The following is a 114,811-nucleotide window of genomic DNA, read 5'->3' on the forward strand; positions in this document are numbered from 1 at the left end:
AGGTTTGCAGGCGCGCGGCGAGCTCGCGCAGGTCGAAGGGCTTGAGCAGGTAATCGTCGGCACCGGCTTGCAGGCCGTCGACGCGGTTGGTCACCGAATCCCGCGCGGTGAGGATCAGCACCGGAATTTCCAGGCCCTGGCTGCGCTGCTGTTGCAGCAACTTGAGGCCGTCTTCGTCGGGCAGCCCGAGGTCGAGCACCATGATGTCGAATTCGGCAGCCTTGAGCATTGCCCGCGCGGCAGCAGCGGTGGCGACGCGCTCGACGGTAAAGCCCTGGGCGCCGAGGCCGGCCACGATGCCGCTGGCGATCAGTTCGTCGTCTTCACAGACCAGTACGTGCATGCTGAACCCTTCATGAAAGATGGGGGAATTAGAAGACAGATCGATTAAGCGCGCATTATGCCGCCAAAGTTCGCAACATCAGATATTCCCTACACTCTAGAATAGCGTCCGGTTAATCATCGGTTAATCAACGCCACACATTGTGTGCCTCACTTGCATCGAACTAAGGCTTGACCATGCGGCATCTATTTACCTTACTGCTGATGTTGTTCGCGGGATTCGCCCAGGCCGCGCCGGGTAACCCGTTCGAGACCAAACCCGATTTTCTCCCGGTAGCCAAGGCCTTCACCTTTACCTCCGAACGCCTGGAGTCCGGCGAAACCCAGCTGTATTGGCAGATTGCCGATGGTTATTACCTGTACCAGCAGCGCATGAAGTTCGACGGCCTCGCCGAAAAGCCGGCGCTGCCCGAGGGTGAAGCCCATAGCGATGAGTTCTTCGGCGAGCAGCAAGTGTACCGCCAAGGCCTGGAAGTGAAGATTCCTGCGGGGGTGACCGGCCAGGTCAAACTGGGCTGGCAGGGCTGTGCCGATGCCGGCCTGTGCTACCCGCCGCAGTCGATCAGCGTGGACCTGGGCGGCAATCCGGCCGTCGCCGCCACCGCACAAGCCCAGGACCAGAGCCTGGCCAGCGGCCTGCAACAGCGCAGCCTGGGGTGGAGCCTGCTGGTGTTCTTCGGCTTGGGCCTGTTGCTGGCGTTTGCCCCGTGTTCGTTGCCGATGTTGCCCATCCTCGCCGGCCTGGTGGTCGGCAGCGGCGCCAGCCCGCGTCGCGGTTTTGCGTTGGCCGGCAGCTACGTGATGTGCATGGCGCTGGTGTATGCCGCGCTGGGCGTAGTGGCCGCGTCGCTCGGCAGCAACCTTGCCGCACTGCTGCAAACCCCGTGGATACTCGGCAGCTTCGCCGCCTTGTTTGTAATCCTGGCCCTGCCGATGTTCGGCTTCTTTGAACTGCAACTGCCGGTGGCCGTGCGTGATCGTCTGGACAACGTCAGCCGCAACCAGCGTGGCGGCAGCCTGATCGGCGCCGGGGTGCTCGGCGCGCTGTCCGGCCTGTTGGTCGGCCCCTGCATGACCGCGCCCCTGGCCGGTGCCCTGCTCTATATCGCCCAGAGCGGTAACGCCCTGCACGGCGGGCTGATCCTGTTCGCCATGGGCATCGGCATCGGCATTCCACTGTTGCTGCTGGTGACCGTGGGCAACCGCTTCCTGCCCAAGCCAGGCACCTGGATGAATGTGCTCAAGGGCGTGTTCGGCTTCCTGTTCCTGGCCACCGCCGTGCTGATGATTCGCCCGGTGGTCGGGGAAAACCTGTGGCTCGGCCTGTGGGGCGCGCTGGCCATCGCCATGGCCTATTGCGGCTGGCGCCTGGCCCAGGATTTCGGGCGTGTCGCCATGCTGTCCGGCGCGGTTTCCGTGGTGCTCGGGTTGTGGGGCGGCCTGCTGATGGTCGGCGCGGCGGGTGGCAGCGATGATGTGTGGCAACCGTTGAAGGTCTACAGCGGCTCGCGGATCACCAGCGCGCCGACCGCCCACGACGCGTTTATGACCATCAACGACCCGGCCGTGCTGCAAAGCCAGCTCGACAGCGCCAAGGCCCAGGGCCAATGGGTACTGGTCGATTACTACGCCGACTGGTGCGTGTCGTGCAAGATCATGGAAAAACAGGTGTTCGGTAAACCCCACGTGATGGACGCCCTGAAAGACGTGCGCCTGCTGCGCCTCGACGTCACCGCCGACAACGCCGCCAGCCGCGCCCTGCTGGGCCGCTACAAAGTGCCGGGGCCACCGAGCTTCGTATGGATCGGCCCGGACGGTGAAGAACGCCGCGCCCGGCGCATCACCGGCGAAGTCGATGCCGATACGTTCCTGCAACGCTGGACCCAGACGCGGGACGCCCGCTGATGCTGACCCTGACCATCGGCACCTTCGCCATCGCCCTGAATCACATCCTGCTGATCAGCGCGCTGATTCTCGCCACCCTGGTGGGGTGGCGCGTGGCCAAGCGTGGCGGGGAAAACCCGGAGTCGGTGCTGTTCTACCTGTTCCTGCTGGGCATGTTGGCAGCCCGCATCAGCTTTGTGCTGATGTACTGGAGTTATTATCGCAACGACCCGTTGCAGATCGTCGACCTGCGCGACGGCGGCTTTCTCGCCTGGCCCGGCGTCATTGCACTGATCCTCGGCGCGCTGCTGTACGGCTGGCGCCGCCCGGCCCTGCGCAAACCGTTGAGTGCCGGGGTGATCACCGGCCTGCTGTTCTGGGGCATGACCAGCCTGTCGCTGAGCCTGTATGACAAAGGCTCGCGCGTGCCGGACATCACCCTGCGCAACGCGAATGGCGAAGTGGTGCAACTGGCGGACTACCAGGGCGGCCCGCTGGTGATCAACCTGTGGGCCACCTGGTGCCCGCCGTGCCGCCGGGAAATGCCGGTCCTGGAACGCGCCCAACGCCAACGCCCCGACGTGACCTTCCTGTTCGTCAACCAGGCCGAAAGCATGCAAAGCGTCAGCACCTACCTGGCCACCCAGGGCCTGACCCTGGACAACGTATTGTTCGACGCCAGCGGCCGCCTCGGCCAGGCCGTGGGCTCCATGGCCTTGCCGACCACGCTGTTCTACCAAGCCGATGGACGCCTGATCAACAGCCACCTCGGTGAACTGTCCCAGGCCAGCCTGGCCCGTGCCATGGAACCCTTCGACATCGCCACTGAAAGGAAACCGACATGCCTCGCCTCCGCCACTTGCTGACCCTGCTGCCACTCACGCTGGCCGCCACCCTGGCCCAGGCCGAAGACTGGCCGGCACCGATCAAACAGATCGAAGCCAAGGGCGCCAAGATCCTCGGCAAGTTCGACGCCCCCAGCGGCCTCACCGGCTACGCCGCGCAGTACCAGAACCGGGGCATGGCGCTTTACCTGACCGCCGACGGCAAAAGCGTGCTCGCCGGCAACCTGTACGACGCCCAGGGCAATGACCTGAGCAGCGCGCCCCTGGAAAAACTGGTGTACGCACCGATGGCCAAGGAAGTCTGGGCCAAGATGGAAAAAAGCAGCTGGATCCAGGACGGCGACACCAACGCGCCGCGCACGGTCTACCTGTTCAGCGACCCCAACTGCCCGTACTGCAACATGTTCTGGGAACAGGCCCGGCCATGGGTGAAGGCCGGCAAGGTGCAGTTGCGCCACATCATGGTCGGTATCATCCGCGAAGACAGCCCAGGCAAATCCGCCGCCCTGCTGGCCAGCCAAGACCCGCAAAAAGCCCTGCAAGAACACGAAGCGGCCGGCAAGGGCAGCAAGTTGCAGGCGCTGGACAAAATCCCTGCCAATATTGAAGCCAAGCTCGATGCCAATATGAAGTTGATGGAAGAGTTGGAGTTGTCGGCGACGCCGGCGATTTTCTATCTGGATGACAAGGGCGGGTTGCAGCAACAGCAAGGGGCGCCGTCGCCGGATAAGTTGGTGAAGATCCTTGGGCCGAAATAGCCGGCGCCTGGGCTGATGCTATCGGGGGCAAGCCCCCTCCCACACTCGACCGGGTTCATGCGTTCAAATGTGGGAGGGGGCTTGCCCCCGATAGCGTCAGTCCAGGCAACGAAAACTACAAGCCTTCCAACTCCGCCATCAAATCACTCAACCGATCCACCTTCTCGGCACTGATCGCAGTCACCGCCAGCCCATCGATGTACTCGGCCAACTGCGCCACCGTGCTGCATTCGAACATCGCCCGCAACGGCACATCCCTTTGCAAGGTTTTCTGCACGCGCGAGGCGATCTGCGTGGCCAGCAACGAGTGCCCGCCCAGTTCGAAGAAGTTGTCCTGCACCCCCACCCGGTCGACGTTGAGCACCTCGGCCCAGATCGCGGCCAACGTACCTTCCAGTGCATTGCGCGGCGCCAGGTAGGCCTGGTCGTGCAACTGGCCGATCTCCAGGGCCGGCAAGGCGTTACGGTCGAGTTTGCCATTGGCATTGAGCGGCAGGCGCTCGAGCCAGAGCCAGTGCAGCGGCACCATGTATTCCGGCAGTTCGGCGCACAGGCGTTGTTTGATGCGATCGAGGCGCTCGCTGGGGTTGAGACTGGCGTCGTCAGCTACCAGGTAACCGACCAGGTGTTTGCCGTTGACGCCGTCTTGCACGCCAACCGCCGCGTCGCGCACTGCCGCTTGTTCATGCAGGCGCGCTTCGATTTCACCCAGTTCGATGCGGTAGCCGCGGATTTTCACCTGATGGTCGATACGCCCGACGTACTCCAGCACGCCATCGCTGCGCCGCCGTGCGAGGTCGCCGCTGCGGTACAGACGCTCGCCCGCAGCGCCAAACGGGTTGGGCACGAACACCTGGGCGGTGCGCAGCGGGTCGCTGACGTAACCGCGACCAACGCCGGTGCCGGCCACGCACAACTCGCCCACCACGCCCTGCGGCACCAACGCCAGCGCAGCGTCCAGCACGTACAAGCGGTTGTTGTCGGTCGGCGTACCAATCGGTAGGTAAGTGCCACGGGTCGAGGCCAGGTCGACACGGAAGAACGCCACGTCATCCGAACATTCCGCCGGACCATAAGCGTTAACCAAGCCGATCTCGGGGTAGCGCAGCAACCACTGCTGCGCGAGTTCCGGCGGCAGCGCTTCACCCGTCGGCAACATCCAGCGCAGGCCGTCCAGGCCGATGCGTTCCTCGGCCAGCATGCCCTGGATCAGCGACGGCACGCTTTCCAATACGGTGATGCCCTGGGCCTGCACATGCGCCAGCAAGCCTTGCGGATCGTGAGCGACCGCATTCGGCACAATATCCACCCGCGCACCAAACAACGGCGCGGCAAGGAACTGCCACACAGAGATATCGAAACTTTGCGAGGCGGTTTGCGCAATCACGTCCACCGGGCTCAGGTCCAGGTACGGCACCTTGCTCAACTGGTTGTTGAGCATGCCGCGCTGTTCGACCATCACGCCTTTGGGCAGGCCGGTGGAGCCCGAGGTATAGATCACATACGCAAGGTTGTCCGGGCCACTGTAGATCCCTGGGTTTGCCCCACGGCCAGGCACGTCCTCCCACACCAGCAACTGGCATTCGACACCTTGCAGCAACTCGATGGCCTGCTCGCGACACGCCTCGGTACACACCAACAACGGGGTGCGGCTCAGCTCGATGATCCGCCTCAGACGCTGACTCGGCAGCCCCGGGTCGAGCGGCAGGTAACCGGCCCCGGCTTTGAAGCTACCGATGATCATGCCGAGCACATCGAGATTACGCTCCGCCAGCAATGCCACCGGCTGATCCAGGCCGACACCCGCCGCGATCAACGCATGGCCGAGGCCGTTACTGCGCCGGTTCAACTCGGCGTAAGTCCAGTGTTGGTCGAGGTAGGTGGCGGCGATGCGCTCCGGATGCTGCGCCACCTGTGTTTCGAACAGCTCGATATAGCTGCGCTCCAGTGGATAGGCGTGCGCACTCTGGTTGCAGCCGTGTACCAGCAATTCACGCTCCTGCGCGCTTATCAGCGGCAGGTCGGCCATGTCGCCATGAAAACCCTGCACCAGCGCCAGCAGCAGGCGTTTGAACTCGCCCAGCATGCCTTGCACGGTGCTTTCATCGAAATAGCGCTGGTCATAGGACAGGTGCAAACCGAGCTCATCGCCCGGATAGCACACCGCCGTCAGCGGGAAGTTCGTGTGGGTGCGACCGGAGTCCGACGTGGCATTCAGGCTTTGCGCACGGTCGAGCACCGAGACTTCCACCGGAGCGTTTTCGAACACGAACAGGCTGTCGAACAGCGGCTGGCCCTTGGGCAGTTCGCTGAGTTCCTGGATCGTCACCAGCGGCAAGTATTCGTACTCGCGCAGTTGCATATTGCTGTCGAGCAGGCCACTCAACCATTGGCGCACGCTGCAACGCTGGCCATCCTCGGGCAGCTTCACGCGCAGCGCGATGCTGTTGATGAACAAGCCGACGGTACGTTGCATGTCCGGCATGTCCACCGGACGCCCGGCCACGGTGACGCCGAACAGCACGTCACGCTCGCCGCTCAAGCGCCGCAGCACCAGGGCCCAGGCGGCCTGGGCGAAGGTGTTGACGGTCAGTTGATGGGCCTGGGCCAGTTCGCGCAGTTGCACACCCTCGCGGGCATCGAGGCGGGTGTAGCAATCGCCCACCACCATGCCGCCGCTGCCACCGGCGTGTTCACGCAGGAACGGCCGGTCGCTGGGGATCGGCGTGGTGCGCTCGAAGCCCAGCAGGTTGTGCTGCCACCACTGGCGCGCCTGACTCAGGTTTTGGCGTTGCAGCCAGGCAATGTAGTCGCGATAACGCGGCGGCGTGGCCAGTTGCGCATCGCGGCCTGCGCCGAGGGCCGTGTAGAGGTCGAAGAAGTCATTCATCAACAACGAACGGCACCAGGCATCGATCAGGATGTGGTGGTTGCTCATCATGAACCAGTAGCGCGCTTCACCGACGCAAATCAGGCGCAGGTGGAACGGCGCCTGGTTGAGCAGATCGAAACCGGCTTCGCGTTCGGCCTTGAGCAGGGCTTGCAGACGCGGTTCCTGTTCGGCCTCTGCAACGGCGCTCCAGTCCAGGTACTCGATCGGCGTACTGCCGGGTTTGTGGATCACTTGCAGCATGTCCTCGCCGACGTTCCAGCAGAACGAGGCGCGCAAGGCTTCGTGACGGGCGATCACCGCTTGCCAGGCCTGGGCGAAACGCTCGGGGTCCAGAGCACTGTTGATGCGGTAGCGGTCCTGCATGTAGTAGAGGCCGGTGCCCGGTTCAAGCAGGGTATGCAGCAGCAGGCCTTCCTGCATCGGGGTCAGCGGGTACACGTCTTCGATGGCACTGGCAGGCACCGGCAACGCGTCCAACTGCGCCTGGGTCAGGCGCGCCAGGGGGAAGTCGGAGGGCGTCAGGCCGCCGGCATCGGCCTCGAGACAATGGTCGATCAGGCTGTGCAGTTCGGCCAGGTAGGCGGCGGCCAAGTCGCCAATCGTCTGGTGATCGTGACGTGCGCGGCTGAAGGTCCAGCGCAGCACCAGTTCGCCGCCGTACACCTGGCTGTCGACACTCAGTTCGCTGGGCAGCGGCGCATCCGGGTCATGGGCGAGGCCGGCGGATTCGTCCAGCGGGTGGAACAGTGCATCGGCGCCAAAGCTCTGGTCGAACTGGCCGAGGTAGTTGAAGCTGACGTCGGCACTCGGCAGTGCGGCCAGGGTCTGCTGGCACAGGTCGTCCGCCAGGTAGCGCAGCACGCCATAGCCCAGGCCCTTGTGCGGCACGCCGCGCAATTGCTCCTTGATGGCTTTTATCGATGCGCCCTGCTCCGCCAGCGGCGTCAGGCGCACCGGATAGGCGCTGGTGAACCAGCCGACGCTACGGGTCAGGTCGATCTCATCGAACAGGGTTTCGCGGCCGTGGCCTTCCAACTGGATCAGCGCCGAAGCGTGACCGCTGCAGCGGCACAGCACGCGGGCCAGGGCGGTCAGCAGCAGGTCGTTGACCTGGGTGCGGTAAGCGCTGGGGGCCTGTTGCAGCAACTGCCGGGTGTGTTCGGCATCCAGGCGCACGCTGAGCGTCTCGGCATCGCGATGGCGCAACCCACCGTGCGGGCGCGCTACCGGCAAGGCCGGCACCGCGCCGGCCAACTGGTCCTGCCACAGCGTCAACTCTTCGCGCAGGGATTCGCTGCCGGCATAAGCCTGCAAACGGGCCGCCCAATCGCGCAAGGCACTGGTCTTGGCCGGCAGGCTGACAGAGTGGCCATCGCTCAATTGGCGATAGACGTTTTGCAGGTCCTCGAGCAACACACGCCACGACACACCATCCACCACCAAGTGATGGATCACGATCAGCAGGCGCTGCTGGCCGTGCGGGCCGTCCACCAGCAATGCGCGCAACAGTGGGCCGTGCGCCAGGTCGAGGCTGCGTTGGGTGTCGCTGAACAACGCCGAGCACTGCTGCAAATCGCGCACGTGCGCCTGCATCAGCACGCCGCCCTGCGGCACGGCCAGGTGCTCGGCGTGCCATTGCGCGTCGCGTCGGGTGAAACTCAGGCGCAGCGCGTCATGGTGTTCCAGCACCGCCAGCAGGGCTTGCTCCAGGCGATGGGGATCGAGCAGTAGCAGCGGTTTGAGCACCAAGGCCTGGTTCCAGTGCTGACGCGCCGGGATCTCGCTGTCGAAGAACCACTGCTGGATCGGCGTGAGCCCTGAACGGCCGGTCAGCACACCTTGCTCAGCAGTGACCTGCTCGGCGCGCGTGGCGACGGCAGCCAGGCTCTGGACGGTCTGGTGCTGGAACACATCGCGGGGGCTGAAGTGAATCCCGGCCTGGCGCGCACGGCTGACCACCTGGATCGACAGGATCGAATCACCGCCCAGTTCAAAGAAGTTATCGTCGAGGCCGACCTGCTGCACGTTCAACACCGCACACCAGATCGCCGCCAACGTCTGCCCCAGCGCGTTGCGCGGCGCCACGTAGTGTTGGCGATTCGCCTCGGGATCGGGCGCGGGTAAGGCGCGGCGGTCGAGCTTGCCGTTGGCGGTCAGCGGCATGCTGTCCAACACGAGCACATGGGCGGGCACCATGTAGTCCGGCAGTTGCGCCTTGAGGTGGGTCTTCAAGGCATCGCGCAACGGGCCGTGCTCGGCGTCGCTGACCAGATACGCCACCAACTGTTTGCCGCTCGGCGAATCCAGCGCCAGCACCACCGCTTCACGCACGGCGGGATGTTCGAGCAGGCGCGTTTCGATCTCGCCGAGTTCGATGCGGAAACCGCGAATCTTCACCTGATGGTCGATCCGCCCCAGGTACTCCACCTGCCCGTCTGCACGTTGGCGCACCAGGTCGCCGGTACGGTACAGGCGGCCGCCATGGGCCGCGAACGGGTCCGCGACAAAACGCTCCGCCGTCATCCCCGGCTGCTGGTGATAACCCTGTGCCAGACCTGCCCCGCCGACGTACAACTCGCCGCTCGCGCCTTGCGGCACCAAGGCCAGGTCGGCGTCGAGAATGTAGGCCACGCGGGCGCCGATGAGGCTGCCGATCGGCACGCTGCCGGCGCCCTCTTCCGGGTGCTGCGGCGCGAGGCCGGCCAGCGGCATCACCACGGTTTCAGTCGGGCCGTAGGCGTTGAAAAACACCTGCGGCTGGAACGCGGCGCGGATGCGCTGCAAGTGTTCGCCGGTCAGCGCCTCGCCGCCGGTGATGCACATGCGCACCGGCAAGGTCTGCTGCTGGGTCGCCAGCCATTGCGCCAACTGGCTGCCGTAGCTCGGGGTGAAGCCGAGGATGTTGATGCGATGGGTGCGAATCAGCCCACAGATTTCCTCGGCATCCCACTGGCCCTGGGCGCGCAATACCACCTGCGCACCGCTGAGCAACGGCACCAGCAAACGTTCGGTGGCGGCGTCGAAGTTGATTGAGTAAAAGTGCAGTTCGCAGTCGTCCGGGCGCATGCCGAAGCGCTCGATCACCGCCTGGCAGTGCATGGCGATTTCGCCGTGGCACACCACCACGCCTTTCGGCTTACCGGTGGACCCGGAGGTGTAGATCAGGTACGCCGGGTGTTGCGCCAGGCTGAGCAACGGCAGCTCGCTGGCCGGGTAGTTCGCCAGCACCGGCAGGTCGTCTTCCAGGCACCAGCACGCCAGCGTCGCCGGCAGTTCACCGAGGGCGGCGAACATCGCCGCATCACTGAGCAGCAGGCCGATGCCGCTGTCTTCGATCATGTAATGCAGGCGGTCCAGCGGGTACTCCGGGTCCAACGGCACATAGGCGCCGCCGGCCTTGAGAATCGCCAGCAGGCCGATGACCATTTCCAGGGAGCGCGGCAACGCCAGGCCGACAAGCACCTGCGGGCCGACGCCACGCTCGCGCAGCATCCAGGCCAGGCGGTTGGCGCGGGCGTTCAGTTCACGGTAGCTGAGGGTCTCGCCGGCAAACGTCAGCGCCGGCGCGTCGGCACGGGCCAGCGCCTGCTGGCTGAACAGTGAGTGAAGGCACTGGTCGAGGCGCTGCTCAGCCGCGTCGGTCCCCAGGCTGCGCTGCAACGCGTGCTGCTCGTCGGCACTGAGCATCGGCAATTCGCTGAGGCGCTGCTGCGGATCGGCGATCAGCGCTTCGAGCAGGTTGCGCCAATGCTCGGCCATGCGCGCAATGCGCGGCTCGTCGAACAAATCGGTGCTGTAGGTCAGGCAGCATCCCAGGCGATGGTCGAGGTCGGTGACTTCCAGGTTGAGGTCAAACTTGGTCGCACGCGCATCGTTGGCCAGGTACTCGACGGTCATGCCGGCCAGTTGGCGGCGTTGCTGGAATTCCCAGCGCTGCACGTTGCACATCACTTGGAACAGCGGGTTGTACGCCGCGCTGCGCGGCGGTTGCAGCGCGTCCACCAGATGGTCGAACGGCAGGTCCTGATGGGACTGACCCTCGATCACGGTGTGGCGCACATGCTCGAACAACTCAGCGACGTTCATCTGCCCATTGAGCTGGCACCGCAGCACCTGGGTGTTGAGGAAGGCACCGATCAGCCCTTCACTCTCCGGGCGAATCCGGTTGGCCACCGGGGCGCCGATGCGCAAGTCGGTCTGGCCGCTGTAGCGGTAGAGCAACACCGCCAGGGTAGCGGTCATGGTCATGAACAGGGTGAGACCGCGCTCGGCATTGAAAGCCCGAACACGTGCCGCCAGTTCGTCGTTCAAGTCAAAACGGTACAGCTCGCCCCGGTGGCTTTGCACCGGCGGACGCGGGCGGTCGCCGGGCAGTTCCAGCAGCGGGTGCTCATGGCCCAACTGCGCGATCCAATAATCGAGCTGGCGCTGGCGCTCGCCGGACTCCAGCCACTGGCGCTGCCACACGCTGTAGTCGAGGTACTGCACCGGCAGCGGCGCCAGCGGCGAGTCGCACTCGTCGATAAACGCCTCGTACAGCACGCTGAGTTCACGGGCAAAGATGTCCATCGCCCAGCCTTCGGTGACGATATGGTGCAAGGTCAGCACCAGGTAATGTTCCTGCGCGCCGGCCTTGACCAGGCACACGCGCAACAGCGGCCCGGTTTCCAGGTTGAACGGCGTGTGCGCCTCGACATCGGCCAACTGCTGCAAGCGTTGCTCGCGCTCGATGGGGTTCAGCGCCGAGAAATCCTGCCAGCCCATGCGCAGGCCGGTCTGCGCCGACACCTGTTGATGGGCCACGCCATCGACGCTCGGGAAGGTGGTGCGCAGGGTTTCGTGACGCAGGATCAAGGCCTGCAACGCCGCCTCGAAACGCCCCACGTCGAGCACCCCGCGCAAACGCGCCATGCCACCGACGTTGTACGCCGGGCTGTGCGGTTCCAACTGCCAGAGGAACCACATGCGCTGCTGGGAATAGGACAGCGGCACCGGCCGGCTGCGGTCGACCTTGGTGATTGCCGTCTGTTGATTACGTTGGCCTGCGGCCTGGATCAGCCCGACTCGCTCGGCAAACGCGCCCAGCTCGCTGGCTTCGAACAGGGTGCGCAACGGCAGCTCGACGTCACACGCCTGGCGGGTGCGCGAGATGATTTGCGTGGCCAGCAATGAATGGCCGCCGAGGGCGAAGAAGTCATCGCACAGGCCGATCCGTGGCAGGCCCAGCACTTCGCGCCAGATCGCCGCAATCTGCTGCTGCAACGGGGTTTGCGGTTCAACGTGTTCGCGGGTTTGCCACACCGGTTCCGGCAGCGCACGACGGTCCAGCTTGCCGCTCGGGCTCAGGGGCATAGCGGCCAGGCACATCAGGTGCGCGGGCACCATGTACTCCGGCAACTCGGCGGCCAGGGCGGCTTTGACGGCCTGTGCGTCCAACGCCGCAGTCGCGGTGTAGTAGCCGATCAGTTGATCATCACGTACCAGCACCACGGCCTGGGCGATACCGTCGAGGGCCAGCAGGCGCGCTTCGATTTCTTGCGGTTCCACGCGAAAGCCGCGCAACTTGACCTGCTGATCGAGACGCCCGAGGTAGTCGAGCACGCCGTCTACGCTCCAGCGTGCGCGGTCACCGCTGCGATACAGGCGCGTGCCCGGCGCGCCCAGCGGGTCGGCGACAAAGCGTTCGGCGGTGAGCCCGGCCCGGCCGAGATAACCGCGTGCCAGGCCGATGCCGCCGATGCACAGTTCGCCCGGCACACCGGCCGGCAACGGGTTGAGCTGCTCGTCGAGCACGCGGCAGATCACATTGCCCAGCGGCCGGCCAATCGGCGAGCGCTCGCCATCCTCGGCCTGGCAATGCCAGTGGGTGACGTTGATCGCGGTTTCGGTCGGACCATAACGGTTGTGCAATTGCACCGCCGGCAACCGCGCAAGCACGCGATTGCGCAACTCTGCAGACAAGGCTTCGCCGCCGCAGAACAGACGGCGCAGGCTGGTGCATTCGGCCGCCAACGGCTCGTCGATAAACAACTGCAACAGCGGCGGCACAAAGTGCAGCGTGGTCACGCCATGTGCCTGCACCAATTGGGCAATGCGCTGCGGATCGCGCTGCTCGCCCGGCCCCGCCAGCACCAGGCGGCAGCCGGTGATCAGCGGCCAGAAGCATTCCCACACCGACACGTCAAAACTGATCGGCGCTTTTTGCAGCAGCACGTCGGTTTCATTCAGCGCGTAGGTAGCCTGCATCCACTGCAAGCGCTCGGCCAGGGCCGCATGGGTGTTAGCCACGCCCTTGGGTTGGCCGGTGGAGCCGGAGGTGTAGATCACATAGGCAAGGTGGTCGCCTTCCAGATACAGCCCCGGCGGCTGGGTCGGCCAACTGTCGAGGTGCAGGCTGTCCATGGCGATGACGCAGACACCTTCGGCCGTGGGTAATTGCTCCAGCAACGCGGTCTGGGTCAGCAGCAGGTGTACGCCGCTGTCCTTGAGCATGTAGGCCAGGCGCTCGGCAGGGTAATCCGGGTCCAGCGGCACGTAGGCGCCACCGGCCTTGATGATCGCCAGCAGGCCGATCAGCAACTGCGGCGAACGCTCGGCGGCGATGGCCACGCACACGTCAGGGCCGACGCCTTTGTCGCGCAGGTAATGGGCCAGGCGGTTGGCCTGCGTGTGCAGTTGGGCGAAGCTCAGGCTGCCGCCCTGCCAGACCAGCGCAGTGCTGTCCGAAGTTTGCCTGTTGAGCCGTTCGGGTAACCATTGCTGGGCCGCCGCGCAAGGCGCTTCGCTCCAGGGCCGCTGCTCGTCGTGGTGCATCAGCTTGAGGTCGCCGAGGGCGAGCTGCGGTTGCTCGCACACGGCGTGCAGCAGGTGGATGAAGTGCTCGGCCAGACGTTGGATAGTGGTGGTTTCGAACAATTCATCGGCGTAGTCGAACGACAGACTCAGGCGCCCGTTGCGGTCTTCTTCGCTGTGCAGTTGCAGGTCGAACTTGGCTTCGCGGCTGTGCCAAGGCAGCTCCTCGGCGAGCAGGCCCGGCAGGCGATGCAAGGCGCTGAGGTCGCGTTGCTGATGGTTGAACATCACTTGGAACAGGCCCTGTTCGCGGGCGCGGGGGAATGCTTCGAGCAGTTGTTCGAAGGGCAAATCTTGATGGGCCTGGGCGCCCAATGCTGCCTGGCGAGTAGCCGCCAACAACTGATTGAACGGCAAACGCCCATCCAGTTCGGCGCGCAGCACCACGGTGTTGATAAAGAAACCGATCAGGCCCTGGGTTTCCTGGCGCGGGCGGTTGGCGTTGGGCACGCCGATGCGGATGTCGCGCTGGCCGCTGTAGCGATAGAGCAAGGTCTGGAACGCCGCGAGCAACAGCATGAACGGCGTCGATTCATTGGCCTGGGCGGTCTGGCGAATCGCCGCGCCGAGGCTGGCGCCCAGGCGCACGCTGTGGCGCGAAGCAGTGTGGCGTTGCTGCGCCGCACGCGGGTGATCGGTGGCCAGGCTCAACGCCGGGTGTTCATCCCCCAACTGAGCCTTCCAGTACGCCAGTTGCCGCTGGCCTTCGCCCTCGGCCAACCACTGGCGCTGCCAGTTGCCGTAGTCGGCGTATTGCACCGCCAGTGGCGGCAGTTGCAGCAGGGGCTGGCCCTGAGATGCCGCAGCGTACAGGCGCGAGAACTCATCGATGAGGATGTTCAGCGACCAACCGTCGGCGATGATGTGATGCAGCGTCACCAACAACTGATGATCTTCGTCGTCCAGACGCACCAGGCTCACCCACAGCAGCGGGCCGTTTTCCAGGTCGAACGCGCTGCGCGCCTGGTCCTCGCGGATCTGTTGCGCACGGGCTTCGCGTTCGGCGGCGGGCAGGTCGCTGAGGTCGATGACACGCAGGTTGAATTCGCTGCTGGCCAGCACCCGCTGGAAGGCTTGCCCATCCCGTTCGTAGAAGCGCGTGCGCAGGGCTTCGTGGCGCTGGATCAGCTGCTCGAAGCTGGCGCGCACCGCGTCTTCATCCAGCTCACCGCGCAAGCGCAGAGCACCGGGGATGGTGTACGCGCTGCTCCGTGGGTCGAGTTGCCAGGTGATCCACAGACGGTTTTGCGCGAGGGATTGCGGCAACTCGGCCTGGCGCGACAAGCGCTGGATCGCACCTTGGGCGACGCCACCCGCCTGTTGCAACTGTGCCACGTTGGCGGCGAAGTTCGCCAAGGTCGGCGCTTCGAACAACAGGCGCAGGTTCAGTTCCAGGCCCAGGCTTTCGCGCAGGCGCGCAACCACCTGGGTCGCGGTAATGGAGTTGCCGCCGAGCAGGAAGAAGTGGTCGTCCGCCGCCACCACCGGCACCTGCAACTGCTCGCACCAGATCGCCGCGATCTGGGTTTGCAAGGCAGACTCCAGCGCGACATCACTCGCCGGCGCTTGCAGACCGGGGAACTGCGCATAGCTGTCGAGGCTGCCCTCGGCGTGACGCAACGCGCACGCCGAGCGCTGCAGCTTGCCGCTGGAGGTCTTCGGCAGTGCGCCGGGGTTGAGCAACACCACCACGCACGGCGCCTGTTGATAGGCGTCGGCCACGGCTTGGCGGAGCGCTTTGATCAGCACGTCTGGCGCGAGGATTTTCTGCACGCTGCGGCTGATCTCAGCGGCGATACCGATGCCTTCCAGGCCCTGGTCATTCACCGCAAACGCCGCGACCCGGCCTTTGCGCACCCCCTCCACGTCGCGCTCGAGGGTCTGCTCGATGTCCTGCGGGTAGAGGTTGTGGCCGCGCACGATCAGCAGGTCTTTCAAGCGCCCGGTGATGTACACCTCGCCCTCGCGGATAAAACCCAGGTCGCCGCTGCGCAGCCAGGTGCGGCCGGCGTGCTGGACGAAGGTCTTGGCGCTGGCTTCGGGGTTGCGCCAGTAGCCGTGGGCGATGCTCGGGCCGCTGGCCCAGAGTTCGCCGACGTGGTTGTCAGGCAGTTCGGACAACGTGTGTGGGTCGGCAATCAGCACCGCATGGTCCGGCTGAGACGTGCCGCAACTCATGATCGCCGCGCCCTGCCCCGGCTCGGCGCGGTTGGCGGCCAGTGCCTGCGCATCCAGGCGCAGGGCCGGGATGCCGTGGCCACGTCTGCCGCCGGCGACAAACAGGGTCGCTTCGGCCAGGCCGTAGGAGGCGAAGAAACTGTTCGGGGTGAAACCGCACGGGGCGAACTGCTCGGCGAAGCGTTCCAGGGTGTCGAGGCGGATTGGCTCGGAGCCGGAATAGGCCACGCGCCAGCGCCTCAAATCCAGGCGTGCCAGGGCCGCCTCGCTGACCCGTTCGCTGCACAAACGGTAGGCGAAATCCGGGCCGCCGCTGATGGTGCCGCCGTATTCGCTGATCGCTTCCAGCCAGCGCAGCGGCCGGCCGAGGAAGTACGCCGGCGCCATCAACACGCAGGGCACGCCGCTGAAGATCGGTTGCAGCAGGCCGCCGATCAGGCCCATGTCGTGGTACAGCGGCAGCCAACTGACGATCACGTCATCCGGGTTCAGGTCGATGCCGAAACCGCGCCGGATCAGCACTTCGTTGGCGACCAGATTGCCGTGGCTGACCTGCACGCCCTTGGGCAAGGCGGTGGAGCCCGAGGTGTATTGCAGGAAAGCGATGTCGTCGGGCTGCACATCTGCGGCAACCCAGCGCTCGGCAAGCGCGCTGTCGAGGGTATCGACCGTCAACACCGGCGGCGCATTTTCGATCTGCGCCAAGCCATCGCCGAGGCTGGCGATGGTCAGCAACAGGCGCGGTTCGGCGTCGGCAATGATCGACAGCAAGCGCGCCTGGTGATGACGCCGACTGGACTCCGGCGGGTAGGCCGGCACCGCGATCACCCCGGCGTACAGGCAACCGAAGAACGCCGCCACATAGTCCGCCCCGCTGGGGAACAACAGCACCGCACGGTCGCCCAGGTCGGCGTTGGCCTGCAGGGCGGCGGCGACGGTACGGGCGCGCAGGTCGAGGTCGCGGTAGCTGAGTACCTCGCTGTGTTCGGCGGACTCGGCCAGGAAACGCAGAGCGATCTGGTCCGGGGTCTGCGCGGCGCGACGTTGAAGGGACTGGGCCAGGGTGCGGGGAAGTTCGAAGGCATCGATCATGGGGGTTCCTGCCTGAAATCGGCTTGCGGGAAATTCGGCTTACGGGAAATCGGGGAGCGTTCAGCCAGCGGCCAGTTGCCGCGCCGCGCCATTGCGCCAGCGCGCCAGGTGTTCCTCGGCGTAGCGCCGCATGCAGCGCAGCACCGCGCTTTCGTGCTGCACGAGGAAGAAGTGGTGGCCGTCGAACAGGTCCAGGGAAAAGCCGCTGGCGGCGTCTGCCTGCCAGTCGAGTAACTGGTCGGCGCGCACGCTGTCCTGTTTGCCGCCGAACACATGGATCGGCATGCCCAGCGGCTCGCGTCGGCCGTAGGTGAAGCTGCCGCACAGGAGGAAATCGGCGCGCAGGATCGGCAGCATCAGTTGCATCAATTCGCGGTTGGCCAGGGCCTCTTCGGCGGTGCCTTGCAGTTCGCGCAGGCGGGCGATCAGTTGCTCATCGGTCTTTTCGAGGGCGTATTCGCTGACATCGCGCCGCGCCGGGCCGGCAGTGCCGGAGGCAAACAGTGCCAGCGGCGCGGGCACGTTGCGCGCTTTCAGCGCATGCGCCAGCTCGAACGCCAGGAGGCCGCCAAGGCTGTGGCCGAACAGCGCGTAAGGGCCGTCCAGGTCACGGCTGATTTCATCCGCCAACTGCGCAGCCAAGGCGCCGATGTCACGCTGCAAGGGCTCATCCATGCGCATGCCGCGCCCCGGCAACTCCAGTGGGCACACCTGCAACCAGTCCGGCAGAACGCGGCGCCAACGCACGTACACCATGGCGCTGGCCCCCGAATAAGGCAGGCAGAACAGGCGCAGTCGAGTGGGCGCGCTCATCGCTCGGCAACCCCAACCTGAAACGCGCTGTACGCACGATAGAAACCCATCTCGCCCTCCTGCAGGTGCTGATCCTTGGCCGTTTTACTAACGGACCTGTCACCCAGAAGAACGCACGGCACTGGCAAATAATTAGTCGCAGAGGACGAGCGAGACGTCGGTCACACCTTTCGCGTCAATATATGATTAGTTCGTCTTCTCATTTGACAATAATTATCATTCATCATAATTTGTTGCCCGATGTGTAGGAGGCCTCAGCAAGGACGCCCTCCCCCAACCTCTTTGCGACAAGGTGATTTCCATGACGGAACAAGTATCCACAGGCAGGTGCGACTCACCGCTTCTCCAGGCATTCGTCGATAATCGGCTGATTCTGGTGAAGATCGCGGCACGCATTACCGGATGCCGCTCCCGGGCCGAAGACGTCGTGCAGGACGCCTACTTCCGGCTGCAAGCGGCGCCGACGATCACCTCATCGTTCAAGGCCCAATTGAGTTATCTGTTTCAGATCGTGCGCAACCTGGCGATCGATCACTATCGCAAGCAGGCTCTGGAGCTCAGATATTCGGGGACCGAAGAGGAAGGCTTGAATGTGGTTATTCACGGCGCTTCACCGGAAGCCTCGCACATCAATTTCAACACCCTGGATAACATCGCCGACGCCCTGACGGAGCTGCCCCAGCGCACCCGCTATGCGTTCGAGATGTACCGCCTGCACGGCGTACCGCAAAAGGACATCGCCAAGGAACTCGGCGTTTCACCGACCCTGGTCAACTTCATGATTCGCGATGCGCTGGTGCATTGCCGCAAGGTGTCGGGCAGTCACAGCGATACGTTTGCGCGGCGGGTCTGAAGCGCGCCCTCGCCCATGTTGATCGCCTGCAACCTCAGGGCACGGCCGTCACATCGATGCGGTAGGGCTCGAATATTTTCAGCAGCTCGCCGTCGTCGCGCAAACGTTTGATCAGTTCGGCAAACGCAGGCCCGCTGATCGGTGCATTGGGCCGTAGCAAGGCGTAATGGTGGTACACCTGGTCGACGCGCTGCGAGATCAGGAACTGTGCAGCCATATCGGCGTTGCGCGCCAGAAAATCACTCAGGTACGAGCGGGTCACCAGGGCGATATCGGCGCGGCCGCGAGCGACCATCAACAGGTTGCTGTCATGGGAGTAGGTCAACGTCGCGTTGAAGTGCTCGGCCATGAACTTGGGGTCGGGATTGAAGTTGGCGAAGGCGTAGTGATAACCGCTGAATACCGCCAGGCGCTTGCCGCCAAGGCTGGCGAAATAGTTCTGGTCGCGACCGGGCTCACGCTGGGCGACGAAGATTTCGGCATCTTCCAGGCCCATGTCGACCGTGGTGTGGGGAATTTTCTGCCAGCCCCAGTCAGGGTTTTCGAAAATCGCCACGTCGACCCGGCCCTGCTCAAAATCGCGAAAGCGCCGCGGGATCGAGGTCGGCACCAGCACGAACTGATAGTCGGTTTGCGAGGCGTTCAGGGCTACGACCAACTGCGGCAGCAATCCGGTGTCGGCGCCTTGCTCGGGGCGCACGGTGTAGGGCGGAAAATGCGCAGCGCCGATCCTCACCAATTGCGCAGCCGAAGCCGGCATCCACGCCGCCGTGCCCAGTGCCCATAAAGTAAGTCCTACAGCCAATCGCAATGGCGAAAACATTAAGGCACACACCGTTTAACATGCTGATGGCAGTAAGCTAGGCGTTTTTGTCTGGCGAGACAACTTTCCACCGCCGAATTAACAGCTTGCACCTCAATCAGCCTTCAAAACCATCAACAACGCCTCTTCGGCTAACTGTTCAAGAGTCAGACTGCCCTCGGCGCGGAACCAGGTGGTGGTCCAGGACAAGGCGCCGGTGAGGAAGCGCCGGGTGATAAACACGTCCCCCTTGATGTAGCCGGCGACCTTGGCCTCGCCCAGCACCTGCAGCCAGATCGTCTCATACACATCACGCAAGGCGAGCACCTGGGCCTGGCCTTCGGCCGACAGCGAACGCCACTCGTACACCAGCACCGCCATGGCTTCGCCGCTGCCGCCCATGATCGACTGCAATTCGCAGCGAATCAGCGCCAGCACCCGTTCGCGCACGGTGTTCGCTTCTTCCAGCGAAGCGCGCATCAGCGCGGTGTTGTAGTGGATGGTTTCTTCCATGACCGCACGCAGGATCTCGTCCTTGCTCTTGAAGTGATGAAAGATGCTGCCGGACTGGATACCTACGGCGCCGGCCAAGTCGCGCACGGTGGTGCGTTCGAAGCCCTTGTTGCGAAACAGGTGAGCCGCGGTTTGCAGCAACTTGCCCCGGGCACTCTCGGGGTCGGTCAATTGGCCGCCGTCGACCATGGTGCGCATCACCCGCAGGGCTTTTTGCTCATCCATGCTGCTCTCCTCTACTTCTACTGACGTCTTGGGCGGCAATTTAGGCCGTGCCTGCCAGCCAAGCAAGCGCTTGGCCGAAAACTGTGTCCGGAGTTTACAAACCAAGCGCTTGCTTGGTAGTCTCGTCAGCAGCCATTCGAGGAAGGATTTCTCATGAGCAAGACGGTTCGTATCGGCTGCGCCAGCGCCTTCTGGGGCGACACCTGCACCGCCGCCGCCCAGTTGGTACACGGCGGCAAGCTGGATTACCTGGTATTCGACTATCTGGCGGAAGTCACGATGTCGATCCTCGCTGGCGCGCGGATGAAAGATCCTCAGGCCGGCTACGCCACAGACTTTGTCGATGTGCTGACACCGCTGCTGGCCGAGATCCAACGCCAAGGCATCCGCGTGATCAGCAACGCGGGGGGCATCCACCCCCAGGCCTGCGCCGCTGCCCTGCAAGCGGCCTGCGATGCTGCGCAACTGCCGCTGAAAATCGCCGTGCTGCTGGGCGATGACCTGCAACCCCAACTCAAACACCTGCGCGGCAGCGTCGACATGTTCAACGGCGCGCCGCTGCCGCCGCTGTGCGTATCCGCCAATGCCTACCTCGGCGCGCCGGGCATTGTCCGCGCCCTTGAGCTGGGCGCAGATATCGTCATCACCGGGCGGGTGGTCGACAGCGCGGTGGTCAGCGCCGCGTTGGTGCATGAATTCAACTGGTCGTGGCAGGACTACGACCGCCTCGCCCAGGCGGCCCTGGCCGGGCATATCATCGAATGCGGCGCGCAGTGTACCGGCGGCAACTTCACCGATTGGCGCGACGTGCCGGACTACGAGCACATCGGGTTTCCCATCGTCGACGTCAGCGCCGACGGCCAGTTCAGCGTGAATAAAGTCGCGGGCAGCGGCGGGTTGATCAGCGAGCTGAGCGTGGCCGAACAACTGCTCTACGAAATCGGCGACCCGCGTGCCTACTTGCTGCCCGATGTGATCTGCGATTTCAGCCAGGTCAAATTGCAGCAGCAAGGCAAACACAGTGTGCGTCTGCACGGTGCCAAGGGTTTGCCGCCGACCGACCACTACAAGGTCAGTGCCACCTACCCGGATGGCTTTCGCTGCACTGCCAGTTGCCTGATTGCCGGGATCGATGCGGTGGCCAAGGCCGAGCGGGTCAGCCAGGCGATTATCAACAAGACCTCGGAACTGTTCAGCCTACACGGCTGGGCGCCCTATACCGAAGTGAATATCGAACAGCTCGGCAGCGAAGCCACCTACGGTGCCCATGCCCAACGCCAGGACTGCCGCGAGGTGGTGGTGAAGCTGGCGGTGCGCCACCCGAGCAAGCAGGCGCTGCTGCTGTTCGCCCGCGAAATCGCCCAGGCCGCGACCGGCATGGCGCCGGGGCTGACCGGTATCGTCGGCGGGCGGCCGACGGTGTACCCGCTAATTCGGCTGTTTTCGTTTCTGATCGATAAATCGTCTTGTGAGCTGGCGATTGATTTCCAGGGTGAGCGTCACCCTTGCGCCCTCCCGGCCACCCAGCCACTGGGCACGCCGGCGGCGGCCATCGATCCGCCCAAACCCCAAGGCCGCGCCGACGCCAGCGTGCCGCTGGTGAAACTCGCGGTGGCCCGCTCCGGCGACAAGGGCAACCACAGCAATATTGGGGTGATTGCCCGCGACCCGGCATACCTGCCGTGGATCGCCGAAGCCCTGACCCCTGAAGTGGTCGTCGACTGGATGCGCCACGTGCTCGATCCGATCCACGGTCGCGTCGAGCGCTGGTACCTGCCCGGTAGCCACAGCCTCAACTTGCTGCTGGAAAACGCCCTGGGCGGTGGCGGCATCGCCAGCCTGCGCATCGACCCGCAAGGCAAGGCCTTCGCCCAGCAGTTGCTGGAGATCCCTATCGCCGTGCCGCAACACATCGCCGATCAACTCACCTAAAGGAGCGTTGCCGTGGCCTTCGACTCGATCTTCAAAGCCGACCTGTTCCAGGGGCAAACCGTGATCGTCACCGGCGGCGGTAGCGGGATTGGCCGCTGCACCGCGCATGAACTGGCGGCCCTCGGCGCCCACGTGATCCTGGTGGGGCGCACGCCACAAAAGCTGCAGAAGGTCGCGCAAGAAATCACCGAAGATGGCGGCAGCGCCCATTGGCAGGCCTGCGATATCCGCGATGAGGAAGCGGTGAAGGCGCTGGTCGCGCAGATTATCCACGACCATGGCCCGGTCCACGGCCTGGTCAACAACGCTGGCGGCCAATACCCGTCGCCGCTGGCCTCGATCAATCAGAAAGGCTTCGAAACCGTGTTGCGCACCAACCTGGTCGGCGGCTTCCTGATGGCGCGGGAAGTGTTCAACCAGTCGATGAGCAAGCACGGCGGCGCCATCGTCAACATGCTCGCCGACATGTGGGGCGGCATGCCCGGCATGGGCCACTCGGGCGCGGCGCGGTCGGGCATGGACAACTTCACCAAGACCGCGGCCTTCGAATGGGGGTACGCCGGGGTGCGGGTCAACGCGGTGGCGCCGGGCTGGATTGCGTCCAGCGGCATGGACACCTACGAGGGCGCGTTCAAGGCGGTGATCCCGACCCTGCGCGAGCACGTGCCGCTCAAGCGCATCGGCACCGAATCGGAAGTCAGTGCGGCCATCGTGTTTCTGCTCAGCCCCGCCGCCGCCTTCGTCAGCGGCAGCACCCTGCGTATCGACGGTGCCGCCAGCCTGGGCAATCGCGCCTGGCCGCTGCCCAAGGCGCACACGCCGAGCGCAGCGTTCAACGGCTTCCACCGCGCGTACCTGCCGGATGTCCTCAAGGGAGAGCCATAAACCATGCCGATGATCGAAACACTGATCGACGCCCATAGCCCGGACTTCGCCCGCAACCGCGAAGCGATGCTGGCGAGCCTGCAGCACCTGCGCCTTTTGGAACAGAACCTGTTGAGCAAGGCGCAGCAAGCCAAGCCCAAGTTCGACAAACGCGGGCAATTGCTGCCGCGCGAGCGCCTCAACCTGCTGCTGGACCCTGGCGCGCCGTTCCTGGAACTGGCCAGCCTGGCCGGCTACAAAATGCATGACGACAAGGACGGCAGCGCAGCCGGCGGCGGATTGATCGCCGGCATCGGTTACGTCAGCGGCGTGCGCGTACTGGTGGTGGCGAATAACAGCGCGATCAAGGGCGGCACGATCTCCCCCACGGGCCTGAAGAAATCCTTGCGCCTGCAACAGATCGCCATGGAAAACCACCTGCCGGTGGTGACCCTCGCCGAAAGCGGCGGCGCCAACCTCAACTACGCGGCGGAGATTTTCGTCGAAGGCGCGCGCAGCTTTGCCAACCAGGCGCGCATGTCGGCCATGGGCTTGCCGCAGATCACCGTGGTCCACGGTTCGGCCACGGCGGGCGGCGCGTATCAGCCGGGGCTGTCGGATTACGTGGTGGTGGTGCGCGGCAAAGCCAAGCTGTTCCTGGCCGGCCCGCCGCTGCTCAAGGCCGCGACCGGCGAAGTCGCCACCGATGAAGCACTGGGCGGCGCCGAGATGCACGCGCAAACCGCCGGCACCGCCGAATACCTGGCGGAAAACGATGCCGACGGAGTGCGCATCGTGCGCGAGATCGTCAGCCTGCTGCCGTGGAACGAGCGCCTGCCGCTCATCCCGAAACGCACGTATGCCGAGCCGCTGTACCCCATCGACGAACTGCTCGGGCTGATCCCCGACGACCCGAAAAAGCCCTACGACGTCCGCGAAATCCTCGCGCGCCTGGCCGACGGTTCGAACTTCCTCGAGTTCAAGGGCGAGTTCGACGCGCATACCGTCTGCGGCCACCTGCACATCCAGGGCCGGGCGCTCGGCGTGATCGGCAATAACGGCCCAATCACGCCCAAGGGCGCCAGCAAGGCCGCGCAATTCATCCAACTGTGCGACCAGAGCCGCACGCCGTTGCTGTTCCTGCACAACACCACCGGCTTTATGGTCGGCACCGAGGCGGAACAGCAAGGCGTGATCAAGCACGGCGCGAAGATGATCCAGGCGGTGGCCAATGCCCGCGTGCCTAAACTCACCGTGGTGGTCGGCGGCTCCTACGGCGCCGGCAACTACGCCATGTGCGGCCGCGGCCTCGACCCGCGCTTCATCTTCGCCTGGCCCAACAGCCGCACCGCCGTGATGGGCGGCGCCCAGGCCGGCAAGGTGCTGCGCATCGTCACCGAAGCCAAACAACTGAAAGACGGCCTGGTGCCCGACCCCAAGATGCTGGACATGCTGGAACAAGTCACCGCACAGAAACTCGACAGCCAATCCACCGCGCTGTACGGCAGCGCGAACCTATGGGATGACGGCCTCATCGACCCACGGGATACCCGCACGTTGTTGGGGTTCCTGCTGGATATTTGCCATGAAGCCGACATGCGAGCGTTGCAGCCGAACAGCTTTGGCGTAGCACGGTTCTAAAGCAATCAAGACAACGAAACGCTGCTGTTGCTCTGCTTTTGATTTTGATCTTAGGCGCCCCGTAAAACCACGCTGGCCGAACGCAGGCTTGAATCCGTGGGCAACCCGGCAGGACGCCGGGTTAGCCGTCCTGGGCCAGGGATGGCCCATGACGGCGGCCCACGGATTCAAGCCTGCGTTCGGGCACACCGAGCCTAGACGAGGTGCCGAGTGGTGGGGCAAGAGCCCTTTTGGTTACTTTTGGGGCTCTTTTCCAAAAGTGACCCGCTGTAAGAGCGGAACCCATAGCAGCCGTTACCGCAGCAATGGATATGTACTCAACTCAACCCAAAAAAATGGTCGGCCCAGAGGCCGCCATCGGGGGCAAGCCCCCTCCCACATTTGGAGCGAGGTGGACCCATTGGATATCTACCCGCTGTAAGACCGCAGGCAAACCCGCTCCCACAGATGGAGCCATGCACACCCGAAGAACGCCCACAGGGAGAACAATAAAAATGATCTTCACCCAAGAACACCAGGCACTGCGCCGCACCGTCCGCGCCTTCGTCGACCGCGAGATCAACCCCCACGTCGACGCATGGGAAAAAGCCGGCCGCTTCCCCATCCACGACCTCTTCCGCAAGGCCGGCGACCTCGGCCTACTGGGCATCTCCAAACCCGAACAATTCGGCGGCATGGGCCTGGACTACAGCTACTCGATCGTCGCCGCCGAAGAATTCGGCAGCATCCACTGCGGCGGCATCCCCATGTCCATCGGCGTACAGACCGACATGTGCACCCCCGCCCTCGCCCGCTTCGGCAGCGATGCACTGCGCGAAGAATTCCTGCGCCCGGCCATCAGCGGCGAGCAAGTCGGTTGCATCGGCGTCTCGGAAGCCGGCGCCGGGTCCGATGTGGCCGGGCTGAAAACCCAGGCACGCAAGGACGGCGACGACTACGTGATCAACGGCAGCAAAATGTGGATCACCAACTCGCCGAGCGCCGACTTCATGTGCCTGCTGGCCAACACCTCCGACGACAAGCCACACATCAACAAGTCGCTGATCATGGTGCCGATGAACACGCCGGGGATCAGCGTCAGCCCGCCCTTGGAAAAACTCGGCATGCACAGCTCCGAGACCGCCCAGGTGTTCTTCGACGACGTGCGCGTGCCGCAACGCAACCGCATCGGCCACGAAGGCGCCGGTTTCATGATGCAGATGCTGCAATTCCAGGAAGAACGCCTGTTTGGCGCGGCCAATATGATCAAGGGCCTGGAGTACTGCATCGACAGCACGATCGAATACTGCAAGGCGCGCCAGACCTTCGGCAAAGCACTGATCGATAATCAGGTCATCCACTTTCGCCTGGCCGAACTGGCCACCGAAATCGAATGCCTGCGCGCCTTGGTCTACCAGGCCACCGAGCAATACATCAAGGGCCAGGACGTGACGCGCCTGGCCTCCATGGCCAAACTCAAGGCCGGGCGGCTGGGCCGCGAAGTCAGCGACAGTTGCCTGCAATACTGGGGCGGCATGGGCTTTATGTGGGACAACCCGGTGGCCCGCGCCTATCGCGATGTGCGCCTGGTGTCGATTGGCGGCGGCGCCGACGAAATCATGCTGGGCATTATCTGCAAACTGATGGGCACCCTGCCGGGGAAAAAACCATGAACACGCTGCTGCTCGAACCCCATAACGGTGTGCTGCACATCACCCTCAACCGTCCGCAAAGCCGCAACGCGATGAGCCTGGAGATGGTCAATGAACTGCGTGCCGTGCTGGCGCAACTGGACAGCCAGGTCCGCGCACTGGTGATCAGCGGCGCGGCCGGGCATTTCTGTGCCGGGGCGGACGTCAAAGACATGCTCAGCGCTGGCGACAAGGCGCAATTGCAGGCGTTGAACCGCGCATTCGGCACCTTGCTGCAGGAAGTTGAAGCCGTGCCCCAAGTGGTGATCGTGGTGCTGCAAGGCGCGGTGCTGGGCGGCGGCTTTGGCTTGGCGTGCGTCAGTGATATCGCGCTGGCCGATCACCAGGCGCAGTTCGGCTTGCCGGAGACCGGCCTGGGCTTGCTGCCCGCGCAGATCGCGCCGTTTGTGGTCAAGCGGATCGGTTTGACGCACGCACGCCGGCTGGCGCTGACGGCGGCGCGGTTTGATGGGGTCGAGGCTGAACGGTTGGGGGTCGTGCATTTTGTCGAGCGCGATCCGCAGGCGTTGGCCGAACGCCTGGATGAAGTACTGGGCCAGGTATTGCGCTGCGCGCCGGGGGCCAATGGGCGGACCAAGGCGTTGCTGCTGGCCAGCGTGGAGCAACCGATGGACGCGCTGCTGGATCAGGCCGCCGCGTGGTTCGCCGAGGCGGTGACCGGCGAAGAAGGTGTCGAAGGCACCCAGGCCTTTGTGCAAAAGCGCAAGCCACGGTGGGCCCAATGAACAAGATCCTGATCGCCAACCGCGGCGAAATCGCCTGCCGCATCCAGCGCACCGCCCAGGCATTGGGCTACCGAACCGTGGCGGTCTACAGCGACGCCGACGCCCAGGCCGCGCACGTGCAGATGGCCGACGAAGCCGTGAATATCGGCCCGCCGCCGGCGCAGCAGTCCTACCTGAATATTCCAGCGATCCTCAGCGCGGCCCAACGCACGGGCGCCGACGCGGTCCACCCCGGCTACGGCTTTCTCTCTGAAAACCCCGATTTCGCCCGCGCCTGCACAAACGCCGGGCTGACCTTTATCGGCCCCAGCGTCGAGGCCATTGAGCTGATGGGCAGCAAACGCCTGTCCAAACTCGCCATGCTCGAGGCCGGCGTCCCGTGCATCGCCGGCTATCAAGGCAGCGCCCAGGACGACGCCACGTTGCACATAGAAGCCGAACGCATTGGCTACCCGCTGATGATCAAGGCCAGCGCCGGTGGCGGCGGCCGCGGAATGCGCCTGGTGCATCAGCGCGAACATTTGCATGAGCAACTGCGCACCGCCCGCTCCGAAGCCCTGAACGCGTTCGGCAGTGACGAACTGATCCTGGAACAGGCGCTGATCGAGCCGCGCCACGTCGAAATCCAGCTGTTCGGCGACAGCCACGGCAACCTGATCTACCTCGGCGAACGCGACTGCTCGGTCCAGCGCCGCCATCAAAAAATCATTGAAGAAGCGCCCTGCCCGGTGATGACCCCGGCCCTGCGCCAGGCCATGGGCGACGCGGCCCTCAAGGCCGGGCGTGCGGTGAATTACGTCGGCGCCGGCACGGTAGAGTTCCTGCTCGACCGCGACGGCCAGTTCTACTTCCTGGAAATGAACACGCGCCTGCAAGTCGAACACCCGGTGACCGAGCTGATCAGCGGCCTCGACCTGGTCGACTGGCAACTGCAAATTGCCGCCGGCCAACCGCTGCCGTTAACGCAATCTGAGGTCAGCCTCAGCGGCCACGCCATGGAAGTGCGCCTGTACGCCGAAGACCCGGCCCAGGGCTTTTTACCGCAGACCGGCGCGGTGTTGCGCTGGGAACCGGCCGCCGGTGTGCGGATTGACCATGGTGTGCTGGAAGGTCAGCGCATCAGCCCGTTCTATGACCCGATGCTCGGCAAGATCATCGCCCATGGCGCCACCCGCGAGGAGGCGCGGCGCAAGCTGCTGCGCGCCGTGGAGGACAGCGTGCTGCTGGGCGTGGCGACCAACCAGCAGCTATTGGCCGACCTGCTCAAGCACCCGCAGTTTATCCAGGGCGATTTCAGCACCGCGTTGATCGCCGAACACTTCAGCGACATCCGCCACACGAACGCAACCGCCGAACAGTTGGCCCTGGCGGCCGCACTGTTTTATCAACACAGCGCCCAGGCCCATCCCCCTGCTTTATCGGGGTGGCGCAACAGCGCTGACGTGCCGTGGACCTATCAGTTGGCTGTCGATGATGAGGTCCAGGACATCACGGTCAGCGTCCTGGCCGACCATCGTCTGCAAGCCAACGGCATCGACATCCGCCACCTCAGCAGCGACGGTCGGTGGGCCACTGCGGTGATCAACGGCATCCGCCACCGCAGCGCCTACCACCTCGACGGCGCCCAGCTGTGGCTACCCGGCGTGAGCGTGACCAACCGCACCCAACACGTCGCCAGCCGCCAACCCCCGGTCGGCGGCGGCATGGTCAAGGCACCGATGGACGGCGCCATCGTCGAGGTGCGCGTGCGTGCCGGTGAACGCGTGACCCAGGGGCAACTGCTGGTGGTGCTCGAAGCGATGAAAATGGAGCATCCGCTGAAGGCCGGCATCGACGGTGTGATCAAGGCCGTGCAGGTCATAACCGGCGATCAGGTGCGCAATCGCCAGGTGTTGCTGGAGATCGAATAAAGCTTGGGCGGAACTCTACGGCCGGGCTACGCTCTATCCCCATCAGGACGGGAAGAGTACGGGAACCTGCACAATGCCTCATTGGCTGATTATTGACCTTGAAGCCACAACGGATGAAGGCGGCTGGCCCGTGACGGAAATGGAAGTCATCGAGATCGGCGCGAGCCTGGTCAACCGCCAGGGTCGCGAGCGAGATCATTTCCAGCGCTTTGTGCGGCCGCAGCGTCGGCCATTGCTGACGCCCTTTTGCCGCAAGCTGACCCATATCACCCAGGCAAACATGGACGGCGCCGCGCCCTTCAGCGAAGTGTGGGCGCTGTTCGAGCGCTGGCTGGGCCAGCATCAGGCGCACATGGAGGGCTGGGCCAGTTGGGGCGACTACGATCGCCAGCAGCTCGAACTGGAGTGGCAGCGCCATGGCCTGAGCAGCGCGCTGGCCCAAACGCCCCACGTCAACCTCAAGCAACGCTTCGCCAAGGCCCGGCGCCTGGACAAGCCAACGGGGCTCAATGGCGCCCTGCAATTGGCGGGGATGCAGTTCCATGGCCAGCAACATCGGGCGCTAGAGGATGCGCGCAACACCGCACGCCTGTTGCCGCTGATTTTGCCGGTCTAGGCAGCTCCCCTGCCCTTGGGCATACTGGCTGACCTTTCCAGACCCTTTTCCGAGGATTCTCCCATGTTTAAAGTCAACGAGTACTTCGACGGCACCGTCAAGTCGATCGCTTTCGGCACCGCAGAAGGTCCGGCGACCATCGGCGTCATGGCCCCGGGCGAATACGAATTCGGCACCGCCCAGCGTGAAATCATGCACGTAGTGTCCGGTTCCCTAAGCGTCAAACTGCCCGACAGCAACACCTGGGAAACCTTCGCCACTGGCAGCCTGTTCCACGTTCCGGCCAACAGCAAGTTCCAGTTGAAGGTCGCCGTCGACACCGCTTACCTGTGCGAATACCGCGGCTAAGCAGTTGCGCCGCGCGAAAAAAAGCCCGTCTCCTGCGAGACGGGCATTTTTTTGGGCAGGCGAATTAGTCGAGGACAGTCACCGGCATGCCCACTTCGAGACGGCCCACGCCATCGTTGACCAGGTTCTGGCCGAACATCGCGCCGTCTTCGGTCTTGCGATAGGCCTCAAGCGTCACGAAGGGTTCGCGGTCGGCACTGCGCTCGCCGGTGTGCGGGTCGATGGTGGTGAGAATGCAGCGTGAGCACGGTTTGACCACGCGAAACTCGACGTCGCCGATACGCAGGCGTTTCCAGCCGTCTTCGGCGAACGCATCGGCGCCGTCAATCACCAGGTTGGGGCGAAAGCGCAGCATGTCCATAGGTCGGCCGACGTGCCGGGACAGGTCGTCCAGGGAGGCCTGGCCGATCAACAGCAACGGGTAACCGTCGGCAAACGCGACCTGATCATCGTCCTTGCCATAACCGGCTTGAGTGGTGCGGGCGCGCTCCAGCGGGACGTGTACCAGCCGCGTCGGCTTGCCGATAAAGTCGCTGACCCAGGCGGCAGCTTCATCGCCCGCATCCGGCACGCGCAAGGTGTCGCGCCAGATGGTCACACCGCGCAACTCGGCCGCGCTGCCGGGCAGCGCCACGTCCAGCGCCGCGTAGCCAGGCGAACTGAGGGTCAGGCCACCACTGCGGTTCCACAGCGCCGACAACTGGCTCATCTTCGCCACGGCCCGCTGCGTCAAAAAGCGCCCGCTGGCCTCGTCCACCAACATCCAGCGTCGATCGCCGTCCAAGCCGAGTTTATCCAGGCCGATCTGCTGCAAGATTTCAGCCTTGCCGGATTTCAAGGGGTAACGGTACAGCGCGCTGAGACGAAGCATGGGCCTGCATTCCTAAGGGGGCAAAACCGTCACCCTAAGGTCAAGCCGATACGACGTCCAGCATCAGTCGCTCGCGCACCACATCTACCAGCTTGTCCGGCTGGAATTTGGACAGGAAATTGTCGCACCCGACCTTCTTCACCATCGACTCGTTAAAGCTGCCCGACAGCGAGGTGTGCAACACCACGTACAGCCCACGCAAGCGCGCGTCGCTGCGGATTTCGGTGGTCAGGCGGTAGCCGTCCATCTCGGGCATTTCGGCGTCGGTGAAGATCATCAGCAATTTGTCGGTCATCACCTGGCCCGTGTCGGCCCAGGCCTTGAGCATGTTCAGCGCCTTGAGGCCGTCGCTGGCGATGTGCATTTTCACCCCCAACTGACCCAGGGTGTCGCGCAACTGCGACAGCGCAACATTGGAGTCGTCCACCAGCAGTACTTCACGGCCACGGGCGCGTTCCAGTACCGGATCATCGAGTTTTTCGCGGGAGACCTTGGCGTTGTACGGCACGATCTCGGCCAGGACTTTTTCCACGTCGATGATTTCCACCAACTGGTCATCGACCTTGCTGATGGCGGTGAGGTAGTGCTGGCGCCCGGCGCTGGTCGGCGGCGGCAGGATGGCTTCCCAGTTCATGTTGACGATGCGGTCGACGCCGCCCACCAGGAACGCCTGCACCGAGCGGTTGTACTCAGTGACGATGATGGTGCTGTTGGGCCCCGGCACCAATGGACGCATGCCGATGGCCTGGGACAGGTCGATCACCGGCAGGGTCTGGCCTCGCAGGTTGACCACGCCACACACAAACGGGTGGCGCTGGGGCATCAAGGTCAGCTTGGGCAGTTGCAAGACTTCCTGCACCTTGAATACGTTGATCGCGAACAGCTGCCGCCCGGCCAGGCGAAACATGAGAATCTCCAGGCGATTCTCACCCACCAGTTGCGTGCGTTGATCTACCGTGTCGAGAATGCCGGCCATTAAAAGCTCCTGATATGCGCGCAGGTCGCGCTAAGGGATTATGCGGTTCACTAAGCTTGTTATCGGCGGCAAGCGCCAGACCTTGACCCCTGTAAAGTGCCACGTAAATCGATTGATGTCACACTGACATCATGCTTTACTGTGCAGGCCTTATTATTTGGCAAAACGGCAACATTGCGCGACATTTAAATCGACGCGAGGTTCCGCCGTGTAAGGGATTCCCCTATGCGCAATCAGGCCCGACCTGATATTCGCGATATCTAATAGCCATTAATGTGACGCCATTCTCATTGCATGAATGGAGTCAGGCTTTTGTTTGCCATCGTAAGCCCACGGCCCACCGGTCTTCCAGACACTCACGTGTCGGCAATCGAAGTTGTGCAATCGACCCGGATGACGAGGACGGTTCGCGCCTCACGCAATCATTCAAATAAACGTCCTACTAAAATCTCAGAAGCGACCTACAGATTTCAGTCATCTTTCAGCGGTAGTTTTACGCCATTCACGCGGTGCGACATCTCATCACCCGACCTTACGTTGTGGAGACTTGCATGATGAATAGCGCGAACGAGTGGCAAACTGCACTTCCCGAGTTCCTGCTAGAGGCCGAAAAGCTGCTAAGCAAGTCGGAAGAGTGCCTGAGCCATCTGCATTTGATTCGTAATGACAGCGATGCCATCGACTGCATGAAGTTCAGCCTAACGTCGCTCGCCGAAAAAGCCGATGACCTGGCCTTGCGGGCGATCAGCGAGTTCTCGCGACATATCCAGTACCTGATTGCCAACGCAGAGAGCCCTTTGCAACTGCACGATCAGGCCCTCGATGCCTTGAACAACTGCCTGACATTACTGGCGTGGCAACTGGAGCTGATCGACACCCGCACCGGTGAACTGCGTTTGGACGAAAGCGAACAAACCTCACTGATTGCGACGGTCACTCTCCAGATCCCGCAAAAGGACTTCGCCAATAAGCCACAGCAGCGCCTGCCCCATCGCTCATGAAAGGCTGCGCCGTTAACCGGTAAGGTGTCGCTTTTATCCAGCGTCTTGCCCAAAAACGACAAGAATAACTAATGTGCCCTGCAATAAGTGCAGGCAACCAAGTTGCCTGCGCTATAAAGACAATCGATACAAAACAACCGCCGATAGACAACTTTTCTAAATAGGCATGCCCCCACACTGTACGAATGACGCCTGGCGACCAACGGTAAGCAAAGTGGTACCATGCCGCCCTCGAAGTGACCCAACTTCATGATGCATAAAACGTGAAAAGCATCCGCTATGTACGCCAGCCTCAAGTCACTCCTCGCCAAATCCGCCTCCCGCAGCAATGCCCGTCGACTGGTTCTCGTGTTGTGCCTGTGCTCGCTGTTGCTGGGGCTGTGGGCCTACGCTCGCTCCGCACCCTTGCCGTTGACGGTGCTGCTACTCAACCTGGCCACCCTGGTGGTGTTGGGCCTGCTGCATTGGAATTCACGTAAATCGATCAAGTTCCAGCCCCAGGAACTGGCCGACCGCCTGTTGCAGGTCCAGGAAAACGAGCGGCACCGCCTCAGCCGTGAGCTGCACGACGATATCGGCCAATTGCTCACCGCCGCCAAGCTACAAAGCGAATGGCTCAAGCGCCGCCTGCCGGAAGACCTGCAGGGCCAATGCACGGTGCTGTGCAACACCCTGAACGAGACGCTGGCCAAGGTGCGCGACGTATCCGCCATTCTCAACCCTCGCCAGTTGGCCAGCCTGGGCCTGGAAGCCAGCCTGCGCGCGCACCTGCTCAAGACCCTAGAAAACACCCCGATTCACTGGAGCCTGGAATGCCAGCAACGGCTGACCGGCATCCCCGAAGAAATGGCCGTGGCCGCTTTTCGCATCACCCAGGAAGCGGTGACCAACATGCTGCGCCATGCCCAGGCGCAAAACCTGCTGGTACGCCTGCAGCGCCTACCCCAGGGCCTGTCGCTGTTTATCAGTGATGACGGCCTGGGTTTTTCGCCCGCCATCAACCCAGGCCTGGAAGGCCAACGGGGCATGGCCGGCATGTCCGAGCGGATTGATCAACTGGGGGGCTCGTTGTCCGTCAGCAGCCAGCCAGGCAAAGGCACACGGATCGACGCGCTTTTCCCCTGGGCGCCGCGCGCCCTCGAACGGGCCAGTTCCCCGAAGGTTATCGAGTGACCCGCACTTTACTCCTGGTGGATGACCACGCACTGATCAGGGCCGGCGTACGCGCACTGGTCCAGGATATTCCCGGCTACACCGTGATTGGCGAAGCCAGCGATGGCGCACAGGTGCTGGAAACATTCAGCGCCCTATTGCCGGATATCGTACTGCTGGACCTGTCGATGAAACACACTGGCGGCCTGGATGCGTTGCGTCAACTCAAGACGGCCTATCCCAAGAGCAAGGTGCTGATCCTGTCGATGCACACCGACCCAGAGCTGATCATGCGTGCGCTGGAGTCCGGCGCCCACGGTTACCTGCTCAAGGACACCACCGCCAACGAGCTGGAGCAAGCACTGCTGGCGCTGAGCAACGACGAGCGCTACCTGAGCCCGGCGATTGCCCACACCGTGATCAAACAGGCGCTGGTACGCAACCAGGCCCCGGCCTCCCCGGTCGCCCACAACCATAATCTCACCGCTCGCCAGCTGGAAATCCTGCGCCTGATCGTGCGCGGCAAATCCACCCGGGAAATCGCCCACGGCCTGGGGCTAAGCATCAAGACCGTAGAAGCCCACCGCTCGCAAATCATGAAGCGCCTGCAAATTTTTGATGTGGCGGGCCTGGTGTTATTTGCCGTGCGCGAGCAGATCATCAGCCTGGACGACTAGGGGCGAGCCCGGCGGCAAGTGCACGCGCAGGGCCTTGGGCACGATCTCGAAGTGCAAATCATCGCCTTCCAGCGGTTCGCCATCCAGGTTGATGTACAAGCCTTGCGCGACCTTGATCTTGACCCACGGCAGGCGCGCGCGGACAAACATGGTGTCCAGGCCCCAGCCATTGTTCATCAGTTCACGCAGGGTGCCGACCACTTCCTGGGGCGCCGGCAAAATGCTGATATCCAGCAACCCATCGTCCACCAGTGCGCCAGGGCACAGCACATGCCCACCGCCTGCCTGGCGGCCGTTGCCGATACCCAGCGCGAGCAGCTCGCCTTTCCAATGGAAACCCGGGCCTTCCAACTCGCCATACGCCGCCTTCAACTCGCTGAAGCGCGACAAACCGGTAAACAAATAGGCCGCGCCGCCCAGCACTTTCTTCAGTTCTTCGGAGGTGTTGGCGGTGACCTGGCTGCCAAAGCCACCGGTCGCCATGTTGAGGAAGACTTGCCCACCGACGCGGCCGAGGTCGATCGCCCTGGCCGGCACGTGCAGCAGCGCCAGGGCCTGATCGGGCTGCAGCGGTACACCGGCGGCGCGTGCAAAATCATTGGCAGTACCCAAAGGCATCAGCACCAGGCTGGCGTCGGTCTCGGCCTGGGCCATCGCCTCGGCGACATCACGCAAGGTGCCGTCACCACCGCCGGCAATGATGCGCGTGTACCCGCCGTCGAGGGCCTCTTTGACCAACCGCTGTGCGTCGCCGCCCTCCCACGTCACCCGCACCGCCAGCTCCCAGCCCTGCTCACGCCGAGCCAGCACGGCGGCGCGCACCTCCTCGTTGAGGGCTTGCTTGCCGTGGAGGATCAACAGGGCTTTGTGGGCGGTCATGGGGGAACTCTCCTGGGGTCAAAGGTACTTGAAGGATGTTGACCTTTGAGGAGATGAAAAAAGCCATCGGGTTTGGAATTTAATTGGCAGCGGGCAACATCAAGCGCCTACCGTTGGATAGGTATAAACCTGACAGGCCGCAATCAGCTTTTGTGCAACTTGCTCATCAACTGCGCCTCAGCCTGGGTCAACCCACACGACTGCGTCAGTTCATCCACGGTCGCGCCCATGCCCACCAGCTTCGCCGCCTGGGCAAAAGACAGGTTCGCTGGATCACGCTGCTCCAACTGCTCCAACTTATCCGGCATGGGTGCGAGGATCGCGCGCAATTCATGCACCTCATCCCCGACCCGCACCGCACTTTGCTGGAAGTGATCAACGCGCTTGGCCAACTCGACCACGCGCCGATCACGCAGGGCGTCGCGTTCGGCCTGTTGCGCCACCCACTCGCGTTGCTGGCGCGCTGAGCGCAGCAAAAACGCCAATGTCCCGGCCCATAACAGGGCCAGGACAATCACCGCTGCTTCAAGGAACAATCAGATGCTCTCCAGATCCGACCATTCTTCTTCGCTCATCATCTTGTCCAGCTCGACCAGAATCAGCAGTTCGCCGTTCTTGTTGCAGACGCCCTGGATGAACTTGGCCGACTCTTCGTTACCCACGTTCGGCGCGGTTTCCACTTCCGATTGGCGCAGGTAAACCACTTCGGCCACGCTGTCGACCATGATCCCGACCACTTGCTTGTCGGCCTCGATGATCACGATACGGGTGTTGTCGTTGACTTCGGTCGGTATCAGGCCGAAACGCTGACGGGTGTCGATCACGGTCACCACGTTGCCGCGCAGGTTGATGATGCCCAGCACGTAGCTTGGCGCACCCGGAACCGGAGCGATTTCGGTGTAGCGCAGCACTTCCTGCACGCGCATGACGTTGATGCCGTAGGACTCGTTGTCCAGTTTGAAGGTAACCCATTGCAGGATCGGATCATCCAAACCTTGTGCGGACGCTGACTTATTCATACCCCTGACCCCTTCAAATGCCGTTGGACACGGCGTGTGTGCTTCTTCGCTGTGGCCGCACAACCGTGCGGCCGATCTTGTTCAATTAACTGCGTTGCTGGCCCGGCATCGACTTGACCGCGCCGCTGGCGATCAACTCGGCCAGTTCGGCGACGTCGAGCAACGCGCACATGTGTTCGATCACGGTGCCCGCCAACCAGGGGCGCTGGCCCCGGTGGCTGCGCCATTTGATTTCATTCGGGTCCAGGCGCAACGAACGGCTGACTTGATGCACTGCCAGCCCCCACTCGTAGCCCTGCACCGAGATCACGTATTGCAAGCCCTGGCGGAAGTCATCACGGTAGCGATCGGGCATCACCCAGCGCGCGGTGTCCAGCACCTTGAGGTTGCCGGCCTGGCTGGGCAGGATGCCGAGGAACCACTCCGGTTGCCCGAACAGCGGCGTCAACTCCTGACCTTCCAGCGAGTAAATCGAGCCCAGGCACACCAGCGGCACTGCCAGGGTCAACCCGGCGACGTCAAACAGCAGGCATTCGAACGGCTCTGCGGCCCACGCCGGACGGCCGTCACCGGTGACCGGCGGCGGTGTGATGCTCGGCGGCATGTGCACTTCAACCACCGGCTCGACCACCACAGGTGCAACCACCACAGGCGCGGCCACAACAGGTGCAATCGTCGGTACCACAACCTGCGCATCCCGCGCCTGTTCTTCCAGCACCGCCAACTGGAATTCATCCAGTGTGCTTGGCGCTTCGACGGCGGATTCAAGAGCCAGGATCGGTTCCGGCAGGTCTTCGGCGGTCGCTTCCTGCAGCAAGGCATCCAGGTAGGATTCCAGTGCCAGTTGCGGCCGGGTCTTGACCTTGAGTTCGACGGGACGGTTCATCACGCCACCTGCGCCACAAGTTGTTGCGACAGCAGGTGCTTGAGCAGCGCGCGGTACGCCAGCACGCCGCGACTTTTACCGTCGAACTGCGAAGGGGTCAGGCCCGCACGGCTGGCGTCGCGCAGACGCGTGTCCACCGGAATGTAGCCTTCCCAGATGGTGTCCGGGTAGGCATCGCGCAGTACGCGCAAGGTGCCGAGGGACGCCTGGGTGCGGCGGTCGAACAACGTCGGCACGATGCTGAACGGCAGCGCCTGTTTGCGTGAGCGATTGATCATCGCCAGGGTGCTGACCATACGCTCCAGGCCTTTGACCGCCAGGTGCTCGGTCTGTACCGGGATCACCAATTGCTGGCTGGCCGCCAAGGCGTTGACCATCAGCACACCGAGCAACGGCGGGCTGTCGATGATGGCGTAGTCGAAGTCCTGCCATAGTTGCGCCAGGGTCTTGGCGATCACCAGGCCCAGGCCGCTCTGCCCCGGCGACTGGCGCTCAAGGGTGGCCAGGGCGGTACTCGACGGCAGCAGGGAAATGCTTTCATTACTGGTGGGCAGCAGCAGTTGCCCGGGCAGATCGCTCGGCACGTTGCCCTTGTGCAGGAACAGGTCATAGCTGCTGTGCTCCAGCGCGTCCGGGTCGTAGCCGAAATAGCTGGTCATCGAGCCGTGGGGGTCCAGGTCGACCACGACCACGCGCTTGCCCGCATCAGCCAGCAAGCCGGCTAAGGCGATGGAGGTGGTGGTCTTGCCGACTCCACCTTTTTGATTGGCAACTGCCCAGACTCTCATTCGGTTGATTCCTCCCGGTGGGCACAGGCGCGACCGAGACAGTGCATAAGTTATTGAGCCGGTGACGGAGAATTGACGGAGCTTTGCCGTACCGGCGGCTTTGCAGAGGCCGGTGCAGTTTGTGTGCCAGCCCGCTTCAATGCTGCGTCCGGGCTCGCATTTGCCGTGCCGGTGCCGGTCAGGCTGCGGCGTACATCCAGGTTGCGCGAGACCACCAGCACCACCCGGCGGTTGCGGGCGCGGCCTTCTACCGTAGCGTTATTGGCCACCGGCTGGAACTCGCCGTAGCCGACCGACGCCAGGCGACTGGGGTTCACACCCTGCATCGCGAGCATACGCACGATGCTGGCCGCCCGGGCCGACGACAGCTCCCAGTTGGTCGGGTACTGCGCGGTATTGATCGGGAAATTGTCGGTAAAGCCTTCCACGTGGATCGGGTTTTCAAACGGTTTGAGGATCGCCGCCACCTTGTCGATGATGGTGAACGCCTGGTCGCTGGGCATGGCATCGGCGCTGGCAAACAGCAGGCTCGAATTGAGCTCGATCTCCACCCACAACTCATTGCCGCGCACGGTCATCTGGTTGGAGCTGATCAGGTCGCCAAACGCGGCGCTGATATCGTTGGCGATGCTTTTCAGCGGGTCGCCGGTGCCACCCATGCCGGCGGAGGTTTCATCGCTATCGTCGACCAGCGGCTTGGCCGGAGTCACGGTCTTGGGCCGCTCTTCGCCGATAGGGATCGGCTTGAGCGAGTGGTCGGCGTCGTTGAACACACCGATCAGGGCTTGGGAAATGACTTTGTACTTGCCTTCGTTGATCGACGAGATGGAGTACATCACCACGAAAAACGCGAACAGCAAGGTGATGAAGTCCGCGTAGGACACCAGCCAGCGTTCATGGTTGACGTGTTCTTCAGGCTCGCGACGGCGACGGCTCACAACCAATACCTCCCATCAGTCCATGAAGCCCTGGAGCTTCAATTCGATGGAGCGCGGGTTCTCGCCCTCGGCAATCGACAGGATGCCTTCGAGCAGCATTTCACGGTAACGCGACTGGCGCGTGGCAATCGACTTGAGCTTGCTGGCGACCGGCAACAGCACCAGGTTGGCACTCGCCACACCGTAGATGGTGGCGACAAACGCAACCGCAATGCCGCTACCCAGTTGCGACGGATCGGCCAGGTTGCCCATCACGTGGATCAGGCCCATCACTGCACCGATGATGCCGATGGTCGGCGCGTAGCCGCCCATGCTTTCAAACACTTTGGCGGCATTGATATCGCGGCTTTCCTGGGTATAGAAATCCACTTCCAGGATGCTGCGAATCGCCTCCGGCTCGGCGCCGTCCACCAGCAATTGCAGGCCTTTGCGCGCGTAGCTGTCGGGCTCGGCGTCGGCCACGCCTTCCAGGCCCAGCAGGCCTTCCTTGCGTGCGGTGAGGCTCCAGTTGACCACGCGGTCGATGCCACCGGCCAGGTCGACACGCGGCGGGAAAATGATCCAGATCAGGATTTGCATGGCGCGTTTGAACGAACTCATGGGCGACTGCAGCAACGCCGCGCCCACGGTGCCACCGATCACGATCAGCGCCGCCGGGCCGTTGGCCAAGGCACCGAGGTGCCCGCCTTCGAGGTAGTTGCCGCCGATGATCGCGACAAACGCCATGGTGATGCCGATCAGGCTCAGTACATCCATCAGAGGCAGGCCTCCACCAAATGCTTGCCGATATCGTCCAGGCTGTAGACGGCGTCGGCCAGGTCAGCCTTGACGATAGCCATCGGCATGCCATAGATCACGCAACTGGCTTCGTCCTGGGCCCAGATCGCACTGCCGCCCTGTTTGAGCAGGCGCGCGCCTTCACGACCGTCGGCGCCCATGCCGGTGAGCACCACCGCCAGAACTTTGTCACCGTAGGACTTGGCTGCCGAACCGAAGGTGATATCCACGCAAGGTTTGTAGTTGAGGCGCTCATCGCCTGGCAGGATTTTGATCGCACCACGGCCATCGACCATCATCTGCTTGCCCCCAGGGGCCAGCAGCGCCAGGCCTGGACGCAGAATGTCGCCATCCTCGGCTTCCTTGACGCTGATGCGGCACAGCTTGTCCAGGCGCTCGGCAAAGGCCTTGGTGAACGCGGCGGGCATGTGCTGGATCAGCACGATTGGCGCCGGGAAGTTGGCCGGCAGTTGGGTCAATACCCGTTGCAGGGCGACCGGGCCGCCGGTCGAGGTGCCGATGGCGACCAGTTTATACGCCTTGCGTTTCGGCGCCGGCGAATGGGCGCTCGGCGCAGGCGTGCGCGCAGGTGCTAGGGCAGGCCGGGCCACAGGCGCCGGAGCAGGGCGACCAAACGCGGTGCTGGTGGGGGCGGCCGGGGCGGCGACCGGCGCGGGCGCCGGGGCGCTGAACAGGCTGCGACGGTTGCTGCGCGAAATGCTGTGGACCTTCTCGCACAGCATCTGCTTGACCTTCTCGGGGTTGCGCGAGATGTCTTCGAAATTCTTCGGCAGGAAGTCCACTGCGCCGGCGTCCAACGCATCCAGGGTGACCCGGGCGCCTTCATGCGTCAGCGAGGAGAACATCAATACCGGGGTCGGGCAGCGCTGCATGATGTGCCGGACTGCGGTGATGCCATCCATCATCGGCATCTCGTAGTCCATGGTGATCACGTCCGGCTTCAACGCTATGGCTTGATCAATCGCCTCTTTGCCGTTGGTGGCCGTACCGACCACCTGGATCGTTGGATCGGCGGAAAGAATTTCCGAGACGCGGCGGCGGAAGAAACCCGAATCGTCCACCACCAGGACCTTGACTACCATAAACACTCCGTTAGGCGGGGCGGGCAATACCGCCCTGCCCCACCAGAATCAAATACGCCGTGCGGCGTAACGCTTGAGCATGCTCGGAACATCGAGAATCAATGCGATGCGACCGTCACCGGTGATGGTCGCACCCGACATGCCCGGGGTTCCCTGCAGCATTTTGCCCAAAGGCTTGATGACGACCTCTTCCTGGCCCACCAGTTGATCGACGACAAAGCCGATGCGCTGGGTGCCCACGGAGAGAATCACCACATGGCCTTCGCGCTGCTCTTCATGGGCAGCCGAGGCGACCAGCCAGCGCTTGAGGTAGAACAGTGGCAACGCCTTGTCGCGCACGATCACCACTTCCTGGCCGTCCACCACGTTGGTGCGCGACAGGTCGAGGTGGAAGATTTCGTTAACGTTGACCAGCGGGAAGGCGAAGGCCTGGTTGCCCAGCATCACCATCAGGGTCGGCATGATCGCCAGGGTCAACGGCACCTTGATGACGATCTTCGAGCCCAGGCCCTTGGTCGAGTAGATATTGATCGAACCGTTGAGCTGGCTGATCTTGGTTTTCACCACATCCATGCCCACGCCACGGCCCGACACGTCGGAAATCTCGGTCTTGGTCGAGAAGCCCGGGGCGAAGATCAGGTTGTAGCACTCGGTGTCGGTCAGGCGGTCGGCGGCGTCTTTGTCCATCACGCCACGCTTGACCGCGATACCCCGCAGGATCGCCGGGTCCATGCCTTTGCCGTCATCGGTGATCGACAGCAGGATATGGTCGCCCTCTTGTTCCGCCGCCAGAATCACCTTGCCGCCACGGGACTTGCCCGAGGCTTCGCGTTCTTCCGGGGTTTCTACGCCGTGGTCGACGGCGTTGCGCACCAAGTGGACCAGCGGGTCGGCCAGGGCCTCGACAAGGTTTTTGTCGAGGTCGGTTTCTTCACCCACCAGTTCCAGGTTGATCTCTTTCTTGAGCTGACGTGCCAGGTCGCGAACCAGGCGAGGGAAGCGGCCGAAGACTTTCTTGATCGGCTGCATCCGCGTCTTCATCACTGCGGTCTGCAAGTCGGCGGTGACCACATCGAGGTTCGACACGGCCTTCTGCATGGCTTCGTCGCCGCTGCTCAGGCCCAGGCGCACCAGGCGGTTACGCACCAGCACCAATTCGCCGACCATGTTCATGATGTCGTCCAGGCGCGCGGTGTCCACGCGCACGGTGGTTTCGGCTTCACTGGCGGGCTTGTCGGCCACGGCGGCGGCCGGGGCTCGCGCGGGAGCAGCAGCTGGGGCCGGCGCCGGCTTGGCGGCGGCAGGCGCCGCCGCTTTGGCTGGCGCTGGTTTGGCTGCTACCGGAGCTGCCGTCGCCGCTGCGGCCGGGGCCACTTCGGTGAACTTGCCCTTGCCGTGCAATTCGTCGAGCAACGCTTCGAATTCGTGATCGGAAATCAGCCCGTCGCCGGCAGGTGCTGCACTGGCAGCAGGTGCGGCGGCAGTCGCTGCGACTTCCGGCAAGGCATCGGCAGCAAAGGCGCCCTTGCCATGCAACTGATCGAGCAACGCTTCGAATTCGTCGTCGGTAATGTCGGTGCCGGCGGTCGCCGCCGGCGCTTGCGGCGCAGCCGTGGGTGCAACGGCGTCGGCGGCGAACTGGCCTTTGCCGTGCAACTGATCGAGCAGGGATTCGAATTCTGCGTCGGTAATGTCTTCGCTGGTCGGCACGGCGACTGCGGCGACCGCTTGCGGCGCTTCGGCTTCGGCCTTGACCGCATTGAGAGAGTCGAGGAGTTGCTCGAACTCGCTGTCGGTGACATCGGCTTCGGCTTCGACCACAGGCTCCGGAGCCGCTTCCACCACCGGCGCGGCCGAGGTGTCGGCAGGTTCAGCCAGGCGCGCCAGGGCGGCCAGCAGTTCCGGAGTGGCTGCGGTGATCGGGGCACGTTCGCGGACTTCGCTGAACATGCCGTTGACCGCATCCAGTGCTTCGAGAATCACGTCCATCAGCTCCGAATCAACGTGACGTTCACCCTTGCGCAGGATGTCGAACACGTTCTCGGCGATGTGGCAGCACTCCACCAGCTCATGGAGCTGGAGGAAGCCGGCGCCCCCTTTTACAGTGTGAAAACCGCGAAAAATTGCATTGAGCAGGTTCGCATCATCCGGTCGGCTTTCCAGCTCGACCAGTTGTTCGGACAGTTGCTCTAAAATTTCGCCGGCCTCTACAAGGAAATCCTGAAGGATTTCTTCATCGGCGCCGAAGCTCATGGGTGTGCTCCTTAGAAGCCTAAACTGGATAACAGGTCATCTACGTCATCCTGACCTGACATAACGTCTTCACGTTTATCGGCATGAATCTGCGGACCTTCACCCTTGGCGAGATGTTTTTGTGGATCTTTTTCCGAGAGGATCGCTTCGCGGTCATGTTCGATGCCGGCAAAACGATCAACTTGGCCTGCCATAAGCACCAATTTGAGCAAGTTGCTTTCCACTTCGGTGACCAATTGGGTCACGCGCTTGATCACCTGACCGGTGAGGTCCTGGTAATCCTGGGCGAGCAGAATGTCATTGAGGTTGCTGGAAACCGTGTGGTTGTCCTGTTCGCTGCGCGACAGGAAACCTTCAACCCGACGGGCCAACTCACGAAATTCCTCAGCCCCCACTTCCCGACGCATGAAACGGCCCCAGTCAACGCTGAGCGCCTGGGCTTCATTGGCCATGCCGTTGACCAGAGGCGTGGCGTTTTCCACCAGATCCATGGTGCGGTTGGCCGCCGCTTCAGTCAGCCTGACCACATAGGACAGGCGTTCAGTCGCATCGGTGATTTGCGAAATCTCTTCGGCCTGGGGCATGTGCGGGTCAATCTGAAAGTTGACGATCGCACTGTGCAGCTCGCGTGTGAGCTTGCCCACTTCCTGATACAGGCCGCGGTCACGGGTCTGGTTAAGCTCATGGATTAACTGCACCGCGTCGCCGAACTGGCCTTTTTCGAGGCTCTCGACGAGCTGGTGAGCATGCTTTTTCAGGGTCGACTCAAAGTCCCCCTGTGACGTTTCTTTATGCTCCATAGCTCCCCCGTGGCAGCATCAATGACCGATGCGTTCGAAGATTTTTTCGATCTTCTCTTTCAAGGCCAGCGCAGTGAATGGCTTGACCACGTAGCCGTTGACCCCGGCCTGGGCGGCTTCGATGATCTGCTCACGCTTGGCTTCGGCGGTCACCATCAACACGGGAAGACTGCGCAGTTTTTCATCGGCGCGCACATGACGCAGCAAGTCGATACCGGTCATGCCGGGCATGTTCCAGTCGGTTACCAGAAAGTCGATGCTCCCGCTGTTGAGGATCGGAATCGCCGTAAGGCCGTCATCCGCCTCGACCGTGTTGGTGAACCCAAGGTCACGCAACAGGTTTTTTATGATCCGCCGCATCGTTGAGAAGTCATCAACGATGAGGATTTTCATGTTCTTGTCCAATTCGACCTCCAAGCAGTCTTAAACGCGCCCAGCACCTGGACGCGCCATTTCAATCAACAGGCGTTACACAAAAAAGGACTGCCCAGGGCACCACGAAACTCACCCGCGAAAACCAGAGCCCTCACGGTAGTGTTTGCAGTGTCCCCACACTGCCTGTCAGCGCGCGCGCCACTCTCCCAGGCGTCCCCGCAAGCGGGCTGCGCACTGGCTGTGCAGTTGGCTGACACGCGATTCGCTGACCCCCAGGACCTCACCGATTTCCTTGAGGTTCAGCTCTTCGTCGTAGTACAGCGCCAACACCAGTCGCTCACGCTCCGGCAAATTGGCAATCGCGTCCGCCAGCGCACCCTGAAAGCGTTCATCTTCCAGGTCACGCGACGGCTCGAGATGAGTACTCGCGCCATCCTCGTGCAGCCCTTCGTGTTCGCCGTCCTGCAACAGGTCGTCGAAACTGAACAGGCGACTGCCCAAGGTATCGTTCAAAATCCCGTAATAATCATCGAGACTCAATTGGAGTTCGGCCGCAACTTCGTGATCTTTAGCGTCGCGACCGGTTTTTGCTTCAATTGCACGAATTGCGTCACTGACCATGCGCGTATTGCGGTGTACCGAACGCGGCGCCCAATCCCCTTTACGCACCTCATCGAGCATCGCGCCACGGATACGGATACCCGCATACGTCTCGAAACTCGCACCTTTGCTCGCGTCGTATTTGGTCGACACTTCGAGCAGGCCGATCATGCCGGCCTGGATCAAGTCTTCGACCTGAACGCTGGCGGGCAGGCGTGCCAGCAAGTGATAAGCGATGCGCTTGACCAGGGGCGCATAGCGCTCGATCAATTCACCTTGGCTGTCACGTGCCGATTTCTTGTAAAGGTTATAGCCGCTGGCTGTCATAGCACCGGTCCTGCGCTCGTCTGATGCACCAATCGCTCGACGAAAAACTCCAGATGCCCCCGTGGGTTGGCGGGCAATGGCCAGGTATCGACCTTCTGAGCAATAGCCTTGAACGCCAAGGCGCATTTCGAACGAGGGAACGCTTCGTAGACTGCACGCTGCTTTTGCACAGCCTTGCGTACACACTCGTCATAGGGAACTGCGCCGACGTATTGTAAGGCGACATCGAGAAAGCGATCTGTGACCTTGGTCAACTTGGCGAACAGGTTGCGCCCTTCCTGCGGGCTCTGGGCCATATTGGCCAGCACGCGGAAGCGGTTCATGCCGTAGTCACGATTCAGTAGTTTGATCAGGGCGTAGGCGTCGGTGATCGAGGTGGGTTCATCGCAGACCACCAGCAGGACTTCTTGCGCGGCGCGCACGAAGCTGACCACGGACTCGCCGATCCCGGCGGCGGTGTCGATCACCAGCACGTCGAGGTTGTCGCCGATATCGCTGAACGCCTGAATCAGGCCGGCATGCTGCGCCGGGCTCAGGTGGACCATGCTCTGAGTGCCCGAGGCGGCCGGCACGATGCGGATGCCTCCAGGGCCCTGCAGCAGCACATCGCGCAGCTCGCAGCGGCCCTCGATCACATCGGCGAGGGTATGTTTGGGCGTGAGCCCCAGCAAAACGTCAACGTTCGCCAATCCCAGGTCAGCATCCAGCAGCATGACACGACGGCCAAGCTCTGCCAGCGCCAGGGACAAATTCACTGACACGTTAGTTTTCCCGACGCCACCTTTGCCGCCGGTCACCGCGATCACCTGTACGGGATGCATGCTGCCCATTTTATTTCTTTACCTTGTCTTGCTTAGACGCAGGCTACATGGGTTGGCCGCGTGAATCGCTGCAGACCATCGATGTAGATACAATTCAGGGTGTTCATGCTGCCCTCAACCCACCCGTTTTGCCGGGTTGTGGTAAAGGTCGGCGAACATATCGGCCATCGCTTCCTCGCTAGGCTCTTCTTGCATTTGCACGCTGACGGCACGGCTGACCAACTGATGACGGCGCGGCAGATGCAAATCATCTGGAATCCGCGGCCCGTCGGTCAGGTAGGCGACCGGAAGTTCATGACTGATCGCCAGGCTCAACACCTCGCCCAGGCTCGCGGTTTCATCGAGCTTGGTGAGGATGCATCCGGCCAGGCCACAGCGCTTGTAGCTATGGTACGCAGCGGTAAGAACTTGTTTTTGGCTGGTGGTTGCAAGCACCAGGTAATTTTTTGACTTGATACCACGCCCGGCCAGGCTTTCCAGTTGCATGCGCAACGCCGGGTCGCTGGCTTGCAGGCCGGCGGTATCGATCAACACCACACGCTTGCGCAGCAACGGATCGAGGGCGTTGGCCAGGGACTGGCCCGGGTCAACGTGGGTCACCGACACATTGAGGATACGGCCCAGGGTCTTGAGTTGCTCCTGGGCACCGATGCGGTAGCTGTCCATGCTCACCAGCGCGATATTCTGGGCGCCGTACTTGAGCACGTAACGCGCGGCCAGCTTGGCCAGGGTGGTGGTCTTGCCCATGCCGGCAGGGCCGACCATGGCGATCACGCCACCCTCTTCCAGGGGTTCGAGTTCCGGGGTCACGATCATCCGCGCCAGGTGGGCCAGCAACATGCGCCAGGCCTGGCGAGGTTCTTCGATTTCGGTGGTCAGCGCCAGCAGGTCGCGGGACAACGGGCCGGACAGACCGATGCGTTGCAGGCGACGCCACAGGTTGGCCTGTTGCGGTTTGCTGCCTTGCAGTTGGGTCCACGCCAGCGAACCAAGCTGCACTTCCAGCAGTTCGCGCAGGCCGTTGAGTTCAAAGCGCATCGAATCGAACACACGCTGGTCGACTGCGGCGGCCGGAGCTGGCGCGGCAGGACGCGGCGGCTCGATGAACGTCGGCTCGATCAACGGCTCGGCGGCGGTCAGCGGCAGGCCGGCGAACAACTGGCGATTGGTGGTCGCATCGCTGTCGCCACGCATGCTCAGTTCGGCCTGGGCCGAGACAATGCGCGAGGCAGTCTTGCGCAGCTCGTCTTCAAGCTCCATGTTCGGGACGCGCGGGGCCAGCGCCGAAGGGGTGTAATCCAGGGCAGCCGTCAGCTCGACACCGCCGGCAATACGACGGTTACCGATAATCGCAGCGTCGGCGCCCAGCTCGTCACGTACCAGTTTCATGGCCTGACGCATATCGGCGGCGAAAAAACGCTTTACTTGCATAACCCACTACCTCAGCCGTTGGGCCCTACTGTCGCGACGATAGTCACTTGCTTGTTGTCAGGGATTTCCTGATAAGCCAAAACGTGCAAATTCGGCACTGCCAGGCGTCCAAACCGCGACAACATCGCTCGGACCGGACCTGCCACCAACAGAATCACCGGTTGGCCCTGCATTTCCTGGCGCTGTGCGGCGTCGATCAACGAACGCTGCAGTTTTTCAGCCATGCTTGGCTCCAGCAGAACGCCCTCTTCCTGGCCTTGTCCTGCCTTCTGAATACTATTGAGCAATATTTGTTCCAACCTTGGCTCCAAGGTGATCACAGGTAGCTCAGACTCAACCCCTACAATGCTTTGCACGATAGCGCGGGACAATCCGACGCGCACCGCAGCCACCAGGGCGGCGGTATCTTGACTCTTGGCGGCATTGTTGGCGATGGCCTCGGCGATGCTGCGAATGTCGCGCACCGGCACTTGTTCGGACAGCAGCGCCTGCAGCACTTTGAGCAATTGCGACAGCGACAGCACGCCCGGCACCAGTTCTTCGGCGAGTTTTGGCGACGCCTTGGCCAGCAAACCCATTAATTGCTGGACTTCTTCGTGGCCGATCAGCTCGTGGGAGTGCTTGTACAGAATCTGGTTGAGGTGCGTGGCGACAACCGTACTGGCGTCCACCACGGTGTAACCGAGGGACTGCGCCTGGCTACGCTGGCTGACTTCGATCCATACCGCTTCCAGGCCAAAAGCCGGATCTTTGGCGGTTATACCGTTCAGTGTGCCGAACACCTGGCCGGGGTTGATCGCCAGCTCGCGGTCGGGGTAGATCTCCGCTTCGGCGAGGATCACGCCCATCAGGGTCAGGCGGTACGCGCTGGGGGCCAGGTCGAGGTTGTCGCGGATATGCACGGTGGGCATCAGGAAGCCCAGGTCCTGGGACAACTTCTTGCGCACACCCTTGATCCGCGCGAGCAATTGGCCGCCCTGGTTGCGGTCTACCAACGGAATCAGGCGGTAGCCGACTTCCAGGCCGATCATGTCGATCGGGGTCACATCGTCCCAGCCCAACTCCTTGGTTTCCTGGGCGCGGGCCGGCGACGGCAGCAACTCCTGCTGGCGCGCGATCTCTTGCTGGGCCTTCACTTTGATCACGTTCTGCTTTTTCCAGAACAGGTAGGCGCCACCGCCGGCCATGGCCGCCATGCTCAAGAACGAGACGTGGGGCATGCCGGGCACAAGCCCCATGATAGCCATGATGCCCGCCGCCACGGCCAGGGCCTTGGGCGAGGCAAACATCTGCCGGCTGATCTGCTTGCCCATGTCTTCGGAGCCCGATGCACGGGTCACCATGATCGCCGCTGCTGTGGATAACAACAGTGATGGCAATTGCGCCACTAAACCGTCACCGATAGTCAGCAGGGCGTAGACCTTGCCCGCATCGCCAAAGCTCATGCCGTGCTGGAAGATCCCGACCGCCATGCCGCCAATCAGGTTGATGAACAGAATCAACAGGCCGGCGATGGCATCACCGCGCACGAATTTGCTGGCACCGTCCATGGAACCGTAGAACTCGGCTTCCTGAGCCACTTCCAGGCGGCGCGTCTTGGCCTGGTTCTGGTCGATCAGGCCGGCGTTGAGGTCGGCGTCGATAGCCATCTGTTTGCCGGGCATGGCGTCGAGGGTAAAGCGCGCGCTCACCTCGGAAATCCGCCCGGCGCCCTTGGTCACCACCACGAAGTTGATGATCATCAGGATCGCGAACACCACGATACCGACCACGTAGTTACCGCCGATCACCACCTCACCGAAGGCCTGGATCACCTTACCGGCGGCGGCGTGACCGTCCTGGCCGTTGAGCATCACCACCCGCGTGGACGCCACGTTCAGCGCCAACCGCAGCAGCGTGGCGATTAGCAGGATGGTCGGAAAGACCGCAAAGTCGAGCGGCCGCAGGGCATAGACGCAGACCAGCAACACGACGACGGACAAGGCAATGTTGAAGGTGAAGAACACGTCGAGCAGGAACGGCGGTATTGGCAACATCATCATTGCCAGCATCACCAGCAACAACAACGGCACACCCAGATTGCCCCGCGACAAATCAGTCAGGGTGCCACGGGCCGTGTTGAGCATTTGAGAGCGATCTACCACCGGTATTCCTCGCGTTCCTTGAAGCAAAGTTTTGACGCTAGAGGGCGTCCTGAAGGCGGTATTGCAAGAAGCCTTCCAACTTTTGCTTGAGGTCGCAGATCCCTTATGGCGAGGACTGACTGACGAATGAGCAGGTAGGGGATCAACTGATTCAAATGACCGAAGACCTGCTGGTCAACCTCAGCCAATGCATTGCTCAATGACTTTTCGTTTGAGCTGGAAAGAGTTCGACGCAAGGGCGCAAGGGAACACTCAACGACCTGATGGCGGATCGTTCCGACATTCAGCGCGGGAACGATCAACCAGCCGGCTCTATTTAGAGAGGATTTTCACGCTCGCAGCCTGATCGCCCTTAGGCCCTTTTTCGACGAGAAACTCCACTTTCTGGCCCTCTTCAAGAGACTTGAAACCCTCGGCCTGGATGGCGGAAAAATGGACGAACACATCGCCGCCGCCATCCTGGCTAATAAACCCAAACCCCTTCTCCGCGTTAAACCATTTCACAGTGCCTGTTGCCATTGCCGTTCTCCGTACACTTCAATTAAGGACTTACACAGGTGTCGTCAGATCAGTCGAATGTCGCATGCATAGATGCCAGTCGGTCGATGGATCATCCAAAACTCCACTTTCTGCCCCTCCGACAGCAGGGGTCTATCCGAGCTGCATAGTTCTACCGATACATCTTCTGCCCCACTGTCCAGCGCAATAGAACCCAATCCGGTCTGTTGGTCATAAGATTTGACCCTGCCTGTGAATAGCTGCATCGCCCCACTCCCTGCATCTTGTTGCGCAGTACGCGAGGTAATAGAACCGCGAGCAGGCGATGCTGGCTACTGTCAAAGTTGACAGGCCAGGAAGGTTTTACGACGAATGGCACGGTGCCAATTTGAACGACCCGTCAGGAATCGCGACGCAAGTCCGGCGGAATCGGCAGGTCTTTAAGCGGATCAGGCCGCTTGCCTTTGCCCGCACGGTACTGGCGAATCTGATAGACATACGCCAACACCTGCGCCACCGCCAGGTACAGCCCGGCAGGGATTTCCTGGTCGAGGTCAGTGGAGTAGAAGATCGACCGCGCCAGCTCCGGCGATTCCAGCAGCAGGATGCCATTGGCCACGGCGATTTCGCGGATCTTCAGGGCGGTGAAGTCGCTGCCCTTGGCCAGCAGCATCGGCGCGCCGCCCTTCTCCGGGTCGTACTTGAGGGCCACGGCGTAGTGGGTCGGGTTGGTGATCACCACGTCGGCGTCGGGCACCGAAGCCATCATCTTGCGCTGAGACATTTCGCGCTGCAGTTGGCGAATGCGTTGCTTGACCTCGGGGCGGCCTTCCTGGTCCTTGTGTTCGTCGCGCACTTCCTGCTTGGTCATCAGCAGTTTTTTGTGGCTTTCCCACAACTGGATCGGCGCATCCACGGCGGCGATCAGGATCAACCCGGCGGCCATCCACAACGCGCTCCAGCCCACCACTTGCACGCTGTGGATGATCGCTGACTCCACCGGTTCATGGGCGATGCGCAGCAAGTCGTCGATGTCGGAGGTCAATACCACCAGCGCCACGAACAAAATCAGGATGAACTTGGCCAGGGCCTTGAGCAGTTCCATCAGGGCCTTGGTGGAAAACATCCGCTTGAGCCCGGCGGCAGGGTTCATGCGGCTGAATTTGGGCGCCATGCTGCTCGCAGCGAATAGCCAGCCGCCAAGGGCGACGGGGCCGATCAGCGCCGCCAGCAACAAAGTGATCAAAATCGGCTGCACCGCCAGGATCGCGATTTTCCCCGAATGCAGCAGGTACTGCCCCATGGCGCCGGGGCTGAGCAGCACTTCACGGGGCAAGGTGAAGTTGAGCTTCATCAACTCCATCAGGTCGAGCGCCAGGCCGCCGCCGTAGATCAGCAAGGCGCCAGCACCGGCCATCATTGTCGCAACGGTGTTGAGCTCTTTGGAGCGGGCAATCTCGCCCTTTTCCCTGGAGTCCTTTTTACGCTTATCCGTGGGGTCTTCTGTTTTGTCCTGACCACTCTCGCTCTCGGCCATGGCTCAGCGCGCCCGTGCCAGATCACGTAAGAACTGCAAGGCGTCGGTCGCCAGCGGTTGATACTGATTGAGTATGTCGGCCATGCCGATCCAGAAAATCCCCATGCCCAACACCAGGGTCAACGGGAAACCGATAGAGAAGATATTCAGTTGCGGCGCCGCGCGGGTCATCACGCCAAAGGCGATGTTGACCACCAGCAGCGCAGTGATCGCCGGCAGCACCAGCAACAGCGAAGCGCCCAACACCCAACTGAGGCGCCCCACCAGCTCCCAGAAGTGATTGACCACCAGCCCCGAGCCGACCGGCAAGGTGGTGAAACTTTCGGTCAGCACCTCGAACACCACCAGGTGGCCGTTCATGGCCAGGAACAGCAAGGTCACCAGCATAGTCAGGAACTGCCCGATCACCGCTGCCGACACGCCGTTGGTGGGGTCGACCATGGACGCGAAGCCCATGCCCATCTGGATCGAGATGATTTGCCCGGCAATCACGAAGGCCTGGAAGAATAGCTGCAGGGAGAAACCCAGCAGCGAGCCGATGAGGATCTGCTCGGCAATCAGCATCAGCGCACTGAGGTCCAGCGCGTTGACGGGCGGCATCGGCGGCAAGCCCGGCATCAGGGCCACGGTGATCGCCACCGCGAAATACAGGCGGATGCGGCGCGGCACCAGGGTAGTGCCGAACACCGGCATGCTCATCAGCACCGCCGTGACCCGGAACAGCGGCAAGATAAACGAAGCCACCCAGGTACTGATCTGGGTGTCGGTCAACGCCAGCAGCGATTGCATGCGGTCAGCCGATCAACTGCGGAATACTGCCGTACAACTGCAGGATGTATTCCATGAAGGTCTGCACCAGCCACGGGCCGGCGACGATCAGGGTGATCAGCATCACCAGCAGGCGCGGCAGGAAGCTCAGGGTTTGTTCATTGATCTGGGTCGCGGCCTGGAACATCGCCACCAGCAGGCCGACCAACAGGCTCGGCACCACCAGCACGGCGACCATCATGGTGGTCAGCCACAACGCTTCACGGAACAGGTCGACGGCAACTTCTGGGGTCATGGCCCTACACTCCGCCGAAACTGCTGGCCAACGTGCCGATAATCAGCGCCCAGCCGTCCACCAGCACAAACAGCATGATCTTGAACGGCAACGAGATGATCAGCGGCGACAGCATCATCATCCCCATGGCCATCAGCACGCTCGCCACCACCAGGTCGATGATCAGGAACGGGATAAAGATCATGAAACCGATCTGGAACGCCGTCTTCAATTCCGAGGTAACAAACGCCGGCACCAGGATCGTCAGCGGTGCCTGATCCGGGGTGGCGATGTCGGTGCGCTTGGACAGACGCACAAACAGTTCAAGGTCGCTGGAGCGGGTCTGCGACAGCATGAAGTCCTTGATCGGGCCTTGGGCCTTGTCGATGGCGTCTTGCGCCGTGAGCTTTTCCGCAAGGTAAGGCTGCAGGGCTTGCTGGTTCACCTTGTCGAATACCGGCGCCATGATGAACATCGTCAAGAACAGCGCCATGCCGGTGAGGATCTGGTTCGATGGCGTCTGTTGCAGGCCCAGGGCCTGACGCAGGATCGAGAACACAATGATGATCCGGGTGAAGCTGGTCATCAGCATGACAAACGCCGGGATAAAACTCAGCGCCGTCATGATCAACAGGATCTGCAGGCTGACCGAATACTCCTGGGCCCCGGCCGCGTTGGTGCCCAGGGTAATCGCCGGGATCGACAACGGGTCGGCGGCGAACGCCAATGGCGCGGCCAGCCACAGCATGAGCGTCAATAAAACGCGCATTACTTCTTATCCTTCTGATCCTTGCCCAGCAACTCCATCAGGCGCTGGGCGAATTCTGGCGTGGCGGCCTGGGTCGGGGCGACGTTGACCGGCGTCTTGAGCACGTGCAGCGGGGTGATGCGGCCGGGGGTGAGGCCCAGCAGGATCTGTTCCTCGCCCACCTGCACCAGCACCAGCCGATCACGCGGGCCGAGGGCGCGCGAACCGATCATCTCGATGACCTGGGCGTTGCCCGGACCAATGTTCTGCACGCGACGCATTAGCCAGGCCAGCACAAAAATCAGCCCGACCACGAGCAACAGGCCCAGCACCAACTGGGTCAGTTGGCCACCGATGCCGCTGCTCACCACGGGGGCGGCGGCCGCTTGCGCGACCGGCTCGGCCGCGAGGGCGCTCAATGGCAGCGCCAAAAACAGTCCCGCCATCGAATACTTCATGTCAGCGCAGCTTCTTGATGCGTTCGCTCGGGCTGATCACGTCGGTCAGGCGAATGCCGAACTTTTCGTTGACCACCACTACCTCGCCATGGGCGATCAGCGTGCCGTTGACCAGTACGTCCAACGGCTCACCGGCCAGGCGATCCAGCTCGATCACCGAGCCCTGGTTGAGCTGCAGCAGGTTGCGGATGTTGATGTCGGTGCTGCCGACTTCCATGGAGATCGACACCGGGATGTCGAGAATCACGTCCAGGTTCGGGCCGTCGAGGGTCACCGGGTTGTTATTCTTCGGCACGCTGCCGAATTCTTCCATGGGCATGCGGTTACTGGCCGGTGCGGTGGAGGCATCGGCCGCCAGCAGCGCGTCGATATCGTCCTGGCCAACATCGCCGGTTTCTTCCAGGGCCGCAGCCCATTCGTCGGCCAGGGCCTGGTCTTCGGCGGAAGTGTTTTCGTGTTCGGTAGCCATTACATGTCCTCGGCGGAGCAAACATTCATAAATAAATAGGGGTGCATCAATACGGGTGACTCAGCGCCGGCTGATCGACTCCACCACTTGCAGTGCCAGTTTGCCCTTGTGCGAACCAAGCTTGACCTTGAACGACGGTACGCCGCTGGCGCGCATGATCAGTTCTTCCGGCAACTCGACGGGAATCACGTCGCCCGGCTGCATGTGCAAAATATCCCGCAGGCGCAGTTGGCGACGGGCCACGGTGGCGGTCAGGGGCACGTCGACGTCCAGCAGGTCTTCGCGCAGGGCCTTGACCCAGCGTTCGTCCTGGTCATCGAGGTCGGACTGGAAGCCGGCGTCGAGCATTTCGCGCACGGGCTCGATCATCGAGTACGGCATGGTCACGTGCAGGTCGCCGCCACCGCCATCGAGTTCGATGTGGAAGGTAGACACGACAACGGCTTCGCTGGGGCCAACGATGTTGGCCATGGCCGGGTTCACTTCCGAGTTGATGTACTCGAAATTGACCTCCATGATCGCCTGCCAGGCTTCCTTCAAGTCGATGAAGGCCTGCTCCAGCACCATACGCACCACGCGCAGTTCAGTAGGGGTGAACTCGCGGCCTTCGATCTTGGCGTGACGGCCGTCGCCACCGAAGAAGTTGTCCACCAGTTTGAACACCAGTTTGGCGTCGAGGATGAACAACGCAGTACCGCGCAATGGCTTGATCTTGACCAGATTGAGGCTGGTAGGCACGTACAGCGAGTGTACATATTCGCCGAACTTCATCACCTGCACGCCGCCCACCGCCACATCTGCCGAGCGGCGCAGCATGTTGAACATGCTGATGCGGGTGTAACGGGCGAAACGCTCATTGATCATTTCCAGGGTCGGCATGCGTCCACGGACGATGCGATCCTGGCTGGTCAGGTCATAACTTTTGACGCTGCCGGGCTCAGCAGCCATTTCGGTCTGTACCAGACCATCGTCCACGCCATGCAGCAGCGCATCGATTTCATCCTGGGACAGCAGGTCTTGCACGGCCATGTCGTGATCCTACTGCAATACGAAATTAGTGAAGAGCGCCTGCTCGACCACCACTTTGCCGAGCTCTTTCTGGGCCACTTCCTGCACGCTGGCAGTGACCTTCTGGCGCAACATTTCCTGGCCCACCGGCGTAGCCAGGCTGTCGAAACTTTGCGCGGAAAACAACATCACCAGGTTATTGCGGATCACCGGCATATGCACCTTGAGGGCCTCAAGGTCCGCCTGGTTGCGCGCCAGCAAGGTGATGCTCACCTGCAGGTAGCGTTGACGACCGTTCTGATTGAAGTTGGCGACAAAGGCCGGAAGCATCGGCTCGAAGATTGCCGGTTGCTTGACGTTACTGGCAGTTTCGGCGGCGGGCGCCGGTTTGCTCGCACTGCTGTGCATGATGTACCAAGTGCCGCCCACGGACGCGCCAATCGCCAGGACCAGGCCCAGGACAATCAACAGGATAAGCTTGAGCTTGCCCTTGCCCTTACCTGCGGGTGCTTGTGCTGCGTCTTCGCTCTTCGCCATGCCAATAATCCGTCACTATTTGGGGATTCATAGATCTACGGAAAGGCAAGAGCAAGTGTTATGCCAGAGTTGTCTGGCAATCGGGGAAGAGAGATCACCGCGAATCGAATGTAGGAGGGGGCTTGCTCCCGATAGCGGTGTGTCAGTCAATAGATTCATTGGCTGATACACCGCCATCGGGAGCAAGCCCCCTCCCACACTTGAGCCGGTGCCAGGCTTAGGATCAGGCGTAATAGTCAACGGCGCTGGAGCCAATCACGGTGGCCGTCACCGGCGCGACGGCCGCGGCCACTTCGGCATGATCGGCAACGTCGCCGCTGTCACCCCGACCGCCACGACCACTGACACCGTTCGCCTGGTTCTGGTTCTGTTGCTGTTGACCCTGGCCCTGCCAACCACGGGACTGGTCGGACACATTGACGTCGACCTGCCCCATGCCCTGCTGGGCAAACATCTCGCGCAAACGGCCGGACTGGGTTTCCAGTGCTTCACGCACAACGGCGTGACCACTCATGAAGGTGACCTGGGCCTGCTGGTCGGCCGTCATGTTGACCTTGATATCCAGGCGCCCGAGTTCGGCCGGCTGTAGCTGGATCTCTGCCGACTTGAGGTTGGCGCTGGACAGGTACATCACGCGGTTGACCACTTCCTCGGTCCAGCCGCTCTGGTGCATGGCCAGCGGTGCGTTGGCGACCGGCGGCAAAGCATTGGCGGTTTTCGGCGTGGCGGCCTGGGTCAGTGCGGCCAGGCGGTTGGCGAAGTCATCGACACGCGTGTCGCTGCTGGCGCTCTTCAAATCCTTGAGGCCGCCTTCGATCAACCCGCCAAAGGCTTTGTCGCCGCCCTGGTCGGTGCTGTCCTTGCTGGCTTGCTGGTCCACCATGTTAGCCAGGCCCGTGGCGAAGTTCTGCGCAGCGGTCGGCTGGTCCTGGGACGGCGGCGCGGCGCTCTGCGGGGCCTGACTGCTGGCCGACACATGACCGCCCTGCTCCATCGCCAGGCGTACCGCCGGCATCGCGTCCAGAGGGTCTGCCGTGGGATCGAAGGCCGGCTTGGCCACATCGGTCGCTGCCAGCGGTGCCGTGACCACCGGCTGGGCCTTGTCATCCTTGGCAGCAGCAGCCGGGGCTGGCGTTTCCACCGGCACCGGCACTGGCACAGCAACCGGCGTGACCGTGACAATCAGGGCCGGATCAACCACCGGGGCAACCACTGGGTCTACCGCCGGCTGCTGCGCCAGGGCTGGGTCGGCGGGCGGGGTTTGATCACTGCTGGCGCTGTCGGCGGGTTTGGCCGGCGGGTCGGCTGGCAAGGGTTTGCCGCTATCGGCAACCGCTGGCGTACCGGCGGCAGGCTTATCGTTGTTCGCGGCAGGTTTATCGTTGTTCGCGACAGGCTTATCGTTGCCAGCAACAGGCTTGGCACTCGCGTCAGCAGGCTTGTCGCGCGCGGGCTTGGCCGAGTTGTCGTCGGCCTTGGCCGAGGGCTTCGAACCTTGGCTGGCGAACACCTGAGCAAAGCCAGGGCCCTTGTCCCGCGGCTCCGCGGCCGCCGCCGGTGGATTGGCGGCAGGCGCTTGAGGCTTGGCCGCAGGGGCAGCCTGAAGGAGCGAATTAGGGGCGACTGGCATAGGTAAGGTCTCCACTGCATGGGAATCGGGGATGCAGTATCAGGAGATAGAGCAAGAGTCGGGCCAGCTCTGCGGAAAAGCGGTGTGGGACCTGAAATTAAAGCTGGAAGCGCTGGCGCTCCGACTCATACAGCGGCTTGACCAGCGCAAACTCATGGTCGATCTGATCGACCAAGGCCCCCAGGTCCGCCGCAGCCTCGACAGACTCAACCTCCAAGCGCTGGCACAAGTGCGCCAACCGCACTGCACCGAGGTTACCACTGCTGCCCTTGAAACTATGGGCGATGCGCGCCAACGCCTTGGCATCGTCGCGAGCTTTGCGCAGCGCTTCGACGCGCTTTTGCGAATCATCGAGAAAGGTATCGAGCAATTTGGGGTACTCGCCTTCCATGACTTCCTGCAAACCCGATAACACGTCCGGGTCCAGATGAACCTCAACCACTTGTTCGCTCCTTGATCAAGAATCGGCGGATTATGCCAGAGCCTCCCAGCAAAACTCCACGCAGACACTGCGCCCGCCGTCGGACCAGCGTACATCGCTACTCAGTTGACGCACCAGGCCCAAGCCGCGACCAGACAGACGGTCGAGATCCAGCGGGCGAGCCAGTACCTGTTCCACATCGAACCCGGGGCCGCTGTCTTCGATGCGCAAGGTCATCCTGCCGCCCGTAGCGGTGGGCTCTACCTGCACATGCACGCGCACATAACCGCTGTTGAGTTGCACCAGCCGCTCATTGCGCTGGCGGTAATACTGCGCAAAACCTTCAGCATTGCGCTTGAGCCGCGAGTCCAGGCCCAGCACGCCATGCTCCAGGGCGTTGGAATACAGTTCGGCCATCACGCTGTAGAGCGCCCCGCTCTGCTCGCGCAAGCCGTGGATCTCCAGCAGCAGTTGCAACAGATAGGGCAACGGGTTGTAGCGTTTGAGGGTCTCGGCGCGAAACTCGAAACTCACCGACCAATCCAACGGGCACGACTGGCCACTGTCGGCATACAGCGGCCCCGTCGCACGCATCGACTGGCCGGCCTGCAGGGTAATTTCGAGCATGCTCACGTCATCCCGCGCCTCACCGCGAAACGCCGCCAGGGCCTGCTCGATATCCTCGAACAAGCGGTCGGGCTCACGATTGGCGGCAAACACCTGCTGCAAGCGCTCGGCGCCGAACAATTGTTCGTTGGCATCGGCGGTATCCAGCACGCCATCGGAGAGCAGAAATACGCGGTCGCCCAGGGCCATCGGCCAGACTTCGGTGCGATCATCGAACGCCTGCGCCGACAGCACGCCCAACGGCAAGTGCCGTGATATCAGCGGCGTGCGCTTACCGGTGGCGACTTCATGCACATAGCCCTCGGGCATGCCGCCATTCCAGACTTCCACCGCACGCCGTTGCGCGCTCAGGCACAACAGCGTCGCGCAGCAGAACATGTCCACCGGCAGGATGCGTTTGAGCTTGGCGTTCATCTCCCGCAGGATCTGCGTCAACCCGTAGCCCTTGGCCGTCATGCCATAGAACACTTCGGCCAACGGCATGGCGCCGACCGCCGCTGGCAGGCCGTGCCCGGTGAAGTCGCCGAGCAGCACATGCATGTCACCCGCCGGCGTGTAGGCTGCCAACAACAAGTCGCCGTTGAACAGCGCATAGGGCGATTGCAGGTAGCGAATGTTCGGCGCCGCGTTGATGCAACCCGAATGGGCGACCTTGTCGAACACCGCCTTGGCCACGCGCTGCTCATGCAGCAGGTAGTCATGGTGCTTGGCGATCAGGTCACGCTGCTGCAACACCGTGGCCTGCAGGCGGCGCAGGCGATCCATCGCATTGATCTTGGCCGCGAGAATCAGCGGGTTATAGGGCTTGGGCAAGAAGTCATCGCCACCGGCATCCAGGCACTGGGCCAGGGCTTCGCTTTGGCGCAGGGAGGTGAGGAAGATGATCGGCACCAGGGCCTCACCCGCCAGTTGCTTGATCCGCCGCGCGGCCTCAAAGCCATCCATCACCGGCATCAGGGCGTCCATCAGCACCAGTTGTGGACGTTCGCGGGCAAACAGCTCGACGGCTTGTGCGCCGTTGCTGGCGGTGAGCACCTGGTGGCCCTGGCGCCGGACGATGGTCGACAGCAACAGCAGGTCGGCGGCGCTGTCTTCGGCGATCAGGATGGTCAGCGGTTCGAGGACCGGAGCCAGCGCGCTCAATTGATGTCGAACAGTTTGTCGAAATTGGAAATCGCGAGGATCTTGCGCACGTCGGAACTGCTGTTGATCACCTGGATTTCCGAGTTATCTCCCCCGGCATGATCGCGCAGCAGCAGGAGCATGCCCAGGGCGGAGCTGTCCATGTAGGTGGTTTCTTTCAGGTCGACGATGTATACGTCTGGCACCTTGTAGAAACGCTCGTAGGCGTCACGAAAGAGCTGGTGGCTGCCGAAATCGAACCGGCCCTTGATTGCGATCGTCAACTTCTTCCCATCCAGGGATACTTCTGACTCGACTGACATGTGACTGCTTCCTTGTCATGGGTCTAGATACAAGGTGTAGCAGGCTAACCGGATGTGGGCAACACAGCGAAGCAAATGTGGGAGGGGGCTTGCTCCCTCCCACATTGAGTCCGGAGCTTGGCGCTAGTAGGGATTCTGGCGCGGCAGGCGCTGGGACAACTCATCGAGCAGTTTTTGCTCGCGCTTATCCTCAAGCGCCCGCGCCTCATCGATATAGCGCTGCACCAGCTTGCGCAACCCTTCGACCCGGGCATACGCCTGCTGCCAGCTTTCGCGGGCCTTGTCGAGGTTGTTCTGGTGCCAGGCCAGGCTCTGGCGCTGCTGGCCGACAGCGGTTTCAAGCTGGTTGAGAAAGCCCTGGTAGCCCATCAGCCACTGGCCGGACACGCCTTTGGTGCCGCGCTCGATCCACTGCTGCTGGTACTCGCCGCGAAAGCGCTCCAGGTCGCCGAGCTTACTTTCCGCCAGGCGCACCTGGCCCTGGAAGTAACCCAGGCGCTGGACGGCGGTTTTTTCGGCCTTTTCGGCCATGTCCACCACCGGGGCCAAGCGTGAGGAGCGGTTGCTGGCCATGGCTTAGCCGCCTGGCGCGGGGGCGAAGATGGACTGCAGGTGCGCTTCGCTTTCGCCCATGCTGATGTTGTCGTTGAGGCCTTGGCGCAGGTAGGTGACCAATTGCGGTTGCAGGGCAATCGCCAGGTCAGTCTCACGATCGCCGCCGGCCACATAGGCGCCAACGCTGATCAGGTCGCGACTTTGCTGGTAGCGCGACCACAACTGCTTGAACTGCTGGGCACGGGCCATGTGCTCCGGGGTGACCACCGACGGCATCACCCGGCTGATGGACGCTTCGATGTCGATGGCCGGGTAGTGCCCCTCCTCCGCCAGGCGCCGCGACAGCACGATGTGACCGTCGAGCACGCCCCGCGCCGAGTCGGCGATCGGGTCTTGCTGGTCATCGCCTTCAGACAACACGGTGTAAAACGCGGTGATCGACCCACCCCCCGCCTCGGCATTACCGGCGCGCTCCACCAGCTTGGGCAACTTGGCGAACACCGACGGCGGATAGCCCTTGGTGGCCGGCGGCTCGCCGATGGCCAGGGCGATTTCCCGCTGGGCCTGGGCGAAACGCGTGAGGGAGTCCATCAGCAATAGGACGTTCTTGCCCTTGTCGCGAAAATATTCGGCGATGCGCGTGCAGTACATGGCGGCGCGTAAACGCATCAGCGGCGCATCGTCGGCCGGGGACGCAACGACGACGGAACGCTTGAGGCCTTCTTCACCGAGGCTGTGCTCGATGAACTCCTTCACTTCCCGGCCCCGTTCGCCGATCAGCCCCACCACGATGATGTCGGCCTCGGTAAAACGGGTCATCATGCCCAGCAACACCGACTTACCCACGCCGGTACCGGCAAACAGGCCGAGGCGCTGGCCGCGACCGACCGTCAATAAACCGTTGATGCTGCGAATGCCCACGTCAAGCGGCTGGCTGATGGGGTTGCGCTTGAGCGGGTTGATGGTGGGGCCATCCATCGGCACCCAGTCTTCGGCTTTCATGCCGCCCTTGCCGTCCAGCGCACGACCGGCACCGTCCAGCACGCGACCGAGCATGCTCATGCCCATGGGCAGGCGGCCGGTATCGGCCAGCGGCACCACGCGGGCGCCGGGGGCGATGCCCGCCAGGCTGCCAACCGGCATCAGGAAAATCTTGCTGCCGGAAAAGCCCATCACCTCGGCTTCGACCTGCACCGGGTGGTAACTGTCGTCGTTGATCACCAGGCAGCGGCTGCCCATGGCGGCGCGCAGGCCTTCGGCTTCGAGGGTCAGGCCAACCATGCGCAGCAAGCGCCCTTCGAGGATCGGCTGGCCGGGCAACTTGGTGGCCTCGGCATACCCGCTCAGACGCTTGGCGAAACTGGTGCGATCAAGGCGCATCGGGGGCGTCCAGGTCCACGCTCATGTCAGGTTCGGCCGGGTTCAGGACCTGCTCGTGCACCTGGTCCAGCAACTGGGCCATGATCTGGCTGATGCGCGTTTCCACCGTGGCGTCGATGCGGCTGTATTCGGTCTCGACGCGGCAACCACCGGGCTGCAGCGCTGCATCTTCGACGATGCGCCAGGTTTCTTCATGGCGCTCGCGCAGGGCTTTGACCTGTTCGAAATCCTGCGGGTTGATGTGCAGCCGCACATTGCCGACACCCAGGGGCAGCAGCTTGAGGGCTTCACGCATGACGCTTTCGATCTGACTGGAGTCCAGCACCAGCTCACGCTGGATCACCTGGCGGGCGATGTGTTCGACCAACCCGACCATGGCTTTTTCGATCTGCGAATCCTGCTCGGCGATGGGCTCGAACAGGCTGCCCATCAGGCGTTCCAGGCTGGCCAGCTTGACGTTCAAGGCAGCCTCGGCTTCCTGGCGAACCTTGAGCGTGGTGCTGCGAAAACCATCTTTTTCGCCAGCGGCGAAGCCTTCGTTGTAGGCCTCCTGGCGAATGCTTTCCAACTCTTCCAGGGTCAGCGGCTGGACTTCTTCCAGCGGCACTTCTTCCATTTCCGCCGGCAGTTCTTCCACAGGCTCAGGTTCGGGCTCCGGCACATGCGGATCGAAGCTGGGCAACGACCAGATGTCGAACCCGCCCACGTCCCGCGCGCGAATCAGGTCGCTGGGCGCTTCATCTTTGTTCGACATGCGAGGCGCCTTAGATCATTTCTTCGCCGCCCTTCCCACCGAGAACGATTTCTCCGGCTTCGGCCATACGGCGGGCAATCGTGAGGATTTCCTTCTGCGCGGTTTCCACGTCGCTGACGCGTACCGGGCCTTTGGCTTCCAGGTCGTCGCGCAACAGTTCGGAGGCGCGCTTGGACATGTTCTTGAAGATCTTTTCCTTGACGCCTTCGTCCGAACCCTTGAGGGCCAGTACCAGCACGTCGGAGGAGACTTCGCGCAACAGCGCCTGGATGCCACGGTCGTCGACGTCGGAGAGGTTGTTGAACACGAACATGAGGTCTTCGATCTGGCCGGACAGGGTGTCGTCGATCTCGCGGATCGAGTCCATCAACTGGCCTTCGACCGAGCTGTCGAGGAAGTTCATGATGTCGGCTGCGCGCTTGATACCGCCCAAGGTGGTACGCGAAGCATTCGAGTTGCCCGAGAACTGCTTCTCGAGAATCGTGTTGAGTTCTTTCAGGGCCGCCGGCTGCACGGTGTTCAACGACGACACGCGCAGGATGATGTCCAGGCGCACTTTATGGTCGAAGTGGCCGAGCACTTCGCCGGCCTGGTCGGGGTCGAGGTACGCCACCACGATCGCCTGGATCTGCGGGTGCTCGTAGCGGATCACGTCGGCGACGGCGCGCGGCTCCATCCATTTCAGGCTGTCGAGGCCGCTGGTGTTGCCGCCCAACAGGATGCGGTCGATCAGGCCGTTGGCCTTGTCTTCGCCGAGGGCCGAGGTGAGCATCTTGCGGATGTAGCTGTCGGAGCCGACGCCCAGGCTGGTCTGGTCGCCGACGATCTCGACGAACTCGCTCATCACCTGTTCGACCTGCTCTCGGTGAACGTTGCGCATCTGCGCCATGGCCACGCCCACGCGCTGGACCTCTTTGGGCCCCATGTGGCGCAGCACTTGTGCGGCGTCGGTTTCACCCAGGGACAGCAGCAGGACTGCGGCTTTGTCGACCTTGGTGAGCTTGGCAACAGCGGCTCGACTATCACTCATCTGCGTTAATCCACTCTTTCACGACCTGGGCCACACGGCCCGGGTCTTCTGCCACCAGACTCTTGATTGCGTTCAACTGAGCGTCATAGCCTTCGCTCGGGCTTGGCAACAGGATGCTTTGCGGGCCGCCGAGGCTGACGCGGTCGTTGGCCAGTTCGCCATCCAGGCCGCCCATGCCACCCAACTCGACATCGCTGCCAGCGAAGGTTGCCAGTTGTTTCTTACCATTGCCGGTGATGTTGTTGAGCACCGGACGCAGCACGCCGAACACCAGCACTACGATGAACAACACGCCCAGCACTTGCTTGACGATGTCCCAGAACCACGGCTGGGTGTAGAACGCCGCTTCAGCGATGACTTCGCCACGCTCGGCGGAGAACGGCATGTTGATCACGCTGACGCTGTCACCACGGCTGGCGTCGAAACCGACGGCATCCTGCACCAGGCGAGTGAAGCGTGCCAATTCGTCGGCGCTCCACGGCGCGCGGGTGACGGCGCCATCAGCGGCGGCGATCTTGACCTGGTCATCGACCACCACCGACACCGACAGGCGATTGATCCGGCCCTGTTGCTGCTTGGTGTGGCTGATGGAACGGTCGAGTTCGAAGTTCTTGGTCGACTGGTTACGCTTGTCCGCCGGGTAGGGAGCGAGCATCGGCTGGCCGGTGGCCGGGTCCATGATCTGCTGACCGTTGGCGTCCAGCAGTGGCTGGCCAGCGGCAATGGCTCCAGCGGTCGCGGCGGCACCGCCGGTGGTCTGCGGGGCTGAAGCCGGGGCTGGCGGCTGATTGCTCAGGGCACCCGGCACACCTTGTGGGCCGCTGCTGGCGGTGCGTTGTTCGCTGGTCGATTGCTCGCTGCGCAGGGCCGGCTGGTCCGGGTTGAACTGCTCGGAGGTCGATTCGACGGCGCTGAAATCCACGTCGGCGGACACTTCAGCCTTGTAGCGATCGTTACCCAGCACCGGTTGCAGGATGTTGTGGACACGCTGGGTGAGCATGCTTTCCATGCGGCGGCTGTAGTCGAACTGCTTGCCGGCCTGGGTCAGCGAAGAGTTTTCCGCCATATCGGACAGCAGGTTGCCCTTCTGGTCGACTACGGTGATTTGCGACTTGCTCAATTCGGGAACGCTGGTGGCCACCAGGTTGATGATCGCCAACACTTGGCCTGGCTCCAGGGAGCGGCCGGAAAACAGTTCGACCAATACCGAGGCACTTGGCTTGCGCTCATCACGCACAAACACCGAGCTCTTCGGAATCGCCAGGTGAACACGGGCGCCCTTGACGTTGTTGAGGCTGGAGATGGTCCGCGCCAGTTCGCCTTCCAGGCCACGACGGTAGCGGGTCGCTTCCATGAACTGGCTGGTGCCCAGGCCCTGGTCCTTGTCGAGGATCTCAAAACCGATATTGCTGTCGGACGGGGTCACGCCGGCGGCGGCCAGCTTCATGCGGGCACGGGCGACATCATCGGCCTTGACCAGCAGCGCCCCGGAGTTGGGCTCCACGGTGTAGGCAATGTCGGCGGCGGCCAGGGTTTCCATGATCTGTTTGGAATCCATACCGGCCAGGCTGCCGTACAGCGGCCGGTAATCGGGTTGCTGCGACCACAGCACCACGGCAAAACCAATCGCCACGCTGGCAGCCAGGCCGACCATCAGGCCCACCTGACGCAGCATGGTCATTTCCGAGAGGTTTTCCAGGAACGACAGGCCAAACAGCGGCGGCTTGCCGTCTGCCTTGGCGGGTACGTTGTCCACGACTGCTTCTGCCATGACTTAAATCTCGCCCTTAAACCGGCATCTGCATGATGTCTTGATAAGCCTGAACCAGTTTGTTGCGCACCTGGGTCAAGGCTTGAAAGGACACAGTGGCTTTCTGCGAAGCGACCATCACGTCGGTCAGGTCCACGCCGCTCTTGCCGATCTCGAACGCGGTCGCCAACTGGTTGGAGGCTTGCTGAGTGTCACTGACTTTGTTGACTGCCTGGCCGAGCATGTCGGCGAAACTGCTTTGGCCCAATTCCGGCGCTGGCGCGACGGATTTCGGTTGAGCCATGGCATCCATTTGCATGGAGCGCATATCCAACATCAACCGATTGAACTCAATACCCTGGCTCATGACCTTCTCTCTCCGACGACCCGCATTTTTTTGACACTACGCAGCAGTTACTAGGGGTGGTAGCAACAAGGGTGCCAGCTCTGTAGCAACTTGTAAGAAAAGGCGACAAAACTTGTCGACCTTGTTACCGATCAGGTGGCGAAAAGGTAGCCTTCCACGTCCATCCCAGCGTCGCGCATCTGCGCCAGCTTGTAGCGCAAGGTGCGCGGGCTGATGCCCAGGCGCTCGGCCGCTTCTTTGCGGCGGCCGCGTTCGGCGCGCAGGGTGTCGATGATCATCTGGAATTCGCGGCGGCGCAGGTCGTCGCCCAGAGCCCCTGCAGACTCGGCTTCAGCGACCAGCGGCACGGGCGCCAGGCTCGGTAACGGCGCGGCGCCACTGCCCATGGCCAGGCAGAAGTCCTGGGGCTGGATCAAGCCGCCCTGTTGCAAAATCAATGCACGCTGAATCGCGTTGTCCAGCTCCCGCACGTTGCCGGGCCACGCGTAGCTGATCAGGCAGGCCTGGGCTTCGACCGACAGCCGCGCCTGGGCGTGCTTCATTTTTTTGACGTGGTTGTTCAGCAGACGCTCGGCCAGCGGGATGATGTCCGCCGGGCGCTCGCGCAGTGCGCGCCAGGCCAGGGGGAATACCGAGAGACGGTAGAACAAGTCTTCCCGAAAGCGCCCCGCCGCCACTTCGCCGGCCAGGTCGCGGTTGGTGGTGGCGACCACGCGGATATCCAGCTGGATCGGCTTGCGCGCACCGACCCGCTCCACTTCACGCTCTTGCAGCACCCGCAGCAGCTTGGCTTGTAGGCCCAGGGGCATTTCCGAAATTTCGTCAAGCAGGATGGTGCCGCCGTCGGCCTGTTCGAACTTGCCCGCCTGGGCCGCGATGGCGCCGGTGAACGAGCCCTTTTCGTGGCCGAACAGCGTGGCTTCGAGCATGTTGTCGGGGATCGCCGCGCAATTGATCGCGATAAAGGGCTGCTGGGCGCGGCCCGATTGCTGGTGGATATAGCGCGCCAACACTTCCTTGCCGGTGCCCGACTCGCCGGAAATCAACACGGTTGAGTCACTGCGCGCCACGCGGGCCGCGAGTTCCAGCAATTGTGCGCTGGAGGGTTCGAAGGCAATCGGGCCGTCGCCTTCACCGGCCGGAATCACTCCCAGGGCATGCCGCGCCACCAGTTCGATCAACGCCTTGGGCTCGAAGGGCTTGACCAGATAATCCGCCGCACCCTGGCGCATGGCGTCCACCGCGCGCTCGACGGCGCCATGAGCGGTCATCAGCAACACCGGCAGTTGCGGCTGTCGCGCACGCAGCAGGCCGAGCAACTGGTGGCCGTCCATGCCTGGCATGTTCACGTCGCTGACCACCAGGCTGAAGGGCTCTTGCTCCACCGCCTCCAAGGCTTCCTCGGCGGAACCGACCGCACGATAGTCATGGCCCGCCAGCAACAGCGTGTCAGCCAATGCCTCACGTAGGGCACGATCGTCTTCCACCAACAAAACCTTGATAGCCATAGCCTTTTTACTCCGCGCTTGCCGCGCATGAAAACAGCGGCAAGGTCATCAATGCACAGGTGCCACGCCCCAAGCGGGAACGCAGTTGCAATTCTCCCTGATGGGCACGTGCCACTGCCTTGACCACCGTCAGGCCCAGGCCCGTACCGTTGGTCTTAGTGGTAAAAAACGGTTCGCCGAGGCGTTGCAGCACCCCCGGCTCGATGCCGCTACCGCTGTCGCTGATGCACAGGCGCAGGGTTTGTGCGCGGGTGTACAGATGCACCTTGAGCTGCGCGCCGGGGCCGCTGGCCTGGGTCGCGTTTTCGATCAGGTTGAGCAGCGCGCCCACCAGCGTGTCGCGGTTGCACAACAATTCGCCTTGGTGGCTGTCGCACTGCCAGCGCACATTGGCGCCCTGGACGTGGGTGGCGGCCGCCGCTTGCAGGGCCTGCATCAGGCCGGACGGGGTGAGGCGGTCGGTCAGCGGCAATTCTCCGCGGGCAAACACCAGCATGTCGCGCACCTGGTGCTCCAACTCATGCAAACGCTCCTTGAGTCGTCCGGCAAAACGCTGCTGGGTTTCGGCGGGCAATTGCTCATCAGTCAAATGACTGGCGTAGATCAACGCCGCCGACAACGGCGTGCGGATCTGATGCGCCAAAGAAGCGACCATCCTTCCCAACGACGACAAGCGTTCATGGCGCGCCAGTTGGTCTTGCAGGTGACGGGTTTCAGTCAGGTCGTTGAGCAGCACCAGTTGGCCGGGCTCGGCATCCAGGGAGCGCGTGGCGATAGACAGGCGGCGCCCATCCTTGAGGGAGATTTCATGGCCGTCATCGTCACGCGGTGCGAAGCAGCGGGTGATGACATGGCGCCATAGCTCGCCCTCCAACGGCAGCCCGAGCAGGTCGCAGGCGGCCGGGTTGGCTTCGCGCACGCGGCCCTGGTCGTCGATGACGATCACGCCGCCGGGCAACAGGTCGAGGAGGTTTTGCAGACGGTTGGCCAGGCGCTCTTTCTCGGCCAGCTCTTCCATGCGCTGCGCACTGACGACCGCCAGTTCACCCTTGAGCTCGGAGACCCGCGCTTCCAACAGGCTATAGGAGTCATTCAGTTGGCTGGACATCTGGCTGAACAGCGAGAACGCCTGCTCAAGGCCATGTCGGCTGAGCTGTTCGGCGGTCGGGACCGGCCCCTGGAGCTCAGGGACCGAAGATAGTTGGGCGGCGTGGGGCATCATGCTCTCTCGCTTGGCTGACCGTCAGTTAAACGGAACGTTGCGAGGGCTGTAGCAATACCCGTGCCTAAAAAAAACCACCTATAAAACAGTGGCTTGAAAAACAGGCGTCAATCATCTGCCTGTTCATCACCGTCTCGACGACTCATCCCGTACTTGCGCATCTTCTCCACCAGGGTGGTTCGACGGATGCGCAAGCGCTCGGCCGCACGGGCGACGATGCCGTTGGCGTCGTCCAGGGCTTGCTGGATCAGCCCTTGTTCGAGGTTGCCGAGGTAGTCTTTGAGGTCAAGCCCTTCCGGCGGCAGCATGGCGTTGGCACCGAAGTCCGGGGTATGGCCGTTGATGGCGATCCGCTCTTCCATGTCACTGCGCAGGCTGTCCACCAGATGCTCGTCTTCTTCGTCGACGTAGCGGAATTTCTTCGGCAGCTCGACCACGCCGATCACACCGTAGGGATGCATGATCGCCATGCGCTCCACCAGGTTGGCCAGCTCGCGGACGTTGCCCGGCCAGGCGTGGCGGCACAGGGACATGATCGCCGCCGAATTGAAGCGAATCGAGCCGCGCTTTTCGTGCTCCATGCGTGAGATCAGTTCGTTCATCAGCAGCGGGATGTCTTCCACGCGCTCACGCAGCGGAGCCATCTCGATCGGGAACACATTGAGGCGGTAATAGAGGTCTTCGCGGAAGCTGCCGACCTCGATCATGCTTTCGAGGTTCTTGTGGGTCGCCGCAATGATGCGCACGTCGACGCTCTGGGTTTTGTTGCTGCCCACGCGCTCAAAGGTGCGTTCCTGCAGCACGCGCAGCAGCTTGACCTGCATTGGCAGCGGCATGTCGCCGATTTCGTCGAGGAACAGGGTGCCGCCGTTGGCCAGCTCGAAACGCCCGGCACGGCTGGTGATCGCCCCGGTAAAGGCGCCCTTCTCGTGGCCGAACAATTCGCTTTCCAGCAGCTCTGCCGGGATCGCCCCGCAGTTGACCGGCACAAACGGCCCGTCGCGGCGCTTGGAGTGATAGTGCAGGTTGCGCGCGACCACTTCCTTGCCGGTGCCCGACTCGCCGAGGATCAGCACGCTGGCGTCGGTATCGGCCACTTGCTGCATCATCTGGCGCACGTGCTGGATCGCCCGGCTGGTGCCAACGAGGCTGCGGAACAGGTTGGGCTCACGGTGGCGACCACGCTCACGGGCCTGGTCGTACATTTCGCGATAGACCTGGGCGCGGTGCAGGGAGTCGAGCAATTTGCTGTAGCTGGGCGGCATTTCCAGGGTGGACAACACGCGGCGGCGCTGGTCTTCCGGCAGGTCGAGCGAAGAAATATCGCCCATCAGCAACACCGGAAGGAACTCATCCCAGGTTGACAGTGTCTTTAACAAGCCCAGAACTGCGCCAGGAGCGTTTACCGTCCCAATCAGCACACAAAGGATTTCACGGCTCGACGACAACGAGCTGACCGCCTGCTGCCAATCGTGGCTACCGCAGGGAAGATTTTCTTCGCCGAGAAAATTCAAAATCACCGCTAAATCGCGGCGGCGGACGCTATCGTCATCAATCAGCAGAATTTTGGTTTCACGCCACATGCAATAGCAACTTCCCTAGTAAAACGCTCCGCCCAGAGTGTGGGCTATCTAGATGCCTGTAAGACTTCTTACCTTACTAGACGTCTGAAATCTGAAAACAGCACTAGTTAAGTCAAAAATGCTGGCACAGTCAAATATATGACGCGCCGTTCGGATTAACTGCGCCCGGTCAACCGAACAGATGGTAAACCTTTGACGCATTTTCCGCTCGGTTGATCTGCGACATCTCTTCGAAAATCGCCTGGCGCTCGCCAGTCGTCACCTCAAGCAACTGCTGATAGACCGCCAACAAGCTCTCGAGCTTTTCCCGCAGGGCATCCTCGTCCACCGGCGCATTATTGAGCGCCTCATCAATCACCGCACGGCAGCCCATATCCAGTTCGCCGATAGCGTCCCAATTACGTTCAGCCAATGCGTCGACCAAAGCTTCGCGGGTTTCGTCAATCCGTTGCAGGGCGTGGCTCATGACATCTTCCTCAGGCCCAAAGGCCTACAGTGTTGCAATACCGTCCCAGCCTTCCTTGAGCGTAATCATCAGGCCGGCTACTTCGTCGATCATGGTGACATCGCTCTTGCTGTTTGCTTCCAGCAGGCGCGTGGTCATATAGGCGTACAGGTTATCCAGTTGCTGCAACGCCGCCGGGTCATCAGTTTTTTTTGGGTTAAGGCCATCACGCAAGCCGATCAAGATGTCGATCGCCTTGCCCAACAACAAGCCTTTTTGCGCGATATCACCACGAGCCATGGCGCCCTTGGCCTGAGCCATGCGATCCAAAGCGCCTTCCATCAGCATCTGGACCAAACGGTGTGGGCTGGCCTCGGAGACCTGGGCATGGGAATTGACCTTCTGATATTGGCGAAGGGCTCTCATGGGATTCATTTTTCTACCTCGTGACAGGCAACACTAAAAAGAACGGCTCTGGTAATTATGTCGACGGTATCGCAAAAAACTTTAAGCCGGCGGTCTGGCGAAGGCCACGCCCGACAAAGGTCATCACCTCGCCGGGCGGCCTCATTGAGGATCAGTTGCTCTTCGTACTGTTCAGTGAATCGAGCGTGGTCATGACGCTTGTTCGTTGAGAGGTGAGCTGCGCAACCAGGTTGTTCATCGCCGTGTATTTAGCGGTCAGACTCGTCTTCAGCGCGGCCATGCGCGCCGTTAGAGTATCCTGCTGGGTTTGCATATCCTTGAGGTCGCTCGACAGCGTCGTTGAACGCGTGGCGAGGATGCCGGTATTGCTTAGCGCATAGCTGTCAGTCGCCGATTTCATACGCGCCAGCAGACCATTGTCACCGTTGAAGATGCCGCCGATGTCGGTGGGGTTAGTCAAGACAGCCGCACCGAACAGTTTATCGTCAATGCTCAGCTTGCCGCTTGTCTGGTCAGTATTCACACCAAACTGAGCCAGGGACTTCAACGTTCCCGAACCCGACAATGCGTTCAACTGACTACGCAAAGCCGACTGCAGATTGCGCATGGTGGCATCGCCCGTCAGCGCAGAGCCCGTGGTAGTGCCATTAGCGTTGGTGGTGACTGCCGTCTCAGTGTTCATCGCGGTTACCAAGGCGTTATAGGTATCCACGAACCCCTTGACCGAGCTCTTGAGCGTGTCGGTACTACGTGTGACCGAAATGGTCGACGCCACCCGGTTAACGCCGTCAGAAGACATTGCCGAGACGCCCGTCAACTTGATACTCACGCCACTGATCGCGTCAGCCAGGTTGTTGCTCTTGGATTCCTGCGCCGTACCGTCGATGGTGTATTTCGCATTCTGCGGCACGCCGCCCGCCAACACCGAGGTGCCGACTTCCAGGCCGGAGTTGCCGCCAATGGTAATGTCGGTGCCGGCCCCGGTATTGGTCGACGTCATGACCAGACGGGAACCCGTGGAGTCGGTCAGGATGTTGGCACTCAAGCCTGCGCTCGTGTATTGCGAGTTGATCGAGTCGCGCACTTGCTGCAACGTCGCGCCCGCGGGCACATTGACCGAATAATTCTTACCCGATTGGGAGAGCGTCAGGCTGGTCGCTGAGGCGGTCGAGTTGATGACCGTCGACGCACCGCCCGCGTAAGTCTTGCTAGCGACCTTAGAGGCCGTCGCCAACTGGTTGACCACCAGCGCGTAAGTCCCGGTGGAGGCACCGGCACCCAGGGTGATGGAGGAAATGCTGGAATCCGAGGTGCTCGCCGTCATACCGCCGATACTGGCGTCCTTGGCCATGTTGTCCATGGCACCGCGAAAAGCATCCAGCGCCGCTTGAATCTTGCCGATCGAGGACAGCTGGGCGGTCGACGTCTGCGTTTGCTTGTTGATCTGCGACTGCTTGGGTGCTTGTTCCGCGTTCACCAAAGCTGTCACGATCGACTCAGTGTTGATACCCGTAACCGGGCCGCTTACCGTGATATCACCCATGACTCTATCTCCTGATTGGGGCTGGCGCTTTCTTGACGGACGACGCCTCAAGCAGCTACAGCAACAAAATTCATGCCAGCTCAGACTTTGGCGTTAAACAACACGTTGCTGGCGTCGTGAAGGTTTTGTGCGAGTTTCAATGCCGTTTCCGAAGGGATCTGACGAATGACCTCGCCGGTTTCGGTCGCAATGACCTTGACCACCACCTGATGGGTGGAGTCATCAATGGAAAAATCCAGGTTACGCTGGGTAGCCTGGACGAATTTGCGAATATCCGTCACCGCCTGTTCAAGGTCCGACGGCTTCGAGTCCTGTTTGGGTTCGACCGTGGCAACCGTAGGATCGACCTTGGTTTGCTGCGGGTCGCTGCTCTTGGCGGCAGGAGCACTCTGCGGCGCCGCTGCAGGATAAGACTGGTTCAACTTGACGCTCATGTCCATGTCCAATCTCCTCATCACGCAAAAGACAAAAGGGCACGTAAACGCGCCCTTCCGTCAGTCATCTACCGATGGCTATTACTGAAGCAGCTTCAGTACAGCGGAAGGCAGTTGGTTGGCCTGGGACAGGATCGCAGTGGACGCCTGTTGCAGGGTTTGTTGCTTGGTCAACTGAGCAGTTTCAGCAGCGTAGTCAACGTCCTGGATCTGGCCGCGAGCGGCAGTGGAGTTGTTGGCGATGCTAGTCAGGTTGGCAACGGTGTTGTCGAAACGGTTTTGTACAGCACCGAGACCGGCACGCTGGGAGTCGATGTCCGAGATCGCCTGGGTGATCACGTCGATCGCGTTCTGCGCGTTGCTAGCAGTGGTAACGTCGGTGTTGTTGACGGTGGTTTTGGCGGAGTTGGCAGCAGTACCTGTGGCGGCGAACAAACCCGTTACACCAGCACCGTTCAGCGCGTAGCTGTTGGAAGAGTTCAGCGAAACAGCACCGGTCGCAACGATAGCGGTGGCGGCCAGAGCAGTAGCAGTACCGTAGGCACCGCTACCGCCTTTGGTTGCAACCGAGATACCAGCAGCACCGCCGTCGCCAGCGTTGAAGGTCAGGTTCTCACCAGTGTCAGACTTGACCGACAGAGAGTTGGTAGTCGAATCGTAGTTAACGCTGATGCCCAGCTTGGCAGCGTTGGACTTCAGTTGGTCAGCCAGGTCGGAAGTGCTGGTCACGCCAGTGAACTGGACCGCAGAACCGCTACCCACTTGCAGGGTGAAGTTGGCGTTAGGCGGAGTAGCGCCAGCAATGGTAGCCGCGTTCACAGTGAACTGAGCTTCAGTGCTGGCAGTAGCAGCCAGGCCACCGACAGCGCCGTTCATTTGCGTAGCGATCTGCTTGGCGGAAGCGCCAGCTGCCAGGTTCACTGTTGCAGACTGACCACCACCGGTAACGATGATCGCGCCAGCGCCGATACCGGTTGCGTTAGGCGTCAGGGCCTGGGTTTTCAGCTGTTGCGAACCAATGTTGTTGGCGGCAACGTTACCGATGGTCATGTCGATAGTCTGGTTGGCGTTGGAGCCGACCTGGAACGAAGTAGTGCCGAAAGAACCGTCGAGCAGGTTCTTGCCACCGAAGGTGGTGGTGGTCGCGATACGGGTCAATTCAGCAGTCAGAGCGGAGTATTGAGCCTGGTTCGACTTACGGTCTTCAGCGCTTGGCGAGCCGTTCGCGGATTGCAGAGCCAGAGTACGCATGCTTTGCAGGATGTTGGTGGACTGCTGCATCGCGCCTTCAGCGGTCTGAGCAATCGAGCTACCGTCGTTGGCGTTTTTGATCGCAACGCCCAGGCCGTTGATTTGGCTGGTCAGACGGTCGGAGATTTGCAGGCCGGCGGCGTCGTCTTTAGCGCTGTTGATACGCAGGCCAGAGGACAGGCGCTGCATGGAGGTTTGCAGGGCAGTGGAAGCACTGTTCAGGTTTTTCTGAACGTTCAGCGAAGCAAGGTTAGTGTTTACTGTTAATGCCATGACGAAATCCTCGTGGGTGGTGTACTGCGGCTTCCGGCCCTGGCAACCGCCGGGTGTGGCCTAGAGAACCTTCGTAATAGTTATCGTCGTGAATGCAGGTTGCTTGAGGATTTTTTTGATTTTTTTTACTAGCACGGGGCCACCCTTTGGAATTCAAGCATTTACGATCGCCTGCCGCCCCGTAAATACTGGGCTTTCTGGCGCCAAATAAAAAACGCCCAGGCTTTTTGAGCCTGGGCGTTTTTTGTGCCGCACCATCAGAGGATCACGGGCGATAGAGAATCGCCGATCCCCACGACAGGCCCACACCAAACCCACTGATTGCAACGCGCTTCCAGTCGGGGTCATTCATGCGTTTTTCCAGCAGCAACGGAATGCTCGAAGACACGGTGTTGCCGGTTTCGACCATGTCCTTGATGAACTTCTCCACAGGTGCATCTTCGAAACGCCGGGCCACGGCATCAACAATCGCCGCACTGCCCTGGTGAATGCAGAAGGCGTCGATGTCGTCGGCCTTGAGGCCCGATTCGTTGAGCAGCTCGTGCAAATGCGCCGGCACCTTGAGCAAGGCGAAGTTGAACACCTGGCGACCATTCATGAAAAACACGCCATCACTGACCTTCAAATGCGGCGCGCCGGAACCGTCGGTACCGAACTTCGACTTGCCCAGCAACCACTCAGGGTCTTCCCCCATCCAGGTGGCGGTGGCGGCATCGCCGAAGAGCATGGTGGTGTTGCGGTCGTCCGGGTCGACAATCTTCGAATACGGGTCGGCGGTGATCAGCAGGCCGTTTTTCAGGCCGGTCGCTTCCATGAAGCCCTTCATCACATAGATGCCGTAGACATAGCCGGAGCAGCCCAGGGAGAGATCAAACGCAGCCACATGGGTCGGCAGGCCCAATTTGTCCTGAACGATAGCGGCCGTGTGAGGCAAACCCTCCTCATCGCCGTTCTGGGTCACGACGACCACTGCGTCAATGGATTCGCGCGACAACTGAGGGTTGGCAGCAAACAAGGCATTGACCGCCTCGACGCACAGGTCGGAGGTTTCCTGCGCAGCATCCTTACGCGGCAGGAACGCCGAACCGATCTTGCCGATGATGAATTCTTCATCCTTGGCGAATTTGGCACCCTGGGCGTAGTTATCGATCCCGTCTGCCGGCACGTAACTGGCGATACTTTTTATGCCAATCATTGTGGCTTCCCAATACTAAATAGCTGGATAACACCCCTCGGACTATGCCGGGAGCGCTGAAAATAAAGGGGATAACCCCGTAAAAATTTCGCTGAAAGCCGCCACGCAAAGACCCGCAGGCGACTTATCCTTTTCACACGATACAGTGAAGATGCGCTTTATGACTCACAGGTCACTCAATTTTGTGCGCTTTGTGCAAAACCCTGCAACATTCCCGCCGCCAGAAACGACAACGGCCCCCCTGTTGCCAGGTGGGGCCGCGAGTCCTGCTGTTGATTACATGCGGCTGAACAGGCTCAACTGAGAGATTCTCACGAAGGCCTGCTGCGAGGCCTGCAGCATGGTCTGTTGCAACGTCAGGTCAATGGCGGCCTGCCCCATGTCGACGTTTGCCAGCGACGACATGGTGGAGGTATTGGCCAAGCTCAGGCTGGTGTTTTCCTGGCCCTGAATATCCAGGGCGTTCTGGCGCGCGCCGATGGAGCCACGCACTTGGTCGATCTGCGCCGAGGCGTTGGCCAAGTTGCCGATGGAGGTGTTCAACGCATCCTTGAGCGAGTTCTTGGCGACCTGGCTGGCATCGGCCGGCGTTAGCAGGGCCTTGCGCAACTGGCCCAGGGTATCCAGGGCATTCATATTCTTGTTGCTGGTGGCGCCGACGGAGAACTGATCCCCCGCACCCGGCGTACCACTCACACCAAAGGTCACACCGGCAGCGGTGATCGACGTCGCGCCAGTGAGCATGGTACCTGTGGCGATCGTCTTGCTGTTGGCCGTGTACGGCTGAGCGTACACCTCATAAGCGTTACCGCTGGTGAACTTGACCACCGCCCCCGAGTTGGGGAAGGTGCTGGCGTAGGCCGCCTGATTCGTAACCTGACCGCCGGTCAACTGCGCCGTGGATGCATTACTCGCGGTACGCGAAAGGCTGAATGTATCCGGCTTGCTTTCCAAAGTGAATGCCGTGCCCGCCACCAACGCATCGGAGGGAGCCCCCGTCGCCACATCCGCCCCCAGGTTCAGGCGGATGTCGAACTTCACCCCACGAAGGTTGACGCTGGAAGCGCCTTCCTTGGTAGCGTCAAATGTCCCGTTACCGGTGATCTCGGACGTGACATCGTTACCCGCATTGTCGGTCACGCTGTATTGGGTGCTGCTGGCGAAAGTCAGCTTATAAGGCTGGCCATCGGCAAAACTCTTGGCGTAATCCGTGCCGGACGTGACAAGGCCGGCCGAAATCCCAACCGTGCCATCGTTGACCGCCGGCGGCAACAGCGTGGCCTGGGTGCGACCGGTGTTGGATGAACTCTCCAGCAACGTCTTGCCGGTATCCCCCGCCGCAACCGTCAAGTTACTCGACACCTGCAGGCTCAGAGACGTCTCATCACCCTGGTAGGTGTAAGTGCCATCATTATTGCGATTATAGGGCGGCGTATCGGTCTTGGCCCCGGAGAACATGTAGTTGCCGCTGGAGTCCTTGGTGTTGAGCAGGCCCAATACCTGGTCTTCCAGCGCCCCCACCTGACTGGCGATCGCCCTGCGATCATCATCGCTGAGCTTGAGGTTACCGGCCTGCAACGCCAAGCCGCTGGCGGTTTGCATCACCGTATTGATGCTCGACAGGACGCTCTCTTCGTTGGTCAACGAGTTCTGCAGAGTGGTGATATTGCCGTTGTACTGCCCCAGCATGTCTTTTTGCTGTTGCAGCATCAGCAATTGCGCAGCGGCCACCGGGTCATCGGAGGCCGTTTGTACGCGGACACCGGAACTCGCCTGGTCCTGGGCCTTCACCACACCCGAATAGTTGTCCTGATACTTGCTGGAGCTGGTGTCGAAATACTGCTGTGTAGAGATACGCATCGTTCCAGACTCCTTTAAAGGGCGTTAATCAGTGTGCTGAAGGTTTCTTGCGCGGCCTTGATGATTTGCGACGACGCGGTGTAGTACTGCTGAAACTTGATCATGTCGCTCGCCTCCTCGTCCAGGTTGACCTGGGACGCAGAGTTGCTAGCCGCCTTATTTGCCGTCAGTAGGGCGCCAGTGGCGGTGCTGTCGGTGTTGGCCTGGGCGGCCTTGGAACCGACCTGAGACACCAGACGGCTGTTGGCGCTGACCAGGCTCACGCCCGCATTGCCATCCACCGCACCGACCGTCGCCTTGGTCTGCAAACCCAGCAACTGCTGCGCGTTGCGACCATCGGAGGTCGCGCCACTGTTGAACGAAAAGGTGGTGCTGTCGCCGTTGGCAGGCGCACCCGCCACGGTGGTATCGAAACTAAAGCTCTTGCCTGGAATCAACGCGCCAGTGGCATCGCGCATCGGCACATTGGCGGTGATCTTATTGTCCTGGCCCGGGATAATGCTGCCGGTGCCGATCGAGTTGCCCTGGGCATCGCTGAGCGTGTAGGGCTGGGTGCCGTCCGCCGCTGGCTTGCCGAACACCATCTTCACCGGCATCGAATTCTCGATCCCGGTGCGCAACTGAGCAGTAGTGGCGCCGCCATTGATGTCTATCGGCACCGTCAAAGTCGGTGCTGTAAATGTGCCAGTGCCGGTGTTGGTCTTGCTTGCATTACCGGCCAATGGCCCTGCAAAAGCCAGTTTGTTGGGGTCTGTGACGCCGACGCCGATGTTGCTGGCGCCCGTCGCCGTCGGGCGGACTTTGAAGCTATCCCCAGCAGCAACCGGCCCATTGCCATCCAACGCCAGTGTGAACCCGTCAATCACCGGCGGCGGCGTGGTGGTGGTGTCGAACGCGCCCATGGCTTTACCGTCGGAGCGCACCACGTTGTACTGGTTGCCGCTGGTGAAGGTGACCTTGTAGTCGAAGGTCGACAGCTTGCTGCTGTCGGCAATCGTCACGTTCAAGTTGCCCGACCCTGCGCTGTTACCCGCAGCCCCCTGGCTACGCTGGGCAATGGCCGTTGCGCTGTTGATATCGCTGAACAGCGAAGAACCGAAATCGCTGTTGAGATCCAGGCCCTGGCCCAACTGGCTGTTCACGCTGTCGGCGGTCGCAAGGGCGATGCGCCCCAGGTCGTTGATCGCCGGCGTCAGCACATCACTGCGATAGCGCAACAGGCCGCCGATGCTGCCGCCGGTCACCACAGAACCGATGTCCATCGACGTGCTGCCCATTTTGAGCTGGATGGTGTACTGGCTATTGTCGGTGCTGCTGGGCACGGCGGAAATCGTATTGGAGGTACTGCCCTCGACCAGCGACTGCCCCGTTCCGGTGTTGATGCTGTACTGGCCGTTCTTCTCAGTCGCGGTGACACCGATCAGCTCGTTGAGCGAGCGAACCGCTTCATCGCGCGCATCCAGCAGATTGTTCGGCGTACTGTTCGACGAACCCTGGACCTGTGATATCTGGTTGTTCAGCGAGGCAATCGAGGAGGTCAGCTTGTTGACCTGGTCACTCATGGTGCTCAACTGACTGTTGATGCCTTCGCTCTGCTGGGTCAGCTGTGAGGAAATCGAGTTGAAGCGGTTACTCAGGGTCTGGGCGCTGGTCACCAGCAGTTGGCGCGCGGACACATCGCTGGGCGTTGCCGCAGCGGTCTGTAGGGAGGCAAAAAACGAGCTGAGCGCCGAGGACATGCCGGTGGACTTGTCCGACAGGGTCTTGTCGATCGCAGAGGCCTGGCCCGCGTAAGCGGTGGCATCGCTGTTGAGCGAGGTGCTCTTCTGGTAGGCGGCCCCCAGAAAATCGTTATAAATACGGCGCACATCACCAAGGGTGGTGCCACTGCCGATATACACGCCGCCGTACTGGTTACTGACGCTGGCATTCTGCGTGGTCTGCTGGCGCGAGTATCCCGGGGTGTTGACGTTGGCAATGTTGTTACTCAGGACTGACAACGATCCTTGAGCGGCGTTTAACCCCGACATCCCGATATTGAGCAAACTCATGATTCAGACCTTATAAATGAGTGGTCGCGCCCGCGGCAGCGTAGTTCTGGTAGCTGTTCATCGTTTTGGCAATCTGCGAAATCTTGCTGGCGTAATCCGGATCGGTTGCATAACCGGCTTTTTGCAACTCGCGCGCAAACTGTTCCGGGTTGTCGGCTGATTTCACAACTTCTTTATAGCGATCATTGCTTTGCAACAACGTCACCAGGTCATGGAAGCTGTCCTGGTAGGAATCGTAGGAACGGAACTGCGCCGTTTCCTTGACCATTGCCCCATCGCGAAACTCGCTGGTGATCGCGCGGGCCTGGCCGCCCTGCCAGCTCTGGCCGGCCTTGATACCGAACAGGTTGTGGCTGCTGCTGCCATCCTCGGCGCGCATCACCGATTTACCCCAACCGGTTTCCAGGGCGGCCTGGGCCACCAGGTACTTCGGATCGACACCGATACGCGCCGCTGCGGCCTTGGCCATCGGCAACATGGTGGCGACAAATTCATCTTGGGAGCTGAAGGCTTTCTTCGCTGGTGCCAACGGCGGCTGGGCCACGGCGCGGCCGTAGACCTGCATGCGGCCGCTGGGCACGGCAGAACTGTGTGCGCTGCTGTTGATCACGTTGTCATCGAAGGCGCTGTTACGCAGTGGCGCGCGGTTGGCATCGATAGCGACCGGCGCAGTTGGCACGATGCCGGCGAGCAGTCGATCGGTCAGCTTGCTCGGCAAGGCGATACGGCGCTGGTTCATCAGCGCCACGTCGTTGGTGTGAGCGCTGGCGCCTTCGGCGACGGCCACGCGGTAGGCCCACAGTGGTCGCTGGCCATTGGAGCGGCCCAATGGCCCGGTCGCCTGGGTGCCGGCGGCGATTTCAGTCGGCACATCGACTTTCTTCACCGGTTCAGCCGCCGCCGGCCCCTGCAAGGTGGCCGCCTGGGCGTCCACCGGCTTGTTCTTCTGCATCTGGCGCATCAGCACGTCGGCCAGGCCGATACCACCGCCCTCGCGGGACATCGAGACGGCCAGTTGCTGGTCGTACATTTCCTGGTACTGCTTGGCAGCCGGGGTGTTCAGCGGATTGTCCTTGCCCAGGGCCTCGGTGGCCGAGCGCATGGACTTGAGCATCTCGCTCAGGAACAGCGACTCGAACTCCTGCGCCACTTTGCGCATGTTGCCATCGCTGTTCTTGTCGGCGCCGACCTTGAGCTGATTAAGCCGGTTCAAGTCGGAATAAGACCCCGAGTCCGCCGTGCTGCTGATCCCGCTCTTGCGCATATCCATGGCCATGGCCTCAGATCACGATCAGGTCGGCTTGCAAGGCGCCGGCCTGTTTCAATGCTTCGAGGATCGCCATCAAGTCGCCGGGCGCTGCGCCCACCTGGTTCACCGCGCGGACAATCTCGTCCAGGGTGGTGCCGGGGCCGAACTTGAACATCGGCTTGGCTTCTTGCTGGGCATTCACCCGCGAGCGCGGTACCACGGCGGTCTGGCCATTGGACAACGGCCCAGGCTGGCTGACGATCGGGTCTTCGGTAATGGTCACGGTCAGGCTGCCGTGGGTCACCGCGGCCGGCGACACCTTGACGTTCTGGCCGATGACGATAGTGCCGGTGCGCGAGTTGATAATGACCTTGGCCACCGCCTGGCCGGGGTCGACCTCAAGGTTTTCCAGGATCGACAGGTAATCCACGCGCTGGCTTGGGTCCAGCGGCGCGGTAACCCGGACCGAGCCGCCGTCGATAGCCTGGGCGACGCCAGGGCCGAGCATGTCGTTGATCTTGTCGACCACACGCTTGGCGGTGGTGAAGTCGGAACGGTTGAGGTTCAGGGTCAGGCTGTTGCCCTGGTTGAAGCCGCTGGGCACGGTGCGTTCAACCGTGGCGCCGCCGGGGATACGACCGGCCGACGGCACGTTCACCGTAATCTTCGAGCCGTCGCGGCCTTCGGCGTCAAACCCGCCCACCACCAGGTTGCCCTGGGCGATGGCGTAGACGTTGCCGTCGATACCTTTGAGCGGCGTCATCAACAGGGTGCCGCCGCGCAGGCTTTTCGAGTTACCGATGGACGACACAGTGATGTCCACTACCTGACCCGGCTTGGAGAATGCCGGCAAGTCGGCGCTGATCGACACGGCCGCGACGTTTTTCAGCTGCGCGGTGCCTGAACCCGCCGGCACCTTGATGCCGAACTGCGAGAGCATGTTGTTGAAGGTCTGTAGGGTGAACGGGGTCTGGGTGGTCTGGTCACCCGTACCGTTGAGCCCGACCACCAGGCCATAACCGATCAACTGGTTGGAACGCACGCCGGAAATGCTGGCGATGTCTTTCAGGCGTTCGGCCTGGGCGACTGCGCTCAGGGACAGCAACAGTGCCGCCGCCATCAGCTGTTTGAATTTCAAAGTGGCCACCTAGAAAGGGAACAGCGGGCTAAGGAAGAAACGGTCGAACCAGCCCGGCTGACTCGCATCAGCAAACGAACCCGTACCCGAGTAGGTAATGCGTGCATCGGCAATGCGCGTCGACGATACGGTGTTGTCGGTGGCAATGTCGTCGGCACGGACCATGCCGGCGATGCGCACCAGTTCGTCACCGCTGTTGAGGGTCATCCACTTCTCACCGCGCACGGCGATGATGCCGTTGGGCAATACATCGGCCACCGTCACGGTGATCGAACCGGTCAGGCTGTTGTTCTGTCCAGCAGAGCTCTTGCCGTTGGTGGCACGGTCACCGCTGTAGCCTGCGCTCAAGCTCAAGTCACCACTGCCCAAGGGGTTGTTGGTGTTCGGCACGGCGCCGAACAACGAGGTCAGGCCAACACTGTTCTTGCTGGTCTTGTCCACTTGGGAGTTGGCGTTCTTGCTGGCCGTGGTTTTCTCGTTGAGGGTGATGGTGATGATGTCACCGACCCGGAACGCCTTGCGGTCGCCGTACAGGTTCTGTTCGAAACCGGCCTGGTAGATCGAGCCGTTATTGGCCGCCGCCGGCAACGGCGTGCGCGGCAACACCGGCGCGTAGTACGGGTCATTGGGTTTTGGCGTCGGGGCGACACAGCCCGCGAGCACGGCAATCCCACTTAATGCCAGAACGGAAACATAGCGATTCATGACCCTAACCTCACGGTGTTGCAGGCGCCCTAAGGAGCGCCCCATAGACTTGATTACAGATTCTGCGTAACGAACGAAAGCATCTGGTCGGCGGTGGAAATCACCTTGGAATTCATCTCGTAGGCGCGCTGAGTGGTGATCATGTTGACCATCTCTTCCACGGTGCTGACGTTGGAGGTTTCCAGGGTGCTTTGCAGCGTGGTGCCGAAGCCGTTCAGGCCAGGGGTGCCGATTTGCGGTGCACCACTGGAGGCGGTTTCCAGGAATAGGTTGCCACCTATGGCTTGCAGGCCGGCCGGGTTGATGAAGTCGGCGGTTTGCACGTTGCCGATCACTTGCGACGCCGGGTTGCCAGCCACGGTGATGGACACGGTGCCATCGTTGCCGACGGTGAAGGTCTGGGCATTGGCAGGCACGACGATGGCCGGCTGCAAGGCAAAACCGTTGGCCGTGACGATTTGGCCGTTGGAGTCCAGGTGGAAAGTACCATCTCGACTGTAGGACGTAGTCCCGTCTGGTTGCAGGATCTGGAAGAACCCTTTGCCGTTGATCGCCATGTCCAGAGGCTGACCGGTTTGCTGCAGGTTACCGGCCGTGAAATTTTTCTGGGTGCCGACGATCTGCACACCGGTACCCAATTGCAGGCCCGACGGCAGTTCGCTGTCCTGGGTCGACTGGGCACCTGGCTGGCGCTTGATCTGATAGAGCAAGTCCTGGAACTCGGCGCGATCACGTTTGAAGCCCGTGGTCGAAACGTTCGCCAGGTTGTTGGAAATAGTGGTCAGGTTGGTGTCCTGGGCAGACAGACCTGTTTTGGCAACCCATAGAGCCGGAAGCATGCTGTTCTCCTTCGTGCGCCTGTTTGTTGGCGCTGCGCCGCAAAATTAGTATTCAGTGAAACCGCAATCAGCTCATTGCCAAAACGCGCGTCATGGCCTGGTCGTCTTCTTTAGCGCTGTTCATCATCTTGATGTGCAGCTCGAACTGCTTGGAAAGCGCCAGCACCGCAGTCATTTCTTCCACCGCATTGACGTTGCTCGCCTGCAGGAAACCCGAGGTCAGCTTGACGCTCGCATCGACCTGGGCCGGCTGGCCGTCCTTGGTGTGGATGGTGCCGTCCAGGCCTTTGGTCATGTTCTTGACGTCGGGCTTGACCAGCTTGATCCGATCCACTTCAGCCATCACCCGTGGGCCTTCACCCATCGCGCGAATGCTGACGGTGCCGTCGGCGCCCACTTCAATCTGCTGCTGCGGCGGCACGGCGATCGGGCCACCGTTGCCCATGATCGGCATACCATTGCCGGCCCGCAGCACGCCGAGCGCATCAACATTCATGCTGGCGCTGCGCACGTAGGCTTCGCTGCCATCTGGGGTTTGCACGGCCATCCAGCCGTCGCCGCCGACCGCCACATCGAGGTCACGACCCGTTTCGATCATGGCGCCCGGAGAGAAATCGGTGGCGGGCCGCTCGGTCAGGGCAAAGGCCCGCGCCGGAAAGCTGTCGCCGAACACCGGTATCGAGCGCGCCTGCTCCAGATCGCGCTGGAAGCCGTTGGTGGAAATGTTCGCCAGATTGTTGGCATGGGCCTTCTGCGCCAGAGCATTCTGGCTGGCGCCGGTCATTGCCACGTAAAGGTACTTGTCCACGCTTTATCCTCTTTCTGACGGACGCTTGCCGCCCACCGCTGTACTGATAAGACTTAAGCAATTTGCGAACCAACTTTCTAAAAGCGCAGAAAGTCCAGGCGGGGCAAGGGTTTGCGGCAAGGCGTCGAAAAAGACCGGCCCAGGAGGAGTCGAAAAAACGGCGGAGTTATGCCGCTGACGGCAAAGGTTGGAGTCCTACGGGTGTTTTCCAAGCACTCAAGCGCGACGGCATTGGATGGTCGCGGATGAAGCCGAACCGCTGAAACACTTGGCAAGCCACTGGGCACTTGCCCTCCTCCCTGGTCATCTCGAAACGACTGGCGCGAAGTTTTATTGTCCACCCATTACAAACCCCAAAAAAGCCGCCTACCTGACGGCACCGCAAATGAGTGAGCACATATGTAGTTCTCTTGTTTTTTATAACAACCAGACAAACCCAACCCCAAACAAGAATACTCCGATAGCCTTTTACATTTACTGATCAAAACCCGCTTGGCGATTAAATACAGCTCTCGTAACTTCGCTCCATCGCAAAGCAGTCACGACTACTTTACGATCATTCGCGCCTTATCAACTTATTCGCACTTAAGGGTATTTAAATGTCTGGCACTTGCAACACTCCTTCTATGCAAGCAGCAACAAACTGGCAAATACAATTTCTTTATAACAACCTTCTCAACATAGTCGAGTCGTTAAACACCCGGCCTTCGGAACAACGACGTCCGCTGGAGACACGCCCAGAGTTAAACCCAAACAATTACGCGAAAAACAGGGATTGGGAAACGCCATGCTGTGACGTCAATCCAACGGTCTTCGCACTACAAAAACTGCTGCAGAGCCTCCCGACCAGGACCTTTGAAGCCGACTTTGGCGTGTCCGCTAACGATGTGCGCAGCGGTAAGTTCGGCCCCTTGTCGCGCAGCGCACTCAAAGAACTGGAAAAACTGGATAAAAACCAGGATTACCGAATCGTCTCAATCTCTAAAGAAGAGAATGAAAGGATGAGTGGCGGCGTATTTTGGGTTCCGCAAAAAGGTGGCGCCGCCATCGAAATCGAAAGTCGCAAAGAGGGTAGATTATTTCCACCCCATGGCTCGGCGTTGCTCGAACACATCGACCTGTCAATCCTCAACCCCAAAAGTACCAATGAAGGGATATCAACCGACGCACTGAGATCCGGAAAGTACGGAGCGCTGTCCCCTGACATTACGAAGAGCCTTGAGGGACTGCCGAAAGACAAGAACTACAACCTGGGCATACTCTACCCCACCCATCCGGATCAAGAAGCCAATCTGGCCTGGATAGAGAAGGAGACGGGTAGCTCCATCGTCATAGGCCCGGACAGGGGTTTCCTGGTGTTTTAACGCTGCCTGCCACCGCAGAACAACCTGAACATAGCGCCTTTCAAGTGCCGTGTTCAGGACGCTTGCCAGCACTTTCCTTGCTCATGCCATAGTCCCGCAACTTGTTCGCAATCGTTGTATGGGAAACGCCCAAGCGCTTACCCAACTGCCGACTGCTGGGATGTTCGGCATACAGACTTTCCAGCACGGCCCTTTCAAAACGACCGACGATGGCTTCCAGGCCGCCTTCCAGGGAAAAATCGCCAAGGGGCTGACGCACGCCGTAGTCCGGCAGGCGAATGTGTTCAGCCTTGACCGTCCCGCCCTCACACAACGACACCGCCTGAAACAACACGTTTTCCAACTGCCGTACATTGCCCGGCCAGTGGTAATGGCTGAGCCGATCCATAGCGGCCGGGGCCAGTTTGGGCAACGGGCAGCCGATCTGTCGGCTGGCTTGGTCGAGAAAGTGTTCCACCAGTGGCCCCAGACCATCGAGGCATTCGCGCAGAGGCGGGATATGCAGCGACAGCACGTTCAGGCGGTGATAAAGGTCCTGGCGGAATTCACCCCGCGCGCAGAGTTCCGAAAGGTCCACCTGGGTTGCGCAAATCACCCGCACATCCAGGTACACCTCTTCATCACTGCCGACTCGGCGAAAGCAACCGTCCTGCAGGAAGCGCAGCAACTTCACCTGCAACCGTGCGCTCATTTCCCCGACGCCATCAAGAAACAACGTACCGCCCGCTGTCAGCTCCAGCAGCCCCAGCTTGCCTTCGGCCCGCGCCCCTTCAAAAGCGCCGGGGCCGTAGCCAAACAGTTCGGTCTCGGCCATCGACTCCGGCAGGCCGGCACAATTGAGGGCCATCAACGGTGATTGGCCACGGGGGCTGGCCAGGTGACAGGCGCGGGCAAGCAGCTCCTTGCCGGTGCCGGTTTCGCCCTCTATTAATAGCGGCGCATCCAATGGCGCCATGCGCCGCGCTTCACGAACCACGGCAGCCATGACCTTGGAACTCTGGAAGATACTGTCGAAGCCACGCAGTTCCTGCTTGCGCACATTATAAATACGCTCACCGACGCGGTCGGCACGGTGCAGGGTCAACACCGCGCCGGCCATGGCTTCGCTGTCGTCGTGTTCGGCCGATTGCAGCGGCGCGATGTCCGCCAGGAACACGTCACCCTTGACCTTGACCCGCAGGCCATTGATCCGCGATTTGCTCGCGCGCACCAGCTCCGGCAAATCGAAATCCTCGGCGTAGCGCGACAGCGGAATGCCCGGCACCTCGTCCACCCGCACCCCGAGCAACTGCGCGGCCGCACGGTTGGCGGCGACGATCGAGCCGCCCATGTCGATGGACAGCACTGGAAACTCCAGGGCACCGAGCAGCGCATTGAGCTCCATATGCCGACGCTCGCTGGGCATCAGCCCTACACGCTTTACACCAAACACCCCGGCAATCGCCTCGAACTTTGGGCGCAACGCCTGGAATTGCATGTTCACCAGGTTCGGGCAAAACAGGTAAATGGCGTTGCCATGCTCACCGCCGACCTCGCCCTTGGCGACGTTGACGCCGTACTCCACCAACAGGTTGAGAATGTCCCGCAGGATGCCGATGCGGTTCTGGCAATGCACTTTGATACGCATGAAAAGGCCCGAAGAAGAGTAGGCGCCGCGTCTTTTTGTCGCTGGGCGCAGATAATCGTCAAGATTATGTTACACCTGGCGACCTTTTTACAGCCCAACACATCGATTAGCGGCCCATCCGTAACGAATACTTTACGAATAGCAGTAAATTTTCCTACAACCTCCTCGCGCAGGCGGATGGAATCTCGCTCCAGCCGGGTTATCAATACGTACATCGCAGGACATAACAAGAACGATTGCCAGCAGGAGAGCCGTATGAAGCAGACGCACTACGTGGCCCGCGAGCCCGATGCGCAAGGTTTTATCCACTACCCGCCGGAAGAACATGCGGTGTGGAACACCCTGATCACGCGCCAGTTGAAAGTGATCGAGGGCCGCGCCTGCCAGGAATACCTGGACGGCATCGACAAGCTCGGCCTGCCCCTGGATCGCATCCCGCAACTGAGCGAAATCAACACGGTGCTGGCCGAGACCACCGGCTGGCAAGTCACCCGTGTGCCAGCGCTGATTCCCTTCCAGACGTTCTTCGAATTACTCGCCAACAAGCAGTTTCCGGTGGCGACTTTTATTCGCACCCACGAAGAATTGGACTACCTGCAAGAGCCAGATATTTTCCACGAAATCTTCGGCCACTGCCCGCTGCTGACCAATCCCTGGTTCGCCGAATTCACCCACACCTACGGCAAGCTCGGCCTCGCGGCCACCAAGGAGCAGCGGGTGTACCTGGCGCGCCTGTATTGGATGACCATCGAATTTGGCCTGGTGGACACGCCCGCCGGTCGGCGCATCTATGGTGGCGGTATTTTGTCGTCGCCCAAGGAGACGGTGTACAGCCTGTCGTCCGAGCCCAAACATCAAGCCTTCGATCCGCTGGAGGCGATGCGCACGCCGTATCGCATCGACATCCTGCAACCGCTATATTTTGTCTTGCCCGAGCTCAAGCGCCTGTTCGACGTAGCGCAGGAAGACATCATGGGCATGGTCGAGCGTGGGATGCAGCTGGGTCTGCACACACCGCTCTTCGCACCCAAGCCCAAAGCCGCGTGAACCGTAGGTTTTGAAGCCAGGTGAATCTGTTCCCTGGTCCCGCGTTGCTTTAGGGTGACGCCACTGACGACCGTTTTCCAAACACTCGAATTCAGGACACCCCCCCCCATGACGACCTTGAACCAAGCCCACTGTGAAGCCTGCCGCGCCGATGCCCCGCAAGTCAGCGATGAAGAACTACCGGTGCTGCTCAAACAGATCCCCGACTGGAACATTGAAGTGCGCGATGGCGTCATGCAGTTAGAGAAGGTTTTCCTGTTCAAGAACTTCAGGTTCGCCCTGGCCTTTACCAACGCCATGGGTGCAATCTCCGAAGCTGAAGGCCACCACCCAGGCCTGCTCACCGAGTGGGGCAAGGTCACGGTGACCTGGTGGAGCCACTCCATCAAAGGCCTGCACCGCAACGACTTCATCATGGCCGCGCGCACCGACGAAGTGGCCAAGGGTGCCGAGGGCCGCAAGTAATGCATTTTGATGCGATTGGCCGCGTGCCCGGCGACCCGATCCTCGGGCTGATGGACCTGTATGCCCAGGATGCCAACCCGAACAAGTTCGACCTCGGCGTGGGCGTGTATAAGGACGACCAAGGGCTGACACCGATTCCCCCTTCGGTGAAGCGAGCCGAGCAGCGCCTGGTGGAACGGCAAACCACCAAGACCTACATTGGCGGCCACGGCGACGCCGCGTTCGGCAGGTTGATCAGCGAGCTGGTGCTCGGCGCCGAGTCCGCGCTGCTGCGTGAACACCGCGCCGGCGCGACCCAGACCCCAGGCGGCACCGGAGCCCTGCGCCTGAGCGCCGACTTTATCGCCCACAGCCTGCCGGGCCGCGGCGTATGGCTGAGCAACCCAACCTGGCCGATCCACGAAAGCATCTTCGCCAAGGCCGGGATCAAGGTCAGTCACTACCCTTACGTCGGCGCGGACAATCGGCTGGATGTGGGCGCAATGCTGGCGACCTTGTCCACGGTGCCCGAGCGCGACGTGGTGCTGCTGCACGCCTGCTGCCATAACCCGACCGGTTTCGACCTGTCCCAGGAGGACTGGCGCCAGGTCTTGCAGATCGTGCGCGAGCGCCACCTGCTGCCGCTGATCGACTTCGCCTACCAGGGCTTTGGCGACGGCCTGGAGCAGGACGCCTGGGCGGTGCGGCTGTTCGCGGCCGAGCTGCCGGAAGTGCTGATCACCAGCTCCTGCTCGAAGAACTTCGGCCTGTATAGCGACCGTGTCGGCGCGCTGATCGTGTGTGCGGCGAATGCCGAGAAACTCACGGATGTACGCAGCCAGTTGGCAAATATCGCGCGCAACCTGTGGTCAACCCCACCGGACCACGGCGCGGCAGTCGTCGCGACGATCCTCGGTGACGCCGAGCTGAAGGCGCAGTGGAGCGGCGAAGTCGAAGCGATGCGCGCGCGCATTGCGCAGTTGCGCTCCGGACTGGTCGAGGCCCTGGCGCCACACGGGCTGGCCGAGCGGTTTGCGCATATCGGCGCGCAACGTGGGATGTTTTCCTATACCGGCTTGAGTGCCGAGCAGGTCAAGCAACTGCGCGCGAAGCACAGCGTGTATATGGTCAGCTCGGGGCGGGCGAATGTGGCGGGGATCGATGCAAGGCGATTGACCCTGCTGGCGCAAGCGATTGCCGATGTCTGCAGCGTCTGACTGACGAAACAGGCACCCCATGTGAGAGCGGGCTTGCTCGCGATAGCGGTGAATCAGTTGCCAAATACAGTGACCGACACTGCGCTATCGCGAGCAAGCCCGCTCTCACTTTCGGGGCCGAACAAGGCCTTAGCCCGCGACCATCTCCGATTTTAGCTGCGCCTCTTTAGCCTGCGCATCCGCCAACCGATACAACTCGATACTCCCATCCCAGTGCTCGATCAACGCTGTGCACGACTCCACCCAATCCCCACAGTTGAGGTAGTCCACCTCGCCTACCTTGCGAATCTCCGCATGGTGAATATGCCCGCACACCACCCCATGCAATTCGCGCCGGGTCACTTCGTGGGCGATGGCTTCTTCGAAATCGCTGATAAAACTCACCGCGGTCTTCACCTTGTGCTTCAGATACGCCGAGAGCGACCAGTAACCGTAGCCATACCGCGCACGCCAGTGATTCAACCAACGGTTTAACGTCAGGGTGAACTCGTAGGCCGAGTCACCGAGGAAAGCCAACCAGCGGTGATAGCGCGTGATCACATCGAACTGGTCGCCGTGGATCACCAGGAGATGGCGACCATCGGCGGTGACGTGAATGGCTTCGTCCACCAACTGGATGTTGCCCAGGATCAGCTTGGAGTAGCGGCGCAGGAATTCGTCGTGGTTGCCGGTGACGTAGATCACCTCCGTGCCGCGCTTGGCCATGGTCAACAGGCGGCGGATCACATTGGTGTGGGCCTGGGGCCAATACATGCCGCCGCGCAGTTTCCAGCCATCGATGATGTCACCGACCAGGTACACCTTGTCGGCGTGGTAGCCCTTGAGGAATTGCGACAAGTGTTCGGCCTGGCAATCCCGGGTGCCCAAATGCACATCGGAAATCCACAGGGTACGAACCCGTTGCTTACGGCTGGGTGTGGCGAATTCGGCACGGGTCATGGGCATCCCTCGACGGTGTTTTCGCGAGCTTGCGCCCTCGCGATTAATAGCCCATGACAGCTATGCGTCAGTCTGATGACAGCGCAGGCTCCTCGCAAAGCGTTGTAGACTGCGGATCTGCTGCCCTGGAGAACGCAATGAGCGCGTCCCTCACGCTACGCCATTACATCGAAGCGCCCATTGCCCACAGCCATGACCATGCGCAGTTGGTCTTTGGCCTGTCCGGGCACCTGGACCTTGAAGTGGATGGACACGCCAGCCAGGTCCGCGAGAGCAGTGTGATGGTGCTGCCCTTCTCGGCTCACCACACCTGCGGCAGTCGCGACGGCAGCCGATGCCTGGTGCTGGATGTGCCCAACGAACACTGGGTGCTGCAATCGTTGGGCGAGCATGCCGATGCCAGCCGCCGCCTGCTCGACCAACCGACGCGTCTGACCCTGGATACGCGGCAAAGCCAGTTGGTGCAATGGCTGGCGCACAGCCCGGTGGATGACCCGCTGATCGTCCAGCAAGGGGCGGTGCTGCTGCTGGCCAGCCTCAATCATCCGCTGGCCCCCAGCGTGCCGGGCCGCCGCCTGCCCTACACCGCGTTCAATGCGCATATCGAACAGCATGTCGCCCATCCCCTGCAAGTCGCCGACCTGGCACGCATCGCCGACTTGTCCGTCGCACGCCTGCATGCGCGGTTTGTTGCCGAGTGTGGGCAGACGCCCATGGACTACATCCGCAGTCGCCGCCTGCATAAAGCCTTGGGCCTGTTGCGGGAAACGCCACTGGCCATCGGCGAGATTGCCGAGCGCGTCGGCTATGCCTCGCAAAGTGCGTTTGCCGCTGCAATGCTGCGCGAATTCGGCGCCGCGCCGAGCGCCCTGCGGCGCACGAAAAAATAGCGAGTCCTGCGCTAAAAATCGCGAGCCAGGCGACAGACACTCACGCACCCAGCCTCTAGACTGCGAGCCTGTCACCCCGTTGCTACAAGGATCGCAATGACTCCCCGCTCAGCCCTCGGCGCCCTGCATATCGGCGCATTGATGTTTGGCCTCACCGGCGTATTCGGCAAGCTGGCGGCCGCCTCACCGGCCATCATCGTGTTCGGCCGCGCCGCGTTTGCGGTGATTGCCCTGGCGATCTTTGCGCGCTTCGCCAGCAACGCCCCCTGGAAACAGCTGCACATGCGCGACTGGCGTCGGCTGGTGATCAGCGGTGTGTTGCTGGCGGCGCATTGGGTCACGTTCTTCATTGCGGTCAAAGTCGCCGGCGTGGCCGTCGCCACCCTGGGGTTTACCGCGTTCCCGGCGTTTACCGTGATCCTCGAAGGTTTGATCTTCCGCGAGCGCATTCGCGCCAATGAAGTGTTGCTGGTGGCTCTGGTCACGGTGGGCCTGGTGCTGGTGACACCGGACTTCAACCTCGCCAGCGAAGCCACGGGCGGCCTGCTCTGGGGCATCGCCTCGGGGTTGCTGTTCTCCCTGCTGTCACTGAATAACCGCGCCAGCTCCGGGCGGATTCCAGCGGTGCAGGCGGCGTTGTGCCAGAACGTGGTGGTCGCGCTGTGCCTGTTGCCCGTGGCCGCGCCGGGGCTGGCGGATGTGCGCGCGATCGACTGGCTGTGGATCGGCCTGCTCGGCGTGTTCTGTACCGGCCTGGCCCACAGCCTGTTTGTCGCCAGCCTCGCGGTGATCAAGGCCCGCACCGCCTCGGTGGTGTTCGCCATGGAACCGGTCTACGGCATCAGCGTCGCCTGGCTGTTGTTTGCCGAAACCCCGACCTTGCGCATGCTGCTGGGCGGCGCGCTGATCATCGTCGCCATCGTGCTTTCCGGCCTGATGGGCAGCGCCAGCCAGGCCAAACAGCCGGCTGCAGCGGCCTGATCTATACTCTGCCCATCCGCAACAGTGTGTCGTCGTCTACGGATAAAGACTCCTCGACGACAGCCAGGACGTATGAAGTTGCTGCAAGCGAGTGGTCACTCCATTAACGCTATGCAGGAGTTGCATCATGGAAATGTTTATCAGCTTGCTCGTTCAGATCATCAGCGGTGCCGTCGGCGGTAATTTGGCGGGGATGACCAAACAGAGCCTGGGCACCGGGCTCAATACCCTCCTCGGTGGTGTCGGTGGCCTGGTGCTGGGCCAGATCGTCTCGGCGCTGACGGGCACGCCCGGTGGCGAAACGCTGGATGTCGCGGCGGTCGGCAGCAATATTGTCGGCGGTGGCGTCGGCGGCCTGGTGCTGACGTGGGTCATCGGCTTCATCAAGAGCAAGATGGCCGCCAAGTAAGCACGCACCAACCGGTCACCGCCCTTATGCGGCGGTGGCCTTCATTACTTATGATCGTTGTGCCCCAGGTCGCGCTGCGGGTCGATCTGGTCGCGCACACGTTGCTTGAGCACTTTGGCCTCCGGGAAGCCGCCATCAGCCTTGCGCTCCCAGATCTGCACACCGTCGCAGGTAATGCGAAACGCGCCGCCGGTCGCCGGCTCCAGCGCCACTTTGCCTAGGTCTTCAGCGAAGGTACTCAACAGTTCCTGGGCCAGCCACGCGGCGCGCAGCAACCACTGGCACTGCGTGCAATAGGTGATGACGATCTCGGGTTTGCTCAGCGACATAATTTGACAGGTTCCTGGCGTAACGGGCTTGGAGGGTCGGGTGGCTATAATACCGGCCCTTATCGTCCAGCCCCGAGATTCATGATGCACCGCCTGCTGTCCTGCCTGTTGCTCTGCCTGCTACCCCTCCTTGTCGATGCGGTTGAAACGCCACGCCCGAAAATCGGCCTGGTGCTGTCCGGCGGTGCCGCGCGCGGGCTCGCCCATATCGGCGTGCTCAAGGCCCTGGAGGAACAGGGGATTCATATCGATGCGATTGCCGGCACCAGCATGGGTGCGGTGATCGGCGGGTTATACGCGTCGGGCTACAAGATCGATGAGCTGGAAAAGCTCGCGCTGGGTATCGATTGGCAGCAGGCGCTCTCCGATGCGCCTCCTCGGGAAGATGTGCCGTTTCGACGCAAGCAGGATGACCGTGATTTCCTGGTCAAGCAGAAACTCAGTATCCGCGACGATGGCAGCCTCGGCCTGCCGCTGGGCGTCATCCAGGGCCAGAACCTGGCGCTGCTGCTGGAAAGCATGTTCGCCCACAGCAGCAACACGCGAAATTTCGACAAGCTGCCGATCCCCTTTCGCGCCGTAGCAACCGATATCACCACCGGCGAAAAAGTAGTCTTCAGCAAAGGCCACCTGCCCCAGGTAATCCGCGCGAGCATGTCGATCCCTGCCGTATTCGCGCCTGTGGAACTCGATGGCCGGCTGCTGGTGGACGGCGGGATGACCGATAACATCCCGCTGGACGTAGCGCGAGAGATGGGTGTCGACATCGCCATCGTGGTGGACATCGGCACGCCGCTGCGCTCACGCAAGCAACTGGCCACGGTGGTGGACGTGCTCAACCAGTCCATCACCCTGATGACCCGGCGCAATTCCGAAGAACAACTTAGGGCCCTGAACCCTAAAGATGTGCTGATCCAGCCGCCGTTGGCCGCCTATGGCGTCGCGGACTTCGGCCGCGCCAAGGACATAATCGACGCCGGCTACCGCGCCACCCGCGCCCTCGATGTGCGCCTGGCCCACTTGCGCCCCGCCGAACCGATCGACCCGGAACTGGTGGCCGCGCGCACCCCGGGCGAACGGACCCCGATCATCACCGCGATCAGCGTGGAGAACGACTCGAAAGTCAGCGACGACGTGATCCGCTACTACATCCGCCAAACCCTGGGCGAGCCGCTGAACCTGGGTCGCCTGCAAGTGGACATGGGCACCTTGTATGGCCTGGATTACTTCGAACAGGTGCAATACCGCGTGGTGAAAAAAGGCCACGACAACACCCTGGTGATCAGCGCACGCGGCAAACGCAGCGGCACCGACTACCTGCGCCTGGGCCTGAACTTGTCCGACGATATGCGTGGCGACAGCGCCTTCAACCTCGGCGCGAGCTACCGCATGAATGGCATCAACCGCCTCGGCGCGGAATGGCTGACGCGGGTGCAGATCGGCGATCGGCAGGAGCTGTACAGCGAGTTCTACCAACCGATGGACACCGGCTCGCGCTACTTCGTCGCACCTTACCTCAAGGCCCAGGCGCAGAATGTGGAACTGATTCTGGACAACGATCCCATCTCCGAATACCGCCTGGAACGCTACGGTTTCGGCCTGAACGTGGGGCGCCAGATCGGCACCAGCGGCGAGATCCGCTTCGGCGTCGGCGAGGCCTGGGGCAAGGCCGATGTGCGCATCGGCGACCGCGACCTGCCAAGCGTGAGCTTCAGCGAAGGCTTCTACGAGTTGAAGTACTCCTTCGACTCCCTGGACAACGTGTACTTCCCCCACACAGGCGAAGACATCGGCCTGGCTTTTCGCGAGTTCGAACCAGGGTTGGGTTCGGATCAACGCTACCGACAATGGGAGTTCAAGCTGGACAAGGCCATGAGCCACGGTCCGGACACGCTCGTACTGGGCGGCCGTTACGGGCGCACCATGGATAATTCGGACGTGGTGATATCCAGCTTTCTGCTGGGCGGCGCACGGCAGCTGTCGGGCTTTCGCCAAGATGCGATCTCGGGGCAGAACGTCAGCTTGATGCGCGCCGTGTACTACCGCCGCCTGACGCCACGCTCGTACCTGCCATTGGATTTCCCGCTGTACCTGGGCGCGTCATTGGAACGCGGACGGGCGTGGAACAACGACAATGAATTCGACAGCGGCTATATCAACGCCGCGAGTATTTTCCTGGGGTTTGACACACCGTTGGGACCGCTGAATTTCAGCTACGGGTTCAATGATGACAATCAGCAAGCGGTGTACCTGAACCTCGGCCAGACCTTCTAAAACGCCGACCGTAATACCCAATGTGGGAGCTGGCTTGCAGTGGCAAGCCGGCTCCCACATATTGATCTGCCGTGTACTTGAGGTCAGGACTTTTCCAGATTCGCCAGAATGTGCCCATGCACACGCATGCACACCCGCAGGTCCTCTTCATTCACGCCCACGAACAACTCATGGCGCAACGCAGTGGCGATGGTTTCAATCTGCTCGATCAACGGTCGGGCGGTGTCGCACAGCAGGATGCGCTTGGCGCGGCGATCTTCCACCACGGCCTGACGTTGAACCAGTCCTTGGCCTTCCAGGCTGTCGAGCAACCGCGCCAGGGTCGGACCTTCAACGCCGACACTTTGTGCCAGTTCGCGCTGAGTCGGCGCGTCTTCGAAACGAGCCAGGTGCAGCAGCACCAGCCAGCGTGCCTGGGACAAGCCTAGCCCCGCCAAACGGCGGTCCAGTTCGGCGCGCCAACCTCGGGACATTTGCGCCAACTGCATGCCAAAACGGTGTTGATCGGTTAACGGCATAAAAAACTCATGGTTTAGACTGAAAACAAAGTATGGCTAATTATTAGTCAGCTAAGCATGAGCCATGTCAGTAGGCAAGCGCTCGTCTGTACTGATTCGTTACATTGTCGCAATTGGCACACTAAATTTCGAACTCAGACTGCAACGCGGCACGAACGCAGTACAAAACCCCCTCGGGAACCCGCCCGGTGAACAGCGGTGCGATCTCAGCAACTGGTGGCAATTCGCCTTCACCGTCTAGGAAGGCATCCTGGATTTCGCTGAGTAAATCTTCCGGCAAATCAAGAGCCTGCTCTAACGACAACTGTTGCTGACCGATGGATTCGGCCAACAGCGTATAGACGTTTTTCTCCGAGCATTGCAGCTGGCCGGCGATCTGGATCGGGGTCATGCCGGCCCGCGCCAGGCTGATCAATTCGTGGCGAATATCGGCGATTTCCTTCGGCGCTTCGGCCTGGCCGCCGAGCACTTCGAGGAAGGCCTGGCCATAACGCTCCAGCTTGCGCGCCCCCACACCACTGACCCGGCCCATTTCGGCCAGGGTGGTCGGCTGCTCGCGCAACATCTCCAGCAAGGTCGAGTCGGGGAAAATAACGTAAGGCGGCACGCTGTGTTCCTGCGCCAGTTTGCGCCGTAGGGTACGCAGGGCTTCCCACTGTTCACGCTCTTCAAAGCGCACCAGTTGGCTGGCTTGGCTGGTACTGCTCTTGGCGGTGGTCTGCGGCTTGAGGTCGCGGCGCAGTTCCAGGCTGACTTCACCCTTGAGCAACGGCCGGCAACTGTCGTTCAGGCGCAGGCCGCCGTAGCCTTCGATGTCGATGTCTACCAAGCCGCGCGCGACCATCTGGCGGAACAGCGATCGCCATTCGCCTTCGGCACGGGCCTTGCCCACGCCGTAGACCGAGAGTTTCTCGTGGCCGAAGCTACGCACCTTCTCGTTGTCCTTGCCCAGCAACACATCCACCAGATGGCCGACGCCATAACGCTGGCCGGTGCGGTAGATCGCGGACAAGCCCTGGCGCGCCGGCTCAGTGGCATCCCAGGTTTGCACGCCGTCCACACAGTTGTCGCAATGGCCGCAGGGTTCGGGCATGTCTTCATCGAAATACGCCAGCAAGGTCTGGCGGCGGCAACGCGTCTCTTCGCAGAGTGACAGCATGGCGTCGAGCTTGTGCTGCTCCAGGCGTTTGTGGCGCTCGTCACCTTCGGAGTTCTGCAGCATTTGCTTGAGCATCACCACGTCTTGCAGGCCGTAGACCATCCACGCATCCGCCGGCAGGCCATCACGGCCGGCACGCCCGGTTTCCTGGTAATAAGCCTCGAGGGACTTGGGTAGATCCATATGGGCCACGAAGCGCACGTTGGACTTGTCGATGCCCATGCCGAACGCGATGGTTGCCACCATGATCAGGCCTTCCTCGTTGAGGAAGCGCTTCTGATGATAAGCACGCAATTCGTTGGGCAAGCCCGCGTGGTAGGGCAACGCCGGATAACCCTGCTCGCACAGGAAGGCGGCCACTTCGTCGACCTTCTTGCGCGACAGGCAATAGACGATGCCTGCATCGCTGCGCCGCTCGGACAGGAACGCCAGCAACTGCTTGCGCGGCTGTTCTTTAGGCACGATGCGGTAAAAAATATTCGGCCGGTCAAAGCTCGACAGGAAGCGCTCGGCGTTCTGCAAATGCAGGCGCTCGACGATTTCTTCACGGGTACGCTTGTCGGCGGTGGCGGTCAGGGCGATACGCGGAACGTCGGGGAACAGTTCCGCCAACTGCCCCAACTGCAGGTATTCACGACGGAAATCGTGACCCCATTGCGATACGCAGTGAGCTTCATCGATGGCGAACAGGGCGATTTCCAGGCTCTGCAGGAAGGCCAGCATGCGCGGCTGCACCAGGCGCTCGGGGGCCAGGTAGAGCATTTTCACTTCGCCGCGCTTGATACGCGCAGCCAGGTCGCGCTGCTGTTCGGCGCTGAGCGTGGAGTTCAACGCGGCGGCGGCAACACCGAGTTCTTCGAGGGTCGCTACCTGATCGTCCATCAGCGCGATCAAGGGCGACACCACCACGGCGAGACCGTTACGCAGCAACGCCGGCACCTGGAAACACAACGACTTGCCACCACCGGTGGGCATCAGGACGAGGGCATCACCGCCATTGGCCACGCGCTCAATGATCGCACCCTGGCGGCCACGAAAACTGTCGTAGCCGAAGATGTCCTTGAGGACGCGTTGAGCCTGCTCGAGCATGTAAAACTCCAAATATCGCCGAAATCCCTCTCTACAGGCTGGCCGAAAAAACGCGGCACTACGGAAAATAATCCGTAAGCGAAGTTTTCTCGGGTTGGCACTGGCCTGCAGGGGCATCACAAAACGCGGCAGTATACCCGAGCGTCGGCCGGCAAAGGGCGCGGCTGACGAATAGCGGCCGCTATCGAAAACCGGCCAAATATGCAGTGTGGCTGGCCGGGGCGCTCAAGAAAGCCTAGAATTCAGCATCGTTTATTCCCAAGGTAGTCCTTCAATGTCCTTCGCTGAGCAACTAACCCGCCTGCAAGCCTTCCTCGACGCCGATGAGCTGCATGACGAGGCGCTGGACTACGTGGCCGCCCACGGCTACCTGACCGCCCTGTCGATTTCTTCCGACATCGTGCCGGACCGTGAGTGGATCGACGCCTTGTTCGCCGAAGAACCTCACTACGCTGACGCCGCCCAGCGCGAAGAGATCGAAGCCACCCTGCTCGCTCTCAAGGCCCACATCGGTCGCCAACTGGCCTCCGATGAGGAATTCGAGCTGCCGTGCGACCTGGACCTGGGCGAAGATCCGGACGACTCCGACCTGCGCGGCTGGTGCATCGGATTCATGGAAGGCGTGTTCCTGCGCGAAGCCGCCTGGTTCGAAACCGCCGAAGAAGAAGTCAGCGAAATGCTGCTGCCAATCATGGTCGGTTCAGGCCTGTTCGACGACCAGCCGGAGTTCTCCGACATCGCCTCCGACGCCAACCTGATGGACGACATGATCGTACAGATCCCGGAAGCCCTGACCGCCCTGTACCTGCTGTGCAACGCCCCTGACGAAAAACCGGCGCTCCTCAAGCCTCGTCACCACTGAGTCGCATGCCCGTGATACCCATGGGCAAGCGCTCGCCGCTCCTGCGTTATGCACTACTGGCCATCGGTTGGCTGAGCGTAGAGCTGGGAGTAATCGGTATTTTCCTGCCGGTATTGCCGACCACCCCCTTCCTACTTCTTGCCGCCGCCTGCTTCGCGCGAAGCTCCCCACGCTTCTACGACTGGCTGGTGGAACACCCGCGCCTGGGCCCATGGATTCGTGACTACCTGGACGGCAGTGGCATCCCGCTGAAGGGCAAGGTCTATGCCATCGGCCTGATGTGGCTGAGCATCGGTTTTTCCTGCTACCTGGTGCCTCTACCCTGGGCACGGGGCTTCATGCTGACCAGTGCCGTGCTGGTGACGATCTACATCCTGCGCCAAAAAACCCTGCCGCCGCGCTGAGCCTCTTTAACACCCGCCCCTGCGACATTAGTGCTCACGAGACCTTGGTCGACACTGACTAATCCCCAGGCATCATGCGAGACTGTCCGACCGGGCCCGAAATGCCTGGGTGTGTTTATGTCCGGAGTTACCATGACGCTGTCCAGCGGGCTGATCGCCGCCGTTGCCTTGGCCTATATGGCCATTATGTTTGCCATCGCCTTTTACGGTGACCGTCGCCATGCGCCGCTGCCGCCGCGTATGCGTGCCTGGGTGTACAGCCTGTCGCTGGCCGTTTATTGCACCAGTTGGACCTTCTTCGGCGCCGTAGGCCAGGCGGCCGAACAACTGTGGGCGTTTATACCGATCTACCTGGGACCGGTGCTGTTGCTGGTATTGGCCCCCTGGGTCCTGCAAAAGATGATTCTGATCAGCAAGCAGGAAAACATCACCTCTATCGCTGACTTTATCGCTGCACGCTACGGCAAATCCCAATCGTTAGCGGTGGTGGTCGCGCTGATCTGCATGGTCGGCGTGCTGCCTTACATCGCCCTGCAACTCAAGGGCATCGTACTCGGGGTGAACCTGCTGATCGGCGCTGGCGCGGATGCTACCGGCACCCGGGCCCAGGACACGGCGTTGATCGTGTCGCTGGTGCTGGCGTTGTTCACCATTGTCTTCGGTACGCGCAACCTCGATGCCACCGAACACCACCGTGGCATGGTGCTGGCGATTGCCTTTGAATCGATAGTCAAACTGTTCGCGTTTCTCGCGGTCGGTGCGTTTGTGACCTACGGCCTCTACGACGGTTTCGGCGATTTGTTCAACCAGGCGATGCTGGCTCCACGGCTGGAGGAATACTGGAAAGAAACCGTCAACTGGCCAACGATGGTGGTACAGACCGGCGTCGCAATGATGGCAATCATCTGCCTGCCCCGGCAGTTTCACGTCACCGTCGTGGAAAACATCGACCCCCAGGATTTGCGCCTGGCCAAATGGGTCTTCCCTGCGTACCTGATTCTCGCAGCGCTGTTTGTCGTGCCGATCGCCCTCGGCGGCAAAATGCTCTTGCCCGGCTCGGTGCCACCCGATTCCTACGTGATCAGCCTGCCCTTGGCCGAGGCCCATCCGGTCCTCGCCTTGCTGGCGTTCATTGGTGGCGCGTCGGCCGCCACCGGCATGGTGATTGTTGCAAGCATTGCGTTGTCGACCATGGTTTCCAACGACATGCTGCTGCCTTGGTTGTTGCGCCGCTCCAGCGCGGAACGGCCGTTTGAAGTATTCCGCCACTGGTTGCTGTCGGTACGCCGCGTCAGCATTGTGATCATCCTGCTGCTGGCGTATGTCAGCTACCGATTGCTGGGCTCCACTGCGAGCCTCGCGACGATCGGCCAGATCGCTTTCGCCGCAGTGACCCAACTGGCACCCGCCATGCTTGGCGCGCTGTATTGGAAACAGGCGAATCGTCGCGGCGTCTTTGCCGGTTTGGCGGCGGGCACGTTCCTGTGGTTCTACACCTTGGTCCTACCGGTTACCGCGAAAAGCCTGGGCTGGTCGCTCAGCCTTTTCCCAGGCCTGACCTGGTTGCATTCCCAACCGCTCGGTTTGCCCCTCACCTCGCTGACCCTGGGCACCGTGTTCTCCCTGGCGGGCAACTTCACGCTGTTCGTCTGGGTTTCGATGCTCTCGCGCACTCGAGTGTCCGAGCACTGGCAGGCCGGGCGCTTCATCGGCCAGGAAACCAGCCAACGCGCCAGCACTCGCTCCATGTTGTCGGTCCAGATCAGCGACCTGCTGAGCCTGGCCGCGCGCTTTGTCGGGGAAGAACGCGCCCAGCAAAGTTTTATCCGCTTCGCCTATCGCCAGGGCAAAGGCTTCAACCCCAACCAGAATGCCGATAACGATTGGATCGCGCATACCGAACGCCTGCTGGCGGGTGTACTCGGCGCCTCCTCGACTCGCGCCGTCGTAAAGGCCGCGATTGAAGGTCGGGACATGCTGCTGGAGGACGTAGTACGAATCGCCGACGAAGCCTCCGAAGTGCTGCAATTCAATCGGGCCCTGCTACAAGGCGCCATCGAAAACATCACCCAGGGCATCAGCGTGGTGGATCAGTCGCTCAAGTTAGTGGCGTGGAACCGCCGTTACCTGGAGCTGTTCAACTACCCCGAGGGATTGATCAGCGTCGGCCGGCCGATTGCCGACATCATTCGCTATAACGCCGAGCGCGGCTTGTGCGGACCGGGTGAGGCCGAAGTGCATGTGGCACGACGCCTGCACTGGATGCGCCAAGGCCGCGCGCACACCTCCGAACGCCTGTTCCCAAATGGACGGGTGATCGAACTGATCGGCAACCCGATGCCCGGCGGCGGTTTTGTCATGAGCTTCACCGACATCACCGCGTTCCGCGAGGCCGAACACGCGCTGACCGAGGCGAACGAGGGCTTGGAACGACGGGTGACCGAGCGAACACACGAGCTGTCGCAACTCAACGTGGCGCTCACCGACGCCAAGGGCGTGGCCGAGTCCGCGAACCAATCGAAGACCCGCTTTCTCGCAGCGGTCAGCCATGACCTGATGCAACCGCTGAACGCTGCACGCCTGTTCTCCGCCGCCCTCTCCCACCAGAACGACGGCCTGTCGAGCGAAGCCCGGCAACTGGTGCAACACCTGGACAGCTCGCTGCGTTCCGCCGAAGACCTGATCAGCGACCTGCTGGACATCTCGCGCCTGGAAAACGGCAAGATCAACCCGCAACGCCAGCCGTTCGTGCTCAACGAACTGTTCGACGCACTCGGCGCCGAATTCAAGGCACTGGCCCAGGAACAAGGCTTGCGCTTCCGCTTGCGCGGCAGTCATTTGCGGGTCGACAGTGACATCAAGTTGCTTCGACGCATTTTGCAGAACTTTCTGACGAATGCGTTCCGCTATGCCGACGGCCCAGTACTGCTGGGCGTGCGCCGACACGAGGGCGAGTTGAGCCTGGAAGTATGGGACCGCGGTCCAGGCATCCCTCAGGATAAACAGAAGGTGATTTTCGAGGAATTCAAGCGCCTGGACAGCCATCAGACCCGCGCTGAAAAAGGCCTCGGCCTGGGCCTGGCGATCGCCGATGGCCTGTGCAGCGTATTGGACCACCACCTAAGCGTGCGTTCATGGCCGGGCAAGGGCAGCGTGTTCAGCGTGCGCGTACCGCTGGCTCGCAACCAGACGAGCCCGCCGATCAAGACCGTGCAGGAGAACGGCCTGCCCCTGAGTGGCGCACAGGTGCTGTGTGTGGATAACGAAGAAAGCATCCTGATAGGCATGCGCAGCCTGCTGACGCGTTGGGGTTGCGAAGTATGGACCGCCACCGACCAGGCGCAGTGCGCCGCACTGCTGGCCGACGGCGTGCGCCCACAACTGGCGCTGGTGGATTACCACCTGGACCACGGGGAAACCGGCACGGAGCTGATGGCTTGGCTGCGCACGCAATTGGCTGAGCCGATCCCCGGCGTGGTCATCAGCGCCGACAGCCGTCCGGAGATGGTGGCGCAAGTGCATGCCGCGGGGCTGGATTATCTGGCCAAGCCGGTTAAGCCGGCGGCGTTGCGGGCGTTGCTAAGTCGGCATCTACCCCTTTAATCAGGCCGAACTCAATCCACTGCCGAGGCTCGATAGCTCCGACATTGACCCGCCACTATTCGGGTAAGTGCGCCACACCGTCGGCATCGGTCATTGCCCGCTCCAGCAGATCGGCGGGCAGGCTCTTGCTGGCGCGGGCGCCGAGCAATCTTAATTGTTCGGTGCGGCTGACCAGATTACCGCGACCATCTGTCAGCTTATTCCGCGCCGCGCTGTAAGCCTTATCCAACTGCTGCAGACGGTTGCCCACTTCATCCAGATCTTGGATAAACAGCACGAACTTGTCGTACAGCCAGCCGGCGCGCTCAGCGATTTCCCGGGCGTTTTGGCTCTGACGCTCCTGTTTCCAAAGACTGTCGATAACCCGCAGGGTGGCGAGCAAGGTGGTGGGGCTGACAATGACGATATGGCGGTCGAACGCTTCCTGGAACAAATTGGGCTCGGCCTGCAAGGCTGCGGAAAAAGCGGCTTCAATCGGCACGAACAGCAACACGAAATCCAGGCTATGCAAGCCCTCCAGGCGCTTGTAGTCCTTACCGGCCAGGCCTTTGACGTGATTGCGCAGGGACAGCACGTGCTGTTTGAGCGCCGCCTGGCCGATCACATCATCGTCCGCCGCCACATACTGTTGATAGGCCGTCAGGCTGACCTTGGAGTCCACCACCACCTGTTTGTCATCGGGCAGCATAATCAGCACATCCGGCTGGAAGCGCTCACCGTCCGGGCCTTTCAGGCTGACCTGGGTTTGGTACTCGCGGCCCTTCTCCAGGCCGGCGTGTTCCAGCACACGTTCAAGGATCAGCTCGCCCCAGTTGCCCTGGGTCTTCTGGCCCTTGAGCGCGCGGGTCAAGTTCGTGGCTTCGTCCGACAGACGCAGGTTCAGTTGCTGCAGGCGTTCAAGCTCCTTGCCCAGGGAAAAGCGTTCGCGGGCTTCGTTCTGATAGCTTTCTTCGACACGCTTTTCGAAAGACTGGATGCGTTCTTTCAAGGGATCAAGCAACTGCCCGAGGCGCTCCTGGCTGGTTTCGGCAAAGCGCTGTTCACGCTCGTCGAAAATTTTCCCGGCCAGTTCGGCGAACTGCGCCCGCAGCTCGTCCCGCGCGCCCTGTAGGTCAGCGAGGCGTTGTTGATGGCTTTCCTGTTGCTCACGCAGCTCCGCACGCAAGGCCGCCGACAACGCGTCAAGGCGGCGCAGTTCGGCTTCCTTGGCGCTGCGGTCGAGGTTCCAGGCGTGGGCCGCGTCGCGGGCGTTGTCGCGATCGATCTGCAGCAATTCGACTTCGCGGCGCACGGCGGCCAAGTCAGCCTGCTTGGCGGCATTGGCCTGGCTGAGGTCGCTGATCTCGTCACGACTGGCATCCAGTTGAGCAGCCAAGCCTTCCTGGGCAAGTTGCGCAGTGGCCAGGCGCTCTTCAAGCAATTCCCAGCCGGCCATGCGCGCGGCCAAGCGCCGCTGAAGCTGCCAGCATACGGCCAATAACGGCACTGCCGCGCCAGCAAGTCCCAGGGCAATACTGGTCCAGTCAAAAGCCATAGCCATGTCTGCCATCACCGAAAAAGAGCAAGGTTAACCAAGCAAGGGAGTTGAGGACAGCTCAGTCTTCGACCTGTCCCAATTCACGCTGGGCGCGGCGGTCGCCAGCGCGAGCAGCCAGGCGCAGGAGGTCGTGGCCGATGCGGCGGTCGCGGGCATTACCACATTCGCGGCACATCAATTGGCCAAGTCGGCTTTGCGCGGCGACTACGCCATCACGCGCCGGCTGTTTGAGCAAGCGCCCGGCAAAATGTTTGACGTTGGCGCTGTGGCCTAGCAGCGGGCTGTCGAGCAACCACAATGCAACTTTCAAGGAGAAACGCTTGGGTGGGGTAACAGCCGGAGGGGTGTCGGTAGCAGAAAGTGACACTGAGCGAAACTTCATAAAGCACTGTGGGACAGAACGGAAGGCGCGCCACTCTACTCTTTTTTTCGTACAGGTAAAGCCGAAAAAAACCTGCACGCCCGTGCTAGAGCAAGCGCTTGGGACAATCCACAGAAGCTGTGGATAACTCAGTGGACAACCCTCCTTTAACTCGCGCAAAGCCCCATGGAATGGGGGCCGCAGTCAAACTGACGATTTTTTCACCAATAAAAAAAAGCGATATTTTTCATTGACTTAAATTTTCATTGCAGGCTGACGGAGCCGGTTCGAAACACTTGACAGGCCGGTGACACCTACTGTGAACAATGTGTACAACCCCCTCTTCCCTGGTTATATCGCCGGTATTTTTTGATCCGATACTGCTTGAATATGTTACCGGCACGGCCAGGCAGGGACTTTTCAAATTCAGTACAGGTCGCCACACTGCCCCACCTACAACGCAACCATGTGCGGGTCGATGAAAGGAATTCTGTTATTCACAGTGTTGTTGCTGGCTATCTGCGCGACCTCCCTGGGAATCAATGCCGCACTACCCTCACCCGACGGCGCATTGTTCGCCATCGCGATCCTGCTCTCCGCGGCGTTCACCGCCATCAGCCTGTGTATCGAGTTGGGCGAGGGCCGGATCAATGACATGGGCGATGTCATGAAAATGATCGAAACCGGCCAGTCCCTGCGCCTGACCCTGGCCGCGTATGCGCTGGGCTCCTCGCTGGCGGCAGCCGTCACGGTGCTGGTGTATCACGGGTTGCTGGAGGGCTGACTGAAGTTTTTTTGCCTGCACGCTTCCATTCCCCGCTTCGATCCGTTACTATCCGCAGCGTTAGTACCAAGCTGAAAGTCAATTCTGGTCGAACAACTCCCCTGAACAACACGGGATCGGCCACCTTGATGGTTTCCAGGTATCACTTGCGACGACACTGCCTTTGAACAAGCAAAGGGTGTCGCGAAGTATCAATACTCTGACCGAACCAACCTGCCAATTGATCAGGATCTTCACCCTGGGCCCAGAACCTTTGCCCCTGTTGTGTTGCCTGCCCTCCTAAGTACCTACCTGCCAGCCCAAGCGCGCCTAAACTATTAGCGCTTCAAACTGGCTGCTTTGTTCCAGTCGGGTTCTTCGTTCGATCAATGGTGATCGACGTCACTGGAACGTTTTAACGTTGCGCGGTTCTTAACCGTGTTATTTGTAGGAACACCAATAATATGTCCACTCAAATCCATACTCAGGATGCCATTCGCACCCTCACCAACGCTTTTGCACCAATGAACTGTCTGATCATGGCCGCTCGCAAAGGCTGCTTCAGCTTCACCCTGGTCAACGAACACGGTATCGCTCGTCACAGCGAACGCCTGTACCCCGATCAATACTCCAGCGCAGAGCCGCTGCAGGCCGTGATCGAGCGTACCCGTCAGGCACTGGTTGCCTGATCGACCCGAGCTGCTGAAACACAAAAACCCTGTTTAAGACGCAGGGTTTTTTATTGCCTGATATTCAGGATCTGAATGTTTGCACTCAGCACGAATAGATATAACCGTTATAACTGATTAAAGAAGATGTTTTAAAAACAGTCCTTTACACCACGAATATGACACTACACTTCAACTCAAGCGGCATGATCCGCTTACGACGGGCCTGAGATCCGATCCACCGCTGCCAAGCCCCCACCCGCTCAGGCTTCGTCGACCACTTTCACGGATTGAGGCGAGTATGGGTATCGCTGCCAGCGAATTGTGTCGTTATGTAATCAAGCCGACGCTTATTTACCTCGGGTGCCACGACCAGACGGCTGAATCTCTGTTGCTGGGCATTGCCGCCAGCCAGTCGGAACTCGGCTCCGCATTGCACGACCGCCGCGGCCACGGCCTGTATAGCATCACCGAACCACGTCACCGCGCCCTATGGGACACCTACCTGGCGCTGGACCCGGAACGCGCAAGCCTGGTGCGCGGCCTGGCCAGCCAGCATGCTTTCCTCAGCGCGCCCCAGCTTGAGCTGACCGTTAACCTGCGTTACGCCACAGCCATCGCCTGGCTGCTGGTGGAACAACGGCGCCCCGCGTTGCCCGCACCGGGTGATGTATTGGCCATGGCGCGTATCTGGAAAGAAATATTTCACCCTCAAGGCCGTCTTCGCGACTTCACCCAAACCTGGAAATCCTGTGTTTCATCCATGAATCAGGTGGTTTGCTGATAGGTAAACTTACAATATTCGCTAAAAAACCGCGATTTTAGTAGGATTGTCCTACAAAACCGCTCTATCTCCTATGTTACAGCCTATAGCGTGATGTGTAATTTATTGATACTTTCCGCTTCGGTGATCACACGGAGTTCTAATAATGAAAAAAGTAATGCTCAAGACCACACTTAGCCTCGCCGTTGCCATGGCCTCATCCCACGTCTTCGCAAGTGGCTTTGCCCTTAACGAACAAGACGTCGCCGGGATGGGTACGGGCTTCGCAGGACGCTCTTCCGCTGCCGAAAACGCAAGCACCGTCTATGGTAACCCTGCCGGTATGGCTCGCCTGGAAGGCCAGCAAATTACCGGTGGTTTCGCGGTGATTGATGCCTCGACCAATATCAAAGATGCCGGCGGCCGTTCCAGCGGCACCAACAAAGGCGACATGGTGCCTTTCACTGGCGTACCTTTCGGTTTCTACACCAACAAACTTAACGATCAGTGGGCTATCGGCTTCGGTGTTTATGCGCCGTTCGGCCTGAAAACCGACTACGAAAGTGGCTTCCAGGGGCGCGGGTTTGGCAGCAAGAGCGAAGTCTCGGTCATCACTTTCCAACCGACTGTCAGCTACAAGTTCAATGATCGCGTATCCATCGGCTTTGGTCCGACCATCAACCGTATCGACGGCACCCTGGAATCGCAGCCAAGCCTGGCTGGCCTAGGGATCCCAGGCGACAACAAGGTCAAAGTCAAAGGCGATGATACAGCCCTGGGCTTTAACGCCGGTATTCTGGTTCAAGCCACCGATACCACTCGCGTTGGCCTGACCTACCACTCGCAAGTGAAGTACAAACTCGAAGGCCACACCGACGTCACCAAAGCCGCCACGGTTCCATCGCAGGTGCTGGCCAACAACCGCTACGATGCGTCACTGAACGTCGACACACCTGAATCCTGGGACCTGTCGATGACTCAAGACCTCAGCGACGCCTGGAAACTGTATGCGGGTGCGACCTGGACTCGTTGGAGCCGTTTGAAAGACATCACCATCAAAAACGAAGGTGTGACAGCGGCTAGCGGAGGCGCACTGGCACCTGCGCTTGTCGGAACCATCACTGAGCCGCAGAACTGGCACGACACCTGGGCTTACGCCCTGGGTACCTCGTATCAGCTCACCAAGCAGGTGGTACTGCGTACCGGTCTGAGCTTCGACCAGTCGCCAACCAACAACACCGATCGTTCACCACGCATCCCTACCGGCGACCGGACCATCTTCAGTGTTGGTATGGGTTACGCAGTGATGGATAACATGACCGTTGACGTGGCTTACTCCTACCTCAAGGAAGAGTCGGTCAAAGTCAACAAATCCAACGCACTGGGTTCCTACAGCTCCAAATACGAAAACAGCGCCAACGGTTTCGGCCTGGGTGTGACGTACAAGTTCTGACCTGCTCGCGCATAAGAAAGCCCCGCTCTCCTGCAAAGGAGGCGGGGCTTTTCAATGGGCAACGATCAGGGTTTCGAAGCTAGCGCCTCTTCCACCGCCTTGAGCAAGTCCGGGCTGTCAGGTTTGGTCAGGCTGGAGAAATTGGCGATCACCCTGCCCTGACGATCCACCACGTACTTGTAGAAATTCCACTTCGGCGCGCTGCTCTGCTGCGCCAGTATCTTGAACAGATGCACGGCATCCGGCCCCTTGACCGTCTGCGGCTCGGTCATGGTGAAGGTGACGCCATAATTCACGTAGCAAACCTTGGCGGTTTCCTCTCCGGTCTTGGCTTCCTGCTTGAAGTCATCGGAAGGCACGCCAATCACTTCCAGGCCCTGGCCCTTGTAGCGCTGGTATAACGCCTCAAGGCCTTTGAATTGCGGCGCAAACCCGCAGAAGCTGGCGGTATTGACGATCACCAGAGGCTTACCGGCAAAGCGCTGGCACAGGTCGATGGATTCCTTGGCGCGCAACTTGGGCAACTGCCCCTCCAGCAACGGCGGGCAACTGGCAGCCATGGCCGCACCGCCAAAAGCAGCCATCAGGACGGGTACTGCGAGCCAGCGCATCTGCATATCGTGTGTCCTTCAAAGGAGTCAGACCATGAACTTAACAGATCGACATACCCAGTTGCATCAACGCCAGCCCGCCGTGCTGCCAGCCCCACCACGCCAGAAGCAGCAGAAGCGTTGCCGCCCCTGCCCCAACCAGCCAATAGCCATTGGAACTCATGCTACCTCCATCTGCGTCTGCAACCGCGCCACCGGCCGCTCACGCACCGGCCAGTTGAGTGCGGCGGCGAGCAGGCTCAAAAGAATCGCCACTTGCCAGATCAAATCGTAGTTGCCGGTTCGATCATAGACCACTCCACCCAACCAGCCACCGAGGAACGAACCGAGCTGGTGGAACAGAAACACGATCCCACCGAGCATCGAGAGGTTTCGCACACCAAACAACGTCGCGACCGTACCATTGGTCAGCGGCACCGTGGACAACCACAAAAAGCCCATCGCCATACCGAACAGGTAGGCCGAGATTTCAGTCACCGGCGCCCACAGGAACAGCCCGATCACCAACGCCCGCAACAGGTACAGGCCAGTCAGCAGGCGCGGCTTGGACATGCGCCCGCCGAGCCAGCCGGCGGTGTAGGTGCCGGCGATATTAAACAGGCCGATCAAGGCCAAGACGGTGGTGCCGGTAGTCGCCGGCAAATGCTGATCGACCAGATAGGCGGGTAGATGCACGCCGATAAACACCACTTGGAAACCGCAGACGAAAAAACCGAACGCCAGCAACCAGAACCCAGAGTGAGAGCAGGCTTCCTTCAGTGCTTCGCGCAAGGTTTGCTGGCCGGCCATGACAGGCAGCGGCCGATCCTTGAGCATGCTCACCAGCGGCAGAATCAGCGCCACCATCAAGCCCAGCACCAGCAGTGCCGCCGACCAACCCAACCAACTGATCAAGCCCAGGGTGCCCGGCACCATGGCGAACTGGCCGAAAGAACCGGCGGCACTGGCAATGCCCATGGCCATGCTGCGTTTTTCCGGCGGCACGGCACGGCCGACCACGCCCAGAATCACCGAGAACGAGGTGCCCGACAGGCCAATACCAATCAACAAACCGGCGCTCAACGACAGCGACCATGCCGAGTCGGACATACCCATCAATACCAGGCCGACGGCGTACAACACCCCGCCAACCAACACGGCCTTGCTCGCCCCAAAGCGGTCGGCCAGGGCGCCGGTGAAAGGCTGCGCCAGGCCCCAGATCAGGTTCTGCAGGGCAATGGCAAAGGCAAACGTCTCACGCCCCCAGCCGAATTCGGCGCTCATCGGCGCCAGGAACAGCCCGAAGCCATGCCGTACACCCAGGGACAACGCCAGGATCAGCGCACTCCCCACAAGAATCCAGCCACTGGTGCGCCACATCGAGGTCATTTCTTATTCTCCATTTGCGGGTATATACCCGCTTTTAGTCGAACAAACCCGCGTTCAGGCGAGTTCATCCAGCAAGGCCAACAGGGTTTCGCGTTTTTCCGCGCCCAACCGATCAATCAATTTCTGCTGCGCCGCCTCCCAGGCCGGCAAAGCTGCGGCCAGTCGCGCCGCGCCGGCCTCGGTCAACAGCACCAGGCGGTTGCGCAGGTCATCGCCCTCGACCAACCGCACCAGGCCTTCGCCTTCCAGTACGCGCAGGTTGCGCCCCAACGTACTGCGATCCAGCCCCATGGCGTCGGCCAGGTTGGAAATACTCGGCTGATCGAGACGCTGCAGATTGCACAGCAAAGAATACTGGGCGACGTTGATCCCGAAGCCGTCGAGAGCGCCGTCGTAATGCCTGCTGACGCCACGGGCGGCGCGTCGCAGGTTGGTGCATAAACATTGGGAGGCAAGCATGGAACGTGTATATACCCGCGATTCAGCAAATGCAAGCAAGTGTTACAGCGCCAGACCGACCAGAACCGCCACTTCCAGCAACTCCAGCAGCGCGCCGGCGGTGTCGCCCGTGGTGCCGCCGAGGCGCTTGACCATCAGGTGGCGCAGGCCGATAAAGCACAGCGCCGCGAGCAGGACCGCAATCCCGCCGCTGAAACCAGCGATCAGGAGGCAGGCCAGGCCGCTGAGGATCAGCACCTGCTGGCCGACAATCCTCGGTAAGTGATCCGACAATGCCTGGCCCAGTCCTCCTGCACGCACATAGCGCGTGGTGAGAAACAGCGCGAGCATCGAAGCACGCCCGATCAGCGGCGCGAGGATCAGCGCTGCGCCATTGTGCTGTTCGATCAGCGCTACCAGCGCGGTGAACTTGAGCAACAACACCAGGCCGAGGGTGACCACGGCGATCGGCCCGCTGCGTGGGTCTTTCATGATGCTCAGGGTGCGCTCACGATCGCCAAAACCACCGAGCCAGGCGTCCGCGCTGTCTGCCAGCCCGTCCAGGTGCAAACCGCCACTGAGCAACACCCAGGCCGTCAGCAACAGCGCTGCGTGCAGCAACAACGGCGCGCCCGTCAACGCGAGATTCAGTCCCCACAACAGCAGGCCGAACAGCAAGCCCACCAATGGGTAAAACAGCAGTGAGCGCCCCAGTTCCTGCGGTTGCGGCATGCCCGGCAGACGAATTGGCAGGCTGCTCAGGAACTGCAGGGCGATCCAGAACGGCAGCATGTTCAGCGCCCTTCCTTCAGCACGCCGTCGGCCGCGACCTGCAGGCTGAACAGCGCGCCATGGCCGACTTCGACATTCAGCAATTGCGCTCGGGGCAAACCGCGCGCCTGGGCCAGCAGCAGACGCATCACCCCACCGTGACTGATCAACAGCACACGCTGGCCAGCATAAGCCTGATGCAAGCGTGAGACCGCGCCGAGGACCCGTTCGGAAAAGTCGCTGACACGTTCGCCCTCTGGTGGTGTGAAGCTATAGGGATCAGCCCAGAACGCGCCCAGCCCTTCGGCATCGGTCTCCATCAACGCCGCTGCGCTCTGCCCTTCCCAGGCGCCGAAGTGCAATTCCTGCAGAGCCTTTTCCAGGCTCACTGGCACGTTGAGTGTTGCGCCGAGCTCTTGTGCAAACCGCGCACACCGTTGCAGCGGCGAACTGATCAGGCGATCCCACGGGCCCTGCTCGGCCACGGCAGCACGCATTTGCGCCCAGCCGTTTTCGGTGAGCGCATCGTCGAGGCTGCCGCGCAGGCCACCACCCAATTCGGTTTCGCCGTGGCGCAGCAGGTCCAGGTACAAGGTCATGCCGGGCGGTCCGCCACAGCGGCTTCAGCAAATGTGGCCATCTGCCCGTGCAGCGCGCAGGCCAGGCGCAGCAGCGGCACCGCCAGGGCCGCGCCGCTGCCTTCGCCGAGCCGCAGGCCGAGTTCGAGCAACGGTTGTGCGTCGAGGCTGTGCAGTACGTGGCGATGGCCCGGCTCGGCGCCGCGATGGCCGAACACCAGCCACTCACGGCATGCCGGGTTCAGCCGCGTGGCGACCAACGCCGCGACGCTGCAGATAAAGCCGTCCACCAGCACCACAATGCCATCCTGGGCGCAGGCCAGATAGGCACCGACCAACGCTGCAATCTCCAACCCGCCCAGGTTGAACAGGGTTTGCAGCGCGTCACCGCGTTGCGCGGCGTGCACGGCCAGCGCGCGTTCGATGACCGCGACTTTGTGGCTGACGCCCTGGGCATCCAGGCCGGTGCCCGGCCCGGTCAAATCACTGACCGGGCAATCGAGCAAGGCACACGCCAACGCACTGGCGGCGGTGGTGTTGCCGATGCCCATCTCGCCGCCGATAAACAACTGCGCGCCGCTCGTCAACGCACGGCGTGCGCTGTCGCGACCGGCCTGCAGCGCCAGCCGCCCTTGTGCCTCGGTCATGGCCGGGCCGTTGACGAAGTTGGCGGTGCCCGCTGCGATATTCAGGTGACGCACACCGGGCAGGTTCAGCGACGGCGTCACTGTGCCGAGGTCGATCACTTCCAACTGCGCCGTCAGTTGCTGCGCCAATACGCTGATGGCCGCACCGCCGGAGACAAAGTTATGCAGCATCTGCCCGGTGACTTCCTGGGGATACGCCGACACGCCTTCGGCGACCACGCCGTGGTCGCCGGCAAAGATGGCGATCCACACCTGCTCCAGCGTAGGTTTGACCCGGCCTTGCAAGCCGGCCAACTGCACCGCCAACGCTTCCAATTGGCCGAGGGAGCCGGCCGGCTTGGTCAATTGCTGTTGGCGCGCCAAGGCCTGTTGATACGCCAAGGCATCGCTGGCCTTGCACGGGTTGAGCCACCAGGTTTCCGTCATAACGCAGTACCTTTCAAAGTCAGGGGCAGGCCGGCAACGGTCAGGACAACGCGCTGACACCGCTCGGCCAAGGCTTGATGCAGCCAACCGGCTTCATCCACATAGCGGCGAGTCAATTCGCCCAGCGGCACGACACCCAAACCGGTCTCGTTGCTGACAAACAGGATTTCACCTGGCAATGAGGCCAGGCTTTCCAGCAATTGGTCACGCTCAAAAGCCAGGCGCTCGGGGTTGTCGAGCAGCAGCAGATTGGTCAGCCAGAGCGTGAGGCAATCCACCAGCAGGCAGCGCTCGGGCGCGGCGTTTTCACGCAGCACCCGTGCCAGTTCGATCGGTTCTTCGATCAGACCCCAGGCATCCGGGCGACGCTGACGATGCAGGGCGACGCGCTGGTTCATCTCGCCGTCCAGCGGTTGACTGGTGGCGATATAAATGACGGGCAACGCGCTGTCGCCGGCAAGTTTTTCGGCGAGGCGGCTTTTGCCGGAACGGGCGCCGCCGAGGATCAGTTGGAGCATGGGAGGGCACCTCGGTATTCGAGCCGGACTCGGTCAACGGTGGGCGCTGGATTGCCAGCGATGCAGGCATCTCGCTGCCTCTGGGAAACGCGGTTGATGCCATCGCAGGCAAGCCAGCGCCCACACTTCGAGCGCATGTACACCGTCAAACCCCACACAACGTGCGCAACAGCGCGGTATCCAGATGGTTGTCCACCAGGTCGGCCAAGCGCTCGATATCGCGCTCACGCAGGGCGTGGTAATCCACCGCCTGTACCGCCTGCAAACCGGCCCAGCGCAACAAGGCGCTGCACGCGGCAGGGGTTTCGAACAAGCCATGCAGGTAGGTGCCGAAGATCTGCCCGTCGGGGCTCTGCGCGCCATCACTGCGGC

At 61.6% G+C, this 114,811-nt stretch carries 103 protein-coding genes (2 of these 103 only partly in view); 30 read left to right on the forward strand and 73 right to left on the reverse strand.

Annotated features, from left to right (window positions below; genetic code table 11):
* Nucleotides 1-343: the 5' portion of a response regulator gene (locus ACS5Q8_RS20225; RefSeq protein WP_276194171.1), read on the reverse strand. The gene continues 338 nt to the left of window position 1, outside the view; 343 of the gene's 681 nt are visible here — the first part of the coding sequence; it begins with the start codon at nt 341-343; its stop codon lies off the left edge, out of view.
* Between the two features lie 176 nt (nt 344-519).
* Between ACS5Q8_RS20225 and dsbD the strand changes: the two genes are divergently transcribed.
* Genes dsbD through dsbG form a run of 3 tightly spaced genes read left to right on the forward strand, consistent with a single transcriptional unit; the run spans nt 520 to nt 3,829 of the window.
* Nucleotides 520-2,247 carry a protein-disulfide reductase DsbD gene (gene dsbD / locus ACS5Q8_RS20230; protein WP_276194172.1) on the forward strand — a complete coding sequence of 576 codons (1,728 nt, stop codon included), beginning with the start codon at nt 520-522 and terminating at the stop codon, nt 2,245-2,247.
* Nucleotides 2,247-3,092: a TlpA disulfide reductase family protein gene (locus ACS5Q8_RS20235; RefSeq protein ID WP_276194173.1), complete on the forward strand. Its 846-nt coding sequence runs from the start codon at nt 2,247-2,249 to the stop codon at nt 3,090-3,092. Before dsbD ends, ACS5Q8_RS20235 begins: the two co-directional genes overlap by 1 nt.
* A complete protein-coding gene (gene dsbG, locus ACS5Q8_RS20240) occupies nt 3,068-3,829 on the forward strand; it encodes a thiol:disulfide interchange protein DsbG (protein WP_276194174.1) in 762 nt (253 codons plus the stop codon). Before ACS5Q8_RS20235 ends, dsbG begins: the two co-directional genes overlap by 25 nt.
* Nucleotides 3,830-3,944: 115 nt before the next feature.
* On the opposite strand, the gene ACS5Q8_RS20245 is transcribed toward dsbG, so the two are convergent.
* Together ACS5Q8_RS20245 and ACS5Q8_RS20250 are read right to left on the reverse strand one after the other, a co-directional pair.
* Nucleotides 3,945-16,844 carry a non-ribosomal peptide synthetase gene (locus ACS5Q8_RS20245; RefSeq protein WP_465159365.1) on the reverse strand — a complete coding sequence of 4,300 codons (12,900 nt, stop codon included), beginning with the start codon at nt 16,842-16,844 and terminating at the stop codon, nt 3,945-3,947.
* A 60-nt stretch (nt 16,845-16,904) separates the two neighbouring features.
* A complete protein-coding gene (locus ACS5Q8_RS20250; RefSeq protein ID WP_276194176.1) occupies nt 16,905-17,657 on the reverse strand; it encodes a thioesterase II family protein in 753 nt (250 codons plus the stop codon).
* A 301-nt stretch (nt 17,658-17,958) separates the two neighbouring features.
* Here ACS5Q8_RS20250 and ACS5Q8_RS20255 point away from each other — a divergent pair, with 301 nt between their 5' ends.
* Nucleotides 17,959-18,510 (forward strand): RNA polymerase factor sigma-70, encoded by a 552-nt coding sequence (locus tag ACS5Q8_RS20255; protein WP_426100028.1) that lies wholly within the window; start codon nt 17,959-17,961, stop codon nt 18,508-18,510.
* A gap of 34 nt (nt 18,511-18,544) precedes the next feature.
* On the opposite strand, the gene ACS5Q8_RS20260 is transcribed toward ACS5Q8_RS20255, so the two are convergent.
* Both ACS5Q8_RS20260 and ACS5Q8_RS20265 read right to left on the reverse strand, forming a co-directional pair.
* Complete coding sequence (locus ACS5Q8_RS20260) at nt 18,545-19,333, reverse strand: substrate-binding periplasmic protein (RefSeq protein ID WP_276194178.1); 789 nt, start codon at nt 19,331-19,333, stop codon at nt 18,545-18,547.
* A 93-nt stretch (nt 19,334-19,426) separates the two neighbouring features.
* The gene (locus ACS5Q8_RS20265; protein WP_276194179.1) at nt 19,427-20,050 is read right to left on the reverse strand and encodes a TetR/AcrR family transcriptional regulator; all 624 of its coding nucleotides are present in this window, start codon (nt 20,048-20,050) and stop codon (nt 19,427-19,429) included.
* Nucleotides 20,051-20,203: 153 nt separating this feature from the next.
* Here ACS5Q8_RS20265 and ACS5Q8_RS20270 point away from each other — a divergent pair, with 153 nt between their 5' ends.
* The 8 genes from ACS5Q8_RS20270 to ppnP all read left to right on the forward strand — a co-directional run bounded on the left by ACS5Q8_RS20270 (nt 20,204) and on the right by ppnP (nt 29,777).
* Nucleotides 20,204-21,982, forward strand: coding sequence for an acyclic terpene utilization AtuA family protein (locus ACS5Q8_RS20270; RefSeq protein ID WP_465159366.1), 1,779 nt, complete (start codon nt 20,204-20,206; stop codon nt 21,980-21,982).
* Nucleotides 21,983-21,994: 12 nt separating this feature from the next.
* Nucleotides 21,995-22,867: an SDR family oxidoreductase gene (locus tag ACS5Q8_RS20275; RefSeq protein ID WP_276194181.1), complete on the forward strand. Its 873-nt coding sequence runs from the start codon at nt 21,995-21,997 to the stop codon at nt 22,865-22,867.
* Between the two features lie 3 nt (nt 22,868-22,870).
* A complete protein-coding gene (atuC, locus tag ACS5Q8_RS20280) occupies nt 22,871-24,487 on the forward strand; it encodes a geranyl-CoA carboxylase subunit beta (RefSeq protein ID WP_443696159.1) in 1,617 nt (538 codons plus the stop codon).
* Nucleotides 24,488-24,981: 494 nt separating this feature from the next.
* Nucleotides 24,982-26,139 (forward strand): citronellyl-CoA dehydrogenase, encoded by a 1,158-nt coding sequence (gene atuD / locus ACS5Q8_RS20285; RefSeq protein WP_276194183.1) that lies wholly within the window; start codon nt 24,982-24,984, stop codon nt 26,137-26,139.
* Nucleotides 26,136-26,903 carry an enoyl-CoA hydratase/isomerase family protein gene (locus ACS5Q8_RS20290; RefSeq protein ID WP_426100033.1) on the forward strand — a complete coding sequence of 256 codons (768 nt, stop codon included), beginning with the start codon at nt 26,136-26,138 and terminating at the stop codon, nt 26,901-26,903. Before atuD ends, ACS5Q8_RS20290 begins: the two co-directional genes overlap by 4 nt.
* On the forward strand, nt 26,900-28,813 hold the full coding sequence (locus ACS5Q8_RS20295; protein WP_426100034.1) for an acetyl/propionyl/methylcrotonyl-CoA carboxylase subunit alpha: 1,914 nt from the start codon (nt 26,900-26,902) through the stop codon (nt 28,811-28,813). Before ACS5Q8_RS20290 ends, ACS5Q8_RS20295 begins: the two co-directional genes overlap by 4 nt.
* Before the next feature lie 73 nt (nt 28,814-28,886).
* Nucleotides 28,887-29,429 carry a 3'-5' exonuclease gene (locus tag ACS5Q8_RS20300; protein ID WP_426100035.1) on the forward strand — a complete coding sequence of 181 codons (543 nt, stop codon included), beginning with the start codon at nt 28,887-28,889 and terminating at the stop codon, nt 29,427-29,429.
* Between the two features lie 63 nt (nt 29,430-29,492).
* Nucleotides 29,493-29,777, forward strand: coding sequence for a pyrimidine/purine nucleoside phosphorylase (gene ppnP / locus ACS5Q8_RS20305; protein ID WP_465159367.1), 285 nt, complete (start codon nt 29,493-29,495; stop codon nt 29,775-29,777).
* Nucleotides 29,778-29,841: 64 nt separating this feature from the next.
* On the opposite strand, the gene ACS5Q8_RS20310 is transcribed toward ppnP, so the two are convergent.
* Together ACS5Q8_RS20310 and ACS5Q8_RS20315 are read right to left on the reverse strand one after the other, a co-directional pair.
* A complete protein-coding gene (locus ACS5Q8_RS20310; protein WP_465159368.1) occupies nt 29,842-30,648 on the reverse strand; it encodes an MOSC domain-containing protein in 807 nt (268 codons plus the stop codon).
* A gap of 40 nt (nt 30,649-30,688) precedes the next feature.
* Nucleotides 30,689-31,624 carry a chemotaxis protein CheV gene (locus ACS5Q8_RS20315; RefSeq protein WP_276194188.1) on the reverse strand — a complete coding sequence of 312 codons (936 nt, stop codon included), beginning with the start codon at nt 31,622-31,624 and terminating at the stop codon, nt 30,689-30,691.
* Nucleotides 31,625-32,175: 551 nt separating this feature from the next.
* On the opposite strand from ACS5Q8_RS20315, the gene ACS5Q8_RS20320 reads away from it, so the two are divergent.
* The 3 genes from ACS5Q8_RS20320 to ACS5Q8_RS20330 all read left to right on the forward strand — a co-directional run bounded on the left by ACS5Q8_RS20320 (nt 32,176) and on the right by ACS5Q8_RS20330 (nt 34,454).
* Nucleotides 32,176-32,625, forward strand: a complete 450-nt coding sequence (locus ACS5Q8_RS20320) for a hypothetical protein (protein WP_276194189.1) — start codon at nt 32,176-32,178, stop codon at nt 32,623-32,625.
* 279 nt (nt 32,626-32,904) lie between these two features.
* Nucleotides 32,905-33,798 carry a sensor histidine kinase gene (locus tag ACS5Q8_RS20325; protein WP_276194190.1) on the forward strand — a complete coding sequence of 298 codons (894 nt, stop codon included), beginning with the start codon at nt 32,905-32,907 and terminating at the stop codon, nt 33,796-33,798.
* Nucleotides 33,795-34,454 (forward strand): response regulator transcription factor, encoded by a 660-nt coding sequence (locus ACS5Q8_RS20330; RefSeq protein ID WP_247406288.1) that lies wholly within the window; start codon nt 33,795-33,797, stop codon nt 34,452-34,454. The genes ACS5Q8_RS20325 and ACS5Q8_RS20330 overlap by 4 nt, the downstream gene beginning before the upstream one ends.
* Here the strand turns inward: ACS5Q8_RS20330 and yegS are convergent.
* The 50 genes from yegS to ACS5Q8_RS20580 all read right to left on the reverse strand — a co-directional run bounded on the left by yegS (nt 34,413) and on the right by ACS5Q8_RS20580 (nt 84,381).
* Nucleotides 34,413-35,333 carry a lipid kinase YegS gene (gene yegS / locus ACS5Q8_RS20335; RefSeq protein ID WP_465159369.1) on the reverse strand — a complete coding sequence of 307 codons (921 nt, stop codon included), beginning with the start codon at nt 35,331-35,333 and terminating at the stop codon, nt 34,413-34,415. The genes ACS5Q8_RS20330 and yegS overlap by 42 nt on opposite strands.
* Nucleotides 35,334-35,476: 143 nt before the next feature.
* Entirely contained in the window at nt 35,477-35,869 is a 393-nt protein-coding gene (locus tag ACS5Q8_RS20340; RefSeq protein ID WP_426100038.1) for a DUF2802 domain-containing protein, read from the reverse strand.
* Nucleotides 35,870-36,352 (reverse strand): chemotaxis protein CheW, encoded by a 483-nt coding sequence (locus ACS5Q8_RS20345; RefSeq protein ID WP_198717126.1) that lies wholly within the window; start codon nt 36,350-36,352, stop codon nt 35,870-35,872.
* 85 nt (nt 36,353-36,437) lie between these two features.
* Nucleotides 36,438-37,238, reverse strand: a complete 801-nt coding sequence (locus tag ACS5Q8_RS20350; protein ID WP_426100039.1) for a CheW domain-containing protein — start codon at nt 37,236-37,238, stop codon at nt 36,438-36,440.
* Entirely contained in the window at nt 37,238-38,026 is a 789-nt protein-coding gene (locus tag ACS5Q8_RS20355; protein WP_198717128.1) for a ParA family protein, read from the reverse strand. Before ACS5Q8_RS20355 ends, ACS5Q8_RS20350 begins: the two co-directional genes overlap by 1 nt.
* A gap of 50 nt (nt 38,027-38,076) precedes the next feature.
* Nucleotides 38,077-38,964, reverse strand: coding sequence for a flagellar motor protein MotD (gene motD / locus ACS5Q8_RS20360; protein WP_276194192.1), 888 nt, complete (start codon nt 38,962-38,964; stop codon nt 38,077-38,079).
* Between the two features lie 15 nt (nt 38,965-38,979).
* Nucleotides 38,980-39,720 carry a flagellar motor protein gene (locus ACS5Q8_RS20365; protein ID WP_247405923.1) on the reverse strand — a complete coding sequence of 247 codons (741 nt, stop codon included), beginning with the start codon at nt 39,718-39,720 and terminating at the stop codon, nt 38,980-38,982.
* A complete protein-coding gene (locus ACS5Q8_RS20370; RefSeq protein WP_465159370.1) occupies nt 39,720-40,844 on the reverse strand; it encodes a protein-glutamate methylesterase/protein-glutamine glutaminase in 1,125 nt (374 codons plus the stop codon). The genes ACS5Q8_RS20365 and ACS5Q8_RS20370 overlap by 1 nt, the downstream gene beginning before the upstream one ends.
* 48 nt (nt 40,845-40,892) lie before the next feature.
* Nucleotides 40,893-43,097, reverse strand: a complete 2,205-nt coding sequence (locus ACS5Q8_RS20375) for a chemotaxis protein CheA (protein WP_465159371.1) — start codon at nt 43,095-43,097, stop codon at nt 40,893-40,895.
* Nucleotides 43,098-43,108: 11 nt separating this feature from the next.
* Complete coding sequence (locus tag ACS5Q8_RS20380; protein ID WP_017845401.1) at nt 43,109-43,897, reverse strand: protein phosphatase CheZ; 789 nt, start codon at nt 43,895-43,897, stop codon at nt 43,109-43,111.
* A gap of 18 nt (nt 43,898-43,915) precedes the next feature.
* Nucleotides 43,916-44,290: a chemotaxis response regulator CheY gene (locus tag ACS5Q8_RS20385; protein ID WP_247407279.1), complete on the reverse strand. Its 375-nt coding sequence runs from the start codon at nt 44,288-44,290 to the stop codon at nt 43,916-43,918.
* 168 nt (nt 44,291-44,458) lie between these two features.
* On the reverse strand, nt 44,459-45,199 hold the full coding sequence (gene fliA, locus ACS5Q8_RS20390) for an RNA polymerase sigma factor FliA (RefSeq protein ID WP_247407275.1): 741 nt from the start codon (nt 45,197-45,199) through the stop codon (nt 44,459-44,461).
* On the reverse strand, nt 45,196-46,029 hold the full coding sequence (gene fleN, locus ACS5Q8_RS20395; protein ID WP_003192912.1) for a flagellar synthesis regulator FleN: 834 nt from the start codon (nt 46,027-46,029) through the stop codon (nt 45,196-45,198). Before fleN ends, fliA begins: the two co-directional genes overlap by 4 nt.
* A 105-nt stretch (nt 46,030-46,134) precedes the next feature.
* Nucleotides 46,135-47,451: a flagellar biosynthesis GTPase FlhF gene (flhF, locus tag ACS5Q8_RS20400; protein ID WP_276194196.1), complete on the reverse strand. Its 1,317-nt coding sequence runs from the start codon at nt 47,449-47,451 to the stop codon at nt 46,135-46,137.
* Nucleotides 47,452-47,462: 11 nt separating this feature from the next.
* Nucleotides 47,463-49,577 carry a flagellar biosynthesis protein FlhA gene (gene flhA, locus ACS5Q8_RS20405; RefSeq protein ID WP_276197973.1) on the reverse strand — a complete coding sequence of 705 codons (2,115 nt, stop codon included), beginning with the start codon at nt 49,575-49,577 and terminating at the stop codon, nt 47,463-47,465.
* A 330-nt stretch (nt 49,578-49,907) separates the two neighbouring features.
* A complete protein-coding gene (locus ACS5Q8_RS20410) occupies nt 49,908-50,114 on the reverse strand; it encodes a cold-shock protein (RefSeq protein WP_276194197.1) in 207 nt (68 codons plus the stop codon).
* A 379-nt stretch (nt 50,115-50,493) separates the two neighbouring features.
* On the reverse strand, nt 50,494-51,630 hold the full coding sequence (flhB, locus tag ACS5Q8_RS20415; protein WP_276194199.1) for a flagellar biosynthesis protein FlhB: 1,137 nt from the start codon (nt 51,628-51,630) through the stop codon (nt 50,494-50,496).
* 3 nt (nt 51,631-51,633) lie between these two features.
* Nucleotides 51,634-52,419 (reverse strand): flagellar biosynthetic protein FliR, encoded by a 786-nt coding sequence (gene fliR, locus ACS5Q8_RS20420; RefSeq protein WP_276194200.1) that lies wholly within the window; start codon nt 52,417-52,419, stop codon nt 51,634-51,636.
* A 4-nt stretch (nt 52,420-52,423) separates the two neighbouring features.
* Complete coding sequence (fliQ, locus tag ACS5Q8_RS20425; RefSeq protein WP_003214552.1) at nt 52,424-52,693, reverse strand: flagellar biosynthesis protein FliQ; 270 nt, start codon at nt 52,691-52,693, stop codon at nt 52,424-52,426.
* Nucleotides 52,694-52,697: 4 nt separating this feature from the next.
* Nucleotides 52,698-53,441, reverse strand: coding sequence for a flagellar type III secretion system pore protein FliP (fliP, locus tag ACS5Q8_RS20430; RefSeq protein WP_198717140.1), 744 nt, complete (start codon nt 53,439-53,441; stop codon nt 52,698-52,700).
* A complete protein-coding gene (gene fliO / locus ACS5Q8_RS20435) occupies nt 53,441-53,878 on the reverse strand; it encodes a flagellar biosynthetic protein FliO (RefSeq protein ID WP_276194201.1) in 438 nt (145 codons plus the stop codon). Before fliO ends, fliP begins: the two co-directional genes overlap by 1 nt.
* Nucleotide 53,879: 1 nt before the next feature.
* Nucleotides 53,880-54,347, reverse strand: coding sequence for a flagellar motor switch protein FliN (fliN, locus tag ACS5Q8_RS20440; RefSeq protein WP_276194202.1), 468 nt, complete (start codon nt 54,345-54,347; stop codon nt 53,880-53,882).
* A 60-nt stretch (nt 54,348-54,407) separates the two neighbouring features.
* Nucleotides 54,408-55,376 (reverse strand): flagellar motor switch protein FliM, encoded by a 969-nt coding sequence (fliM, locus tag ACS5Q8_RS20445; RefSeq protein ID WP_247408025.1) that lies wholly within the window; start codon nt 55,374-55,376, stop codon nt 54,408-54,410.
* Nucleotides 55,377-55,385: 9 nt separating this feature from the next.
* On the reverse strand, nt 55,386-55,892 hold the full coding sequence (gene fliL / locus ACS5Q8_RS20450; RefSeq protein ID WP_247408027.1) for a flagellar basal body-associated protein FliL: 507 nt from the start codon (nt 55,890-55,892) through the stop codon (nt 55,386-55,388).
* A gap of 223 nt (nt 55,893-56,115) precedes the next feature.
* A complete protein-coding gene (locus ACS5Q8_RS20455; RefSeq protein WP_443697478.1) occupies nt 56,116-57,522 on the reverse strand; it encodes a flagellar hook-length control protein FliK in 1,407 nt (468 codons plus the stop codon).
* A gap of 97 nt (nt 57,523-57,619) precedes the next feature.
* A complete protein-coding gene (locus ACS5Q8_RS20460; protein ID WP_247407287.1) occupies nt 57,620-57,964 on the reverse strand; it encodes an Hpt domain-containing protein in 345 nt (114 codons plus the stop codon).
* 30 nt (nt 57,965-57,994) lie between these two features.
* Complete coding sequence (locus ACS5Q8_RS20465; RefSeq protein ID WP_426100042.1) at nt 57,995-59,713, reverse strand: SpoIIE family protein phosphatase; 1,719 nt, start codon at nt 59,711-59,713, stop codon at nt 57,995-57,997.
* Nucleotides 59,710-60,015, reverse strand: a complete 306-nt coding sequence (locus ACS5Q8_RS20470) for an STAS domain-containing protein (protein WP_276194205.1) — start codon at nt 60,013-60,015, stop codon at nt 59,710-59,712. The genes ACS5Q8_RS20465 and ACS5Q8_RS20470 overlap by 4 nt, the downstream gene beginning before the upstream one ends.
* Before the next feature lie 123 nt (nt 60,016-60,138).
* The gene (gene fliJ, locus ACS5Q8_RS20475) at nt 60,139-60,588 is read right to left on the reverse strand and encodes a flagellar export protein FliJ (RefSeq protein ID WP_276194206.1); all 450 of its coding nucleotides are present in this window, start codon (nt 60,586-60,588) and stop codon (nt 60,139-60,141) included.
* A 3-nt stretch (nt 60,589-60,591) separates the two neighbouring features.
* Nucleotides 60,592-61,950 carry a flagellar protein export ATPase FliI gene (fliI, locus tag ACS5Q8_RS20480; RefSeq protein ID WP_253397705.1) on the reverse strand — a complete coding sequence of 453 codons (1,359 nt, stop codon included), beginning with the start codon at nt 61,948-61,950 and terminating at the stop codon, nt 60,592-60,594.
* Nucleotides 61,940-62,704 (reverse strand): flagellar assembly protein FliH, encoded by a 765-nt coding sequence (gene fliH / locus ACS5Q8_RS20485; RefSeq protein WP_276194207.1) that lies wholly within the window; start codon nt 62,702-62,704, stop codon nt 61,940-61,942. Before fliH ends, fliI begins: the two co-directional genes overlap by 11 nt.
* 10 nt (nt 62,705-62,714) lie before the next feature.
* Nucleotides 62,715-63,734: a flagellar motor switch protein FliG gene (gene fliG, locus ACS5Q8_RS20490; RefSeq protein WP_048720872.1), complete on the reverse strand. Its 1,020-nt coding sequence runs from the start codon at nt 63,732-63,734 to the stop codon at nt 62,715-62,717.
* Nucleotides 63,727-65,505 (reverse strand): flagellar basal-body MS-ring/collar protein FliF, encoded by a 1,779-nt coding sequence (gene fliF, locus ACS5Q8_RS20495; protein ID WP_276194208.1) that lies wholly within the window; start codon nt 65,503-65,505, stop codon nt 63,727-63,729. Before fliF ends, fliG begins: the two co-directional genes overlap by 8 nt.
* Before the next feature lie 16 nt (nt 65,506-65,521).
* Nucleotides 65,522-65,851, reverse strand: coding sequence for a flagellar hook-basal body complex protein FliE (fliE, locus tag ACS5Q8_RS20500; RefSeq protein WP_276194209.1), 330 nt, complete (start codon nt 65,849-65,851; stop codon nt 65,522-65,524).
* A gap of 131 nt (nt 65,852-65,982) precedes the next feature.
* Nucleotides 65,983-67,359, reverse strand: a complete 1,377-nt coding sequence (locus ACS5Q8_RS20505) for a sigma-54-dependent transcriptional regulator (RefSeq protein ID WP_426100044.1) — start codon at nt 67,357-67,359, stop codon at nt 65,983-65,985.
* Nucleotides 67,360-67,366: 7 nt separating this feature from the next.
* The gene (locus ACS5Q8_RS20510; RefSeq protein WP_426100110.1) at nt 67,367-68,578 is read right to left on the reverse strand and encodes a sensor histidine kinase; all 1,212 of its coding nucleotides are present in this window, start codon (nt 68,576-68,578) and stop codon (nt 67,367-67,369) included.
* 110 nt (nt 68,579-68,688) lie between these two features.
* Entirely contained in the window at nt 68,689-70,164 is a 1,476-nt protein-coding gene (locus ACS5Q8_RS20515; protein WP_276194211.1) for a sigma-54 dependent transcriptional regulator, read from the reverse strand.
* A gap of 169 nt (nt 70,165-70,333) precedes the next feature.
* Entirely contained in the window at nt 70,334-70,630 is a 297-nt protein-coding gene (gene fliT, locus ACS5Q8_RS20520) for a flagellar protein FliT (RefSeq protein ID WP_276194212.1), read from the reverse strand.
* Between the two features lie 24 nt (nt 70,631-70,654).
* Nucleotides 70,655-71,044: a flagellar export chaperone FliS gene (fliS, locus tag ACS5Q8_RS20525; protein ID WP_426100045.1), complete on the reverse strand. Its 390-nt coding sequence runs from the start codon at nt 71,042-71,044 to the stop codon at nt 70,655-70,657.
* A gap of 142 nt (nt 71,045-71,186) precedes the next feature.
* A complete protein-coding gene (gene fliD / locus ACS5Q8_RS20530) occupies nt 71,187-72,578 on the reverse strand; it encodes a flagellar filament capping protein FliD (RefSeq protein ID WP_426100046.1) in 1,392 nt (463 codons plus the stop codon).
* A gap of 80 nt (nt 72,579-72,658) precedes the next feature.
* A complete protein-coding gene (locus tag ACS5Q8_RS20535) occupies nt 72,659-73,018 on the reverse strand; it encodes a flagellar protein FlaG (protein ID WP_426100047.1) in 360 nt (119 codons plus the stop codon).
* 75 nt (nt 73,019-73,093) lie between these two features.
* Nucleotides 73,094-74,536 carry a flagellin N-terminal helical domain-containing protein gene (locus ACS5Q8_RS20540; protein ID WP_443693511.1) on the reverse strand — a complete coding sequence of 481 codons (1,443 nt, stop codon included), beginning with the start codon at nt 74,534-74,536 and terminating at the stop codon, nt 73,094-73,096.
* A 265-nt stretch (nt 74,537-74,801) separates the two neighbouring features.
* Complete coding sequence (locus tag ACS5Q8_RS20545) at nt 74,802-75,731, reverse strand: ketoacyl-ACP synthase III (protein WP_443693510.1); 930 nt, start codon at nt 75,729-75,731, stop codon at nt 74,802-74,804.
* Between the two features lie 276 nt (nt 75,732-76,007).
* A complete protein-coding gene (locus tag ACS5Q8_RS20550) occupies nt 76,008-77,591 on the reverse strand; it encodes a flagellar hook-associated protein 3 (protein WP_443693509.1) in 1,584 nt (527 codons plus the stop codon).
* Between the two features lie 14 nt (nt 77,592-77,605).
* Nucleotides 77,606-79,642: a flagellar hook-associated protein FlgK gene (gene flgK, locus ACS5Q8_RS20555; RefSeq protein WP_276194218.1), complete on the reverse strand. Its 2,037-nt coding sequence runs from the start codon at nt 79,640-79,642 to the stop codon at nt 77,606-77,608.
* A gap of 10 nt (nt 79,643-79,652) precedes the next feature.
* Nucleotides 79,653-80,918 (reverse strand): flagellar assembly peptidoglycan hydrolase FlgJ, encoded by a 1,266-nt coding sequence (gene flgJ / locus ACS5Q8_RS20560; protein ID WP_276194219.1) that lies wholly within the window; start codon nt 80,916-80,918, stop codon nt 79,653-79,655.
* 4 nt (nt 80,919-80,922) lie between these two features.
* On the reverse strand, nt 80,923-82,011 hold the full coding sequence (locus tag ACS5Q8_RS20565; RefSeq protein ID WP_276197975.1) for a flagellar basal body P-ring protein FlgI: 1,089 nt from the start codon (nt 82,009-82,011) through the stop codon (nt 80,923-80,925).
* A gap of 27 nt (nt 82,012-82,038) precedes the next feature.
* Entirely contained in the window at nt 82,039-82,734 is a 696-nt protein-coding gene (gene flgH / locus ACS5Q8_RS20570; protein WP_276194220.1) for a flagellar basal body L-ring protein FlgH, read from the reverse strand.
* A gap of 53 nt (nt 82,735-82,787) precedes the next feature.
* Nucleotides 82,788-83,573, reverse strand: coding sequence for a flagellar basal-body rod protein FlgG (flgG, locus tag ACS5Q8_RS20575; protein ID WP_276194221.1), 786 nt, complete (start codon nt 83,571-83,573; stop codon nt 82,788-82,790).
* Between the two features lie 67 nt (nt 83,574-83,640).
* Entirely contained in the window at nt 83,641-84,381 is a 741-nt protein-coding gene (locus ACS5Q8_RS20580) for a flagellar basal body rod protein FlgF (protein WP_276194222.1), read from the reverse strand.
* A 599-nt stretch (nt 84,382-84,980) separates the two neighbouring features.
* Between ACS5Q8_RS20580 and ACS5Q8_RS20585 the strand changes: the two genes are divergently transcribed.
* Nucleotides 84,981-85,745 (forward strand): hypothetical protein, encoded by a 765-nt coding sequence (locus ACS5Q8_RS20585; RefSeq protein WP_426100051.1) that lies wholly within the window; start codon nt 84,981-84,983, stop codon nt 85,743-85,745.
* Nucleotides 85,746-85,785: 40 nt separating this feature from the next.
* Here ACS5Q8_RS20585 and ACS5Q8_RS20590 read toward each other — a convergent pair whose 3' ends face one another.
* The gene (locus tag ACS5Q8_RS20590; protein WP_276194224.1) at nt 85,786-87,372 is read right to left on the reverse strand and encodes a sigma-54-dependent transcriptional regulator; all 1,587 of its coding nucleotides are present in this window, start codon (nt 87,370-87,372) and stop codon (nt 85,786-85,788) included.
* Between the two features lie 255 nt (nt 87,373-87,627).
* Here ACS5Q8_RS20590 and phhA point away from each other — a divergent pair, with 255 nt between their 5' ends.
* The 3 genes from phhA to ACS5Q8_RS20605 all read left to right on the forward strand — a co-directional run bounded on the left by phhA (nt 87,628) and on the right by ACS5Q8_RS20605 (nt 90,080).
* On the forward strand, nt 87,628-88,419 hold the full coding sequence (gene phhA / locus ACS5Q8_RS20595; RefSeq protein ID WP_276194225.1) for a phenylalanine 4-monooxygenase: 792 nt from the start codon (nt 87,628-87,630) through the stop codon (nt 88,417-88,419).
* A 108-nt stretch (nt 88,420-88,527) separates the two neighbouring features.
* A complete protein-coding gene (locus ACS5Q8_RS20600) occupies nt 88,528-88,884 on the forward strand; it encodes a 4a-hydroxytetrahydrobiopterin dehydratase (RefSeq protein WP_426100052.1) in 357 nt (118 codons plus the stop codon).
* Nucleotides 88,884-90,080, forward strand: a complete 1,197-nt coding sequence (locus tag ACS5Q8_RS20605; RefSeq protein ID WP_276194227.1) for an amino acid aminotransferase — start codon at nt 88,884-88,886, stop codon at nt 90,078-90,080. The genes ACS5Q8_RS20600 and ACS5Q8_RS20605 overlap by 1 nt, the downstream gene beginning before the upstream one ends.
* A gap of 129 nt (nt 90,081-90,209) precedes the next feature.
* Here the strand turns inward: ACS5Q8_RS20605 and ACS5Q8_RS20610 are convergent, their stop codons facing one another.
* Entirely contained in the window at nt 90,210-91,019 is an 810-nt protein-coding gene (locus tag ACS5Q8_RS20610; RefSeq protein WP_247401752.1) for a UDP-2,3-diacylglucosamine diphosphatase, read from the reverse strand.
* 137 nt (nt 91,020-91,156) lie between these two features.
* Here ACS5Q8_RS20610 and ACS5Q8_RS20615 point away from each other — a divergent pair, with 137 nt between their 5' ends.
* The 3 genes from ACS5Q8_RS20615 to ACS5Q8_RS20625 all read left to right on the forward strand — a co-directional run bounded on the left by ACS5Q8_RS20615 (nt 91,157) and on the right by ACS5Q8_RS20625 (nt 93,299).
* Nucleotides 91,157-91,909, forward strand: coding sequence for an AraC family transcriptional regulator (locus ACS5Q8_RS20615; RefSeq protein ID WP_426100053.1), 753 nt, complete (start codon nt 91,157-91,159; stop codon nt 91,907-91,909).
* Nucleotides 91,910-92,005: 96 nt separating this feature from the next.
* Nucleotides 92,006-92,890, forward strand: a complete 885-nt coding sequence (locus ACS5Q8_RS20620) for a DMT family transporter (protein WP_276194230.1) — start codon at nt 92,006-92,008, stop codon at nt 92,888-92,890.
* Nucleotides 92,891-93,017: 127 nt separating this feature from the next.
* A complete protein-coding gene (locus tag ACS5Q8_RS20625) occupies nt 93,018-93,299 on the forward strand; it encodes a hypothetical protein (protein WP_276194231.1) in 282 nt (93 codons plus the stop codon).
* Nucleotides 93,300-93,343: 44 nt separating this feature from the next.
* On the opposite strand, the gene ACS5Q8_RS20630 is transcribed toward ACS5Q8_RS20625, so the two are convergent.
* Complete coding sequence (locus ACS5Q8_RS20630; RefSeq protein ID WP_276194232.1) at nt 93,344-93,628, reverse strand: Rdx family protein; 285 nt, start codon at nt 93,626-93,628, stop codon at nt 93,344-93,346.
* Nucleotides 93,629-93,712: 84 nt separating this feature from the next.
* On the opposite strand from ACS5Q8_RS20630, the gene ACS5Q8_RS20635 reads away from it, so the two are divergent.
* The gene (locus tag ACS5Q8_RS20635) at nt 93,713-95,902 is read left to right on the forward strand and encodes a patatin-like phospholipase family protein (RefSeq protein ID WP_465159372.1); all 2,190 of its coding nucleotides are present in this window, start codon (nt 93,713-93,715) and stop codon (nt 95,900-95,902) included.
* An 83-nt stretch (nt 95,903-95,985) separates the two neighbouring features.
* Here ACS5Q8_RS20635 and ACS5Q8_RS20640 read toward each other — a convergent pair whose 3' ends face one another.
* On the reverse strand, nt 95,986-96,420 hold the full coding sequence (locus ACS5Q8_RS20640) for a MarR family transcriptional regulator (protein WP_276194233.1): 435 nt from the start codon (nt 96,418-96,420) through the stop codon (nt 95,986-95,988).
* A 121-nt stretch (nt 96,421-96,541) separates the two neighbouring features.
* Nucleotides 96,542-98,668, reverse strand: coding sequence for a DNA helicase RecQ (recQ, locus tag ACS5Q8_RS20645; protein WP_198718051.1), 2,127 nt, complete (start codon nt 98,666-98,668; stop codon nt 96,542-96,544).
* A gap of 274 nt (nt 98,669-98,942) precedes the next feature.
* Between recQ and ACS5Q8_RS20650 the strand changes: the two genes are divergently transcribed.
* The 3 genes from ACS5Q8_RS20650 to ACS5Q8_RS20660 all read left to right on the forward strand — a co-directional run bounded on the left by ACS5Q8_RS20650 (nt 98,943) and on the right by ACS5Q8_RS20660 (nt 103,537).
* Nucleotides 98,943-99,530, forward strand: coding sequence for a YecA family protein (locus ACS5Q8_RS20650; protein WP_276194234.1), 588 nt, complete (start codon nt 98,943-98,945; stop codon nt 99,528-99,530).
* A gap of 5 nt (nt 99,531-99,535) precedes the next feature.
* Nucleotides 99,536-99,934, forward strand: a complete 399-nt coding sequence (locus ACS5Q8_RS20655; RefSeq protein ID WP_465159373.1) for a YbaN family protein — start codon at nt 99,536-99,538, stop codon at nt 99,932-99,934.
* Nucleotides 99,935-100,066: 132 nt separating this feature from the next.
* Nucleotides 100,067-103,537 (forward strand): hybrid sensor histidine kinase/response regulator, encoded by a 3,471-nt coding sequence (locus ACS5Q8_RS20660; RefSeq protein WP_465159374.1) that lies wholly within the window; start codon nt 100,067-100,069, stop codon nt 103,535-103,537.
* A 55-nt stretch (nt 103,538-103,592) separates the two neighbouring features.
* Here ACS5Q8_RS20660 and ACS5Q8_RS20665 read toward each other — a convergent pair whose 3' ends face one another.
* Nucleotides 103,593-104,957, reverse strand: a complete 1,365-nt coding sequence (locus tag ACS5Q8_RS20665) for a DNA recombination protein RmuC (protein WP_198718061.1) — start codon at nt 104,955-104,957, stop codon at nt 103,593-103,595.
* A 175-nt stretch (nt 104,958-105,132) separates the two neighbouring features.
* A complete protein-coding gene (locus ACS5Q8_RS20670; RefSeq protein ID WP_276194237.1) occupies nt 105,133-105,456 on the reverse strand; it encodes an SEL1-like repeat protein in 324 nt (107 codons plus the stop codon).
* Between the two features lie 457 nt (nt 105,457-105,913).
* On the opposite strand from ACS5Q8_RS20670, the gene ACS5Q8_RS20675 reads away from it, so the two are divergent.
* From ACS5Q8_RS20675 to ACS5Q8_RS20690, 4 genes are all read left to right on the forward strand, one after another.
* Nucleotides 105,914-106,219, forward strand: coding sequence for a hypothetical protein (locus tag ACS5Q8_RS20675; RefSeq protein WP_247405053.1), 306 nt, complete (start codon nt 105,914-105,916; stop codon nt 106,217-106,219).
* Nucleotides 106,220-106,662: 443 nt separating this feature from the next.
* On the forward strand, nt 106,663-106,887 hold the full coding sequence (locus ACS5Q8_RS20680; RefSeq protein WP_007898912.1) for a hypothetical protein: 225 nt from the start codon (nt 106,663-106,665) through the stop codon (nt 106,885-106,887).
* Between the two features lie 280 nt (nt 106,888-107,167).
* Complete coding sequence (locus ACS5Q8_RS20685) at nt 107,168-107,650, forward strand: hypothetical protein (protein WP_276194239.1); 483 nt, start codon at nt 107,168-107,170, stop codon at nt 107,648-107,650.
* 145 nt (nt 107,651-107,795) lie between these two features.
* Complete coding sequence (locus tag ACS5Q8_RS20690) at nt 107,796-109,082, forward strand: OmpP1/FadL family transporter (RefSeq protein ID WP_276194240.1); 1,287 nt, start codon at nt 107,796-107,798, stop codon at nt 109,080-109,082.
* A gap of 65 nt (nt 109,083-109,147) precedes the next feature.
* On the opposite strand, the gene ACS5Q8_RS20695 is transcribed toward ACS5Q8_RS20690, so the two are convergent.
* The 9 genes from ACS5Q8_RS20695 to ACS5Q8_RS20735 all read right to left on the reverse strand — a co-directional run.
* Nucleotides 109,148-109,699, reverse strand: a complete 552-nt coding sequence (locus ACS5Q8_RS20695; protein ID WP_276194241.1) for a glutathione peroxidase — start codon at nt 109,697-109,699, stop codon at nt 109,148-109,150.
* Nucleotides 109,700-109,733: 34 nt separating this feature from the next.
* Nucleotides 109,734-109,856: a hypothetical protein gene (locus ACS5Q8_RS20700; protein WP_276194242.1), complete on the reverse strand. Its 123-nt coding sequence runs from the start codon at nt 109,854-109,856 to the stop codon at nt 109,734-109,736.
* Nucleotides 109,853-111,052 carry an MFS transporter gene (locus tag ACS5Q8_RS20705; protein WP_443697637.1) on the reverse strand — a complete coding sequence of 400 codons (1,200 nt, stop codon included), beginning with the start codon at nt 111,050-111,052 and terminating at the stop codon, nt 109,853-109,855. The genes ACS5Q8_RS20700 and ACS5Q8_RS20705 overlap by 4 nt, the downstream gene beginning before the upstream one ends.
* 63 nt (nt 111,053-111,115) lie before the next feature.
* Nucleotides 111,116-111,520 (reverse strand): MarR family winged helix-turn-helix transcriptional regulator, encoded by a 405-nt coding sequence (locus tag ACS5Q8_RS20710; RefSeq protein WP_276194245.1) that lies wholly within the window; start codon nt 111,518-111,520, stop codon nt 111,116-111,118.
* 42 nt (nt 111,521-111,562) lie between these two features.
* Nucleotides 111,563-112,291 carry an adenosylcobinamide-GDP ribazoletransferase gene (locus tag ACS5Q8_RS20715; protein ID WP_247405038.1) on the reverse strand — a complete coding sequence of 243 codons (729 nt, stop codon included), beginning with the start codon at nt 112,289-112,291 and terminating at the stop codon, nt 111,563-111,565.
* Nucleotides 112,292-112,293: 2 nt separating this feature from the next.
* Nucleotides 112,294-112,869, reverse strand: coding sequence for an alpha-ribazole phosphatase family protein (gene cobC / locus ACS5Q8_RS20720; protein WP_247405035.1), 576 nt, complete (start codon nt 112,867-112,869; stop codon nt 112,294-112,296).
* A complete protein-coding gene (cobT, locus tag ACS5Q8_RS20725) occupies nt 112,866-113,921 on the reverse strand; it encodes a nicotinate-nucleotide--dimethylbenzimidazole phosphoribosyltransferase (protein WP_443693501.1) in 1,056 nt (351 codons plus the stop codon). The genes cobC and cobT overlap by 4 nt, the downstream gene beginning before the upstream one ends.
* Nucleotides 113,918-114,439 (reverse strand): bifunctional adenosylcobinamide kinase/adenosylcobinamide-phosphate guanylyltransferase, encoded by a 522-nt coding sequence (gene cobU, locus ACS5Q8_RS20730; RefSeq protein WP_253397747.1) that lies wholly within the window; start codon nt 114,437-114,439, stop codon nt 113,918-113,920. The genes cobT and cobU overlap by 4 nt, the downstream gene beginning before the upstream one ends.
* 145 nt (nt 114,440-114,584) lie before the next feature.
* Nucleotides 114,585-114,811 carry the 3' portion of a cobyric acid synthase gene (locus ACS5Q8_RS20735; RefSeq protein ID WP_276194248.1) on the reverse strand. It continues 1,225 nt past the right edge of the window, so only the last 227 of its 1,452 coding nucleotides appear in the window; its start codon lies beyond the right edge, outside the window; the stop codon is at nt 114,585-114,587.

The organism is Pseudomonas sp. PAMC25584 (assembly GCF_058135675.1).

Bases quoted from the DNA above. Each gene is read 5' to 3' on its own strand.
- dsbD (WP_276194172.1), top strand. From the start codon at position 520: ATGCGGCATCTATTTACCTTACTGCTGATGTTGTTCGCGGGATTCGCC.
- ACS5Q8_RS20235 (WP_276194173.1), top strand. From the start codon at position 2,247: ATGCTGACCCTGACCATCGGCACCTTCGCCATCGCCCTGAATCACATC.
- dsbG (WP_276194174.1), top strand. From the start codon at position 3,068: ATGCCTCGCCTCCGCCACTTGCTGACCCTGCTGCCACTCACGCTGGCC.
- ACS5Q8_RS20245 (WP_465159365.1), bottom strand. From the start codon at position 16,844: ATGATCGATGCCTTCGAACTTCCCCGCACCCTGGCCCAGTCCCTTCAA.
- ACS5Q8_RS20250 (WP_276194176.1), bottom strand. From the start codon at position 17,657: ATGAGCGCGCCCACTCGACTGCGCCTGTTCTGCCTGCCTTATTCGGGG.
- ACS5Q8_RS20255 (WP_426100028.1), top strand. From the start codon at position 17,959: ATGACGGAACAAGTATCCACAGGCAGGTGCGACTCACCGCTTCTCCAG.
- ACS5Q8_RS20260 (WP_276194178.1), bottom strand. From the start codon at position 19,333: ATGTTTTCGCCATTGCGATTGGCTGTAGGACTTACTTTATGGGCACTG.
- ACS5Q8_RS20265 (WP_276194179.1), bottom strand. From the start codon at position 20,050: ATGGATGAGCAAAAAGCCCTGCGGGTGATGCGCACCATGGTCGACGGC.
- ACS5Q8_RS20270 (WP_465159366.1), top strand. From the start codon at position 20,204: ATGAGCAAGACGGTTCGTATCGGCTGCGCCAGCGCCTTCTGGGGCGAC.
- atuC (WP_443696159.1), top strand. From the start codon at position 22,871: ATGCCGATGATCGAAACACTGATCGACGCCCATAGCCCGGACTTCGCC.
- atuD (WP_276194183.1), top strand. From the start codon at position 24,982: ATGATCTTCACCCAAGAACACCAGGCACTGCGCCGCACCGTCCGCGCC.
- ACS5Q8_RS20290 (WP_426100033.1), top strand. From the start codon at position 26,136: ATGAACACGCTGCTGCTCGAACCCCATAACGGTGTGCTGCACATCACC.
- ACS5Q8_RS20295 (WP_426100034.1), top strand. From the start codon at position 26,900: ATGAACAAGATCCTGATCGCCAACCGCGGCGAAATCGCCTGCCGCATC.
- ACS5Q8_RS20300 (WP_426100035.1), top strand. From the start codon at position 28,887: ATGCCTCATTGGCTGATTATTGACCTTGAAGCCACAACGGATGAAGGC.
- ppnP (WP_465159367.1), top strand. From the start codon at position 29,493: ATGTTTAAAGTCAACGAGTACTTCGACGGCACCGTCAAGTCGATCGCT.
- ACS5Q8_RS20310 (WP_465159368.1), bottom strand. From the start codon at position 30,648: ATGCTTCGTCTCAGCGCGCTGTACCGTTACCCCTTGAAATCCGGCAAG.
- ACS5Q8_RS20315 (WP_276194188.1), bottom strand. From the start codon at position 31,624: ATGGCCGGCATTCTCGACACGGTAGATCAACGCACGCAACTGGTGGGT.
- ACS5Q8_RS20320 (WP_276194189.1), top strand. From the start codon at position 32,176: ATGATGAATAGCGCGAACGAGTGGCAAACTGCACTTCCCGAGTTCCTG.
- ACS5Q8_RS20325 (WP_276194190.1), top strand. From the start codon at position 32,905: ATGTACGCCAGCCTCAAGTCACTCCTCGCCAAATCCGCCTCCCGCAGC.
- yegS (WP_465159369.1), bottom strand. From the start codon at position 35,333: ATGACCGCCCACAAAGCCCTGTTGATCCTCCACGGCAAGCAAGCCCTC.
- ACS5Q8_RS20345 (WP_198717126.1), bottom strand. From the start codon at position 36,352: ATGAATAAGTCAGCGTCCGCACAAGGTTTGGATGATCCGATCCTGCAA.
- ACS5Q8_RS20350 (WP_426100039.1), bottom strand. From the start codon at position 37,238: ATGAACCGTCCCGTCGAACTCAAGGTCAAGACCCGGCCGCAACTGGCA.
- ACS5Q8_RS20355 (WP_198717128.1), bottom strand. From the start codon at position 38,026: ATGAGAGTCTGGGCAGTTGCCAATCAAAAAGGTGGAGTCGGCAAGACC.
- ACS5Q8_RS20365 (WP_247405923.1), bottom strand. From the start codon at position 39,720: ATGGATGTACTGAGCCTGATCGGCATCACCATGGCGTTTGTCGCGATC.
- ACS5Q8_RS20370 (WP_465159370.1), bottom strand. From the start codon at position 40,844: ATGGTAGTCAAGGTCCTGGTGGTGGACGATTCGGGTTTCTTCCGCCGC.
- ACS5Q8_RS20375 (WP_465159371.1), bottom strand. From the start codon at position 43,097: ATGAGCTTCGGCGCCGATGAAGAAATCCTTCAGGATTTCCTTGTAGAG.
- ACS5Q8_RS20380 (WP_017845401.1), bottom strand. From the start codon at position 43,897: ATGGAGCATAAAGAAACGTCACAGGGGGACTTTGAGTCGACCCTGAAA.
- ACS5Q8_RS20385 (WP_247407279.1), bottom strand. From the start codon at position 44,290: ATGAAAATCCTCATCGTTGATGACTTCTCAACGATGCGGCGGATCATA.
- fliA (WP_247407275.1), bottom strand. From the start codon at position 45,199: ATGACAGCCAGCGGCTATAACCTTTACAAGAAATCGGCACGTGACAGC.
- fleN (WP_003192912.1), bottom strand. From the start codon at position 46,029: ATGGGCAGCATGCATCCCGTACAGGTGATCGCGGTGACCGGCGGCAAA.
- flhF (WP_276194196.1), bottom strand. From the start codon at position 47,451: ATGCAAGTAAAGCGTTTTTTCGCCGCCGATATGCGTCAGGCCATGAAA.
- flhA (WP_276197973.1), bottom strand. From the start codon at position 49,577: ATGCTCAACACGGCCCGTGGCACCCTGACTGATTTGTCGCGGGGCAAT.
- ACS5Q8_RS20410 (WP_276194197.1), bottom strand. From the start codon at position 50,114: ATGGCAACAGGCACTGTGAAATGGTTTAACGCGGAGAAGGGGTTTGGG.
- flhB (WP_276194199.1), bottom strand. From the start codon at position 51,630: ATGGCCGAGAGCGAGAGTGGTCAGGACAAAACAGAAGACCCCACGGAT.
- fliR (WP_276194200.1), bottom strand. From the start codon at position 52,419: ATGCAATCGCTGCTGGCGTTGACCGACACCCAGATCAGTACCTGGGTG.
- fliQ (WP_003214552.1), bottom strand. From the start codon at position 52,693: ATGACCCCAGAAGTTGCCGTCGACCTGTTCCGTGAAGCGTTGTGGCTG.
- fliP (WP_198717140.1), bottom strand. From the start codon at position 53,441: ATGCGCGTTTTATTGACGCTCATGCTGTGGCTGGCCGCGCCATTGGCG.
- fliO (WP_276194201.1), bottom strand. From the start codon at position 53,878: ATGAAGTATTCGATGGCGGGACTGTTTTTGGCGCTGCCATTGAGCGCC.
- fliN (WP_276194202.1), bottom strand. From the start codon at position 54,347: ATGGCTACCGAACACGAAAACACTTCCGCCGAAGACCAGGCCCTGGCC.
- fliM (WP_247408025.1), bottom strand. From the start codon at position 55,376: ATGGCCGTGCAAGACCTGCTGTCCCAGGATGAAATCGATGCGCTGCTG.
- fliL (WP_247408027.1), bottom strand. From the start codon at position 55,892: ATGGCGAAGAGCGAAGACGCAGCACAAGCACCCGCAGGTAAGGGCAAG.
- ACS5Q8_RS20455 (WP_443697478.1), bottom strand. From the start codon at position 57,522: ATGCCAGTCGCCCCTAATTCGCTCCTTCAGGCTGCCCCTGCGGCCAAG.
- ACS5Q8_RS20470 (WP_276194205.1), bottom strand. From the start codon at position 60,015: ATGTCAGTCGAGTCAGAAGTATCCCTGGATGGGAAGAAGTTGACGATC.
- fliJ (WP_276194206.1), bottom strand. From the start codon at position 60,588: ATGGCCAGCAACCGCTCCTCACGCTTGGCCCCGGTGGTGGACATGGCC.
- fliI (WP_253397705.1), bottom strand. From the start codon at position 61,950: ATGCGCCTTGATCGCACCAGTTTCGCCAAGCGTCTGAGCGGGTATGCC.
- fliH (WP_276194207.1), bottom strand. From the start codon at position 62,704: ATGTCGAACAAAGATGAAGCGCCCAGCGACCTGATTCGCGCGCGGGAC.
- fliG (WP_048720872.1), bottom strand. From the start codon at position 63,734: ATGAGTGATAGTCGAGCCGCTGTTGCCAAGCTCACCAAGGTCGACAAA.
- fliF (WP_276194208.1), bottom strand. From the start codon at position 65,505: ATGGCAGAAGCAGTCGTGGACAACGTACCCGCCAAGGCAGACGGCAAG.
- fliE (WP_276194209.1), bottom strand. From the start codon at position 65,851: ATGAGCCAGGGTATTGAGTTCAATCGGTTGATGTTGGATATGCGCTCC.
- ACS5Q8_RS20505 (WP_426100044.1), bottom strand. From the start codon at position 67,359: ATGGCTATCAAGGTTTTGTTGGTGGAAGACGATCGTGCCCTACGTGAG.
- ACS5Q8_RS20510 (WP_426100110.1), bottom strand. From the start codon at position 68,578: ATGCCCCACGCCGCCCAACTATCTTCGGTCCCTGAGCTCCAGGGGCCG.
- ACS5Q8_RS20515 (WP_276194211.1), bottom strand. From the start codon at position 70,164: ATGTGGCGTGAAACCAAAATTCTGCTGATTGATGACGATAGCGTCCGC.
- fliT (WP_276194212.1), bottom strand. From the start codon at position 70,630: ATGAGCCACGCCCTGCAACGGATTGACGAAACCCGCGAAGCTTTGGTC.
- fliS (WP_426100045.1), bottom strand. From the start codon at position 71,044: ATGAATCCCATGAGAGCCCTTCGCCAATATCAGAAGGTCAATTCCCAT.
- fliD (WP_426100046.1), bottom strand. From the start codon at position 72,578: ATGGGTGATATCACGGTAAGCGGCCCGGTTACGGGTATCAACACTGAG.
- ACS5Q8_RS20535 (WP_426100047.1), bottom strand. From the start codon at position 73,018: ATGGACATGAGCGTCAAGTTGAACCAGTCTTATCCTGCAGCGGCGCCG.
- ACS5Q8_RS20540 (WP_443693511.1), bottom strand. From the start codon at position 74,536: ATGGCATTAACAGTAAACACTAACCTTGCTTCGCTGAACGTTCAGAAA.
- ACS5Q8_RS20545 (WP_443693510.1), bottom strand. From the start codon at position 75,731: ATGATTGGCATAAAAAGTATCGCCAGTTACGTGCCGGCAGACGGGATC.
- ACS5Q8_RS20550 (WP_443693509.1), bottom strand. From the start codon at position 77,591: ATGCGTATCTCTACACAGCAGTATTTCGACACCAGCTCCAGCAAGTAT.
- flgK (WP_276194218.1), bottom strand. From the start codon at position 79,642: ATGAGTTTGCTCAATATCGGGATGTCGGGGTTAAACGCCGCTCAAGGA.
- flgJ (WP_276194219.1), bottom strand. From the start codon at position 80,918: ATGGCCATGGATATGCGCAAGAGCGGGATCAGCAGCACGGCGGACTCG.
- ACS5Q8_RS20565 (WP_276197975.1), bottom strand. From the start codon at position 82,011: ATGGCGGCGGCACTGTTGCTGTCCCTGAGCGCAGTCGCCCAGGCCGAA.
- flgH (WP_276194220.1), bottom strand. From the start codon at position 82,734: ATGAATCGCTATGTTTCCGTTCTGGCATTAAGTGGGATTGCCGTGCTC.
- flgG (WP_276194221.1), bottom strand. From the start codon at position 83,573: ATGCTTCCGGCTCTATGGGTTGCCAAAACAGGTCTGTCTGCCCAGGAC.
- ACS5Q8_RS20585 (WP_426100051.1), top strand. From the start codon at position 84,981: ATGTCTGGCACTTGCAACACTCCTTCTATGCAAGCAGCAACAAACTGG.
- ACS5Q8_RS20590 (WP_276194224.1), bottom strand. From the start codon at position 87,372: ATGCGTATCAAAGTGCATTGCCAGAACCGCATCGGCATCCTGCGGGAC.
- phhA (WP_276194225.1), top strand. From the start codon at position 87,628: ATGAAGCAGACGCACTACGTGGCCCGCGAGCCCGATGCGCAAGGTTTT.
- ACS5Q8_RS20600 (WP_426100052.1), top strand. From the start codon at position 88,528: ATGACGACCTTGAACCAAGCCCACTGTGAAGCCTGCCGCGCCGATGCC.
- ACS5Q8_RS20605 (WP_276194227.1), top strand. From the start codon at position 88,884: ATGCATTTTGATGCGATTGGCCGCGTGCCCGGCGACCCGATCCTCGGG.
- ACS5Q8_RS20610 (WP_247401752.1), bottom strand. From the start codon at position 91,019: ATGACCCGTGCCGAATTCGCCACACCCAGCCGTAAGCAACGGGTTCGT.
- ACS5Q8_RS20615 (WP_426100053.1), top strand. From the start codon at position 91,157: ATGAGCGCGTCCCTCACGCTACGCCATTACATCGAAGCGCCCATTGCC.
- ACS5Q8_RS20620 (WP_276194230.1), top strand. From the start codon at position 92,006: ATGACTCCCCGCTCAGCCCTCGGCGCCCTGCATATCGGCGCATTGATG.
- ACS5Q8_RS20625 (WP_276194231.1), top strand. From the start codon at position 93,018: ATGGAAATGTTTATCAGCTTGCTCGTTCAGATCATCAGCGGTGCCGTC.
- ACS5Q8_RS20630 (WP_276194232.1), bottom strand. From the start codon at position 93,628: ATGTCGCTGAGCAAACCCGAGATCGTCATCACCTATTGCACGCAGTGC.
- ACS5Q8_RS20635 (WP_465159372.1), top strand. From the start codon at position 93,713: ATGCACCGCCTGCTGTCCTGCCTGTTGCTCTGCCTGCTACCCCTCCTT.
- ACS5Q8_RS20640 (WP_276194233.1), bottom strand. From the start codon at position 96,420: ATGCCGTTAACCGATCAACACCGTTTTGGCATGCAGTTGGCGCAAATG.
- recQ (WP_198718051.1), bottom strand. From the start codon at position 98,668: ATGCTCGAGCAGGCTCAACGCGTCCTCAAGGACATCTTCGGCTACGAC.
- ACS5Q8_RS20650 (WP_276194234.1), top strand. From the start codon at position 98,943: ATGTCCTTCGCTGAGCAACTAACCCGCCTGCAAGCCTTCCTCGACGCC.
- ACS5Q8_RS20655 (WP_465159373.1), top strand. From the start codon at position 99,536: ATGCCCGTGATACCCATGGGCAAGCGCTCGCCGCTCCTGCGTTATGCA.
- ACS5Q8_RS20660 (WP_465159374.1), top strand. From the start codon at position 100,067: ATGACGCTGTCCAGCGGGCTGATCGCCGCCGTTGCCTTGGCCTATATG.
- ACS5Q8_RS20670 (WP_276194237.1), bottom strand. From the start codon at position 105,456: ATGAAGTTTCGCTCAGTGTCACTTTCTGCTACCGACACCCCTCCGGCT.
- ACS5Q8_RS20675 (WP_247405053.1), top strand. From the start codon at position 105,914: ATGAAAGGAATTCTGTTATTCACAGTGTTGTTGCTGGCTATCTGCGCG.
- ACS5Q8_RS20680 (WP_007898912.1), top strand. From the start codon at position 106,663: ATGTCCACTCAAATCCATACTCAGGATGCCATTCGCACCCTCACCAAC.
- ACS5Q8_RS20685 (WP_276194239.1), top strand. From the start codon at position 107,168: ATGGGTATCGCTGCCAGCGAATTGTGTCGTTATGTAATCAAGCCGACG.
- ACS5Q8_RS20690 (WP_276194240.1), top strand. From the start codon at position 107,796: ATGAAAAAAGTAATGCTCAAGACCACACTTAGCCTCGCCGTTGCCATG.
- ACS5Q8_RS20695 (WP_276194241.1), bottom strand. From the start codon at position 109,699: ATGCAGATGCGCTGGCTCGCAGTACCCGTCCTGATGGCTGCTTTTGGC.
- ACS5Q8_RS20700 (WP_276194242.1), bottom strand. From the start codon at position 109,856: ATGAGTTCCAATGGCTATTGGCTGGTTGGGGCAGGGGCGGCAACGCTT.
- ACS5Q8_RS20705 (WP_443697637.1), bottom strand. From the start codon at position 111,052: ATGTGGCGCACCAGTGGCTGGATTCTTGTGGGGAGTGCGCTGATCCTG.
- ACS5Q8_RS20710 (WP_276194245.1), bottom strand. From the start codon at position 111,520: ATGCTTGCCTCCCAATGTTTATGCACCAACCTGCGACGCGCCGCCCGT.
- ACS5Q8_RS20715 (WP_247405038.1), bottom strand. From the start codon at position 112,291: ATGCTGCCGTTCTGGATCGCCCTGCAGTTCCTGAGCAGCCTGCCAATT.
- cobC (WP_247405035.1), bottom strand. From the start codon at position 112,869: ATGACCTTGTACCTGGACCTGCTGCGCCACGGCGAAACCGAATTGGGT.
- cobT (WP_443693501.1), bottom strand. From the start codon at position 113,921: ATGACGGAAACCTGGTGGCTCAACCCGTGCAAGGCCAGCGATGCCTTG.
- cobU (WP_253397747.1), bottom strand. From the start codon at position 114,439: ATGCTCCAACTGATCCTCGGCGGCGCCCGTTCCGGCAAAAGCCGCCTC.